Below are 112606 nucleotides of genomic sequence, written 5' to 3'. Positions count from 1 at the left end.
GCGATTATGCCCTTACCGGTCCCGGTGCACGGCAAACAACGCGAAGGTCAGCACGGCGAACGACGCGAACGTCAGTCGCCCTCCGTCCGCTCCCGGGTGGAGAGCAGCCGGCGCAGCGAGTACAGCCGCGCCGGGTCGGCATGCCCCTCGGCGACCCACGCGTCCAGCGCGCAGTCGGGCTCGTCGTGGCTGCACGCGCGGGGGCAGCCCTCGGTGCCCGGCACCAGGTCGGGGAAGGCGTTGATCACCCGGGACGGGTCGACGTGCGCGAGCCCGAACGACCGCACGCCCGGGGTGTCCACGACCCAGCCGCCCGTCTCGGAGGACAGGGGGAGGGCGAGGGCCGAGGTCGTCGTGTGCCGGCCGCGGCCCGTCACCGCGTTGACGTGACCCGTCACGCGACGGCGGTCCTCCGGCACCAGCGTGTTGACGAGGGTCGTCTTGCCGACACCGGAGTGGCCGACGAACGCCGTGATCTTGCCGTCCAGGTGCTGCCGTACGAGGTCGGCCGCGGCGCCGTTCTCCAGCTCCTCGCGGCTGGTGACGACGTACGGGATGTCCAACGCACCGTACAGATCCAGGAGTTCGTCGGGCGGGGCGAGGTCCGACTTGGTCATCACCAGCAGCGGGGTGAGGCCGCCGTCGAACGCCGCGACCAGGCAGCGGTCGATGAGGCGGGGGCGCGGCTCCGGGTCGGCGAGGGCGGTGACGACGGCGAGCTGGTCGGCGTTGGCCACGACGACGCGCTCGTACGGGTCGTCGTCGTCCGCCGTACGGCGCAGTACCGACGTGCGCTCCTCGATGCGGACGATCCGGGCGAGCGTGTCCTTCTTGCCGGACAGGTCGCCGACCAGCGCCACCCGGTCGCCGACGATCGCCGCCTTGCGGCCCAGTTCCCGGGCCTTCATCGCCATGACGACCCGGTCCTCGACGAGGCAGGTCAGCCGGCCCCGGTCCACGGTGAGGACCAGGCCCTCGGCGGCGTCCTCGTGTTTGGGCCGGGTGTGGGTGCGCGGCCGGTTGCCCTTGCGGTTGGGGCGGGAGCGGATGTCGTCCTCGTCGGTGTGCTTGCCGTAGCGGCGCATGGCGAACCGTCCCTACGCCCCGAGCATCCCGGTCCACAGGTCGGGGAATTCGGGGAGGGTCTTGGCGGTCGTCGCCACGTTCTCGATCTCCACTCCCTCGACCGCGAGGCCGATGATCGCGCCGGCGGTGGCCATGCGGTGGTCCTCGTAGGTGTGGAAGACACCGCCGTGCAGGCGGCGCGGGCGGATGTGCAGGCCGTCGGCGGTCTCGGTGACGTCACCGCCCAGCTCGTTGATCTCCTTGGTGAGCGCGGCCAGGCGGTCCGTCTCGTGCAGCCGCAGGTGCGCCACCCCGCGCAGGGTGGACGGGGAGTCCGCGAGGGCGGCGACGGCCGCGATGCCCGGGGTCAGCTCGCCGACCTCGCCGAGGTCAACGTCGATACCGTGCACGGCGCCCGAACCGGTGAGGACGAGACCGTAGTCCGTCAGTTCGCAGGAACCGCCCATCTCGGTGAAGATCTCGCGGAGCCGGTCGCCGGGCTGGGTGGTGCGGGACGGCCAGTCGGGGATCACGACCTTGCCACCGGTCACCAGGGCCGCCGCCAGGAACGGCTGGGCGTTGGACAGGTCCGGCTCGATGGTGAGGTCGCGGCCGAGCAGCGCCCCCGGCGTCACCCGCCAGACGTTCGGCTCGCCGCCGGACTCGGGGGTGTCGACCTGGGCGCCGACCGAGCGGAGCATGTCGACGGTCATCCGGATGTGCGGCATGGACGGCAGCGCGGAGCCGGTGTGGCGGACCTCCACGCCCTGGTTGAAGCGCGGGCCGGACAGCAGCAGGGCGCTGACGAACTGCGAGGAGGACGACGCGTCGATCTCGACCGGGCCGCCCTCCAGGGCGCCGCCGCCGTGCACGGTCATCGGGAGCGAGCCGCGCGCGTCGTCGTCGATGCGGGCGCCGAGGGCGCGCAGCGCGTCGATCACGCCGTGCAGGGGGCGCTCGTACGAGCGAGGGTCGCCGTCGAAGCGGATGGCGCCGTCGGCGAGCGTGGCGACCGGCGGCAGGAAGCGCATGACCGTGCCCGCGTTGCCCACGTCGACCGTGGCCGGGCCGCGCAGGCCCGCCGGGATGACCCGCCAGAACTCGCCGGTGCCCTCCGGGCCGACGCCCTCCTCGATCTCGACGCCCAGCGCGCGCAGCGCCTCGGCCATCAGCAGGGTGTCGCGGGAGCGCAGCGGGCGGCGCAGCCAGCCGGGCTCGGAGGCGAGGGCGGCCAGCACCAGGGCGCGGTTGGTGACCGATTTCGACCCGGGCACGTGGACGGTCGCGTCGACGGCTCCGCTCGCGTGCGGGGCGGGCCAGAGGGCGGTGTGCGCGGGGTTCACGGTCATGGGCCCCACTTTAATGGCTGAGGACGATCGGAGATCTTGATCAAAAACGCCGAAACCGGACCGAGGTCGCGGCCGTGCACTTGCCGTGCACATATGCGCCTCCAAGGGGTCGCGCGTCACAGCTCCAGCAGCCAGCGCCCCCCACCGATCAGTGAACACAGCGACACCGCGTGGAACAGGAAGAACCACACGCCCGCCGGCGCGTGCGTCAGCCGGGCCAGCTGGTCCGCGTCCGAGTCCCCGGCTCCGCCCCGCGCCCGCTTGGCCTGCAGCTCGAAGGCCGGGCGTACCCCGCCCAGCAGCAGGAACCACACCACCGCGTACGCGAACGCCGCCTGCACCTGCGGACCCGCCAGCCAGGACACCAGGACGAACGTGCCGCCGGTCAGCACCACCGTGAGCACCCCGTACGCGTTGCGGATCATCACCAGCAACGCGACGAGCAGCGCCGTCGCCAGCCACAGCGACAGCGTGATGTGCCCCGCGGCCAGCAGCGCGGCGCCGCCGAGGCCCAGCAGCGGGGGAGCGGTGTAGCCGGCCACCGCCGTGAGGATCATCCCGAGCCCGTGCGGCCTGCCGCGGCTGACGGTGAGACCGCTGGTGTCGGAGTGCAGCGTGATGCCGGTCAGCGTCCGCCCGGTCAGCAGTGCCACCAGCCCGTGGCCGCCCTCGTGGGCGATGGTGATGGCGTTGCGCGCCATCCGCCACAGCCCGTGCGGCACGACGACGGCGAGCGCGGCGACCAGGGTCGCGATCACCACCCACAGGTCGGGGTCGGGCTGGGTGCCGGAGACCTCGTCCCAGAGGGAGACGAGCGAGGCCGTTGCGAGGTGGTCCATGTTCGGTGGGGGCTCCTCGTTCGTGCGGTTCAGCGGGTGCGGCGCGAAGCGCCTCGTTGCGGGGTGGTGGCCGGGAGACCGGCGGGCCTGGCAGTGTGGCACGTATGTGCGGACGGTATGCGGCGAGTCGTCGACCCGAGGATCTCGCGGGAATCTTCGAGATCGAGAAGTGGGAGCCCAAGGAGACCTTGGAGCCCGACTACAACGTGGCCCCGACCAAGGAGGTCCACGCCGTCCTGGACCGTCCCCTGAAAGACGTCGAGGACCCGAAGCCGGTTCGCCAGCTGCGGAAGCTGAAGTGGGGTCTCGTCCCTTCCTGGTCCAAGACGCCCGAGGGCGGCGCCCGGATGATCAACGCCCGCGCGGAGACCGTCCACGAGAAGCCCTCCTTCCGCCGCGCCTTCGCCACCCGGCGCTGCATCCTCCCCGCCGACGGCTACTACGAGTGGGTCACCGGCAAGCAGGAGCGCGACCTGGAGGTCGAGGGACGCAAGAAGCGCCCGCGGAAGCAGCCGTACTTCGTGACCCCGGCCGACGGGTCGGTCTTTGCCATGGCCGGTCTGTACGAGTTCTGGCGGGACAGGACCCTGCCGGACGACCACCCGCAGGCCTGGTGGGTGACCTGCTCGGTGATCACCACGGAGGCGGAGACCACGCCGCTCGCCGTCGCCCCGGCCGACGGACCGCACGCCCTCGCCGACATCCACCCCCGGATGCCGCTGATGCTGACGCCGGACCGCTGGGACGACTGGCTCGACCCCGCGCGCACCGACCCCGACGAGCTGACCTCCCTCCTCACGCCCCCGCCCGCCGGACTGTTGCGGGCGTTCCCCGTCTCCACGGCCGTGAGCAACGTCCGCAACAACGGGCCGGAGCTGCTGAAGGAGCTGGAAGGGCCCGAAGAGGGCACACTCTTCTGACGTGACCAGCGAGAACACCGAGACGACCACCGAAACCGTCGACACCGACGCCGGGTCCGCCCGCATCACCTGGCACCCGGCGAAGCAGCCCCGCCTCGTCCTCGCCGCGAGCCACGGCGCCGGCGGCGGCATCGAGGCGCGCGACCTGCGGGCACTGGCGGCCGCGCTGCCCGCGCACGGCGTGACCGTCGCCCTCGTGGAGCAGCCCTGGCGGGTGGCCGGCAAGAGGCTGGCGCCCGCGCCGAAGACCCTGGACGCCGGCTGGCGCGGACTCTGGCCCGCGCTTCGGGCGCCCGGGCTGCCGGTGATCTCCGGCGGACGCAGCGCCGGCGCCCGCGTCGCCTGCCGCACGGCGGCCGAACTGGGCGCATGCGCCGTGCTCGCCCTGAGCTTCCCGCTGCACCCGCCGGGCAGGCCCGAGAAGTCCCGCGCCGACGAGTTGCTCGGCGCCGGCGTCCCCACACTCGTCGTCCAGGGCGGCAACGACCCCTTCGGCCGGCCCGAGGAGTTCCCCGAGGCCCCCGAGGAGACGTACGACCTGATCGAGATCCCGCACGGCGACCACGGCTTCGCCGTGCCCAAGCGGGCGGAGATCAGCCAGGAGGGGGCACTGGAACTGATCACCGAAGGCGTCGCGGAGTGGACCCGCTCACTCGGCTGACGGCCCGGGAATGACCGGCGGGCGCCCACTGTTGTGGCGGACATACGTTGCTGAGAATCAGCACCGACGCCGTACGAGAGGAAGTCCGCCGCATGGCTTCAGCCTTCTGCCCAAGTCGCAGCAGCCGCGCCGACCTGGACTGGACGGTGCTGCACGCGGCGAAGACCGCCCCTGTTCGGGCGGCGGGCGGACCGGATCGTCGTCTATCCTCCGATTCGAGTGGGGCCGGACTCGGCCTCGCGACATCTTCGGAGGAGGTGGGTCCGGTCACTGGGACCGACGCAGGGACCGAACACGGCCAGGCGGAGCAGCCCGAGGGCCGGGGAACGGGTACGGAGTCGACCGCGGAGCGCAGCGCGCGCTTCGAACGGGACGCGCTCGAGTTCCTCGACCAGATGTACTCGGCCGCGCTGCGCATGACGCGTAATCCGGCCGACGCCGAGGACCTGGTGCAGGAGACCTACGCCAAGGCGTACGCGTCCTTCCACCAGTTCCGCGAGGGCACCAACCTCAAGGCATGGCTGTACCGCATCCTCACCAACACCTTCATCAACTCGTACCGCAAGAAGCAGCGCGAACCCCAGCGCAGCGCGGCCGAGGAGATCGAGGACTGGCAGCTCGCGCGTGCCGAGTCGCACATGTCGACGGGTCTGCGCTCCGCGGAGTCGCAGGCGCTCGACCATCTGCCCGACTCGGACGTCAAGGAAGCCCTCCAGGCCATCCCCGAGGAGTTCCGTATCGCCGTGTACCTGGCGGACGTCGAGGGGTTCGCCTACAAGGAGATCGCCGACATCATGGGGACACCCATCGGTACGGTGATGTCCCGGCTGCACCGTGGACGCCGTCAGCTGCGCGGCATGCTGGAGGACTACGCCCGCGACCGCGGCCTGGTCCCGGCCGGCGCCGGCAAGTCGAACGAAGCGAAAGGCTCGGGGTCATGAGCTGCGGAGAGCCGCACGAGACGGATTGCAGCGAAATCCTCGATCATCTCTACGAGTTCCTCGACCGAGAGATGCCGGACTCGGACTGCGTGAAGTTCGAGCACCACTTCGAGGAGTGCTCGCCCTGCCTGGAGAAGTACGGGCTGGAGCAGGCCGTGAAGAAGCTGGTCAAGCGGTGCTGCGGACAGGACGACGTGCCGGGTGACCTGCGTTCCAAGGTCATGGGCCGGATCGACCTGATCCGCTCCGGGCAGTCCGTGCCCGAGCACGACATCACGGCCGCGCCGCCGACCCCCCAGGAGTCCTGAGCCGCCGGTCCACGCATCCGACGGCACGTACCAGCCGTACGGCGCATCACCCGTACGTGCTAATCCGCGGGTTGTCCGCCCGCGCCCCCTGCCACCGCTTTAGGCTCCGGAGCCTGACTGGCATGGCCGGGGGAGGGGCTCATGGACGCGGTACCGGTGCGGGCGCGTGCGTACGTCTTCGGTGTCGTCCTCCTCGCCCTGGTCTGCCTGTGCCCACTGCCGGACGTACGCACGCCCTGGTGGGCCGTGCTCCTGCTCGCCGGGCTGTACGCGGGCTCGGAGCTGGTCGCCAGGTCCCGTTTCGTCGGGACCTGCTACCCCGTGCTGCTCGCCGGGGCGTTCCTGCTGCCGCCGCCGGCCGCCGCGCTCGTGGCCCTGCCCGGCGCGATGCTGTCGCCGGTGACGCAGCGGCCCTTCGTACTGCGGCGGGTCTGGCGGGCCGCACTACTGACGCTCGCCGTGTGGGCCGCCGCCCGGGTGCACTGGGAGTGCGGCGGCCGGGACGCGGTCGTCGCCCCCGGCTTCCCCTACGCGCTCGTCCCGGCCGGGGCCGCGGTGCTGGCATTCTGCCTGGTACTGACCCTGCTGGACGGCGGCATCCTGTACCTGGCCGACCGGGTGCCGGCGCGGCGGGCCTGGCGGGGGCTGTTCTCCCGCTCGCTCGGGCCGATCGCCGTGCACGGGCTCGCCGGGCTCATGATGGCCGTCCTGTGGCGCAGCCCGTACGGTTTCGTCGCCGCGCTCCTCGTGCTGCTGCCGATGTGCGTGGCGTGGTGGGCGTTCGCCCAGTACCACCGGGAGCAGGCCGCGCACCAGGCGACCATCCGCGCACTGGTGCAGGCCGTCGACATCAAGGACGGCTACACGCGCGGGCACAGCGAGCGCGTCGGTCGGGCCTCGATGATGATCGCCCGCGAGCTGGGCATGGACGACGAGCGCGTCGAGACGCTCCGCTTCGCCGGGATCCTGCACGACGTGGGCAAGCTCGGCGTCCCCACCCGGCTGCTGCGCAAGGACGGACCGCTGACGCCCGAGGAGCGCCGGGTGATCGAACTGCACCCCGAGTACGGGCACGAGATGGTGCGCGGCATCCGCTTCCTCGGGGAGGCCAGGGCCGCCGTCCTCCACCACCACGAACGGCTGGACGGCAGCGGCTACCCTTACGGGCTGGCCGGCGACCGCATCCCCGAGTCGGCCCGGGTGGTGGCCGTCGCCGACGCCTTCGACGCGATGACGTCGACCCGCTCCTACAGCAGGGCGCGTCCCGTCGAGGTGGCGGTGGCGGAGCTCCAGAGGTGCGCGGGCGCGCAGTTCGACCCGCGGATGGTCGGGGCGCTGGTCCGGGCCCTGGGACGGCACGGCTGGCACCCGGCGGTGACGTCCGACGGTGGACCGCCGCTTCCCGCGGGAGTGCCCGCGGGCCGGACCGGGGAGGCGCGGGACAGCGTGGGCAAGGGGACGTCGTGACGCCGGCCCGCCCGCGCAGTCCGGCACCGCCCCTCCTGATCCTCATCGGCGCCGGGCTCCTCGCGCTCGCCTGTTTCGCCTCGGTGCTGTGGTCGGGGCTCGCCCAGCGGCCCGTCGCGCTCGCCTTCGGCGTCCTCGTCGCCCTCGGCGAACTCACCCGGCGTACCGGCGCCGAAACCCGGGAGGCCGCGCCCCTCGCAGCCGCCGGGGCGCTGGCGTACGCGCTGCTCGGGCACGTCGCCGGGGTGCCCACCCACCACGGCGTCGCCCAGACCGTCACCGTCGTGCTCGCCGCCTCGCTGTCCGGCAGCGTGCCACACATCGCGCGCGGTGGCGGGCCCGTGCTCGACCACCTGGCGCGGCGCGTGCTCACCGTCGCCTTCGCCGCCGTGTGCTTCCAGCCGCTGTCCACCCAGGGCGTCTGGAGCGACTGGGGCGGCCCCGCCCAGGCGCTGCTGCTGATCGCGCTGCTCGTCCTGACCGCGCTGTGCGACGCCCTGCTCGCTGCGGTACCCGCGCACGCCCGCACCGGGTGGCCCTTCGGCCCGCTGCTGCGCGAGGAACTGCGCGGCATGGTCGGCATCACCTCCGCGGTGTGCGCGACCGGGGCGGTGATGGCACTCGCGGTGGCCGTCGCGGGACTGTGGGCGCTGCCCGTCCTCAGCGTGCCGTTGCTGCTCACCCAGCTGTCCTACCGGCGCTACGCCGCGGTCCGGTCCACCTACCGGCAGACCATCGCCTCACTGGCCAGGGCCACCGAGATCGCCGGGTACACCCCCGCCGGGCACGCCCGTCGCGTCGCCGAACTCAGCCGCGCCGTCGGCAGGGACCTGGGGCTGTCCGGCACCGAGCTGACCGTCCTGGAGTACGCGGCCCTCATGCACGACATCGGCCAGCTGAGCCTGGTCGACCCCGTCCCGGCGGGAGCCACCGCCGGCCTGCCCGTGGCCGAACAGCGGCGGATCGCCCTGCTCGGCGGGGCCGTCGTCCGCCAGACCGGGGTCGACGCGGCGGTCGCGGTGGTGGTCGAGCGGCAGGCCGACCCCTGCCGGGAGCAGCCGGTCGCCGCGCGCATCGTGCGGGCGGTGAACGCCTACGAGGAGAAGGCGCGGGGCGCGGGGCCCGGCGGCGGCCTCACGGCACTGGAGGAGCTGCGGCTGGCCCCCGCGGACGACTACGCTCCCGACGTCGTGGAAGCCCTGGCCCGGGTGCTGTCCCGAGGCAGCCTTAGCGTGCCCGCGACTGGGTAACCCATGGGTAATGAGCGACCTCGTGGCCGTACGTGGTTGGATGCGAAGGAGAAGGTGTCCGGGGGCGCGAAAGGCACAGCCAGCCCACTGAACGGAACTGGCAGGCGGGAATCGTGAGGATCTTCGGCAAGGGACGGCACCGGCCCTCCGCCTCCTGGCGGCAGGCCACCGACCGCGCGTTCACGCTGATCGGTGACGGTCGCTACGAGGACGCGGGCGCACTGCTGACGCGCGCCGCCGACCTGGAACCGTGGCTGTCGGAGTCGTGGTTCAACCTCGCGCTCCTGCACAAGTTCCGGCACGACTGGGAGCAGGCCAGAGCGGCCGGCCTGCGGGCCGTGGCGCTGCTCGACCGGGACACCGGCGCGCCCGACTGGTGGAACGTCGGCATCGCCGCGACCGCCCTCCAGGACTGGCCGCTGGCCCGCCGCGCCTGGCAGGCGTACGGGCTGCGCACTCCCGGGGACGCGACCGACGCCGGCGAGCCGCTCGGCATGGACCTAGGCAGCGCGGCCGTACGGCTGTCCCCGGAGGGGGAGGCCGAGGTCGTGTGGGGGCGGCGGCTGGACCCCGCCCGCATCGAGGTGCTGTCCATCCCGCTGCCGTCCTCCGGCCGGCGCTGGGGCGAGGTCGTCCTGCACGACGGGGTGCCGCACGGGGAACGGACGACCACCGCCGGGCATGCCTACCCCGTCTTCGACGAGATCGAGCTGTGGGCACCCTCGCCCGTGCCGACCTGGGTGGTCCTTCTGGAGGCCGCCACCGAGTTCGACCGGGACGCCCTGGAGCAGCTCGCCGCCGACGCCGGTTTCGCCGCCGAGGACTGGTCGTCGTCCGTGCGGCTGCTGTGCCGGATGTGCTCGGAGTCGCGGATGCCCTCCGACGAGGGCGACGGCGAGCACCTCGACCCGCACGACCACAGTGAGCCCGGTCATCCGGGGCCGCTCGGCCACCGCACCGACGGGCAGCTGTGGGTGCCGGAGCGCGAGTGCGGGGTGGCCGCGCCGGCGGGGCTGGTGAAGGGGTTGCTGGACGGCTGGGTCGCGGACAGTCCCGACTCCCGGGACTGGCGGGACCTGGAAGAGGTCTGCTGAGCGGCCCCGTAGTCTTTACCAGGACGACTCCACCAGGACGCTCCAGCAGCGGTCCCCATCAGCACCACCCCTTGGTTGTACGAGGAAGGCATACGTCGGTCATGGCCCAGCAGGACACCGATCAGCAGCACGCGGGCGTGCTCCCCGTCGACGACGAGGGGTTCGTCGTCGACACCGAGGACTGCGAGGAGCGCGAGAGCGCCTGGCGTGAGCGCGGCACCTCGCGGCCGATCACGGTGGTCGGCAACCCGGTGTTGCACAAGGAGTGCGCGGACGTCACCGACTTCGGCGACGAGTTCCAGCAGCTGGTCGCGGACATGTTCGCCAGCCAGCGCACCGCCGAGGGCGTGGGCCTGGCCGCCAACCAGATCGGGGTGTCCAAGAAGGTCTTCGTCTACGACTGCCCCGACGACCAGGGCGTTCGCCACGTCGGCGTGGTCTGCAACCCGAAGCTGGTCGAACTCCCCGCCGACCGGCGCAGCCTGGACGACAGCAACGAGGGCTGCCTGTCCGTGCCGACCGCCTACGCGCCGCTCGCCCGCCCCGACTACGCCGAGGTGACCGGGCAGGACGAGCGGGGCAACCCGATCCGCGTGCGCGGCACAGGGTACTTCGCACGGTGTTTGCAGCACGAGACGGACCACCTGTACGGGTACCTGTACATCGACCGGCTCTCCAAGCGTGAACGCAAGGACGCGCTGCGGCAGATGGCCGAGAACGAGCCGCGCTACCCCGTGGTCGCGAACGACTGACGGGGCATCATCACCCCAGCCACCTCTCGCGTGCGTACGGCGCCCGCCCGGGCCTCCTCCCGGGCGGGCGCCGTTCGTTTGCCGAAAGCCGCCACACACCAGGAGAATTCCGACGCGCTGAGGTAGCGAATAAAGCAAATCCGTTCCCAGAACGGTCAGTTGTGGTGCTGAATGGGAAGTGCGGGGATACGCAACGGCGCACGCCCCGCTCGGTGCGGGGGGTGCGCCACCGGCGGCTGAGAGGGGTTTGTCCATGCACGCTTTCTCACAGGGCACCACAGCGACACCGACCGCGATCGCAGTGCCTTCATCGCTCCGCCTCCCAGTGATCGAGGCGGCATTTCCCCGGCAACTGCACCCGTATTGGCCGAAACTCCAGGAGAACACCCGAACCTGGCTGCTCGAAAAACGGCTCATGCCGGCGGACAAGATCGAGGAACATGCCGACGGCCTGTGCTACACCGACCTCATGGCGGGGTACTACCTGGGCGCCCCCGACGAGGTCATGCAGGCGATAGCGGACTACAGCGCGTGGTTCTTCGTCTGGGACGACCGGCACGACCGGGACATCGTCCACGGCCGGCCCGCCGCCTGGCGCCGGCTGCGGGACCAACTGCACACGGCACTCGACTCGCCCGGGGACCACCTGCACCACGAGGACACGCTGGTAGCGGGGTTCGCCGACAGTGTGCGGCGGTTGTACTCCTTTCTGCCGGCGCCGGCGGCCTGGAACGCCCGGTTCGCCCGGCACTTCCACGCGGTGATCGAGGCGTACGACCGCGAATTCCACAACCGCACGCACGGAATCGTGCCCGGCGTCGAGGAGTACCTCGAACTGCGCCGGCTCACGTTCGCCCACTGGATCTGGACCGATCTGCTGGAGCCGAGCGCGGGGTGCGAACTGCCGGACGCCGTTCGAAAGCACCCGGCATATCGCCGGGCGGCACTGCTGAGCCAGGAATTTGCCGCCTGGTACAACGACCTTTGCTCGCTCCCCAAGGAAATAGCCGGCGACGATGTCCACAATCTCGGCATCAGTCTCATCACGCATCACGGACTGACCCTCGAAGAAGCCATCGGGGAAGTCAGACGACGCGTCGAGGGATGCATTACGGAATTCCTCGCCGTGGAACAGGGCGCGTTACGTTTCGCCGACGGGCTCGCCGACGGAACCGTGCACGGAAAGGAACTGAGCGGCGCCGTACGGGCGAGCGTCGGCAATATGCGGAACTGGTTCAGTTCCGTCTACTGGTTCCACCACGAGTCCGGCCGGTACATGGTCGACAGCTGGGACGACCGGTCCACGCCCCCGTACGTCAACAACGAAGCGGCAGGTGAGAAATGACCGTCGAGTCCGTCGACCCCGAGACCCGGACCCATCCGGCGCCGGAACTGCGCGAGCCGCCCGTCGCGGGCGGCGGCGTCCCGCTCCTCGGCCACGGCTGGCGGCTGGCCCGCGACCCGCTGGCCTTCATGTCCCAGCTGCGCGACCACGGTGACATCGTTCGCATCAAGCTCGGCCCCAAGACCGTCTACGCGGTCACCACCCCGGAACTCACCGGCGCCCTGGCCCTGAGCCCCGACTACCACATAGCCGGCCCGCTGTGGGAGTCGCTGGAGGGCCTGCTCGGCAAGGAGGGCGTGGCGACCGCCAACGGCCCGCTCCACCGCCGCCAGCGGCGCACCATACAGCCGGCGTTCCGGCTCGACGCCATCCCCGCCTACGGGCCGATCATGGAGGAGGAGGCGCACGCGCTCACCGAGCGCTGGCAGCCGGGGCGGACCGTCGACGCCACCTCCGAGTCCTTCCGCGTCGCCGTGCGGGTCGCCGCCCGATGCCTGCTGCGCGGCCAGTACATGGACGAGCGTGCCGAGCGGCTGTGCGTCGCCCTCGCCACCGTCTTCCGGGGCATGTACCGGCGGATGGTGGTCCCGCTGGGGCCGCTGTACCGGCTGCCGCTCCCGGCCAACCGCGCCTTCAACGACGCGCTGGCCGATCTGCACCGGCTGGTCGACGAGATCATCGCCGAGCGCCGTGCAAGCGGTCAAAAGCCGGACGATTTGCTGACGGCATTGCTGGAGGCGAAGGACGACAATGGCGATCCGATCGGGGAACAGGAGATCCACGACCAAGTGGTCGCGATACTCACCCCCGGCAGTGAAACCATCGCTTCCACGATCATGTGGTTGCTGCAGGCACTTGCCGACCACCCGGAACATGCCGACCGCATACGCGGCGAAGTCGAAGCGGTCACCGGCGGGCGTCCCGTGGCATTCGAGGACGTACGCAAGCTCACGCACACCGGCAATGTCATCTTGGAGGCCATGCGGCTGCGGCCCGCCGTATGGGTATTGACGCGCCGTGCCGTGGTCGAGACCGAACTCGGTGGCTATCGCATTCCGGCCGGGGCGGACATCATATACAGTCCGTACGCAATCCAGCGCGACCCGAAGTCGTACGCCGACAACCTGGAGTTCGACCCGGACCGGTGGCTGCCGGAACGCGCGGCGAATGTGCCGAAATACGCCATGAAGCCGTTCAGCGCAGGCAAGCGGAAGTGCCCCAGTGACCACTTCTCCATGGCGCAGCTGACCCTGATCACGGCGGCGCTCGCCACGAAGTACCGCTTCGAGCAGGTGGCCGGCTCCAACGACGCGGTCCGCGTGGGCATCACGCTCCGACCGCACGACCTACTGGTCAGGCCCGTGGCACGGTGACGCTCAGGCCGCTCCGACCGCCTCCGGCCCCCGGAAGGTGCGCCGGTAGGCGTGCGGAGTGGTCCCCAGGGCCCTGACGAACTGGTGCCTGAGGGCCGCCGCCGTACCGAAGCCGGTGCGCCAGGCGATCGTGTCCATCGTCTCGTCCGTCGCCTCCAGCAGCCGCTGGGCCAGCAGCACGCGCTGGCGCAGGATCCAGCGGTAGGGAGTCGTACCCGTCTCCTGCTGGAAGCGGCGGGCGAAGGTGCGCGGGGACATGTGCGCCCGGGCCGCGAGCCGGTCGACGGTGACCTCCTCGTCGAGGTGCTCTTCCATCCAGGCCAGCACCTCGCCGACGGTGTCGCAGGAGGAGCGGGGCAGCGGCCGTTCGATGTACTGGGCCTGACCGCCGTCCCGGTGCGGCGGCACGACCATCCGCCGGGCGATCTTGTTGGCCACCTCCGGACCCTGCTCCTTGCGCACGATGTGCAGACAGGCGTCGATGCCGGCGGCGGTGCCGGCGCTGGTGATCACCGGGTCCTCGTCCACGTAGAGCACGTCCGGCGAGACGGCCACCGTCGGGTACTGCCGGGCCAGTTCGTCCGCGTGGTGCCAGTGCACCGCGCAGCGCCGCCCGTCCAGCAGCCCGGCGGCGCCCAGCACGAACACCCCGGAGCACACGCTCAGCACCCGTGCGCCCCGGTCCACCGCCCGCCGCAGGGCCCCCAGCAGCTCGGGCGGGTAATCCCGGCGCACGTAGTCGCTGCCCGCCGGGACGGCGATCAGGTCGGCCTCCTCCAGCCGGTCCAGCCCGTACGGTGTGGATACGGAGAGCCCGCCGACGTGGGTGCTCAGCGCCGGGCCCTCCGCCGACACCACCGCGAAGTCGTACTGCGGCAGGCCCTCGTCGGTCCGGTCGATGCCGAAGACCTCACAGAGGACGCCGAGTTCGAAGGGATGCACGCCGTCCAGCGAGACGGCGGCCACGTTCCGCAGCATGTCGCCAGTGTGCCTCGGAAGTGGCAGGAAATCGAGGTCCTACGGCAGTCCCGCCACTGCCGGTAAGGAGTATCCGGCGCGACAGTGGTGTCATGACCGGAAACCAGGCAGAAGCCCTGATCGGAATGCTCGTGACCTTCGGACTCCTGGTCCTCATGGTCCTCCCGTCGGTGATCGGCATCGTGCGCGACAGGCGCATCGACCGTCAGATCAGGGAGGCCCAGGAGCAGGACGGGGTGGAGAGGCAGGCTCAGAAGTCCTCGTCCAGGTCGACGGTGCCCTCCACCGCCACCTGGTATGCCGAGGGACGCCGCTCGAAGAAGTTGGTCAACTCCTGAACGCCCTGCAGCTCCATGAAGGAGAAGGGGTTCTCGGAGCCGTACACCGGGGCGAAGCCGAGCCGCGTCAGGCGCTGATCGGCCACGCACTCCAGGTACTGCCGCATCGAGTCGGTGTTCATCCCGGGGAGACCGTCACCGCACAGGTCGCGCGCGAACTGCAGCTCGGCCTCGACGGCCTCCCGCAGCATGTCGGTGACCTCCTGCTGGAGCCGGTCGTCGAAGAGCTCCGGCTCCTCCTTGCGCACGGTGTCGACCACGTCGAAGGCGAAGGACATGTGCATCGTCTCGTCCCGGAACACCCAGTTGGTGCCGGTGGCCAGGCCGTGCAGCAGGCCCCGGCTGCGGAACCAGTAGACGTAGGCGAAGGCGCCGTAGAAGAACAGACCCTCGATGCACGCCGCGAAGCAGATGAGGTTCAGCAGGAAACGGCGGCGGTCGGCCTGGGTCTCCAGGCGATCGATCGACTCGACCGAGTCCATCCACTTGAAGCAGAACTCGGCCTTCTCCCGGATCGAGGGGATGTTCTCCACGGCCGCGAAGGCGGCGGCTCGGTCGTCCGGGTCGGGCAGGTAGGTGTCCAGCAGTGTCAGGTAGAACTGGACGTGCACGGCCTCCTCGAAGAGCTGGCGGGACAGGTACAGCCGCGCCTCGGGGGAGTTGATGTGCTTGTAGAGGGTGAGCACCAGGTTGTTCGCGACGATCGAGTCGCCGGTGGCGAAGAAGGCCACCAGCCGCCCGATCAGGTGCTGCTCCTCGGGGCTGAGCTTCGCCAGGTCGGCGACGTCCGAGTGGAGGTCGACCTCCTCGACGTGCCAGGTGTTCTTGATGGCGTCCCGGTAGCGCTCGTAGAAGTCGGGGTAGCGCATGGGCCGCAGGGTCAGCTCGAAGCCCGGGTCGAGCAGGTTCTTGGTGGCGGGGGTCTGAGGGGTCTCGGTGGTCATTACTGGCAGGCCTCACAGGACTCGGGGTTTTCCAGGGAGCAGGCGACCGCATCGGGGTCGGGGCCGGCCTGCACGGGGGCGGTGGTGGATCGGGCGGCGGCGCGGGCGATTCGAGTCGCCGGGCGGGAGCGCAGGTAGTACGTGGTCTTCAGGCCCTGCTTCCAGGCGTACGCGTACATCGAGGAGAGCTTCCCGATGGTCGGCGTCTCCAGGAACAGGTTCAGCGACTGGGCCTGGTCGAGGTACGGGGTGCGGGCGGCGGCCATGTCGATCAGGCCGCGCTGCGGGATCTCCCAGGCGGTGCGGTACAGCGCGCGGACGTTCTCGGGGATCCAGGTGAAGTTCTGCACCGACCCGTTCGCCTCGCGCAGCGCCTCGCGGGTGCGGGCGTCCCACACGCCGAGCCGCTTGAGGTCGTCCACCAGGTAGGAGTTGACCTGGAGGAATTCGCCCGACAGTGTCTCGCGCTTGAACAGGTTGGACACCTGCGGCTCGATGCACTCGTAGGCGCCCACGATCGAGGCGATGGTCGCCGTCGGGGCGATCGCCAGGAGCAGGGAGTTGCGCAGCCCGGTCGCGGCGATGCGCTCGCGCAGGGCCGCCCAGCGCTCCGGCCAGGTGTGCTGGACGCTGTAGTGGTCGGGGTGCAGCACACCCCGCGCGGTGCGGGTCTTCTCCCAGTTCGGCAGCGGGCCGTTGCGTTCGGCGAGGTCCGCGGAGGTCTCGTACGCGGCGAGCATGATCCGCTCGGCGACGCGGGTGGAGAGGGCCTTGGCCTCGGGGGAGTCGAAGGGCAGGCGCAGTTGGAAGAAGACGTCCTGGAGGCCCATCGCGCCGAGACCCACCGGGCGCCAGCGGGCGTTGGAGCGGCCCGCCTGCTCGGTCGGGTAGAAGTTGATGTCGACGACCCGGTCCAGGAAGGTGACGGCGGTGCGGACGGTGGCGTCCAGCCGCTCCCAGTCGATGTCACCGGCCGCCCGGTCGACGAACGCGCCGAGGTTGACCGAGCCCAGGTTGCAGACCGCGGTCTCCCCGTCGTCGGTGACCTCCAGAATCTCCGTGCAGAGGTTGGAGGAGTGGACGACGTGGCCCGGCTCGGCGGTCTGGTTGGCGGTGCGGTTGGCGGTGTCCTTGAAGGTCATCCAGCCGTTGCCGGTCTGCGCGAGGGTGCGCATCATCCGGCCGTACAGCTCGCGGGCGGGCAGCGTCTTGCGGGCCAGCCCCGCCGCCTCGGCCGTCCGGTAGGCGGCGTCGAACTCCTCACCCCACAGGTCGACCAGCTCGGGCACGTCGGCCGGTGAGAACAGCGACCACGGTCCGTCGGCGTCCACCCGGCGCATGAACTCGTCCGGCACCCAGTGCGCGAGGTTGAGGTTGTGGGTGCGGCGGGCGTCCTCGCCGGTGTTGTCCCGCAGCTCCAGAAACTCCTCGATGTCCGCGTGCCAGGTCTCCAGATAGACCGCCGCGGCACCCTTGCGCCGGCCGCCCTGGTTCACGGCGGCGACCGAGGCGTCCAGCGTCTTCAGGAACGGGACGATGCCGTTGGAGTGGCCGTTGGTGCCACGGATCAGGGAGCCGCGGGAACGGACGCGGGAGTAGGCGATGCCGATGCCGCCGGCGTGCTTGGAGAGGTTGGCGACCTGGTGGTAGCGGTCGTAGATGGAGTCCAGCTCGTCCTTCGGGGAGTCCAGGAGGTAGCAGGACGACATCTGGGCGTGCCGGGTGCCGGAGTTGAAGAGGGTGGGGGAGGAGGGCAGGTAGTCGAGGCGGCTCATCAGGCCGTGGAGCGCGGCGACCTCGTCCACGGACCGCGTGGTGTCGTCCTCGGCGAGTCCGGCGGCGACGCGCAGCATGAAGTGCTGGGGCGTCTCGACGACCTTGCGGGTGATCGGGTGCCGGAGCAGGTAGCGGCTGTACACGGTGCGCAGCCCGAAGTAACCGAAGCGGTCGTCGGCGGCCGGGTCGACGAGCCCGTCCAGCCGGTCCGCGTGCAGCCGTACGAACGCGGCGGTGCGGTCGGCGATCAGGCCCTCGCGGTGACCGGTGGCGACCGACGCGCTGAAGGAGGTGACGCCCTGCGAGGCGGCCTCGGCGCGGATGCCGATGGTCAGCAGGCGGGCGGCGAGCTTCGAGTAGACCGGGTCTTCGGAAATGAGCCCGGCCGCCGCCTCGGTGGCGAGCTCGCGCAGCTCGGCCTCGTCCGCGCGGGCGGACCGTCCGCGCAGCGCGGCGGCGGTAACCCGGCCGGGGTCGGCGTCGGGGAGGTCGGCGGTCAGGCCTGTCAGGGTCCGCAGCAGCGCGGCACCGGGTCCGTCGGGTTCCCCGGTCGCCGTCACCGGGGTCGCTGAAGCCGGATCGGCTGGCGCGATGGTCACGTGGAGCACTCCCTCGCTCGGCACGGGGCCTGGCGGAGGGCAGGGGGCAGCTCACGAGCGCGCACGGCGTCGCGTCCACCGGCCCACTCCACGAGGCCCGGACGTCATGGCACCCGGGCCAAGGCGGCCGGGCGCACTGTCGGCAGGTCCTCGGACTGAACAGGCGTGCGCGCACGTGCGAAGACGTACGGACACACGCAAGTACACCGTTGCGGGACAGTTCCGGATTCGCACCGGATTCCCCTGCGGCGACAGCGAGCATGAGCATACATCTTGTGCCGGGCGTCGCGAGCACCCCCAGATGTTGTGTCCTTCTGCGGTGTACCGGGCTGTGGCGTTGCCGCGTCGCGCCGGTGTCAGAGCGTCAGTGCGTAGGCGAGGAGCGTGATGTCGTCCAGCCCCGGAAGCGGGTTCCAGTCGCGGTCGGGGGTGCGGACGAAGCCCAGCCGTTCGTAGAGGCGGTGGGCGGGGCGCATGGCGCGCTGGGTCGACAGCACGACGCGCACGCAGCCCTCGACGGCCCGCGCACGGTCGACGCAGGCCCGCACCAGGGCCTCGCCGGCCCCGCGTCCACGTGTCTCTCGGGCGACGGCGAGCATGCGTATCTCGGCCTCGCCGGGCCGGGCGATGTCGGCCATGGGGCCGCCGGACGGCACGAAGGTCACGCCGCCGAGCACCCGGCCGTCCGCCACGGCGGCCAGCACCTCGGCGGCCGCCGCCCGCTCGGCCACCTTCCTCAGCTCCCCGAGGTACGCGTCGCTCTCGCCGAAGTCCAGGAGTCCGTCCTGGAGGTAGGCCTGCGCGGTGATCTCGCCGAGGGTCTCGTACTCGCCGGCGGCCGCCCGCCGGATCGCGAAGTCCATGTCGCCGAGTGTGCCGGACGGGTACGACAACGGGCCGCCGGATTTCTCCGGCGGCCCGTTGTCGTACCAGGAATCAGTGCGAGGAGCCCGCCGTGGCCGGTGGCAGTTCCACCTGGACGCCGGGGTCGCCCGCGTCCGCCGTGTAGTCGCTCGGCTCGGTCTCGTCGACGCCGTCGGGCGCCTTGACCGCCCGCAGGACGAAGGTCAGGGCGACGGTGACCAGGACGTTCAGCACGAAGGCCGTGAGGCCGATGTAGCCGATCTCGCCGATGCCGGGGATCTCGTCGGAGGAGCCGCCGAAGTGCTTCTGCGTCGGCGAGGCGACACCGTACGCGGCGACCGTGCCGTAGACCATGCCGACCGCCCAGCCGCCGAGCAGCGCCCAGCGGTGGAACCAGCGGGTGAACAGGCCGCCGACCAGGGCCGGGAAGGTCTGCAGGATCCAGATGCCGCCGAGCAGCTGGAAGTTGATCGCGACCGTCTTGTCCATGCCCAGGACGAAGACCAGCGCGCCCACCTTCACCAGCAGGGACACCAGCTTGGAGACCTTGGTCTCCTGGGCCGGGGTGGCGTCCGGCTTGATGAAGTCCTTGTAGATGTTGCGGGTGAAGAGGTTCGCGGCCGCGATCGACATGATCGCCGCCGGGACCAGTGCGCCGATGCCGATCGCCGCGAAGGCCACTCCCGCGAACCAGTCCGGGAACATGTTCTCGAACAGTTGCGGGATCGCCAGCTGCCCGTTCTCCACCTTCACCCCGGCCGCGATCGCCATGAAGCCCAGCAGCGCCAGCAGGCCCAGCATCAGGGAGTAGAGCGGCAGGATGGTGGTGTTGCGCCGGATCACCTCACGGCTGCGCGAGGACAGCGTCGCGGTGATCGAGTGCGGGTACATGAAGAGCGCGAGCGCCGAGCCGAGCGCCAGGGTGGCGTACGTCCACTGGCCGCCGTGGTCCGGCACCAGTCCGCCGCTGCCCGACTCGGTGAACTTGTCGTTCGCCGAGGCGAAGATGTCGTCGAAGCCGCCGAGCTTGATCGGGATGTAGATGATCGCCACCGCGATCACGATGTAGATCAGCGTGTCCTTGACGAACGCGATCAGCGCGGGCGCGCGCAGCCCCGACGAGTAGGTGTACGCCGCCAGCACACCGAAGGCGATCAGCAGCGGCAGATCCTTGATGAACCAGTTGGTGTCCTCGCCGCCGCCGACGCCCATCACGTCCAGCACGGCCTGGATGCCGACCAGCTGGAGCGCGATGTACGGCATCGTGGCGAGGATGCCGGTGACCGCGACCGCCAGCGACAGCCCCTTCGAGCCGAACCGGCCACGCACGAAGTCCGAGGTTGTCACGTACCCGTGCTTGTGGGAGACCGACCACAGGCGGGGCAGGAATGTGAAGATCAGCGGGTAGACCAGGATCGTGTACGGCACCGCGAAGAAGCCGGCCGCGCCCGCCGCGTAGATCGCCGCCGGGACGGCCACGAAGGTGTACGCCGTGTACAGGTCGCCGCCGAGCAGGAACCAGGTGACCCAGGTGCCGAAGGAGCGGCCGCCGAGACCCCACTCGTCGAGGCTGTTCTCGTTCTCGGCCTTGCGCCAGCGGGCGGCCAGGAAGCCCATGGCGGTGACGAGGACGAAGAAGAAGATGAAGACGGCGAGTGCGACGCCGTTCACGCCGTCGTTCACCGGGAACCGCCTTCCCGGCGGGCGCGCTGGTCACGCTGCCACAGCTTGTAGGCGATCATCGTCAGCGCGGTGGAGACGATCACCCACGCCATCTGGTACCAGTAGAAGAACGGGATGCCGATGAAGGTGGGGTCGGTCTTCGCGTACGACCCGACCCAGATCATGGCGACGAACGGTGCGAGCAGGCAGAGGCCGATGACGACGCGCACCGGCGTCACCACCGGTTCTCTGCTCTGTGGTGGGGCTTGTGACATGCGGTGGCTCCGTCCCCTCGCTGATCACCTCGTGCAGTGCGCACGAAATGTAGGTGACGGGTTCAGGACAGCGGAAGCCCTCGTCCGCATATCGGTCCCAAACCGCAATGTCAGGGCCGTGTGGACGGACGCGGTTCAGTCCTGGGGCCGTTTGAGGCGGGCCACGAACTTGTAGCGGTCACCGCGGTACACCGAGCGCACCCACTCCACCGGCCGGCCGGTCCGGTCCTGCGAGTGGCGGGAGAGCATCAGCATCGGCAGGCCGACGTCGGTGCCGAGCAGGCCGGCCTCGCGCGGGGTGGCCAGCGAGGTTTCGATGGTCTCCTCGGCCTCGGCGAGATGGACGTCGTACACCTCGGCCAGGGCGGTGTACAGGGACGTGTACTTCACCAGGGAGCGGCGCAGCGCCGGGAAGCGCTTGGCGCTGAGGTGGGTGGTCTCGATGGCCATCGGTTCGCCGTTGGCCATGCGCAGCCGCTCGATGCGCAGCACGCGCCCGCCGGTCGTGATGTCCAGCAACCCGGCGAGGCGGTCGTCGGCGGTGATGTAGCCGATGTCCAGCAGCTGCGAGGTGGGTTCGAGGCCCTGGGCGCGCATGTCCTCGGTGTACGAGGTGAGTTGCAGCGCCTGGGACACCTTGGGTTTGGCGACGAACGTGCCCTTGCCCTGGATGCGCTCGAGGCGGCCCTCGACGACCAGTTCCTGCAGGGCCTGGCGCACGGTGGTGCGCGAGGTGTCGAACTCCGCGGCCAGCGTGCGCTCGGGCGGGACGGGGGTGCCCGGGGCCTGGGTGCGGGTCATGTCGAGCAGGTGCTTCTTCAGGTGGTAGTACTTGGGCACGCGCGCGGTACGGACCGTCGTCCCACCCTCGTTCTCCGCACTGCTGACGTCGGTGCTCATGCTCTGCCTTCCCGGCTCCGGATGCCGAAGCGACCGATATCCCTGTCGGCCACGGCTCACATCGTGGCACGGCTTCGTGCAGGTAGGGACCGGCACGCTCCGTGATCCCCTCTGTATACATCCGGGACCGTTGTTGGTCTAGTCCACAGCGCAGTCCAAACAGTGCTGGTACGCGCGTTCGGAACCGTACCGGCATGTCATTCGGTGGGCAGTGGTACACCCGGTCCCGGTCCGCCCGATCTGCCGCTTGCGCAATGAAAGGTCCCTGCATATCTCGGTCGCGTCACGGACGCGAGGGGCCCGGTTGAACACCCTTGACAGCCCTATTGGTCTGGGCCAAGCTCCCCGTACTGGTCTACACCATTGGTTTAGGTCCCGGCCCCAGGAGCGGTACGCGTTCACGCTCGAACCGCAGGGAGGCAGGGGGGTTTGTGGCATCCCTGAGGAGGGTGGCGTGAAGCGCAAGCTGACAGCCGCGATCGGTATCGCGGGCATGATGGCATCCATCGCGGCGTGCGGGGGCTCCGACGACAACGGCTCGTCCAAGCAGGACCCGGAGGACCGCAAGGGCGAACTCACCGTCTGGCTCATGGTGGACGCCCAGAGCAGCTGGCCCGAACTGGTCAAGCAGGCCAATGACGAGTTCAGCAAGAAGTACCCCGGGGTCAAGGTCAACGTCCAGTACCAGCAGTGGGCGGACAAGACCAAGAAGCTCGACGCCGCCCTGTCCGGCGACTCGTTCCCCGACGTGGTCGAGCTCGGCAACACCGAGACGATGACCTACATCCTCAACGGTGCCCTCGGCGAGATCGACGCCAAGAAGTACGACAACTCGGACACGTGGATCGAGGGCCTCAAGGACACCTGCTCGTACGAGGGCAAGCTGTACTGCGTCCCGTACTACGCCGGTGCCCGCGTCGCCATCTACAACAAGGACATGTTCAAGGCCGGCACCGGTTCGGACCGGCTGCCGACGACCGAGGCCGACCTGCTCGAAGCTCTCGACAAGGTCCAGGACAAGTACAAGAAGGACAACGCCTTCTCCGCGCTGTACCTGCCGGGCCGCTACTGGTACGCCGCCATGTCCTACGTCGCCGCGTACGGCGGTGAGATCGCCTCGTACGACGAGGGCAGCAAGGAGTGGAAGGCCGCCCTGTCCACGCCGGAGGCCCAGAAGGGCATCCAGCACTTCGTCGACCTGGTCAAGAAGTACAACAACGGCGACCAGACCAAGGACGAGCAGGACCACGCCAACGTCATGGCCAACGAGAAGGCGGCCCTGCTCTACGGCAACGGCTGGGAGGCCGGCAGCGTCGTCGACTCCGAGACGAACGGCAACCCGGAGCTGGAAGGCAAGATCGGCGTCGCGGGCATGCCCGGCCCGGAGGGCAGGACCCTGCCCTCCTTCATCGGCGGTTCCGACCTGGCCACCGTCTCCAAGTCCGACCAGCAGGACATGGCGCAGGACTGGATCTCGATGTTCACCAACGAGAAGTCCCAGGCCGCGCTGGCCGAGAAGGACATCCTGCCCAACAACACCAAGCAGTTGGAGCCGCTGAAGGCCAAGCCCGAGACGGCTCCGATCGCCAACGCCGTCCCCGACGCCTGGTTCACCCCGATCGCCCCCGGCTGGGCCGCGATCGAGAAGAAGGAGACCCTCGAGACGATGCTGCTCGACATCCTCAAGGGCAAGTCGGTCGCCGAGGCCACCAAGGCGGCGGACGCGGAGATCAACTCGCTGATCAACGAGACATCCTGAGCCCTGCCGCTCGACTCTCGTTGACCTCCGGTGCCTCGTCCGGCCGTTCGGCCGGGCGGGGCCGGTTGGGTGGTCGGCCGCCCGCGGTGTGCCGGCCACCGCTCCGATGCAGAACCCTTCGAACGGAAGGCCAGCACAGTGAGTGCCGCCGACATCAAGACCGCCGGCCCGGAGGTGCCCGCCCCGCGGCCACCCGCCGGTGACGGCCCGGCGCCGTCCGCACCCCGGCGAAGCCGGTGGACGAACGGGCCCCTGCTGCCCTATCTCCTGATCGCGCCGGCCGTCGTGGCACTCGCCGCGGTGTTCGTCTGGCCGCTGGTCAAGACAGTGATCATGTCCTTCCAGGACGTGGGCAGAAAGGAACTGTGGACCGGTCAGGCCGCCGAGTGGGTCGGCTTGGAGCAGTTCACCAACATCCTCGGCGACGGCGAGTTCTACGACGTCCTGTGGCGCACCGTCCTGTTCATGGTCGTGTGTGTCGTCGCCACCATGGCCATCGGGCTCTTCCTCGCCCACTCCATGCAGCGCATGACCAGGGTCGTGCGCCTGCTGCTGACCGGCGCGCTCATCGCCGCATGGTCGCTGCCGCTGCTCGTGGCCACCTCGATCTTCCGCTGGTTCGCCGACTCCGACTACGGCGTCGCCAACATGGTGCTGACCGAGTACCTCGGCCTGGACTTCCAGGGCCACAACTGGTTCCTCGACCCCAAGCAGGGCTTCCTGGTGATCGGCGCCGTGGTGGTGTGGGGAGCGGTGCCCTTCGTGGCCGTCACCCTGTACGCGGCGCTCACCCAGGTGCCCGCCGAACTGGAGGAGGCCGCGGAACTCGACGGCGCCGGACGCACGGGCGTCTTCCGCTACGTCACCTGGCCCGTCATCAAGCCCGTCTTCCAGATGGTGGCCACGCTCTCGGTGATCTGGGACTTCAACGTCTTCGGCCAGGTCTTCCTGATGCGCGGCAACAAGCCGGAGCCGGAGTACAACCTGCTCGGCCTGTACTCCTACGAGAAGGCCTTCGAGTCGAACTCCTTCAGCCAGGGCGCCGCCATCGCGCTGATCACCGTGCTGCTCCTGTCCGGCGTGGCCGTCTACTACCTGCGCCAGCTGATCAAGATCGGAGACGTCGAGTGAGCACCACGACCGCCACGACCGCCCCGGGCGCGACGGAGCCCGCGCTCGACACCGCCCTGCGGCCCGACCGCAAGAAGCGCAGCCGGCACTTCTACAATCTCGTCGGACTCCTCGCCTTCGTGGTGATGGCCTTCCCGGTGTACTGGCTGGTGATCAGCGCCCTGCGCCCCAACCACGAGATCCGGTCCTACGACCAGACGCTGTGGCCGTCGTCCCTCACCCTGGACAACTTCTCCCGGGCGATCGACGCGCCCAACTTCGGCACCGCCATCCAGTCCAGCCTCGTCATCTGTGTGACCGCGGTCGTCGGCGCGATGATCCTCTCCACGATCGCGGCCTTCGCCATCGGGCGCTTCCGGTTCGCCGGCCGCAAGGCCTTCATGATCGTGCTGCTCCTGGTGCAGCTGCTGCCGCCGACCACCATGCTCATTCCCCTCTACATCCAGTTGAACGACCTGGGCGCGATCAACGAGTACTGGGGCGTGATCATCATCTACCTCGTCTCCACGCTGCCGTTCGCGACCTGGATGATCCGCGGGTTCGTGGTGAACATCCCCAGGGAGCTGGAGGAGGCGGCGATGGTGGACGGCTGCTCCCGCATGGGCGCCTTCTGGCGGGTCATCTTCCCGCTGCTCGCCCCCGGGCTGGCGGCGGCGTCGATCTTCTCCCTGATCAACGCGTGGAACGAGTACCTGCTCGCCTACATCGTGCTGCAGGACAACGACAAGTACACGCTCAACGTGTGGCTCATGAACTTCACCACCGACCGCGGCACCGACTACGGCGCGCTCATGGCCGCCTCGACACTGATCGCGATTCCGGTCGTCGCGTTCTTCATGCTGGTCCAGAAGAAGATGGCCGCCGGCCTCACCTCCGGCGCCGTGAAGGGATGACGCCACCGATGACCACCATCGCCCGGGCCACCGACACCCTCACGCGCGACGCGCTCGCGGTCCTCCAGCCCGGCTTCACCGGCACCGCCGCGCCCGACTGGCTGCTGCGCCGCCTCGGCGAGGGGCTGGCCTCCGTCGGCCTGTTCGGCCGCAACATCGCCGGCGCCGAGCAGCTGGCCGCGCTGACCGCGCAGCTGCGCGCCGAGCGCGAGGACGTCCTCGTCGCCATCGACGAGGAGGGCGGCGACGTCACCCGTCTGGAGGTGCGCACCGGCTCCTCCTTCCCCGGCAACCTCGCCCTCGGCGCGGTGGACGACGTGGGGCTCACCCGCGAGGTGGCCGCGGAACTGGGCCGCCGGCTCGCGGACTGCGGAGTCAACCTCAACTGGGCCCCGTCCGCCGACGTGAACTCCAACCCGGACAACCCGGTGATCGGCGTGCGGTCCTTCGGCGCGGGCACCGACCTGGTCGCCCGGCACACCGCCGCGTACGTCACCGGCCTGCAGTCGTCCGGTGTGGCCTCCTGCACCAAGCACTTCCCCGGCCACGGCGACACGGCCGTCGACTCCCACCACGCCGTGCCGCGCATCGACGTGGACGGCGACGTGCTGGCCGCTCGCGATCTGGTCCCCTTCCGCGCGGCCATCGCCGCCGGCAGCCGTGCGGTGATGAGCGCCCACATCCTGGCCCCGGCGCTGGACCCGGACCGTCCGGCAACGTTGTCCCGACGCGTCCTGACCGACCTGCTCCGCGGTGAACTGGGCTACGAGGGCCTGGTCGTCACCGACGGCATCGAGATGCAGGCCATCGCCGGCACGTACGGCATCGAACGCGGCAGCGTGCTGGCCATCGCCGCCGGCGCCGACGCGATCTGCGTGGGCGGGGGCCTCTCCGACGAGGACACGGTACGGCGGTTGAGCGACGCCCTGGTCGAGGCCGTCCGCTCGGGCGAGCTGCCCGAGGAACGCCTGGCCGACGCGGCCGAACGCGTCCGTGCCCTGGCCGGCTGGGCCGCGGCGAACCGTCCGGACGGCCGGGCCGCGGGCACCGCCGACAACGAGGTGGGCCTGCGCGCCGCCCGCCGCGCCCTGCGGCTCACCGGCGCCGACGGTTTCACACCGCTCACCGAACCGCCGTACGTCGCCGCGCTGACGCCGGTCGCGAACATCGCGGTCGGCGACGAGACGCCCTGGGGCATCGCCGCCGAGCTCTCCCGTCTGCTCCCCGGGACGGAGACCGGCACCTTCACCGGCCCGGACGCCGGGGGAGAGGTGCTGGCCGCTGCCGGAAGGCGCCGGATCGTCGCGGTGGTCCGCGATGAGCACCGGCACCCCTGGATGGCGGTGGCCCTGGACACGCTGCTGGCGGCCCGCCCCGACACGATCGTGGTCGAGATGGGCGTCCCCCGCGCCGCGCCCCGCGGATCCCTCCACCTGGCCACCCACGGCGCGGCCCGCGTCTGCGGCCGGGCGGCGGCGGAGGTCGTGGCGGGCGTGTAGCGGTACGCCGAAGGCGCCGGCTCACTCCTGCGGAGGTCGGCGCCTTCGACGCGGGGCGGGTGCCCGGGGCGAGCCACCGTGCGTACGGCGGGCATCGGTAGGCAGGACGAAGGGCGCCGTGCCCACGGCGGGCAGCGGCGCCCTTCGCCCACGGAGCCGTGCGCCGCCGCGCGCCGGACTCGGATCAGATGCCCTGCCAGTCCGGCTTGTGGGCGTACGTGTGCCGGAAGTAGTCGGCGAGCTTCAGCTTGGAGGCCGCGGCCTCGTCGACGACGACCGTGGCGTGCGGGTGGAGCTGGAGCGCGGACGCCGGGCACACGGCCGCGACCGGGCCCTCCACGCTCGCGGCCACCGCGTCCGCCTTGCCCTCGCCGGTGGCGAGCAGCACGACGTGCCTGGCCTCCAGGATGGTGCCGATGCCCTGCGTGATCACGTGGTGCGGCACCTGGTCGATGTCACCTTCGAAGAAGCGCGCGTTGTCGACGCGGGTCTGCTCGGTGAGCGTCTTGATCCGGGTCCGTGAGGCGAGCGAGGAACACGGCTCGTTGAAGCCGATGTGCCCGTCCGTACCGATCCCCAGCAGTTGGAGGTCGACCCCGCCGGCCGCGCCCAGCGCCTCGTCGTACGCCTCGCAGGCGCCCTGCACGTCCGCCGCCGTGCCGTCGGGGCCCATGAACGCGTCCATGCCGATGGCCAGCGGTTCGAGCACCTCGCGCCGCAGCACCGAGCGGTACGACTCCGGGTGCTCCGCCGGGAGCCCCACGTACTCGTCGAGCTGGGCGATCCGCGCCCGCGCGGTGTCCACGGCGCCCGAGCGCACCTGCGCCGCCAGTGCCTCGTACACCGGCAGCGGCGTCGAGCCGGTGGCCACCCCGAGCAGGGCGTCGGGCTTGCGCCGGAGCAGCTCCGCCATGGCCTCGGCGATGAGCTCGCCGCCTGCCCTGGCGTCGGGAACGATGACAACTTCCACGCTGGCCTGCCGTTTCGAAGAGAGGACGAACCCGGGGTCCGGGACTGGCTATGTGGTTTAGACCAATCTAACAGAGCTGGACCCCGCGAGCGCGTCGAACGGTCAGGCCGGTGGGGCCTCACGCCTGCCCCACGCCGATGTCATGTCAGGGAACCTCCCGTAGCGTCCACCCAGCTCCCCGTGACCCACCGGCCCTCGTGCGAGGCGAGGAAGGCGACCACGTCGGCGATCTCGGCCGGAGCCCCCACCCCGCCCAGCGCGGAGAACGCCGCCGCCCGGTCCCAGCCGTCCGCGCTCCCGTGCAGCAGCTCGGCGGTGTTGTCCGTGTCCACGATCCCGGGCGCCACCGAGTTCACCGTGATGCCGCGGGCGCCCAGGACCTTGGAGAGATCGCGCGAGAGCACGTCCAACGCGCCCTTGGTCATCGCGTACGCCATGTTGTCCGGCATCACCGCGGTACGGGCCAGGCCTGAGGAGATGTTGACGACCCGGCCGTGGTCGCGCAGGCGCTCCATCCCGTGCGCGAGGATGAAGAACGGCGCCTTCACGTTGACCGCGAAGACCGCGTCGTACTCCTCCTCGCCTATCTCCGCGATGGGGCGCGTGTTGCCGATACCGGCGTTGTTCACCAGGACGTCCACTCCGTCGGCGTGCCGGTCGAACTCCTCCCACAACGCCTCGGCCGCCCCGGGGGCCCGCAGATCGGCCCTGATCGCGAACGCCGAGCCGCCCGCCGCCTCGATCGCGGCGACCGTCTCCCTCGCCGCGCCCCCGTTCCTGCCGTAGTGCACCGCGACCCGCGCACCGTCGCGGCCCAGCCGCTCCGCGATCCCTCGCCCGATGCCCCTGCTCGCCCCCGTGACGAGAGCTGTCCTGCCCGCAAGCACGCCCATGTCGGCACCCCTCCACAATTTCCTAGTGGTCGCTACAGAAATGACCGTACAGCAGGCCGGCGACATTTCTCTAGTGCCCGCTATAAAATGCACCCCATGGTGAGCAGTGAGCAGAGCGAGCAGGCGGGCGTGCCGGTCCGAAAGGGCAGGACCCGTGGCCGCCCCCGCTCCTTCGACCGGGCGACGGCCCTGGAGAGGGCGCTGATGGCGTTCTGGGAGCACGGTTACGAGGCCACGTCGGTCTCCGACCTCACCCGGGTCATGGACATCGGCGCCCCGAGTCTCTACGCCGCTTTCGGTGACAAGCGCTCGCTCTTCGAGGAGGTCGTCCAGGAGTACGGTGCCCGGTACGGCTCCTTCGGGATGCGTGCCCTCGCCGAGGAGTCCACCGCCCGGGCGGGGGCGGAGCGGATGCTGCGCGAGGCCGCGGTCGAGTACACGGCCCCCGGGCGGCCGCACGGCTGCCTCGTCATCCACGCGGCCGCCAACTGCTCCACCGCCGAGGTCGAGGAGGACCTGCGCCGGCGGCGCAACGCCAACATCGCCGCGATCGAGAGCCGGATCGACGCCGACGTCGACGCGGGCGTACTGCCACCGGACACCGATGCCGCCGCCCTGGCGCGGTACGTCGGCGCCATGATCCAGGGCATGTCCCAGCAGGCGCGCGACGGCGCGAGCCGGGAGGAACTGGAGGCACTCGCGGAAATTGCCCTGGCCGCCTGGCCCCGCGTCCGAGCCAACGGGGGTTAGGCTTCTGCCGGGCGCTCGGACGCCCGAGTGGTCGCCGGAGCGGGCCCGACAACAGCAAACACCGTCCACCGCATGGACACGATGAGTGGTCTAGTCCACAATGGCCACTGAGACACTCACCGTGAGATTCGCGCAAAGTGATCGACAGGCTTCCGCCTTCCCCGCACAGGAGGGCGGACCGAGGATCCGGAGCTCTCTGCCCTGACTGCCCCGGCTCCTCATCCTTCGGCCGACCGGGACCGCACACCCCACGGCCGATGCTGCTCCGGGCTGCGGTGCCGGGAGGGTTGAGGGTCCCTCCCAGGCGCCGCGGCCCGCGGGTGCTTCCGAACCCGGTGAGCGCGCCGGACCTGCACCGCGCACGGTGCCTCCGGCTGCCTCCGAACGCTGTCCGAACCGCCAGGTACGCTCAGCCACGTGCCCTCCATGAACGAACTTGTACGCCAGCACACAGCGCTCGACGACTCCGATCTCGAGTGGCTCCATCTGCTGGTGTCGGAGTGGCAGCTCCTCTCCGACCTCTCCTTCGCCGATCTGGTCCTGTGGGTCCCCACCCGCGACGGCACGCGCTACGTCTCCGTCGCCCAGATGCGCCCCAACACCGGGCCGACCTCGTACCAGGACGACATGGTCGGTCACCTCGTCCCGCGCGGTCGGCGCCCCATGCTCGACGCCGCCCTGGACGAGGGCCGGATCGTGCGCGAGGGAGACCCGGAGTGGCGCGAGGAGGTCCCGGTCCGCGTCGAGTCCATTCCCGTGCGCCGCCAGGGCCGCGTCCTGGGCGTCATCGCCCGCAACACCAACCTGCTCACCGTACGGACCCCGAGCCGCCTGGAACTCACGTACCTGCAGAGCGCCTCCGACCTCGCCCAGATGATCGCGGCCGGTGCCTTCCCGTTCGAGAACCAGCAGCTCGACATGGACGCCTCGCCCCGCGTCGGTGACGGCCTGATCCGGGTCGACGGGGACGGCATCGTCCAGTACGCCTCACCGAACGCCCTGTCGGCCTACCACCGCATGGGCCTCGCCGCCGACCTGGTGGGCCATCACCTCGGCCGGACCACGGCCGAACTGGCTCCGTCCCGCGGCCCCGTGGACGAGGCGCTCGCCAAGGTGGCGAGCGGATGGGCACCCCGCGAGTTCGAGATCGAGGCCCACGACGGGGTCATCCAGTTCCGCGCCATCCCGCTCAAACCCAAGGGCACGCGCATCGGTTCACTGGTACTGCTGCGCGACGTCACGGAACTGCGCCGCCGCGAGCGCGAGTTGATCACCAAGGACGCCACCATCCGGGAGATCCATCACCGGGTGAAGAACAACCTCCAGACGGTGGCGGCCCTGCTCCGCCTCCAGGCGCGGCGGATCGAGTCCGACCGAGGCCGCGAGGCGCTGGAGGAGGCCGTGCGCCGGGTCGGCTCCATCGCGATCGTGCACGAGACGCTCTCCCAGAACCTGGACGAGCGCGTGGAGTTCGACGAAATCGCCGACCGCGTGCTGGCCATGGTGGCGGAGATCTCGCCGGGGCGGGTCACCGGCCGGCGCACCGGTCGCTTCGGCATCCTGGACGCGGAGGTCGCGACCCCCCTGTCGATGGTGCTGACCGAGGTCCTGCAGAACGCGCTGGAACACGGCTTCCGCGAGAGCGACACCGGCACGGTCGAGGTCTCCGCCGTTCGCGGCGGCACCACGAAGGAGGCCCGGCTCCTGGTCACCGTCCAGGACGACGGTGTCGGTCTGCCCGAGGACTTCGACCCGCACCGCTCCGGCAATCTCGGCCTGCAGATCGTGCGCACCCTGGTCGAGGGCGAGCTCGGCGGCAGCTTCGACATGGTCCCCGCCCCCGAGCGCGGCACCCGGGTGATCCTGGACATCCCGGTGCCCGCACAGAAGTAGGGCGCGGTTCGGACCTTCACCGGTCCGGACAGACCAGGCCCTCACCGGTTCCCGCCGCAACCGGACCTTCACAGGCATGGACAGCAAAAAGCCCCGGACCGGTGAAGGTCCGGGGCCAGTGCTCGTGCGATCCATCGTCCGATGCGCATCGGGGGTACTGCGCGCTGCGGCTCGGGAGCGGGGGTTGTGTACGCGCTGTACACGCCGCCAAGCTCAGGCTGTCAGCAGGGGTGGCTGGTCAGGCGGAGGCCTGACGAGCCCGGTTGCGGGCGGCACGGCGCTTCATCGCGCGGCGCTCGTCCTCGCTGAGACCACCCCAGACGCCGGAGTCCTGACCGGACTCGAGCGCCCACTGCAGGCACTGCTCCATGACGGGGCAGCGACGGCAGACGGCCTTGGCTTCCTCGATCTGCAGCAGCGCGGGACCGGTGTTGCCGATGGGGAAGAAGAGCTCGGGGTCTTCCTCGCGGCAAACGGCGCGGTGACGCCAGTCCATGGCTGCTACCTCTCCTTGGTATTACATGCAGGATGCTTGTGAATGTGAACGCTTTCACGAATCCCTCAACAAGGGAAGGGCCTACCGCCAGGTTGCCCGGCGTGGTCCTGTGATTGAAGAGGGGTTCCGGTGATCTGTGGAGGCCGGTGTTGCGGGCCGTCCCGATCGCCAAGAAGAGACTCGCAAACCTCGGCGGCGGATACAACCCCTTCCGGAAAGTTTTTTTTGATTCATCGGTGTCGACTAGGTCACAGCCGTACTTCCTGGGGGTGGATCCTGGTCTAAACGTTCGAGTGAAAGGACTTTCGCCCCTTCTGCTCACACAATCACACGCAGTGCACGGCGTACGCCTGTGAACGTCACGCTTGTTCGCAGCCCCAGGTGGTCACCGTCCATCTGAAGGGGCAGCGGCACCTTCGATTGCAAGGTGAAGTCGGTCAAGTCGTGCAGGGAGACGGCGTGCCGACCTCGGGGTCCGCGCTCGGGGGACGAAGTGAGCAACTGGGTGCCATACCGGGCAACCGCGGCCGCCGACAGGCGGCTGAGGCCGAAGACGTCGAGCGCGGTGTCGAACGAGGCCTCGGGTGACGCGTAGATCGGGCGATTGCCGAGGAACGTCCAGGGGCATGTGTTCGAGACTATGGACAGCACCAGGTCGGTGATCGGGTCCTCGCCGGTCCGCTCCAGCGTGATCGTCCCGTTGCGTCGGTGCGGTTCGCCGACGAGCGCGCGCATCACCTGGCGGACGTAGAGGGCGTGTGTCGACCTCTTGCCGCGTTCGCGGTGCTGCTCGACGCGGCCGACCACGCCCGCGTCGAAACCCAACCCGGCGTTGAAGGTGAACCAGCGGGACGGCACCGCCTCGTCCTCCGTGCCCGGTGTACCCGAGGCCAGGCCGAGTCCGACGGTCCGCTCACTGCCGTTGCGCAGTGCGTCCAGCAGGGCGCCGGTGGCCTCCACCGCGTGGTTGGGCAGGCCGAGGGCGCGGGCGAAGACGTTGGTGGAACCACCGGGGACCACGGCAAGGCCGGGCAGGTGCTCCGGGTCGGGGCCGGCGTGCAGCAGGCCGTTGACGACCTCGTTCACCGTGCCGTCGCCGCCGAGGGCCACCACCAGCTCGACGTCGTCGCTCTGCGCGGCCTGCCGACCGAGGTCCCGGGCGTGGCCGCGGTACTCGGTGGTGACCGCCTCCAGCTTCATCTCGCTGGCGAGCGCGTGGATCAGCACGTCGCGCGTGCGCGCGCTCGTGGTGGTTGCCGCCGGATTGACCACGAGAAGTGCACGCATGCTGTGCAGGGTACCTACTGGGCGGTACCCGGCCCAGACCGAGGGGGAGATCGCCGCGGGCCGCGGGCGCGCGTGGCCGGGCCGGGCGCGCCCGCCGGTAGTGCGGCGGCGGGATGCGCCAGCGGGTCGGGCGCGGGACGCGCCCACGGGCGCCAGTGTGCCGAGGGCTACCCTGCTGGGGTGAGCAGTGAGCGAAACCCCACCCCCGAAGCCGTCGCAGAGGCGGGCCCCCGCCCCGGGCGGCTGACCGCCGCGGCCGCCCTGGCCGCACTGGAGGGGCTGGCGCTCGTCGTCGGCGGAGCCTGGATGCTCGTGGGCGGTCTCACGGGCCACCCCGACGACCGGACCTCCGCCGTCACCGGCGGTGTCACCCTGATCGTCCTCGCCCTGCTGCCGCTGCTCGCCGCCCGTGGTCTGCTCGCGCGGCGGGGCTGGAGCCGGGGACCCGCCATCATCACGCAGATCATGGCGCTGCCCGTGGCCTACAACATGCTGAACGCCGACAGCGTCGCCATTCCGGCGGGCATCGTCCTCGCCGTCGTGGCGGTCACGGCGCTGGTGCTGCTGGTGAACCCGGCGACCACCCGGGCCCTCGGCATCCGGGGACCGGGCAACGCGCAGAAGTAGCCGCCGCCCGGCGACCGACCGTCGGCACGGACGTGGGCGCGAGCACCGCCCGGGCGGCCCCCCGGCGCCGCGGCTACTCCTCGACCAGCAGCTTCTCCCGCAGCTGCGCCAGCGTTCGCGCCAGCAGCCGCGACACGTGCATCTGGGAGATGCCGACCTCCTGCGCGATCTGCGACTGGGTCATGTTGCCGAAGAAGCGCAGCAGGAGGATCCGCTTCTCCCGCGGCGGCAGATCCTCCAGCAGCGGCTTGAGGGACTCGCGGTACTCGACGCCCTCCAGGGCCTCGTCCTCGGCCCCGAGGGTGTCCGCGACCGCCGGGGACTCGTCGTCGGTGTCCGGGACGTCCAGGGACAGCGTGGAGTACGCGTTGGCGGACTCCAGGCCCTCCAGGACCTCCTCCTCCGAGATCGACAGCTTCTCGGCGAGTTCGTGGACGGTGGGGGAGCGGCCGTGCAGCTGCGAGAGCTCCGCGGTGGCCGTCGTCAGCGCCAGCCGCAGCTCCTGCAGCCGGCGCGGCACCCGTACCGCCCAGCCCTTGTCCCGGAAGTGCCGTTTGATCTCGCCGACGACCGTCGGGGTCGCGTACGTGGAGAACTCCACCCCGCGGTCCGGGTCGAAGCGGTCGACCGACTTGATCAGTCCGATGGTGGCGACCTGGGTGAGGTCGTCCAGGGGCTCGCCGCGGTTGCGGAAGCGGCGCGCGAGGTGCTCGACGAGCGGGAGGTGCATGCGGACGAGCCGGTTGCGCAGCTCCGCGTACTCTGGACTGTCCTTCTCCAGGGTGCGCAACTCGGCGAACATCAGGCGCGCCCCGCTGCGGTCCTGCGGGTCGTGGCGCGTGCCCTGCGTGCCCCGTGCACCCGGCGCGCCGTCCTCGGAATGTCGCTCGTGCTCGCTCATCGTCCCGCCCGTCGCCCTTCCCCGAGCCTTCGCCTCCGCTCGGACGGGCCGGACGGGGGTGTCCCCGGTCCGCTGCCCGTCGCCCGGGACGACGGCCTCGGGCGAGGCCTCGTCCTGAGGATGCGGCCGGGCCTGCTCGGGGATGCCGTCGATACCGTCCGTCATGCGTCGGATCTCGTTCTCGGCACGTGTGCCCTCGGCCGGCCGCTCCCGTGTGCCGCGCTCTTCGTCCCGCACCGGCCCCTCCCCGTTCCTCACGCCGGCCCGGGACCCGCGCCGCGCTGTTTGTAGAGGCTGATCGAAACGGTGTTGTCCTCGTCCACGGCGGAGGAGACCTTGCCCGCGAGGGCGGACAGCACGGTCCAGGCGAAGGTGTCCCGCGAGGGGGCGTGGCCGTCCGTGGTCGGCGCCGAGACGGTGACCTCGAGCGAGTCGTCGACGAGGCGGAAGACACAACTGAGCACCGAGCCGGGCACAGCCTGCTGAAGCAGGATCGCGCAGGCCTCGTCGACTGCGATGCGCAGGTCCTCGATCTCGTCGAGGGTGAAGTCCAAACGGGCCGCGAGACCGGCCGTGGCCGTACGCAGCACCGACAGGTAGGCACCCGCGGCCGGCAGCCGGACCTCGACGAAGTCCTGGGTCGCGGGCTCGCCTGCGTTCTGGGACACCCTCACCTCCAAGGTGGTACAAGCGTTACAGGGCCGAGGCTCGCCCTCGGGGTAACGCGATACGTGGTTCAGCGGTGACGTTATCGCGCTCCGAACTTTCCTGTCCCCGAGACCCCAACCCCTTGCTGTCACTCATAGTAAACACCTGAACACGCACAGTGGCTAGGGGTTCGGCGGGCTCAAATCGGAAGAGCGCGCGCCGGGTTGACGTACCCAGGCCTCAGACGGTCGAACCGTCCCGGACCGAGGTCACACGAGTACGTGATCCACGAAACACCAGCGCCAGTTCTCGCCGGGCTCGAAGGTACGCATCACCGGGTGGCCGGTCTCCTTGTGGTGCGCCGTCGCGTGCTGCCTCGGCGAGGAGTCGCAGCAGCCGACGTGACCGCACACGAGGCACAGCCTCAGCTGCACCGGGTCCGTGCCTTCGGCCAGACACTCCGGGCAGGTCTCGCTGCGCGGCTCCGGTTCCGGGTGCGGCAGCGCGTCGGCGTGCGTGCACTGTTTCATGATTGCCAGGTTACGACGGGTGTGCGGATCACCGCGCGGAAATCGAGGGCGGGCGAGGACGATGGACGTGATGCCACTGCTGTTGCTGGTGGCGGGAAGCGCCGCGATCGCCGCGGCGGGCCGGCGGCTGCCGGTGCCGGCACCGCTGCTGCTGGTGGCGGTGGGCCTGGCGGTGAGCTATGTGCCCGGCGTGCCCGACTACACCCTCGACCCGCACATCGTCCTGCCGCTGCTGCTGCCCCCGCTGCTGCACACCGCGGCCACCGGCAGCTCCTACCTCGACCTGCGGGCGCAACTGCGCCCCGTGGCGCTGCTGTCCGTCGGCTACGTGCTCTTCGCGACCTTCGTCGTCGGCGCCGCCGTGTACCTGATCGTGCCGGGGCTGCCCCTCACCGCGGCCCTGGTGCTCGGCGCGGTGGTGGCGCCGCCCGACGCCGTCGCCGCCACGGCGGTGGCCCGCCGCGTGGGACTGCCGAACCGGATCACCACGATCCTCCAGGGCGAGTCCCTGGTGAACGACGCCACCGCGATCACCGCCTTCCGGGTGGCGCTCGCGGCGGCGGTCGGCGAGGGCGCCACCTGGGCCGGCGGGGTCGTCGAGTTCCTGATCGCGGCGGTCGGTGGCGTCGGCGTCGGGCTGGTGCTGATGGTGCCGCTCCACTGGCTGCGCACGCACGTGAAGGAGGCTCTTCTCCAGAACACGCTCTCCCTGCTGATCCCGTTCGCCGCCTACGCGGTCGCCGAGCAGGTACACGCGTCCGGGGTGCTCGCGGTGGTGGTCGTCGCGCTCTGTCTGGGCCACCGCGCGTGGGAGGTCGATTTCGCCACCCGCCTCCAGGAGGACGCGGTGTGGAAGATGGTCGCGTTCGTACTGGAGTCCTCGGTGTTCGCCCTCATCGGGCTCCAGTTGCCCGTGGTCCTCGAGGGTCTCGGGGACTACGAGGCCATCGACGCCGCCTGGTACGCGGTCGCCGTCTTCCTGGTGGTCGCCGTCGCCCGCTTCGTATGGGTGTTCCCGGCGACCTACCTGCCGCGCCTGTCGGCACGCGTGCGCGCGGGAGAGGGGGAACTCTCCTGGAGAGGGCCGTTCGTGATCAGTTGGGCCGGAATGCGGGGCGTGGTCTCACTGGCCATCGCCTTCTCCATCCCGCTCACCGTGCACGGCGGCGAGCCCTTCCCCGAGCGCAACCTCATCCTGTTCCTCACCTTCACCACGGTCATCGGCACGCTGGTCGTCCAGGGCGTCACCCTGCCGCCGCTGATCCGCCTGCTGAAGTTCCCCGCCCACGACGTACAGGTCGAGACGCTCGCGGAGGCCAACGCCCAGGCGCAGGCGTCCCGCGCCGCCGAGCAGCGTCTGGACGACCTCCTCGCCGACGAGCGCAACGCCCTGCCGACCCCCCTCGCCGACCGTCTCCGCACGGTCCTGGAACGCCGCCGCAACGCCGTCTGGGAACGGCTCGGCCAGGTCAACCCGGTCACCGGCGAGTCCGTCGACGACACCTACCGGCGGCTGTCCCGAGAGATGATCGGAGCCGAGCGCGAGGTCTTCGTCCGGCTCCGGGACGGCCGCTACATCGACGACGAGATGTTGCGGACCCTGCTGCGCCGGCTGGACCTGGAGGAGGCGGCGGCGTACCGGGAGACGACGTAGGGCGTGCCGGGCGTCCCGCAACGAGCCGAAGGACAGGAGCGGCGTCCCGCTGAGAACGGGCGGGGGCCGGGCCGGCAGGGCGGTCCGGGTCAGGAGAAGGGGCGGCCGGTGACGACCGCGGCCACGGTCGCCCCGCGTGGGAAGGCACCCTCCTGGGCCAGGGTGACCAGGGCGTGGAGCATCTTGGCGACGTAGACGCGCTCCACGGGGAGGCCGTGACGGCGTTCGAAGTCCTCGGCGAAGGAGTCGAGCCCGGAACCGGTGCGGGCGTAGCCGCCGCCGTGGAAGCGGTCGTCGAGGCTCCACTCGCCGCGCGGTCCGCCGAACGCGCGGTCCTGGAGCCACCGTATGTCGTCGGCCAGGAAACCGCCCTTGAGCACGGGTATGCCCAGCGCCCGCAGTCCCCTGGGGAGACCGGCGGCCAGCCCCGCGAGCGTGCCGCCGGTGCCGCAGGCGAGGGCGACCACGTCGGCGTGCCCGCCCAGTTCCTCGCCGAGCGCCCGGCAGCCGCGCACGGCCGCCGGGTTGCTGCCGCCCTCGGGCACGACGACCCCGTCCTCGGCGTCGACCGCGCGCAGGAGCGCCGCCAGTACGTCCGGTTCCGTCTTGCGGCGGTACGTCGAGCGGTCGACGAAGTGCAGTCGCATGCCGTCGGCCACGCACCGGGCCAGCGAGGGATTCAGCGGCCGGTCGGCCAGTTCATGACCGCGCACCACGCCCACCGTGGGCAGTCCCAGCAGTCGGCCGGCGGCGGCCGTGGCACGCAGATGGTTGGAGTACGCGCCGCCGAACGTGACGACCGTACGACCGGCCGCCGTGGCGAGATTCGGCGCGAGTTTGCGCCATTTGTTGCCGACCAGCTCCGGATGGATCAGGTCGTCGCGCTTCAGCAGCAGCCGCACCCCACGCCGTTCGAACCGCTCGTCGGCGACCTCGTGCAGCGGAGAGGGCAGGCGGGGGCGCAGGGCGGCGAGGTCGGAGGTGTCGGTTCCGGTCACCCCGCCATTGTCCCGCCGCCCGCGACCGGCGCACCCGTCACTTCAGCCGGTCGCGGATCCGCGCCCGCATCGACGCCATCGTGAACCCCCGCGGGTCCACCTTCCCGGGCTGCCATTCCAGGTGGCCGATGACGGATCGCTCGTTCCAGCCGTGATGCCGGCAGACCGCGGCCGCGGCCCGCTCGATCGCCTCCAACTGCGCGGCCGGCCAGGGGTCCTCGCCGTCGCCCAAGTTCTCGCACTCGAAACCGTAGAAATGCCGGTTGCCGTCGGTGTTCGCCTCGTTGTCCCTGGGCAGCGCCTTCTCCGCGATCACCGCGCGCAGCACGTCGTCGTCGCCCAGCCCGGCGTGGTTGGCCCGGCCGTACCCGACCAGGTGGACCTTGCCGTCCTTGGTGATGACTCCGTGGCACAGCGGCCCGGGCAGCCCGTCGTAGCCCTTGCGGCAGACCTCCACGGTCCGCGCGCTGCCCTTGGTGACGGTGTGGTGGATCATCACGCCGTGCACGGGCCCCCAGGGGCCCTTGTGGTTGCGGTTGTGGTCCCGCCAGTCGCCGACCTGGACGACGGCGAGGCCCTCCGCCTTCAGTGCCTTGAGGAAACTGCTCGCGGACATGGGTGAGGCCACGGCCGACTCCTTCACGCTGCGTGACGACCGCCCGGCGCGACCGCCTCGTACGGTGCTTGTACCGAAACGGAGTGCTACCTATGACTTGTTCGGGCCGTGTGCGAGTCGTTTCGGACAATCCCGTTCCGGCCGACAACCCCGGCCGACGCCGGGGCGCGCCCGACAAGCCGCCGAGACGCCGGAACGAGTCCCCCTGTCTGCCCGGGCGACCGGTGATCCATTCCCGCTCTTTCGGGTAATAGCACCGGCACGCTCCGTGAGGGAGGGTGGCCCACGTACATCGATGCCGGGCGCAGCCGTCCGGCATGACCGGGAGGGCAATTCCTTATGTCGGTAGGCGAAGAGGTCCGCACCGAGCAGACCAGGCCGCAGCAGAGCCTCGGCACGGCGGCCGCGCGGAACCTGGCCACCACGACCAAGTCCGTTCCTCAGATGCAGGAGATCAGCTCCCGCTGGCTGCTGCGCACGCTTCCGTGGGTCGACATCCAGGGCGGCACGTACCGGGTGAACCGGCGCATGACCTTCGCCGTCGGCGACGGCCGGGTCACGTTCGTGAAGACCGGCGACCGCGTCGAGGTCATCCCCGCGGAGCTGGGCGAACTGCCGGCCCTGCGGTCGTACGAGGACGAGGAGGTGCTCTCGGAACTCGCGCAGCGCTGTGCGCAGCGGGAGTTCGGCCCCGGCGAGGTGATCGCCTCGTTCGGCGCCCGGGCCGACGAGGTGTACCTGCTGGCCCACGGCAAGGTGGAGAAGGTCGGCACCGGCCCCTACGGCGACGACGCGGTGCTCGGCGTCCTCGCCGACGGCGCCTACTTCGGCGACGAGGCGCTGCTGGACGGGGACGCCATCTGGGAGTACACCGCCCGCACGGTCACCGCGTGCACGGTGCTCGTCCTGCCCCGCCAGGAGGTGGAGCAGATCGCGGAGCGCTCGGACTCCCTGCGTGTCCACCTCGAGGAGCGCCGCTCGCTCCCCGACCAGCCCACCAACAGGCACGGCGAGAAGGCGATCGACCTCTCCGCCGGACACAGCGGCGAGCCGGACATCCCGCACACCTTCGTCGACTACGAGGCACGCCCCCGTGAGTACGAGCTGAGCGTCGCCCAGACCGTGCTGCGGATCCACTCGCGCGTGGCCGACCTCTACAACCAGCCGATGAACCAGACGGAGCAGCAGATCCGGCTGACCGTCGAGGCGTTGAAGGAGCGCCAGGAGCACGAGCTCGTCAACAACCGTGAGTTCGGCCTGCTGCACAACTGCGAGTACGACCAGCGGATCCAGCCGCACGAAGGCGTCCCCGGCCCGGACGACCTGGACGAGCTGCTGAGCCGGCGGCGCGGCACCAAGCTGCTCCTCGCCCATCCGCGCGCCATCGCCGCGATCGGCCGTGAGCTCAACAAGCGCGGACTCGTGCCGGAGACGATCGACATCGCCGGCAACCGCATCCCGACCTGGCGCGGGGTGCCCATCTACCCGTGCAACAAGATCCCGGTCACCGAGGCCCGTACGACGTCGATCATCGCGATGCGTACCGGCGAGCAGGACCAGGGCGTGATCGGCCTGCGGGCCACCGGCATCCCCGACGAGATCGAGCCGAGTCTGTCGGTGCGCTTCATGGGCATCAACGAGCAGGCCATCATCAAATACCTGGTCACGGCCTACTACTCGGCCGCCGTCCTGGTACCGGACGCGCTCGGCGTTCTGGAGAACGTCGAGATCGGCCGCTGGCGGTGACGCCGCTGCCCCGTACGCCGTGTTCCCGCCCGCCCGGGCGGGTAGATCCCGGGGGTACGGTCGCGGGCGCATGGGGGGAAGTGAGTCGATGACGGAGGCTCCGCACGGCACCGCCGGAGCGCGCCGGCCCACCGGCACGCTGGAGAGGCAAGGGGGCATCGGCGGGCAGCGGGACGAGGAGCCGGACAGCCTCTCCGACGGACACGAGGCGGCGGCGCTCCTGCGGGAGTCCCGGGCGTCGGTCGAACCCGGGCTGCGGTCCGCCGTCGCGTCGCTGCCCGCGTCGATGCGGCGGATCGCGCTCTACCACTTCGGCTGGCAGCACGCGGACGGCACACCCGCCGCGGGCAACGCGGGAAAGGCGATCCGCCCCGCGCTCGTCCTGGCCTCGGCCGCCGCGCTCGGTGGGCCCGCGGCCCGGGCGGCGGCGGTGCCGGCCGCGGCGGCGGTGGAACTGGTCCACAACTTCACGTTGCTGCACGACGACGTGATGGACCGTGACACCACCCGGCGCCACCGGCCCACCGCGTGGACCGTGTTCGGCGACGCCGACGCGATCCTCGCCGGGGACGCCCTCCAGGCGCTGGCCCTTCGGCTGCTCGCCGCGGACCCGCACCCGGCGTCGGCGGCGGCGGCCGCCCGGCTCGCCGACTGCGTCATGGAACTCTGCGAGGGCCAGCACGCGGACACGGCCATGGAGCGGCGCGCCCCGGACGAGGTCACCCTCGACGAGACGCTCGCCATGGCCGAGGCCAAGACGGGCGCCCTGCTGGGATGCGCCTGTGCCCTCGGCGCGCTGTACGCCGGGGCCGCCGACCAGGACGTGGAGGCACTGGACGCCTTCGGCCGGGAGGCCGGGTTGGCGTTCCAGCTCATCGACGACGTCATCGGCATATGGGGCGACCCGCGCCGTACCGGCAAGCCGGCCGGCGCGGACCTGGCCGCCCGCAAGAAGTCCCTGCCGGTGGTCGCCGCCCTCACCTCCGGCACCCCTGCCGCCGCCGAACTCGCCGCGCTGTACGCGGCACCGTACGACGAGGACAGGGAGGACCTGGAGCGCAGCGCACTGGCAGTGGAGCGGGCGGGCGGCCGGGACTGGGCCCAGACCCAGGCGGCCGACCGCATGGCGCGGGCGATGCAGGAACTGGCCCGTGCCGTGCCCGACCCGGGGGCTGCGGGCGGCCTCCTCGCGCTGGCCGAGTTCGTGACCCGGCGCAGCACCTGACCCTCCCCGGCCGTCCGGCGCTCCGGTCGGGCCGGGCGGCCCGGCAGGACCCCGGAGCCCGTACAGGGCCGTACGGACCTGACCGACGTACGGCCGCCCGCTGAGGGCTCCGGTCCGGCGGGTCCCGCACTTCCCCACGGTGTGCGGGGCCCGCCCTCCAGACGTTCGTCCGGGAACGCTCCCCACCGTCCGCCGAAGGCGACGGATAGGCTCAACCGCCGTACGCGTGAACGCGGTTGAGGTGAGAGGGTGGACGTGGCATGGGTGTGGCGATCCGGACGGCGCGGGAAAGCGACCGGGAACTGGTTGTCCGGCTGCTGGACGAGGCGTTCCAGGACGATCCGGTGAGCGGTTGGGTCTTCCCCGGCGAGGAGTACCGACGCCGGACTCACCACCGGCTCATGGCCGCATTCACCGACGCCGTGCTCGCAGACGGGCGTATCGACCTAACCGAGGACGGCGCGGCATGCGCGCTCTGGCTGTCCGTACCCGCGGGCGAGGACTCCGGCGAGGAGCGCGGTGACGGCGGGGACGACGTCCCCGTCCTGGTCCGTGAGGCCGTCGACCCGGAGAACGAGCGGGTGGAGCTGATAGCCCGGCTGACGGACGGCATCCACCCCTCCGACCGGGCCCACGAGTACCTGTGGATGATCGGCGTGGCCCCCGACCGGCAGGGCGAGGGGCTGGGCACCGCGCTCATCGAGTCGGTCCTGGACCGGTGCGACCGCGAGGGGTTGCCCGCCTATCTGGAAGCGAGCAGCGGCCGCAGCCGGGAACTGTACGAACGGCTCGGCTTCGAGTGCACCGGCCGGGCCCTGGACCTGCCGGACGGTCCCAGGATGTGGCCGATGTGGCGTGAGCCGCGGCAAAGCGCTTGAACCGCTCTCCTCGCAGTGCTGGAGAACGGAATGGGTTCCCGGTGGTGCCGAGCACCGGCATGTCACGGCGTGGACGCGGTCCCTGGCGTCGGCGCCGACCGTCACCGTCTCCCGTACGGCGGGCGCCTGCCGGACACGGCGCTGCTCGTCGCCGGGTCGGTGGTGCTCGTCCTCGGCGCGAGATTCTGCGCGAGATGAAGCTGCACCTGCCGCTGTCGCTGCTGCTCCCGGTGGTCACGCCGCTCGGTGACCTCTCCGGCCTGCTGCTCGTGGCGTGGCAGTTCGACGGCCTGGTCGCCGTGGTGATCGGCGTCGCCGCGATGAACGCCGTCCCGTCCGCTCCCGGCGCCGCGGCGCTCGCGGTGGTCGTGGCCGCCTACTGCGTCCGGGCAGGACTGCGCAGGACGGGCTGGGCGCGCCGGGGCCTGGTCTCCCGTCTGAGGCGGGTCCGAGGCCGGACACGACCGCACCCGGACCGCGACGGCGCCGTGCTCGGCGGCCTGCGGACCGGGTGCGGATCTGAAGACCGTGCGGCACGGGTCACCGTGCGTCCAAGGCGTGAACGAGGGTCAGGCCTTCTTGGTCTCCTAGTGATCGGCCAGGTCGGCGACCTGCGGGGATCTTCCCTGTGGGGCGCTGACCTGGCCTTTTGATGTTGGGTGGCGATGGGGTGCGACGGTCTTGATCGGGTGTCCTGCGGACTGTCTGCGGACTGCTCATCCGATGCACCGAGGGCTGTCCGGCGGATCAGGGCCGGACAGCCACTAGACGAATGAGGCCGATGTCGGGCCGGTGCGCGGGCTTGCGGAGAGGGCGCTCAAGATCATGTTGTGACGCAAGACCTGAACACCCTCTGGACCGCGCTGTACGTGAAGATCGGCAACGAGATCGGAGGGACCCGGTGGATAGGGAAGCCGCCGCTGCTGACCGACTCCGAGCTCGTCCGCCTTGCCGTGGCGCAAGCCCGGCTCCGCAGGTACGGGTCCAGGCACGCCGCTCGCGCAGCGCAACGGCAGGTCTTCCGGGTACGTGCCCACGCCGTCCCGCCCGCCGGACTGCTCGGCATCTCCACGGCGGCCACCTGTTTCCGGGGTTCTGCTCGGCAGGCTCAGGGGCAGAGGCCGGCCCGGAAGGTGAACGAGACGAGTTGCGCTCGATCACGTGCGCCGACCTTCGTCATCGCCCGCACCGCATGCGTCTTCACGGTGAACGGCGACACCGACATCTGGGCGGCTATCTCGTCGTTGCCCAGACCGCTCGCGACGAGCACGACCACGTCCCGCTCCCTGGGGGTCAGGGCGTCGAAGCGGCGCAGCAGCTCCCGGTCGATCACCGGCGGTGGACTGTTGGTCATGTGCCCGATGAGCGCGGCCGTCGCGGCGGCCGAAAGCGCACCGCCACCGCCCACGACCTCGGTGATTCCGGCGACCAGTTCGGCGGGGCTCACGGTCTTGCTCAGGAAGCCGTTGGCACCCGCGCGAAGGGCGGCCAGCACGATGTCGTCCTGGTCGAACGTGGTCAGCACGATCACCCGCAGCTTCTCGGGCGGGTGCTCCTTGCGGATCCTGCGGGTGGCCTCGACCCCGTCGATGCCGGGCATCCGGATGTCCATCAGGACCAGGTCGAGGGGGTGGTCCCGGAGGAAGGGGACGACCTGGAGTCCGTCGGAGAGGTCACCCACGACGACCAGATCCGGGTCGAGCCGGAGCATCGCCTTGATGCCGGCCCGGATCTCGTCCTGGTCGTCGACGATCAGAATCCGTGTCGTCATACGGCGGCTCCCAGCGGGCTGAACTCGGCGTGGACCCGGAATCGCCCCTCGCCGCTGTCGATCGTCAGCCGCCCGTTGGAGGACTCGACGCGTTCGCGCATCCCCACGAGTCCGAGTCCGCCGCCCGGCCCGGAGCCGCCTGGCGAGTGACCGACGCGGTTCTCCACGGTGAGGCAGATCCGGCCGTCGCGCTCGCGCACCTCCACCGTCGCAGCCCCCTCTCCGTGCCGGTAGGCGTTCGTGAGTGCTTCCTGAACGACTCGGTAGACCGTCACGCCGACGCTGGGTTCCACGAAACCGGTGGGGATGTCGAGGGAGGGCCGGACGTCGAGGCCGATGCTCTCGAAGGAGGCGACCAGGCCTTCCAGGCCGCTGAGCGCGGGGGTCGGCCGGAGCGCCTCGTCGTCGGAACTGTCGTCCCCGAGGCGGAGCAGCGCCAGGATCCGCTGGGTCTCGACGACGACGGTGCGGGCGCTGGTCCTGGCCGACCCGAGGGCCTGCCGGGCGGACACGGCGTCCTCGGGCAGCCCGATCTCCGCGGCACCTAGATGCATGCTCAGCATCGCGACCTGGTGGCCGATGACATCGTGCAGGTCCCGGGCGATGCGGAGCCGTTCCTCGGTCACCCGGCGGGTGGCCTCGATCTCGCGGGTGGCGAGGGCGCTCTCGGCCCGTTCCTCCAGGGTGAGCCAGTGCTCCCGGTGGATGCGCAGCGCGGCCCCGGTCGCCCCTCCCGCGACGGCCGAGAAGAGCGCGGCGGACCCCACGATCGCGCCGCCGCGGAATCCGCCCACGGTCATGAACGCCCCCAGGAAGAAGGCAGCCACGATGCCGATTCCGACCAGCGGCTGTCTCCCCCTGAGGGTGACCGAGAAGAGGACGAGCACCGCCATCATCCACACCGACAGGGGATCGTGGCCCACCGCGGTGACGGCGAAAGACGCCCCGCTCGCCACGACCAGTCCCGCCCACGGCCGCCACCAGGAGAGGGCGACACCGCCGCCAGCGAGGAGGACGGACAGGACCGTCGGCCCCTCCGACCCGCGCAGGACCACCGCCACGATCTGGCCGGTGAACACCAGCGCGGCGACCGCGTAGGCGGCGAGGTGCAGCGCCTCGGGGCGGCGGACCCACAAGGGTGCCATGGGCCCGACCTGATTGTTCTGCACCTTGACCATGGTCCGATTCTCGGCCACATGTGCAGCGGCCGTGTACTTCGAACGAAGTAGACGGCGGGCCGGGCCCGGGGCCCCTGCGGTGCGAAGGAGACGGCAGAACTACTTCGTTCGAAGTACACGGACTGTCCCGAGGTCGCCAAGACTCGTCATTGAGGCGACCGTCTCACACCATCACGCTCACCCCACGGGACACCCGATGACGCAGACCACCGTGACTTCGCGCACGACCACGACCCCGACTGCGACGACGCCCTCCGGGCTCCGCTCGCTCCACCTAGTCCGAGTCGCCTTCTCCCTGATCTGGGTGGCACTCGTGGTGACGACCTCCGCCTCGCTCGTCTCGACGGACAAGCCCACCGCGACCGCGTCCGTGCTGCTCGTGATCTACCCCCTGTGGGACGCCGTCGCCACGCTCCTGGAGCGGCGCCTGGCCGGCACCGGCCCCATGGACCGCGTCGGTGCCATCAACGTGGCTCTCGGCCTCGGCACCGCCGCCGGGATGTTCGCCGCCGCCTTCTCCACCATCGGGACGGCCCTGCTCGTGTTCGGCGTCTGGGCCCTCTTCTCCGGAGCGATCCAGCTCGTCGTGGCCATCCGGCGCCGGCGCACCGTCGGCGCCCAGTGGCCCATGGTCATCAGCGGCGGACTGTCCGTCCTCGCCGGCGGCTCCTTCGCCGCCATGTCCGCCTCGCCGACGAGCGGCCTGTCCTCCGTCGCCGGATACTCCGCCTTCGGCGCCTTCTGGTTCCTCGTCTCCGTCATCGCCCTGACCGTCCGCGGCCGACGCGAGCAGCGTTGACCACCGCCGTCGGAGCCACCGCCTCTCCTGGAGGCGCGGCGTGGCCTCGTCGTGGACGATGACCCCGGCGACCAGCAGGGTCATCGGTTCGAGCGCCGGCTTGAGGGCCTTGGGCTGGTCGTCGGTCTGCTGGGTCACGGTGTGCCCTTCGTCGGGCGGGTTGTTGGGCATGTCAGGCGAGGGCCTCGCGGGCGCGGCGGGCGAGATCAGCGGTACCGGGAACGCGGCGGCGCTGGTAGACCGCGAGCGTGGAGCGGATTGAGGTGATCGCCTCACGGGTTCGGTCGGAGGTCATGCCCTCCATGAGTTGGCCAGGTGGTAGGCGTTCAGGCCCTTGGTTCCGTACTCGGACCATGGTGCCTCCGCGTCCTGGAGGAGGGGGCGAGCAGGTCCTGGCTGCGCAGAGCCTCCTTGTGGCCCTCCTGCTCGAACACGCGGCGGACGTCGCGCAGCAGTTGGTTGCCTCTTCAGCCTCGTCTGCTCATCCTGGACCACCTCGTTGCGGGTCATCGCCAGGCAGGCGGCCCGGGAGCGGGAGGGCCAGTGCCCGCCGGCCAAGTCGGCGACGATCTCCAGCGGATCCCACGTGTCGGCGGCCCGGTCCTCGACCGGCATCTGCGGAACCAAGCCCTCTGCCGTGCTCCGCAGCGGGGCCAGCCACGCGGTCAGCCGGTCCCGCAGCGCGTTCAGTTCCGGAACGGAGCGCGAGCGGAACGGGGCGATCGTGCGCGTCCTGACCGCAGCCGTGGAGGACAAGGTCATCGCGTCCAGCCCGTGCCGCCGGATCACCCTCCCGCCCACGTCGGACGAGGAGGTCACGCCCCCTACGGTCGCCCAGGTCGAGGCCATGGCCCGGGTGATGCCGCCGTACATCCGTGCAGCCATCGTCACGCTTGCCGGATCAGGCTTGCGAGCAGGCGAGTTGCTCCAGCCTCAAGGTGTCGGATGTCGACTTCAAGGCAGACGCCATCCGCGTCGAGCGGCAGCGGCTCCAGTCAGTCGGGGAAGATCGGCCCGCCGAAGACCGCGCAGTCCCGGCGCACCGTCCCGGTCGGCGAGGTCGTCACCGACGCCGTCCTCGCGCACCTTGCCGCACGCCCGAAGATCCTGTCGATCGGATGGGACGGTAGGCGGCGTTTCTGCTGACCTGGGCATATGGCTGTGACCTGCGGCGAAGCGATGTGCGCATCTAGCAGAACCTAGCAGCGTTGCGTAACGACTCCTCTTGATCATCTCCCATGGATTCTCCCACCCCTCCTGGCGGCGAGACGCAGGCCGGACATGCAAAGACCGCCTGCCCGCCGGAGGTGCTCGGCGGACAGGCGGCCGTCTTGTGGAACAAAGATCGAAAAACGCGACCCGCCTGACGCTGACATTGGGACATGTCGCTCTGACCGTTGTCGAGTGCCCCGCGATCTTCCTGACTGGACCTACACACGGCGACGTGAGCAGGGAGATCGCATCCGAGACCTGCGGTCCCGCGCCAACCTCACGCAGGAGGTTTTCGCGGAGATGACCGGTATCGACCGTCGCACACTGCAACGCATCGAGCCCGGCACGAGCGATCCGCCCTACAGTTCCCTCCTGCTCATCGCTGACGCCCTCGACGTGCCCCTGCGGGATCTGGTCGGCTGACGGGCCGCGGTCAGGCTCGGGCGCGCACGACGAAAGTGCCGACCGTCCGGTTGCCGGGAGGCGCCGCCAGGACGGTCGCGTCGACGTCAGTGAAGCCGTACTCCTTCAGCAGCTGCTCCCAGGCGTCAGGCTCGTAGTCCCACCGCTTCACGACGAGCGGGTCCTCGTCGGCGCCGCGCGGGATGTACGAGGCCTGGCAGCCGTAGCAGCCGGGCACCGGCGGCCGCTGGGAGAAGACGAGCCGGCCACCCGGGCGCAGCTGCTCGCGGATCGCCGGCAGTAACAGTGCCGGATCGGTGAACCAGGCGGCGCCGTACACCGAGTACACGGCGTCGAACCCCTGCTGGTCCTCGCGCAGGAAGGCGACGGCCTCCGTCTGGTGGAACTCCAGGCCGGGAACCCAGCCCCACCGCTCCTGGGCCGCAGCAAGCTGGCAGGGCGAGACGTCGACGCCGACGGCGATGACGCCGAGCGTGGCAAGGTGCGCAGCATTGCCACCCTTGCCGCAGCCGAGATCCAGGACACGTGCGCCCGGTTGAACCTCAAGCAGTTCGACGCCGGGGCCGTGGTCCGCGTACTGGGTCCAGTTGAACCAGGTCTCCTCGCCGAAGGCGTTGACCGGCCGTCGCTCGGGGCGCTGCCGTGAGTAGGTATCCCAGGCGATCGCGGTGTCTGTCACGTGTGCTCCGCTCATAGGGCCAGCCGCCCGGCTGTGACACCGGACGGCTGGAGTGTTGTACAGATGGTGCCGTGCTGTCAGCCGTTCTTGGGGCTGTCGGTGCACCCGGCGTGGCATTGGGTGCACTTGGCCAGGTCGGGCCACAGCTCTTCGTCGACGGTGTAGCCGGCGGCCGTGATGGCGGCGAGGGCACGCTCCCGGGCGGAGGCCGGGCCGCCGGGCGCGTCCTCGTCCTCGTCGGTCGGGACGTGGTGGACGAAGCGGCCGACGACGCGTTGGCAGAACTCGGCGTAGTCGACGGTGTGCAGGATGAACGCGTGCCAGCCGTAATCGACCAGTTCACTCGGCGCGCGCGAAGGACTGGCCCGGCTGCTGGCCGGACGCGGCGATGAACGCGGCGGCCTGGCCGACGATGCGACGCGCGGTCTCTTCGCCGATCTCCGCGTGGTCGGTGGTGATACGGCGGGCGAGCCGGCCGGTCACCTCGGGGGTGGAGACGCTGGAGTCGATCGCCGAGCTGCGCCTGGCCGACGCGAAGCGAGCCGGGGAGATAGCGGAGGCCAACGACTTCGCCGCAGGCGCGCGGTTGCGCGCCGGACAGAAGATCAGGCTGCCGAAGGGCTTCACCCTGACCCCGCCGAAGTACTCCAGCTACCGGACGTTGATCCTCCCGCCGTTCCTAGGCGAGCTGCTGTCCGAAGTCCTCGCCCTGAACGCGCACCCGACACTGGTCTTCCCCTCGCAGCGCGGCCGGCCGCTCCGCGTGGACGACCAGTCCTACGGGCGGTTCTGGAAGCCCATCCTCGTCGGCCAGGACGCCGAGCCCATCCGCCGCGGTCGCAAGGCGACGCCGGCGCTCCCCGCGGTCGACGGCTTGGCCGACATGGTGCCGCACGGCCTGCGCCACGGGCACGAGGTCTGGCTGGACGAACAGGGCCACCCGCGGGTCGCCGTCGAGGAGCGGATGGGGCACAAGCTCCAGGGCGCGGAGGGGACGTACAGCCACACGTCTCCGGAGATGGAGCTGGGCATCGCGCGGGCGCTCCAGGAGGCGTGGGAGAAGTCGGCGGTGGACGAGGAGGCCCCGCAGTGGGAGAGGCGTCGACCGTCGTCCTGACCTCGTCTCCCGAACGTCTCCCATTGGATCTTGAAACGCCAGAGGAGCCCGGCCGTATCGCACGGTCGGGCTCCTCTGTGTATCGCTCTGACCTGCTGGTTAACCCTGCCGGGAGGGAGTCCATGGTCGGTAGCGAATCAGGCCTTCTTGGTCTCCCAGAAGATCCTGTCGATCTGGGCGATGTAGTCCAGGGCCTTCTGGCCGGTCGCCGGGTCGGTCGAACCCTTGGCGGCCGACAGGGCCTTGAGGGTGTCGTTGACCAGCTGGTGCAGCTCCGGGTACTTCTCGAAGTGCGGCGGCTTGAAGTAGTCGCTCCACAGCACGGAGACGTGGTGCTTGGCGAGCTCGGCGCGCTGCTCCTTGATGACCGTGGCGCGGGCCTGGAAGTGCGGGTCGTCGTTGCCGGCCATCTTCTCCTGGACGGCCTTCACCGACTCCGCCTCGATGCGGGCCTGGGCAGGGTCGTACACGCCGCAGGGCAGGTCGCAGTGGGCGCTGACCGTGACCTTGGGGGCAAACAGGCGGGAAAGCATGAAGCGTTCCTTCCTCGTGATCGTCTTCTCAGGGGGGACATTACTCCCTGGGAGGCCCGTTTCGGCGAGTGCCCCCGTGGGCTTAGGACAAAAGTCCGGGGTGAGACTGAGACTGGTGAAGGAAAGACCGGGGAGGTGCCGGGTCATGCCGGAGCAGTTGTCGCAGGAGACCGAACGCGCGAGAGGGGCGTTGCCCTTCGGACCGGCCGAGGTGACCGGGCCGTCGATGGTGCCCACGCTGCACCACGGTGACGTGCTGCTCGTGCACTGGGGGGCGCGGGTGAGGCCGGGCGACGTGGTCGTGCTGCGGCATCCCTTCCAGCAGGACCTGCTCGTGGTCAAGCGGGCCGCCGAGCGGCGGGGGGCCGGCTGGTGGGTGCTCGGCGACAACGCCTTCGCGGGCGGGGACAGCACCGACTACGGGGTCGTGCCCGAGGAGCTCGTGCTCGGGCGGGTGCGGGTGCGGTACCGACCCCCGAAGCCCGGTCAGCGTTCGCCGTTCGCCGTGGTCCGCTGGGCGCTGTCCGCACTCCGGCCGGTGCCGGCGGACCGGTCGGCCTCCAGGCGTTTGCGGGCGCGGTAGGCCGCCACGTTGGCGCGGGTGGCGCAGCGGTCCGAGCAGTACCGCCGGGAGCGGTTGGTCGAGGTGTCCAGGTAGGCGTTGCGGCAAGGGGCCGCCTCGCACAGGCCCAGGCGGTCCACGCCGTACTCGGTGAGGTGGAAGGCCAGGCCCATCGCCGCGATGGCGGCGAAACCGGCGGTCGCGTTGGACGGGTGGTCGGCCAGGTGCATGTGCCACAGCGGGCTGCCGTCGTCGTCGCGATGGTCGTGGCCGGAAATCTGCGGGCTCACCGGGAACTCCAGCAGGAGCGAGTTCAGCAGGTCCACGGCGAGGGTCTCGTCGCCGCCGTCGGCCGCCTCGAAGACCGCGCGCAGCCGTCCCCGGACCGAGCGGAAGCGGGTCACGTCCGCGTCCGTGGCGCGACGGGCCGCCGACTGATTGGCGCCGAAGAGTTCGCGGACGGCCTCGACCGAGGTGAGGGAGTCCTGCCCCCGGGCCGGCTCCTCGGTGTTGACGAGACGTACGGCGTAATCCGAGTAATAGGCCAGTTCCACTTGTAGTCCTTACGGAGGGGCTCTATGGTCGTGCCTGCGGTCAGGTAATGGCTGATCGTGCTTCCAGGGTATTACGTGACGACATGCGACGGAGGGGCTCGATGACGGACGCGGACATCACCACCGCCACCACACCCGTGGCCGACTGGCAGGCCTGGCAGGAGAGCTGGGACCGGCAGCAGGAGTGGTACATGCCCGACCGGGAAGAACGCTTCCGGATCATGCTGGACATGGTCGAGGCGCTGGTCGGCCCCGCGCCCCGGGTGCTCGACCTCGCCTGCGGCACCGGCACCATCACGGCCCGCCTGCTGGCCCGCTTCCCGGAGGCCACCAGCACCGGCGTGGACCTCGACCCGGCCCTCCTGGCCATTGCCGAGGGCACCTTCGCCGGCGACGAACGGGTCTCCCTGGTCACCGCCGACCTCAAGGACCCCGACTGGACGGCGAAGCTGCCGTACGACTCCTACGACGCCGTACTGACCGCCACGGCCCTGCACTGGCTCCACGCCGAACCCCTCGCGGCCCTCTACGGTCGGGTCGCGGAGATCGTCCGCGACGGTGGTGTCTTCATGAACGCGGACCACATGATCGATGAGACGACGCCCCGGATCAACGCGGCGGAGCGCGCACGACGGCACGCTCAGATGGACGCCGCCAAGGCGGGGGGTGCGCTCGACTGGTCCGAGTGGTGGCAGCTCGCCGCCAAGGACCCGGTGCTCGCCGGGCCCACCGCCCGCCGCTTCGAGATCTACGGCGAGCACGCCGACGGCGACACGCCCTCGGCGCAGTGGCACGCGCGCGTGCTTCGCGAGAAGGGCTTCGGCGAGGCGCGGCCGGTGTGGTGCTCGCCGTCGGACACGCTGCTGCTGGCGCTGAAGTAGCCCACGGCCACGCCGGAGGGGCGGTACGGACGTCCGTACCGCCCCTCCGGCGTGCGTGCGGGTGTTCAGAGGACCTTGGACAGGAACGCCTTGGTGCGCTCGTGCTGCGGGTCCGTCAGGACGTCGCGCGGGTTGCCCGATTCCACGACCACGCCGCCGTCCATGAAGACCAGGCTGTCGCCGACCTCACGGGCGAAGCCCATCTCATGGGTGACGACGACCATCGTCATGCCCGACTCGGCGAGGTCCCGCATGACGTCGAGGACGTCGCCGACCAGCTCGGGGTCGAGGGCCGAGGTGGGCTCGTCGAACAGCATCAGCTTCGGGTCCATGGCCAGGGCCCGGGCGATGGCTACGCGCTGCTGCTGGCCGCCGGAGAGCTGCGAGGGGTAGTTGCCGGCCTTGTCGCCGAGGCCCACGCGCTCCAGAAGGGCGGTGGCGCGCTCCCGGGCCTGGGACTTGCTGACGCCCTTGACCTGGACCGGGGCCTCCATGACGTTCTCGACGGCCGTCATGTGCGGGAACAGGTTGAAGCGCTGGAAGACCATGCCGATGTCCCGGCGCTTGACCGCGACCTCGCTGTCCTTCAGCTCGTAGAGCTTGTCGCCCTTCTGGCGGTAGCCGACCAGCTCGCCGTCGACGTACAGACGCCCGGCGTTGATCTTCTCGAGGTGGTTGATACACCTGAGGAAGGTGGACTTGCCGGAGCCGGAGGGGCCGATGAGGCAGAACACCTCGCCCTGCTTCACCTCCAGGTCGATGCCCTTGAGGACCTCGACGGCGCCGAAGGACTTGTGGACGCCCTCGGCCTTGACCATGGCGGTCATGCGGTGCCTCCCGTCGTGCTGGAGCGGTTCGACAGGGACAGCAGGTTCGCCCTGATCTTCTGCAGCGGGGTCGCCGGCAGGCTGCGGCTGGAGCCGCGGGCGTAGTGGCGCTCCAGGTAGTACTGGCCGACGCTGAATACGGAGGTCAGCAGCAGGTACCAGGCTGCCGCGAGGAACAGCATCTCCGCCGGGGCGCCTGAGGTCTGGCCGATGTCCTGGGCGACCCGGAACAACTCGGCGTACTGGACGACCGACACCAGCGAGGTCGTCTTCAGCATGTTGATGACCTCGTTGCCCGTCGGCGGCACGATCACGCGCATCGCCTGCGGGACCACGATCCGGCGCAGCGTCTTGGTGTGGCTCATGCCGAGCGCGTGCGCCGCCTCGGTCTGGCCTTCGTCGACCGCGAGCAGGCCGGCGCGGCAGATCTCCGCCATGTACGCGGCCTCGTTGAGGCCGAGGCCGAGCAGCGCCGTCAGGAACGGCGTCATGAAGTCGGACCACTCGTCGCGGTAGACCGGGCCCAGGTTGATGTACTCGAAGACCAGGCCCAGGTTGAACCAGACGACCAGTTGCACCAGGACCGGAGTGCCGCGGAAGAACCAGATGTAGAACCACGCGATGGACGAGGTCACCGGGTTCTTCGACAGCCGCATCACGGCGAGCAGGATGCCGCCCACGATGCCGATCAGCATGGCCAGGACGGTGATCAGCAGCGTCTTGCCCATGCCGGTCAGGACACGGTCGTCGAAGAAGTAGTCCGGGATCGCACCCCAGTTGATCTTGCCCTGGGAGAACGCGTACACCACCGCGGCCAGCAGCGCGATCGCGACGACCGCGGAGACGTACCGCCCGTAGTGCCGGACGGGGATGGCCTTGATGGCCTCCGGCCCGGCGGGCGGGGTGCCGGCCGGGCCGCCCGGCGTCTTGTCGATGTCAACAGTCACGGATGTTGCCTTTCAGCGCCCGGCGCGCGGTCACTTGCCGCCGTTGATGGTGGCCTCGGTGACGGCGCCTTCCGCCACCCCCCACTTGTCCATGATCTTCTTGTACTCGCCGTTGGCGATCACTGCGTCCAGCGCCGCCTTCAGGGCGTCCCGGAGCTGGGTGTTGTCCTTCGACACCGCGATGCCGTACGGGGCGGCCTCGACCTGCTCGCCGACGAGCTGGAAGTCGTTGCCGCCGCCCGAGGTCTTCACCGCGTAGGCCGCGACCGGGAAGTCGGAGGAGCCGGCGTCGGCGCCGCCCGCGCGCAGGCGGGTCTGGGCCTGCTGGTCGTTGTCGAAGGCCTCCATGGCGATCTTCTTGCCGGCCGGGCACTTCTCGTTCTCGGCCTTGGCGAGGTCCTCGGAGACCGTGCCGCGCTGGAGGACCAGCTTCTTGCCGCACAGGTCGGACCAGGTCTTGATGCCCTGGTCGTCACCCTTCTTGGTGTAGATCGAGACACCGGCGGTGAGGTAGTCCACGAAGTCGACGCCTTGGCCGACCTTCTTGCCGGTCTCGGAGTCGATGCCCTCCTGGCGGTCCTTGGTGTCGGTCATCGCGGACATGGCGATGTCGTAGCGCTTGGAACGCAGACCGGTGATCAGGGTGTCGAAGGTGCCGTTCTCGAACTCGAACGTCACACCGAGCTGCTTGCCCATGGCGTTCGCGAGATCGGGGTCGATGCCGACCGTCTCGCCGGACTTGTCCTTGAACTCGACCGGGGCGTAGGCGATGTCGGAACCGACCTTGATGACGCCCTTGTCGCGAATGGCCGGCGGCAGCTTGTCGGCCAGCGGGGCCGACACGGCGGACTGGTTGTCGCTGCCGGAGTCGCTCTTCTCGGTCTGGTCGCCGCATCCGGTGAGCAGCAGGGCGCCTGCGACCGCGATCGCACCGACCGCTGCTGTCCGGGAATGCGCGGCGGTCGTACGACGGGTGGAGCTTGCGGTCATGGTGGTTCCTCCGGCGGATGAATGGAGATGCCGATGGTGACGGTGGAGTTCCGGTGGAGCGGGGCGCCGGCCGGAGGACCGACAGGCGCCCTGGGTCGACGAGAGCACACGCCTTCGAGTGTCGCGACCTCGTGTGATTACGGCATCTTGCCATTCGGACTCGGCCATTCAGGGGGGACGCCATGTCAAAATCGGGTAACGGGTGACCGCCCGAACCGCACCAGGTCGGTACATCACGACCGAACCTTTACGGGAATCTTCCCTTCCAGCCGAAAGATCTTCGGCATTCCCCGATATCGGGAGACGGTCCGTCGGTGCGTGGGGCTGTCGAGTGCTTGCTGCGGAAGCCTGTCAAGAGGTCGGAGAAAGTTGTCCTGATCCCTGGCTATGAGCCATGTCACCGGCATCCGGCGTTCGGGGTCCGACATGTGAGCTTGCGCTTATCCGACTCGTCGCGGGGGGTGTCCGTCGGGTAAGAAGGTGCTTTACACCCCTCATCAGGGGCTCAGGGCGCGTGTGCGGCGCGCCCGTCGCGCAGGCCTCCCTGTGGCCCAGTCGGCCATCCTCCTGCGCGGTGCCCGCCCATTCCTCACCAGGAGTGGACAAACCCTCAAACCATGAACTCTTAAGGGGTAAGACAAAGTGGCAGCGGAGATCGTCAATCCTCGCAGCGACAGCGACGCCGGTACGGTGCAGGAGACGGGGGAGCCCCTCGACTCCTTCGACCCGGCGTTCGCGCTGCATCGCGGCGGCAAGATGGCCGTGCAGGCCACCGTGCCGGTCCGCGACAAGGACGACCTGTCCCTGGCGTACACGCCCGGCGTCGCGAAAGTGTGCAGCGCGATCGCCGAGCAGCCCGACCTCGTCCACGACTACACGTGGAAGTCTTCGGTCGTGGCGGTCGTGACGGACGGTACGGCGGTTCTGGGGCTCGGGGACATCGGCCCCGAGGCCTCCCTTCCGGTGATGGAGGGGAAGGCGATCCTCTTCAAGCAGTTCGGCGGTGTGGACGCGGTTCCGATCGCGCTGGACTGCACGGACGCGGACGAGATCGTCGAGACGGTGGTGCGGCTCGCCCCCTCCTTCGGCGGCGTGAACCTGGAGGACATCTCGGCGCCGCGGTGCTTCGAGATCGAGCGCAGGCTCCAGGAGCGGCTCGACATCCCGATCTTCCATGACGACCAGCACGGGACGGCGGTCGTGACGCTGGCGGCGCTGCGGAACGCGGCGCGGCTGAGCGGGCGGACCCTGGGCGAGCTGCGGGCGGTCATCTCCGGCGCGGGCGCGGCCGGTGTCGCCATCGCCAGGATGCTGGTCGAGGCCGGCGTCGGGGACGTCGCGGTCGCGGACCGCAAGGGCGTCGTCTCGGCGGACCGGGACGACCTGACGCCGGTGAAGCAGGAGCTGGCCTCCTTCACCAACAAGGCCGGGCTGTCCGGCTCGCTGGAGTCGGCCCTCGCGGGCGCCGACGTCTTCATCGGCGTCTCCGGCGGTACGGTGCCGGAGCCGGCGGTCGCCTCGATGGCGAAAGGTGCCTTCGTCTTCGCGATGGCCAACCCGAACCCCGAGGTGCACCCGGAGGTCGCGCACAAGTACGCGGCGGTCGTGGCGACGGGGCGGTCGGACTTCCCGAACCAGATCAACAACGTGCTGGCGTTCCCGGGCATCTTCGCGGGTGCGCTGCAGGTGCGCGCGTCCCGGATCACCGAGGGCATGAAGCTCGCGGCGGCCGAGGCGTTGGCCTCCGTGGTGGGCGACGACCTCGCCGCGGACTACGTCATCCCGTCCCCGTTCGACGAGCGCGTGGCGCCGGCCGTCACGGCGGCGGTGGCGGCGGCGGCCCGTGCGGAGGGGGTCGCGCGGCGGTGACCGTGTGACGCCTTGCATGTGGAGCGGCCTCGTCCCCGGTGGGCGGGGCCGTTCGCTTTTCGGGTCGGGCGGCGTCGTCGGGGCCGCAGGGGTGCCCGCAGCAAGGGTGGCCGGAGGCAAGAGGGCGTGTGTCACACGGCGTCGTGGTTCCGGTCGGCGGGTGTGTTACCTATCGTCAAGGTCATGTTCGCTGTCTACGCCGCCCGAATCGACCGCGACCAGCCGCTGACCGGCCTGGAGTTGGGAGAGCGCCCGGCTCCCGAGGCCCGCCCCGGCTGGAGCGTCGTCGATGTCAGGGCCGCCTCCCTCAACCATCACGACCTGTGGTCCCTGCGCGGCGTCGGCCTCCCCGAGGAACGGCTCCCGATGATCCTCGGCTGTGACGCCGCGGGTGTCGACGAGGACGGCAACGAGGTCGTCCTGCACTCCGTGATCGGCCAGACCGGTCACGGCGTCGGTCCTGAGGAGCCCCGCTCGATCCTCACGGAGCGCTACCAGGGGACGTTCGCCGAGCAGGTCGCCGTGCCGACCTGGAACATCCTGCCCAAGCCGAAGGAGCTCTCCTTCGAGGAGGCCGCCTGTCTGCCGACCGCCTGGCTGACCGCGTACCGGATGCTGTTCACCAACGCCGGGGTGCGTCCGGGGGACTCGGTGCTGGTGCAGGGCGCCGGCGGTGGGGTCGCCACGGCCGCGATCGTGCTCGGCAAGGCCGCGGGACTGCGGGTCTTCGCCACCAGCCGGGACGAGGCCAAGCGCAAGCGCGCGTCGGAGCTGGGCGCCGTGGAGGCCGTGGAGACGGGCGCGCGGCTGCCGCAGCGGGTCGACGCGGTCATCGAGACCGTGGGCGCGGCCACCTGGTCCCACTCCGTGAAGTCGCTCAAGCCGGGCGGCACTCTCGTCATCTCCGGGGCCACCAGCGGTGACCGGCCCTCGCACGCCGAGCTGACCCGCATCTTCTTCCTCGAGCTCAAGGTCGTCGGCTCCACGATGGGCACCAAGGACGAGCTGGAGGACCTGCTGTCCTTCTGCGCCGCCACGGGTGTCCGTCCGGTCATCGACGAGGTGCTCCCGATGGACCGCGCCCGGGAGGGCTTCGAGCGGATGGCTTCCGGCGAGCAGTTCGGGAAGATCGTGCTCAGCGGTTCCTGACGCGTTCTCCGAGCCTCCCGCACCCCGGAGCGTGTCAACCAGTGTTGGCACACTCCGGGGTGTCAACCTACGTTGACTGCATGAGCGAAGCAACCGATCTCGCCGCACGCGCGGGTGATCGCGATCCCCGGGTCGGGCTGCGGGCCGTCGCCGCACTGCGCAGGCTGCTGGAGCAGCTGGAGGCGGTGCAGGTGCGCGGTGCGCGCAATCAGGGGTGGTCGTGGCAGGAGATCGCCACCGAACTCGGGGTCAGCAGGCAGGCCGTGCACAAGAAGTACGGGAGGCATTGATGTTCGAGCGGTTCACGAAGGACGCCCGGGACGTGGTGCAGGGGGCGGTCGGGTACGCGGAGGAGGCGCGGGCGCAGACCGTCGATCCCGAGCACCTGCTGCTCGCCCTGCTCGACCGCGAGGGCAGCCGCGCCTCCTTCGCGCTGGCGGCGCTGGGGGTCGCAGGACGCGGGTACGCGGTACGGCAGGCCCTTACGGAGGCGCGTCGCCGTGCCGGGCTGTCGCAGGCCGAGACCGACGCCCTCGCCGGTCTCGGGATCGACGTCTCCGAGATCGTCGCCCGCGTGGAGGAGGCCCATGGCGTCGGCGCCATGTCCGGTGACCGGAAGGATTCGCGCTGGTGGTCCGGGCACCGCAGCTTCAGCAAGGGGGCCGAGGAGGTGCTGGTGAAGGCCCTGAGGGTCGCCGTCGCCCGGCGCGACCGGCGCATCGGGGACGAGCACATCCTCCTCGCCCTGACCGTCCGCCCAGGAGTGCCCGCCGAGGTGCTCGCCGACCACGGGGTGACGCACGAGTCGCTGACCAGGGCGCTGGGCGGCGACACGGGGGAGGCCTGCGCCTGAAGGGCGCTGCCCGTGGCACCCCCCCGACCAGGCTCCTCAGCGCCGCACCGTGGGTGCCGTGCCCGGGTTCAGGACTTGGGTGTCCGCAGCGTCGCCCCGATGTGGGCCGCCGCCGTCGAGAGATGGCGGCGCGTCTCACGAAGCTGGTCGGCCGTGACCCCGTGGTCCCGGGCCGCGTCCCGGATGTCGTCCCGGAAGCGGTCGAGCAGCCGGTCCAGGTCGCGGGCGGGGTCGCCGGTGGACTCCGCGGCGTCCTCGTGGGCCCAGGCGGGCTCGTAACCGGCCGGGAAGTCCTCGGGCGTGGACGAGTACTCGGCCCGGTGGGTGGCCGTCCCGGCGTCGGAGCGGCCGAAACCCCGGTCCCGGCCGAATTCCTTCCCGACGTCCTTACCGAAGTCGCCGACCTCCCTGGCCAGTTCGCTCAGGCCCTCGCGCAGTCCCGTCGGCCAGTCGCCCCGTGCGAAGTGGTCCTGCACCTGTTCCTGGACCCGCCGGGCGATGCGCTGCACTTCCTCCTGCGCCTGCACCCGGGCCCGCTCCTGGGCCTCCTTGGCCTGGCGCCGGGCCCGCTGGGCCTCCTCACGGGCGCGGCGGCTCTCGTCCTTGGCGCGGCGGGCCTGCTCCTTCCACTCCTGCTTGACGCGCCGCATCTCCTCCTTGGCCGCGCGCCAGGCCTCACTGTCGTCGGGGGTCGCGGCACCGGTGGAGAAACCGCCGCCCTCGCCCTGCGCCCCGGAACCGGCGCCCCGACGTGCCGCGCTGGCCGCGGCCCGCATCTCCCGGCGAAGATCACCCGCGGCGCCGCGCACGTCGGCCCGGATCTCGGCGGCGAGCTCGGCGACCGACTCGCGGATCTCCAACTCCAGGTCGGCCAGTTCACCGCTGCGGTCGGACAGCTCGGCGCGGCCGGCGTCCGTGATGGCGTACACCTTGCGCCCGCCCTCGGTGGTGTGGGTGACCAGGCCCTCGGCCTCCAGCTTGGCCAGGCGCGGGTACACCGTGCCCGCCGACGGCGCGTACAGGCCCTGAAATCGCTCCTCGAGGAGCCGGATCACCTCGTAGCCGTGGCGCGGCGCCTCGTCCAGGAGCTTGAGGAGATAGAGGCGCAGGCGGCCGTGGGCGAAGACGGGGGGCATGTCAGAGCACCTTCTTGTCGGTCGTGCCGTCGGCCGGGGTGGCGGTGGTGCCGTGGTCCTGGCCGGAAGCGGAATTGTCCCCCGAGTCGTCATGCACGTCGTCCACCGGGCCCGGACCGGAATCCGGCGCATCCTCTCCCCTCGGCCCCTCCTCCGCCGCCGGGCGGCGCAGCAGGGCGATGGATCCGGAGAGCGTGGTGGCCTTCAGTCGGCCGTTGCCCGCGCCGAGCCGGCCGGTGATCCGCTTGGCGCCCCACTGGCCGGTCACCCGCAGATTCTCGAAAGCGCTGGAGACGCTGCCGCTGGCGGTGTTGGCCTCCACCTTCGCGTCGGCCGGCTGGGGCAGCCGGATGGCGATCTCGCCCGAGACGCTGTTCACGCTGATGTCGGTCGGCCCGCCCGCCGGGTCCAGGTCGACGATCATCGAACCGCTCACCGAGTCGGCCCGAACGGAGGAACCGGCCTCCACCACCGTCAGGTCACCGGAAACGGAATTGAAGCGCAGGTCACCGGCGAGTGCCTGCGCCTCCACGTTCCCGGAGACGGTGTCGGCGCGGACCGGGCCCGTGAGGCTCACCAGCGTGGTGTCCCCGGAGACGCCCTTCACCTCGGCACGGCCCTCCAGTCCGGAGACGACGGCCGCCGCACTGACCACACCGACCTCCACGCGAGTGCCGGTCGGCACGGCGAGGGAGACCACCGCGTTGCGGCGCCAGCCCTTGCGGTCGAGCCACTTGAGGAAGTTCTTCCAGGGGAGGTCCTCGTAGGCGACCGTGAGGACGCCGTCCTGGTGGGTCACGATCAGGGGTGGCCCCTCGATCTCGGAGACCTCCAGGCGGGCGGAACCCTCGTCGGTGCCCACGACGTTCACTGTTCCATGGACGATGCGTACCTGGAGCTCACTGACGGACTCGTCGAAGGTGAGCTTCATGGGCTCCGCGACGGACCACTCGGACATGGTGCAGACCTCCTCGACCGAACGCGGCATATCGCGTCCTGTCTATTCACGATATATCGCGGACATGGAAAGTCAAGACACCCGTTCCAGTGATCCGTGACCGGCCGAAGATGCGAGATTGGCCTAGTTTGTGAGCATGTCGACGGAAGAGGCGGAGGAATCCGCACCCGGCTCCGGCGCCACTCCCGGTGCTCTGCTGCTGTGCCGCGCCGAGCCGGACTCCGTCGCCGCCGTGGCCCCGCTGCTGGGCGAGCGCATGCCGCTGGTCCGGGCCGGGGAGAAGTGGAGCGTGCTCGTCCCGGAGGGCCGGCCCTGGCAGCTCGGCGAGGATCCGGTCGACCGCGTGGTCACCGGATGGGCCGCGGCGCTCGCCGTCGGCGCCCCGTGGCCCGTACTCGCGCTGTGGTGGGACGCAGACCGGGCCGGCTACACCCTCGCGTCCGGTTTCCGCCGTCCCGTCGGCTACGTGTGGCTCGCGGACGGCACCCCGGCCGGCGAGGACGAGGCCATGCGCACCTTCGCCGCCCGCCTCGGCCTGGACCCCGTACTGGACCTCCAGTCACTGGACCGGCTGACCCGGCCGGACCGCGAGGCCGACGCCCGGGCCAGGCTGCGGGGACTGCTGGCGGTCCTCACACGCGCGGGCGTCTCGCTGCCGACCGGACTCGGCATCGGCCAACCCGCCCATCGGCTGCTCGAGCGCGCCCGCGCCCTGCCCGACGCCCGGTGGGCCGCCCCGGCGCGGGGACGCGGCGCCGCCCGGCTCGCCGTCCGGCTGCCGTGCGGGTACCGCCCCGATCGCCGTGTGCTCGCACTGGCCCAGGTGACGGCCGGTGTGCCGCTCATGGCCTGGGGCGCACGGCGGCGCAGCGGCGGCTGGGCCGGGCTGGGCGCCGTGCTGACCTGTCACGGAGCGCTCGGCCTGGTCCGGCCCGCACCGCCGAGGCCGTGACGAAGGTTCGCCGGCGATCCGGCCAGGCGTGTGCCGGGCCTCACCGCCCCGGCGCCCGCGCGGCGCCGTTTGCATAGTCTTGGGGACGGATTCGGAACACGGACGCACGCAGGAGAACACCACATGTACTTCACCGACCGCGGCATCGAGGAACTGGAGAAGCGGCGCGGCGAGGAGGAGGTCACCTTCGAGTGGCTCGCCGAACAACTGCGTACGTTCGTCGACCTCAACCCCGACTTCGAGGTGCCCGTCGAGCGCCTCGCCACCTGGCTCGCCCGGCTGGACGACGAGGACGACGACGAGTGAGGGCCGGGGCAGGGAGTCAGGCCCTCGTGGGCGGAGGGCGCAGGAGGGGGGCACCGCTCCGGTGGGACGGGAACCGGTGGGCGACCCGGCTGTCCCCTCGCGCCGGGCGCGAACCGGGGTTTAGTCTGCTCCCCCTTGTGGGGTAAGACACCCACACAGCGGCGGGGGAGCCGGAAACGAACGGACGGGGGCGCCGTGGCCGGTGGGATCGAACAGGTACGGCTCGACGACGGGACCGTCGTCTGGGCAAGGGTGAGCGCGACCGACGACGCGGTGACCGGGGACGGTTTCGAGGACACCGGGGTGCGCGACCGCGTCATCGACATGGCGGGAGGGCTGGCCGACACGGTCGGCGGCGTCGTGCGCTCCCTGCGCGCGGGACTGGACACCCAGGAATCGGTCGAGGTCTCCGTCGGCTTCGGCATCGAACTGTCGGCGCAGGCGGGCACCGTGGTGGGCGCCATCGCGGGCGGCGGTGGCAACGCCTCGCTGACCGTGTCGCTGACCTGGACCGAACCGGCCCGGCGGGACGGCGCATCGGCGCCGGAGCCGGAGGGCGGTGCCGGCGTCCCGTCCCGGTACCGGACCTCCGGGGCCGAATGAGCGCCCTCGAAGACCTGGTGCGCCCCTCGCTCGCGCGCATCGTCGCACCGGGTGACGGGTATGCACCGGAGCGTGGCGACTACTGGGGTTCGGGATTCTTCATAGCGCCGGGCTGGCTGTTGACCTGTGCCCACGTCGTGGGGAAGGGGGGAGCGGAGGTGTGGCGGAGTCGGGGCCCCGTGGGGGTCGTCTGGCAGGGCGGCACCACCACGGGCGAGGTGGTGCTCGCAAAGCCGCGGCCCGAGCCCGGACAGGCGGGCCGCGGGCGCTGGGAGTTCCCGGACATCGCGCTGGTGCGGGTGCACGGCGCGGACGACGCCCCGTGCGTCTGGCTGAGCGACCGGACCCCGGCCGTCCCGGCCCCGGTCTCACTGCACGGCTGGTCGCGGCAGACCGGCGCCCTGGGCATCCGGCACCGCGTCGGTGAGGCGAGCGGCTGGGACGGACCGGCCCTGCTGCTCTCGGGCGGTCTGCCGGTGGAGGGACTGTCGGGCGGCCCTGTGGTCGACCTGCGCCACGGTTCCGTCATCGCCATGAACAAGGGCGTCAAGCAGTCCGTCGGGCACGCCGAGGGAGCCGCGACCCCGATGACCGCGCTGCGGAAGCTGCACGACATGCGCGGTGGCGACGTACTCCACACCGTGCTGCGCGAACACGACCTGCACCACCTCGCGCGCTTCCACCGCCCCGGGGCGGACCCCGACTGGACGCGCGTCCAGACCGGGCTGCGCGATCCTGGCACCCCCGGACTCACCCCCGCCCAGCGCGTCCACCTCTACGGCCACCTCGCCCAGTTGCCGCCACCCGGCGGACCGGGCGAGATCGCGGGCCTCGTGCAGGAGGCCAAGGCCCGCGTGGTGCGGTCGGACTTCCGCTCCCCGTTCCCCGAGGACCTGCGCACCTGGCGGGAGGGCGCGGCCCTGCTGCACGGGCTGCGCGACCTCGGCGACAAGGGAAGCAGGCCCGAGCTCGACCTGGACGCGGTACTGCTGTACGCGGCCAAGGTGGCCCGGCACGCGGTGCTGGAACGTCCGGGAGAGACCGACCCGGAGCCGCTGCGGCGCTTCACCCGGTGGATCGCGGAACAGGCCGTCCTGTACGCCCAGCCCGCGATCCGCGAGGACGTCGACCGGCTCCTGGCCGACGTGAGAGCGCCGGCCGCCGCCCGGTCCGCCGGACCCGTCCTCGCGCGCGAGGCCCCGTCCGGCGCCGGAGCCGACGTCCTCCTCGACATCGGCGAGCCGGTCTACGGGGAGCGCTATCCGCTGAGCGTGCGGCTCCTCTACGACGGCCGTGACGTCACCCCCGTCTACAGCAACGACCTCGGCGTGCGGCGCCACGAGCTCCAGGAGCACCTCAGGGAGCCGCTGGCCGAAGCCCTGCGGCTGGGCGACCGCGGTGAACACCTGGCGGTGATCGAGGCGTTCCTGCCCCGAGCCCTGCTCGACGAACCGATCGACGAATGGCGACTCGTCACCGACGGCGGTGCGGACGGCGGGAGCGGTGCGGGCGGCGAGTACGAGGACCCCGACTTCTTCGACGAGCAGTCCATGCCGCTCGGACTGCGCCGTACGGTCCTCCTCCGCGACCGCCGCCGCAACGCCCGGCCCCCGATCCCGGAATGGCGCCGGCGCTGGACGGCCGCCGCGCGCGGGCCCCTCTCCGGCATACCGCTGCGCGGCGAGTCGACGGACTTCGGGCACCACTCCGGCGGACGCCGCGAGAGCAGGTACGGCACCCTCCGGCGGTTGTCGGGCAGCGGCGACGGCTGCGTCCCGGTCTTCTGCGGGCCCGTCGGCAGCGGCGCCGGGCGGGAGGCCATGGACGTCGCCCTTGCCGCCGGGCATCCGCTGGTGCTGTGGCGCCGGGACGGCCACGACCACGCCGCGTGCCGGGCGTTCCACCGGAGCGCGGCCCGCCTGCTCTCCCTCGCCGGCCGCGCCGAGGGCCTGCACGGGCACGTGCGAGACCTGCGGATCGGCGCCATGGACCCCGAGATCGCCGAGAGCGAGGGACTCACGGGGAGGATCGCCGTCCTCTACGACCCCCCCGACCGACCGCAGTTCGGAACGGAGGCGATGCGGCCGCCTCCGCTGGCGGCCCCCCCGATCATCTGACGAGGCATCAAGGTCCGGAATCGTTCGTGTCCGGGTATCGGGAAAGCGCGGGCGTCCGGGAGACTCGGCAGGCCGGGCGCCCGGACGGTAACGTCGTAGGCGAACGGCCCGGACCGCTGCAAGATCACCAGAGCCGGAAGGAGCCCATGGTGAACGACTGGCGGATCTACCGCGGCGTGGGTCAGCCGCACGACGGCGTACGGCGGTTACCGGAGCCGCCCCCCTGGCGGGACTTCACGCGGGCGCGGGACGGCGCGCCGGCCGGGTCGGAGGACCCCAGCGGCGCCCGCAGGCTCGGCGTCCGCCGCCGCACCGTGGAGAACTACGCGCCCCGTCCCGCCGAGGTCGACGCCGTGAACGCGGCCCTGTACCTGCGCCGCCCGCTCCTCGTCACCGGCAACCCCGGCACCGGGAAGTCCACCCTCGCCTACGCCGTCGCGCACGAGCTGAAGCTGGGCCGGGTGCTGCGCTGGCCGATCGTCAGCCGGACCGCCCTGCAGGACGGCCTGTACCGCTACGACGCGATCGGCCGGCTCCAGGACGTCCAGTTGGCACGCGCCCGCGGCGACGGGCGGGACGGCGGGAGCCGGGTCCCCGGCATCGGGGCGTACATCCGGCTCGGCCCGCTCGGCACCGCCCTGTTGCCGTCCGATCTGCCCCGGGTCCTGCTCATCGACGAACTCGACAAGAGCGACCTCGACCTGCCCAACGACCTCCTGAACACGCTGGAGGAGGGCGAGTTCGCCATCCCGGAGCTGGAACGCGTCGCCGACCGGGAGCCCGTCGTCGAGGTGCTGTCGCACGACGGCGACCGGGTGGCCGTCCACGGCGGGCGGATCGCCTGCACCGAATTCCCGTTGATCGTCCTGACCTCCAACGGTGAACGGGACTTCCCCGCACCGCTGCTGAGGCGCTGCGTCCAGCTCGAACTGGAGCCACCGGGGGAGGAACAGCTCACCGCCATGGTCGAGGCACACCTCGGCGAGGAGGGGGTCGTGGCGGGGCAGGACCTGATCGGCAGGTTCCTCGACCGCGAACCCGGCGAGGTGATGGCCGCCGACCAACTGCTCAACGCCCTCTTCCTCACCCAGCACACGCCCCACGCGGAACGGCTCACCCGCGAGCGCATAGCGGACATGCTCATGCAGCGGCTCGACCGGTCGAGGTGAGGGCCCGATGCAGGGCGCGCCGCTGGAAGAGCTGATCGGCCGGTTGCGCCGCGCCGGCCTCGACGTGACCGCCGAGGACGTCGCGGACGCCGTCTGGCTGGCCCGACGGCTCGGCGCGACACCGCCCCACGACGCCGCCCTCCGTGACCACCTCACCGACCCCGGCTCCGAACCGGCCGGTGGGCCGGCGAGGGGGCCGGCCCCGTCGCGGCCGGAGCCCGGGGAACCCGCCACCACCGACCGCGGGACACCGCGGCCCGACCCCGGGCCCACCGCCCCCGGAACTAGGGCGTCCACCCCGGTGCCGCTGCGCGCCGCGGCCGCCGCCACCGGCCGGGCCCAGGACGGCGGCGGCGCCCACGCCACCTTCCCGGTGCGCGCCCCCGCCGCCAACGCGCTGCCCGGCCTCCTCGGTCTGGAGAAGGCCCTGCGTACCCTCGGCCGCTACCGGGTCGCCGGCACCCCGCCCGACGGCGGCGTCGACGAGGAGGCCACGGCCGAGCGCGCCGCCGCGAGCGGGATCCTGCTGCCCGTACCGCGGCCGGGCCGCAACCGCCGGTGCGACGTCCACCTCCTCATGGACACCGGCCCCACCATGGCCGTGTGGGGACAACTGGCGGAGGAGCTGAGCCAGGCCTGCCGACAGTCGGGCGCCTTCGCCGCCGTCCGGGTCCACCACCTGTACGCCGACGCCACCGGGTACCCGGTGATCGGTCCGGCCGCCGAGCCCGGCAAGCCGCTCAGGCTGCGATCGCCGGACGAACTCCACGATCCCTCGGGCCGTTCCGTCACCCTGCTGATCAGCGATTGCGTGGGCGCCCAGTGGCACAGCGGCGGGGCGCAACGGCTCCTGCGGTCCTGGCCGCGCTCCTCCCCCCTGGCCATCGTCCAGCCCCTGCCGCCCCGGCTGTGGGGCCGCACGGCGCTGCCCGCGGAGCCGGGGCTGCTCGTCCGGCCCGCCGACCTCGGCGGGCGCCTCACCTTCCACCCGGACGAGGAGCCGTGGAACGAGCCGGCCGCGCCCGTCGCGGCCGTGCCGGTGCTCCAGCCGACCCCCGAGGCGTTCGACACCTGGGCGCGGCTGCTGGCCGGCACGGGCCCCACCAGGGAGCGCGCCTGGGCGGCCAGGACGGTGCACCGCCCCGCACCGGCGGCCCCGGCCGACGGGGTGCCGCGCGGCGACGACGAACTGGTGCGCGCGTTCCGGGCGACCGCCTCGCCCGGCGCCCTGCGCCTCGCCGTGTACCTGGCCGCCGCGCCGCTCACCCTGCCCGTCATGCAACTCGTGCAGCGCGCGATGCTCCCCGACACCGGCCCCATGGAACTGGCCGAGGTCCTGCTGGGCGGACTGCTGCGCCGTCTGCCGGGCACCGAGGAGCAGCCCTGCTTCGCCTACCCGGGGCGGGTCCAGGACCTGCTGCTCAGCACCCTCGACCAGGACACGGCCGGACTCGTCCTCAAGCACTGCTCGGCATACGTGGAGCGCCGCTTCGGCAAGGGCACCCGCAACTTCGCCGCGCTGGCCGCGGTCCGCCTCGCCGGACAGGACGCGGGTGCCGGCGACGCCGGGCCGGTCGTCGACGACGGCTCGGGGCCGCCCGCCGGCGACACCCCCGAGTCCGAACTCTTCGCCCGCGTCCCCGCCCGCGTGCTGCGCTTCTACCTGCCCGACATGGTCACCCCCGAGCCGCTGACGGAGGCGGAGCGGCTGCTCGGCCAGTGGCGCACGCTGGCCGACCCCGAGGTGCTGCACCGGGCGAGGGAGCACGCGGAGGCCGCGGTACGCGCCGCCACCGGCACCGACGCCACGACGGTCGACGAGGGCGACGTCGTCCGGGCCCGGCTGGTCCTCGGCCGGGTGCTGCGCGCCGAGGCCGACACGGTGGCGGGCCGCGCCCACGAGCGCCGGGTGGACCTCCTCACCGCCGCCACCGAGCACCTGGCGGCTGCACGCCGCTCGGCGCCCGACCAGAGCCCCGCACAAGCGGAGTCCGCCCTCGAACTGGCCGCCGGACTGCACGCGTTGTGGCGCGTCACCGAAGAAGCGGACCACCTCACGACCGCGCTCGCCGTCCTGGCGCCCGACACGCCGCCCTGGCCCGAGGCCACCCGCCGGGCCGCCGCGCCCGCGACGGGGACCGGGCCCTCCCCGGATCGCCGGGAGGCCGAGACCTGGCGCACCGTCCACCGGGCCAGGCTGCTGCGCCGGGGCCGGCTCCTCCTGGACCTGGGGCGCTACGACGAGGCCGCCGCCGACCTGCGCCCTGCCTGCGCCCTGCTGGACGACTCCGGCGCCCCCCACGCCGTACGCAGCCGGGCCCTGCTCGACCTGGTGCGGGCGCTGCGCGGCGCGGGAGCGGACGAGGAGGCGACACGGGAAGCGCTGCTGAGGGCGGAGCGGGCCGCCGGCGACGACCCCGCCCTGAGGCTGCCCTGCCTCGTCGCCCGTGCCGCGTTCCACGACACGGTCGGCGAGCCAGGGGAGGCCGACGCGGCCTACGAGACGGCCGTCATGCTGGCCCCGGCCGAGGGCCCCCGACGCTGCGAACTCCTCACGGTCTGGGGCGAGTCGCTGCTGCGCCGCGCCTCCCGCAAGGACGGCGCGGGCCTGGTGGACCGCGCGGAGAACGTCCTGCGCGAGGCGCTGAAGGCCCTGCCCGCCCGATCCGCGCAGCGCGGACGGCTTCAGGCGCTCGTCGGCAGCGCCCTCGCCCAGCGCTTCCGCCACCTCGGCTTCCTGCCGGACCTTTTCGAGAGCCGGCACCTGCTGGGGCAGGCGGTGCGGGCGGCGGCCGACGTGGGGGTACGGGCCGAGGCCTGGCTGCAGCTCGGCAGGGTGCGGCTCGAAGGGTGGTACCGGGCCGGGGCGCCCGTGCTGTTCGAGGCGCTGCAGGCGTACGAGAACGCCGAGCGCGAGGCACGTGCGGTCTACGGCGACCGGCCGGGATCGCCGACGGCGGCGCGGGCCCGGCACGGCAGCGGAGCGGTGCTGGTGCTCCTGGGTCGGCCGAACGCCGCCGGAGCGGCTTACCGGGCCGCGCGGGACCAGTGGCAGCGGCTCACGGGAGCGCTGCGGGACGTCGACTGGGACGACGTGCAGCTCACCCGCCGGGCCGAGACGGAGCTGACGGAGGGACGAGTACCGGCGGCCCCGGTACGGACCATGCCCGAGGAGGAGTGGAGGCGGCTCGCTCCGCCCTGGCATCCGTGGGAGCAGCAGACCAACTCGGCCGAGTTTCAACACACCTGATCCGGTCCGGGTTTCTGCTCCCGACCGGTCGGGAAGAACTGGGCAACCGTTGCGATCGAGCGGTGCGGACTTGGGGGGAGGAGCCGAGCGTGGCGGAGCAGGGGAAGGTGACCGCCGTCCGGAGCCGGGACGCCGGGCGGACCGTGCTGCCGCCCGGGCTCGACGACGTGGACCTGCGAACCTTGCGCGCCATGGACGGTCCGGAGCTCTCCGAGGCCGTCGACCTGGTGCTGGCGGGGCCGGTCGAGTCCCGGCAGGTCTGGTACTCCGGCGGCAACGAACCCTCGTCGACCGGGCTCGGCGCCGCTGCGGAGCCACGTACCTTTTCAGCCGGACCCGACGGGACGGCCCCGATCCGGGCACTGCGGGAATGAGCCGGGCGACCGTCCCGCCCGATGTCCTCACCGCACTCGCAACGACCCGGCCCACCCCCGCCGGAACGGCGGCACTGCGTGCGGCGGTCCACGCGCGTCGCATGCTGCTGTTCAAGGCCCTCCTCGTTCGGGTCGAACGGCAGCACGCCCACCTGCGCCCCTCGGTGCGTCGAGGCTTCGAGGACGCTTGGGCGCTGCTGGAGCGAGCCGAGCGGGCCGACGCCGGCGCCGTGCGCGAGGTGCTCGACTACCCGACGACCGGCGCTTGGATCACCGAGGCGCTCGCCGCTCCGACCGGGCCGGAGTTCGAGGCACACCTGGCCCATCTGGCAGGAGTAGCCGTCGTCGCCGCGTCCCGCGCCGGCTGCCCGGCCACCGGCACCCTCCGAGTGCCCTCCGGAGTCCTGGGCCTGCCCGGTCTGGGCGTACTGCGCTGCCCCTCCGGCCGGGCCCGGGTGAGCGCCCGGGACGGCCGGCTGCGGCTCGTGGAAGACGCCGGGCACGGCGCGGTCGACCTGCCGCGACGTCGGGTCCGGGTGCGGGACGGTGCCGCCCACGGACCCGGCTGGTCCGCGCTGCGGGCCCTGCCGGGCGGTACGGCCCTCCTCGACGACCTCGACCCCTACCGGGTGCCGCGCCCCGGCATAGGACCCACGGCGGTCCCCGCGGCCGACCGTGCGCACACCGACCACCCGTCGTGGGCCGGGCGGTGGCGCCGGGCCCGCGCGCTGCTGTCGGCGACCGATCCGGGGCGGATCTCCGAGACGGACGCCCTGGTGCACGCCTTGGTGCCGCTCGCCGCGGCGGGACACGACAGCGGGATGCCGACGGGTGCCACCGTCCGAGCCGCTCCCGGCGCCGTGCTGACCCAGCTCCCGGCCGGTGCCGCGGAGCTGGCGGAGACACTGGTCCACGAGACCCACCACACCAAGCTCGCGGCCCTCGACGACTCCGTCCTCCTGTGTCGTCCCGGGGGCATCCTGCACCGGGTGGCCTGGCGGCCCGACCCGAGACCGGCCTCGGCGGTCCTCCAGGGCACCTACGCCCACCTGGCCCTGCTCGACCTGTGGCGGAGGGCAGAACGGGCGTCCGCTGCCCCCACGGCCTGGCGGCAGCGCGCCGCGGAGCGCTACGGGCGGTACCGCGAACAGGTCGACCAGGCCTTGTCCGTACTCCGGGGATCCGATGAACTGACCTGTACGGGACGGCACTTCGTGCAGGAGATGCACCGGCATCACCTGAGTCTCGGGACGAGGGTCCGGGACTCCAGATGACAGAGCGCACAGTATTGACCTCGTTGCGTTAGCGTGTGCGCGAGCGCGGCGGACGCGGCGGGAACGGGAGCAGCGATGACGGAACACCGGTGGTCCGGTGCGGACGGTGCCACGGCGTCCGAGCACATTCTGGTGGTCTTTCCCGGCTACCACCGTTCATGGGCGGCATGGATCGGGCAGTGCCTGGAGCGCCACGGTCATCGGACCACACTGCAGCGCTGGGACCCACCGCGGGAGGTCCCCCTGGAGGACTCGTTCGGCGACCTGCTCCTGTCCAGCGGGCGCGTCCTCCTCGTCCTCGACGACTGGTTCTTCGAACTGGGCCCGCGCCCCGCGGGCGAGTGGAACGACGTCCTGCGCGGCTTCGTCGCCGCGCACGCCGACCGCCTCGCGGCCGTCAACCTCACCAACCGCCCGCTCCTGCCGGCCACGGCGGTCCTGGAACCGGCCAGCCTGTGGGGGATCGGCGAGGAGGGCGCCGAGGAGCGGCTGCTCACCCGGCTGGGACTGAGCCGCCTGCGCACACCCCGTACACCGGTCACCCCTGTGCGCTACCCGGACACACGCTGCGACGTCTGGGGCGAGGTGCCGCACCGCAACCCGCGTTTCACCGGACGCGACGACCTTCTCACCACCCTCCACCAGCGTCTCGCCGACGCAGAGCGCGGGGCTGCCGTCTGCACCCTGCTCGGCATGTCAGGCATCGGCAAGACCCAGCTTGCGACCGAGTACGCGCACCGGTTCAGCACCGACTACGACGTCGTCTGGTGGGTCAACTCAGACGACCGCAACATCCAGCGCGACCGCTTCGGCGAACTCGCGGTCGAACTCGGGCTGCGCAGCGGCAGCGAACCGGGTGAGCGCATCCGGGCCGTACGCAACGCACTGCGCCGCGGTGATCCCCACGCCAAGTGGCTGATCGTCTTCGACGGCTGGGACGACACCACGGGGGCCGACGCGCTGCTGCCGCAGGGCGCCGGCCACGTCCTGGTGACCTCCCGCAACCGCGGATGGAGCGAGCGGGCCGACGTCCTGGAGGTCCCGGCCTTCGTGCGCGCCGAGTCCGTCGGCTACCTGATGCGCCGGGCCAGCCACATCACCGCCGCGGAGGCCGACGAGGTCGCCGCCGAGTTCGGCGACGTACCGCTGCCGCTCGTGCAGGCCGCCTCCTGGCTCGGCGAATCCCGAATGGAGGTTCCCGAGTATCTGCGGATGGTGCGCGAGCGCAGACTCTCCACCGTGGACGAGCCCGTCGCGGGCGAGGGGTTCCCGCAGTCCTCCATGACCTCGTGGTCGATACTGCTCAACCGGCTGCGCCGGGCGCAGCCGCAGGCCCTCGACGTGCTCGGCCTGTGCACCTCGTTCGCTCCCGGCCGCATTCCGCTCGGGCTCATCCGCGCCTACCCGCACGCCGACCTCCCCGAGGAACTGCGGTGGATGGCGGCGGACCTGCCAGCCTGGACCCGCGCCCTGGACACGCTGGCGAACTACTCGGTACTCACCCGTGAGACCCGGGGGCCGGTCGGCGTCGAGATGGGGCCCCACCAGGAGTCGGTGCACATGCACCGGCTCGTCCACGACATCATCTCCAAGCTGATCGGCGCGGACAGCCGCGAAACCCACCGCTGGGCCGTGCGTACCCTGCTCGCCGAGGCGGACCCGGGCAACCCCCTCGACAGCCGGAACTGGCCGCGGTACGCCGAGTTGCTGCCGCACCTGGAGCCTTCGGGGGCCTTCGACAGCACCCGGCCACGAGTCCAGGAGGCCGTTCTCAACTGCCTGCGCTACTGCGTCCGCAGCGGTGAGTACACCACCGGTCTGGCGCTGGCCCAGCGGATCCGCGACCGCTGGTCGAAGCTGCTTCCGCCCCTGTCCCAGCCCATGCTCGACCTGACCGCGCAGGAGAGCAACCTGGTGCAGGCCAGCGGCCGGTTCCGCGAGGCGTACGAACTCGACCGGTCCGTGCTGGAGCGGCTACGGGCAGCCGGGTCCGGCACCAACGCGCTCGCCGAACTGGCCGCCCAGGACTCGATGGCCAACTCCCTGCGCAGCCTGGGCCGCTACGACGAGGCGTACGAACTGCAACAGGAGGTCCTGAACGGCACCGGCGGCCTGCTCGGCACCCACGAGCCCGCCACGCTGCGGGCCCGCCACAACCTCGGTGTCAGCCTGCGCCTGCTGGGCAGGTACGCGGACGCCTACGAACTCGACCTGGAAAACCTCGGCACCCGCGAGAACGTCCTGCGGGTCCGGCACATCAGCACGCTCAACTCCGCCAGCGCCGTCACGCACGACTTGCGGCTGCTGGGTCGCTACCGCGAGGCGATGGCCCGGCAGGAACCGGTGGTCCGACTGCACGTGCAGGTACTGGGTGCGCAGCACCCGCAGACCCTGGGCGCCCGTACCCACCTGGTGATGTGCCGTCGCCGCGAGGGCGGTTTCCAGGACGTGGGCCCCTCGATGGAGAGTCTCCTGGAAGAGCTGGCCCAGGTGCACGGTCGCGAGCACTACCGCACCCTGAACTTCCTCACCAACTACGGCAACTACCTGCGCGAACACGGCGACCTCAGTCACGCCCGCGAGCTCATCGAAGAGGCCGAGGCCGGGTACCGGGCGCTGCTCGGGCCCGCCCACCCCGTCGCCACCGGCATGCTCGCCAACACCGGCCTGATCATGCAGGCGGCCGGCGAGCGGGCCGAGGCCATGTCGATGTTCGAGGCGGCCCTGGCCGGACTCACCGCCACCCTGGGCCCCGACCACCCCTGGGTGCTCGGCTGCGCCCTGTGCACCACCGGCGCGCGCAACTTCAACGGGCGGATCGCCGACGCGGTGGAACTCGGCCGGGACACGGCGCGCCGGGCTCAGCGCACCCTGGGCGGCGAGCACCCGCTGACCCTGTCCTGCCAGGTGGCCCTGGCCGCCGATCTGCGGGCCGCCCGGGAACACGAGGAGGCGGCGAAGCTGGAGGAGGACGCGCTGCTGGCCCTGACCCGGACGCTGGGCGCCCAACATCCGCACACCCTCTCCGCCCGGCAGCGCACTCGCCCGTACTGGGACTTCGAGCCCTACCTCGGCTGAAACCCGGAAAAGGGGCCCGGCCCCGAGTCGCAAGGACTCGGGGCCGGGCCCCTTCGCGCGTGGGCGAGGCCGGTCAGCGGCTCACGCCTCGAACACCTCGCGCACCAGCTGTTCCTGCTCCGCCTGGTGCCGCTTGGCGGAACCGACGGCCGGGGACGAGCCGTGCGGGCGCGAGATGCGGCGCAGGCGCTCGCCGTGCGGGACGTCGGCGCCGACCGCCAGGTCCAGGTGGTCGATCAGGTTGAGCGCGATGAACGGCCAGGCACCCTGGTTCGCCGGCTCCTCCTGGGCCCACAGGTACTTCTCGGCGTTCGGGTACTTGGCGATCTCCGCCTGGAGCTCGGCACCCGGCAGCGGGTAAAGGCGCTCGATGCGGATGATGGCCGTGTCCGTGACGCCGCGCTTCTTCCGCTCGGCGTCGAGGTCGTAGTAGACCTTGCCGGCGGTGAAGACGACCTTCTTGACGGCGGCCGGGTCGACCGAGTCGTCGCCGATGACCGGGCGGAACTGGCCCGTCGTGAACTCCTCCGCCTTCGAGGCCGCGGCCTTCAGGCGCAGCATCGACTTCGGGGTGAAGACGACCAGCGGCTTGTGGTGCGGGTTGTGCACCTGCCACCGCAGGAGGTGGAAGTAGTTCGACGGCAGGGTCGGCATCGCGACCGTCATGTTGTTCTGCGCGCAGAGCTGCAGGAAGCGCTCCGGGCGGGCCGAGGAGTGGTCCGGGCCCTGGCCCTCGTAGCCGTGCGGCAGCAGGAGGGTGACGCCGGAGGTCTGGTTCCACTTCTGCTCGGCCGACGAGATGAACTCGTCCACCACCGTCTGGGCGCCGTTGACGAAGTCGCCGAACTGCGCCTCCCACATCACCAGCGCGTCCGGGCGGGCCAGCGAGTAGCCGTACTCGAAGCCCATCACCGCGTACTCGGAGAGCAAGGAGTTGTAGACGTTGTACCGGGCCTGGTCCTCGGACAGGTACAGCAGCGGGGTGAACTCGTCGCCCGTCTCGCGGTCGATGACCACCGCGTGCCGCTGGCCGAAGGTGCCGCGCTGCGAGTCCTGGCCGGAGAGCCGGACCGGGACGCCCTCGAGCAGCAGCGAGCCTACGGCGAGGGTCTCGCCCATGCCCCAGTCGATCGTGCCGTCCTCGACCATCGCCGCGCGGCGCTGCAGCTGCGGCAGCAGCCGCGGGTGCACGGTGATGTGGTCGGGGATGTTGACCTGGGACTCGGCGATCCGCTTGACCGTCTCGGCGGTGACCGCGGTGTTCACGGCCACCGGGAACTCGGCCTGCGGGTCCGAGGGCTCCGCGACGGCCGGCTGGGAGACGGCTTCGCGGACCTCGGTGAAGACCTTCTCCAGCTGGCCCTGGTAGTCCTGCAGCGCCTGCTCGGCCTCTTCCAGGGTGATGTCGCCGCGACCGATGAGGGACTCGGTGTAGAGCTTGCGCACCGAGCGCTTCTTGTCGATCAGGTCGTACATCAGCGGCTGGGTGAAGGCCGGGTTGTCGGTCTCGTTGTGACCGCGGCGGCGGTAGCAGATGAGGTCGATCACCACGTCCTTGTTGAACGCCTGGCGGAACTCGAAGGCGAGCCGCGCCACGCGGACGCAGGCCTCCGGGTCGTCGCCGTTCACGTGGAAGATCGGGGCCTCGATCATGCGGGCCACGTCGGTGGCGTACATCGAGGAGCGCGAGGACTCCGGGGCGGCGGTGAAGCCGACCTGGTTGTTGATGACGACGTGGACCGTGCCGCCGGTGCGGTAGCCGCGCAGCTGCGACATGTTCAGGGTCTCGGCCACCACGCCCTGGCCCGCGAAGGCCGCGTCGCCGTGGATCGCCACCGGCAGGACGGTGAAGTCCGTGCCGCCCTTGTTGATGATGTCCTGCTTGGCGCGGGCGACGCCCTCCAGGACCGGGTCGACCGCCTCCAGGTGCGAGGGGTTGGCGACCAGCGAGACCTTGATCTGCTCGCCGTCGAGGCCGGTGAAGGTGCCCTCGGCGCCCAAGTGGTACTTCACGTCGCCGGAGCCGTGCATCGACTTCGGGTCGAGGTTGCCCTCGAACTCGCGGAAAATCTGCGCGTACGACTTGCCGACCACGTTGGCCAGGACGTTCAGCCGGCCGCGGTGGGCCATGCCGATGACGACCTCGTCCAGGCGGGACTCGGCGGCCGAGTCGATGACCGCGTCCAGCAGGGGGATGACGGACTCGCCGCCCTCCAGGGAGAAGCGCTTCTGGCCGACGTACTTCGTCTGCAGGAAGGTCTCGAAGGCCTCCGCCGCGTTCAGGCGGCGCAGGATGCGCAGCTGCTCCTCGCGCTCCGGCTTGGTGTGCGAGCGCTCGATGCGGTCCTGGATCCACTTGCGCTGCTTGGGGTCCTGGATGTGCATGAACTCGATGCCGGTGGTGCGGCAGTACGAGTCGCGCAGCACGCCGAGGATGTCGCGCAGCTTCATGAGCGACTTGCCGGCGAAGCCGCCGACGGCGAACTCGCGCTCCAGGTCCCACAGGGTGAGCCCGTGCTCGGTGATGTCCAGGTCGGGGTGCTTGCGCTGCTGGTACTCCAGCGGGTCGGTGTCGGCCATGACGTGGCCGCGGACCCGGTAGGAGTGGATCAGCTCGAAGACGCGGGCGGCCTTGGTGACGTCGTCGTCGTGCGAGGCGTCGATGTCCTTGAGCCAGCGGACCGGCTCGTAGGGGATGCGCAGCGCCTTGAAGATGTCGTCGTAGAAGCCGTTCTCGCCGAGCAGCAGGTTGGCGACCTGGCGGAGGAACTCGCCGGACGCGGCGCCCTGGATGACCCGGTGGTCGTAGGTCGACGTGAGCGTCATGACCTTCGAGATGCCGAGCTTGTTCAGGGTGTCCTGGGAGGTGCCCTGGAACTCCGCCGGGTAGTCCATGGAGCCGACGCCCATGATGACCGACTGGCCGGGCATCAGGCGGGGCACGGAGTGGACGGTGCCGAGGCCGCCCGGGTTGGTCAGGGAGACCGTGACGCCGGTGAAGTCGTCCATCGTGAGCTTGCCGTCGCGGGCGCGGCGGACGATGTCCTCGTAGGCCTGCCAGAACTCGAAGAAGTTCAGCGTCTCGGCCTTCTTGATCGCCGCGACGACCAGCTGGCGGTCGCCGTTGGGCTTGACCAGGTCGATGGCGAGGCCGAGGTTGATGTGCGGCGGCTTGATGAGGGTCGGCTTGCCGTCCTTCTCGCCGAACGCGTAGTTCATCGACGGCATGGCCTTGATGGCCTGCACCATCGCGTAGCCGATCAGGTGCGTGAAGGAGATCTTCCCGCCCCGGGCGCGCTTGAGGTGGTTGTTGATGACGATGCGGTTGTCGAACAGCAGCTTCACCGGGACCGCGCGCACGGACGTGGCCGTGGGCAGCTCCAGGGAGGCGTTCATGTTCTTCGCCACCGCGGCGGCGGGGCCGCGCAGGGTCACCAGCTCCGGACCCTCGGGCGTGGAGTCGGCGTCCTTGGCGGGCGTGGCGGCCTTGGCCTGCGGCTTGGCGGCGGGCTTGGCCGGCGCGGCGGCGGGCTTCGCTGCCGGGGCGGCCGGAGCCGCGGGGGCGGCAGCGGCGGGCTGTGCGGCCGGAGCCGCGGGGGCGGCCGGCTGGGGGGCCGCCTTCGGCTGGGCCGGGGCGGCTGCCTGCGCCTGCGGCGTGGGGGCGGCCTGGGGGGCGCTGCCGGACTCCGTGGCCGCGGCGCCGGAGGCGGGCTGGGCAGCGGCCGCTCCGGGCTTGTAGTCGGCGAAGAAGTCCCACCAGGCTCGGTCCACGGAGTTCGGGTCCTGGAGGTACTGCTGATAGATCTCGTCGACGAGCCACTCGTTGGCACCGAAGGCGGCCGCGGGGTTCTTGCCCGCGTTGCCCGCTTGGTCGGTGTCGGTCGAGATGCTCGAGTTACTGGGGGACTGTGGCGACACGGCGAGAACCGCCCTCTTCCGCTTCACAAGATGGTGGACAGCGGGAATCAAGGCTACGCCTCCCCGGCCCGGAAGGTCAGACCGGGCCCGTTCATCGTCGCGTAAGTCACATCGCAGAGTGCGTTTCGGTGCTGGAAATGGCGGGAAACAAGCGAGGTTCCGTTGCGCGTGGGAAGGGGAGACCGCGACCCGGCGCCGGGAGGGCGCGGGCCTGTGCCTGATCACACGTGTCCGTCAGCGCGAACGCCAGTGGATCTTGACGCTCCGGTTCGAACCCTACGTCAACTCGGAGCTGACGGCAGGCCCGGAAGGGTGATGAGAATCCGGCATCCCCGCTCGGATTCGGCCACGCCGATCCGGCCGCCGTGCAGATCCACCGCCCAGCGGGCGATCGCCAGGCCCAGTCCGGTGCCGCCGTCGCTGCCCGGACCGTGCGGCCGGGACACCGAACCCCGGTTGAACCGTTCGAACACCCGGCGCCACTCCGAGCGCGGAATACCGGGACCCTCGTCGAGGACCTCCAGCTCCAGCGACTCCGGCAGCTCCCCGCGCCGCGCCCGAACCGTCACCCGGCCGTGCGGCGGGCTGTGCTTGACCGCGTTGTCGATGAGGTTGGCGACGACCTGGTGGATGCGCTCGGGGTCGGCGTGGGCGGTGAGGTCGGACGGGCACACGTCCAGGGCGAGGTGCACGTCGGTGCGGGTGTGACTGCCGGAACCGGTGGCGATGCCCGCCCGCGCGGAGGCGACCATGTTGGCCTCCTTCAGCACGCCCGACAGGTACGGCCACACCTCGAAGCGCCGCTTGCGCAGCGGTACGACGCCGTTGTCCAGGCGGGAGAGGTCGAGCAGCGTCTCCACCAGCCGGCCGAGCCGCTCCGTCTGGCCGAGCGCCGTGCGCACGGTCTCGGGATCGGCTTCGGTGACCCCGTCGACGATGTTCTCCAGCACCGCGCGCAGGCCCGCGATGGGAGTGCGCAGCTCGTGCGAGACGTTCGCGACCAGCTCCTTGCGCTGGAGGTCCTGGGCCTCCAGGTCGTCGGCCATGCGGTTGATGGTGACGGCCAGGTCGCCCAGCTCGTCGCGGCGGTTCTCGCGCACCCGGCGGGTGTAGTCGCCGTGCGAGATGGACCGGGCCACGGCGTTCATCTCGTCCAGCGGAGCGGTCAGCGAGTGCGCCACGAACTGGGTGATCAGCAGCGTGGCGATCATCGAGAAGACCGTGATGAAGCGCAGCTCCGTCTTGGTGTGCACCGCGATCACCGACAGACCCGTGGTGATCAGCACCGACGTGACGACCAGCGCGCCCAGCTTGGTCTTGATCGAGAACGGGCGTACGCCGCCCCAGGGATCCCCGGTGCTCCGGGGGCCGGGGCTCCTCCGTGCGGCCTCCCGCCCCTCGCTCACGGCGTCGGCGTCTCCAGCGCGTACCCGACGCCGTGCACTGTGCGGATGCGCTCGGCGCCGATCTTCCGGCGCAGCGCCTTGATGTGGCTGTCGACGGTCCGGGTGCCGGAGGCGTCCGCCCAGTCCCACACCTCGGCCAGCAGCTGCTCCCGGGAGAGCACCGCGCGGGGCGTGTTCGCCAGGCAGACCAGCAGGTCGAACTCGGTGGGCGTGAGGTGGACGTCCTCGCTGCGCACCCGCACGCGGCGCTGCGCGTGGTCGATCTCCAGTTCGCCGAGGCGCAGGATGCCGCTGCGCGGCGTGGAGGCGGCCACCACGGCCCGCTCCACCCGGCGCAGCAGCACGTGCACGCGTGCGGCGAGCTCACGCATCGAGAACGGCTTGGTCATGTAGTCGTCGGCGCCCACGCCGAGCCCGACCAGCATGTCCGTCTCGTCGTCCCGCGCGGTGAGCATCAGCACCGGCACCGGACGCTGGGCCTGCACGCGCCGGCAGACCTCCAGGCCGTCGAAGCCCGGCAGCATGATGTCGAGGATCAGCAGGTCGGGCTGCCATGCCTCGGCCGTGTCGACGGCGGCCGGGCCGTCGCCCGCCGTTTGCACCAGGAACCCTTCGGCGCGCAGGCGGGTCGCGATGGCGTCGACGATCGTCTGGTCGTCCTCGACCACCAGCACCCGGCGCTGTGCGCCCTGGGTCGCCGTCGCCGTGCCGTTGTGGGAGGTCTGTGTCTGCTCCATCGCCCGCCCCTGAGGTGTGCTTACCGGAATCAGTGGGGTGATCCCTTGTCTGCGCATGACTGCGATTGACGCTTGAATGACCGCGTCAGGGCAGCAGCGTACGGGGATCGGCCGCGGCTTTGCTATCCAGGCCCGACGGCGAGGTGGACGACGTCCGGAACGCCCCGGGCAACGGGGATCTCTTCGGTACGCACCTGTTGGAACCCGGCATTACGCAAGGTTTCTTCGAATTCCGGGGAGGGTTGGGCGGACCATACGGCAAGCACCCCGCCGGGCCTCAACACCCGTGCGCAGCCCGCCAGTCCGGCCGGCGTGTACAGCCCGTCGTTGTCCTCGGTGACGGTCCAGGCGGGGCCGTTGTCGATGTCGAGGCAGAGGGCGTCGTACGTGTCGGATGTCTCATTGACGTAACGCACCAGGTCCGCTTCGACGATCTCCGCGCGGGGGTCGGCCAGTGCCTCGGCGGACAGTGCGGCCAGGGGGCCGCCCCGGTGCCAGTCGATGATGGCGCGTTCGCGTTCGACGACCGCGATCCGGCCCCAGCGCGGGTCGGCGGCCGCGTGTGCGAGCGAGAAGCCGACGCCGAGACCGCCGATGAGCAGGTGCGGCGCGGACGGCCCGGCGGAGGCGGCGAGCGCCTCGGACGCCACGTCCACCAGCCGCCGCTCGGAGCGCCCGTCGGAGGTGTCCATCAGGAAGCAGCCGTTCGCGATGATCTGCAGCAGTGCCCCGTGCCGGCGCAGGACGACCTCGCCGTGCGGGCCCTCGCGACGGTCCAGGACTTCGGGGGTGTCGTAGGGGTCGTGGGAAGTGGTGGGCATCAGCCCATCCTGGCAAAGGAATGCCGGACGGTCCGACGGTGCTGCCCCGGCAGACGCGGCACCCGCACTTGATCGCTCAGAGCGAACACGCCTTGGGGAACAATCGTGGACTCCCTTTCATTGAGTCGATGTAACTCAACTTGACTGCCGAAGGGGAGATCATGGCTGCTGAGTCCGCCGCCTTCACACCGCTCACCCTGCCCGTGCTGCCGCTCGACGACGAAGTGGTCCTGCCCGGAATGGTCGTCCCCCTGGACCTGAGCGACGCCGAGGTACGGGCCGCGGTGGAGGCGGCCCAGGCTGCCGCCAGGTCCGAGCCCGGCAAGCCCCGGGTCCTCCTCGTCCCGCGCGTCGACGGCACCTACGCCAAGACCGGCGTCCTCGGCACGGTCGAGCAGGTCGGCCGCCTCGCCGACGGCGATCCGGGCGCCCTGATCCGGGGCCGGCACCGGGTGAGCATCGGTGCCGGCACCACCGGCCCCGGCGCCGCCCTGTGGGTCGAGGGCACACGCGTCGACGAGACAGTGCCCGACCCGCTGCCCGGCCAGGTCACCGAACTGGTGAAGGAGTACAAGGCACTGGCCACCGCCTGGCTGCGCAAGCGCGGCGCCTGGCAGGTCGTGGACCGCGTCCAGGCCATCGAGGATGTCTCCGCGCTCGCCGACAACTCCGGCTACTCGCCCTTCCTCACCACCGAGCAGAAGGTCGAACTGCTGGAGAGCGCCGACCCGGTCGAGCGCCTGAAGCTCGCCACCCGTCAGCTGCGCGACCACCTCGCCGAACAGGACGTCGCCGAGACCATCGCCAAGGACGTCCAGGAGGGCGTCGACAAGCAGCAGCGGGAGTTCCTGCTGCGCCGCCAGCTGGAGGCCGTGCGCAAGGAGCTGCGCGAACTCAACGGCGAGCAGGAGGGCGAGGAGTCCGACGACTACCGCGCCCGCGTGGAGGCCGCAGACCTGCCCGAGAAGGTCCGCGAGGCCGCCCTCAAGGAGGTCGACAAGCTGGAGCGGTCCTCCGACCAGTCGCCGGAGGGCTCCTGGATCCGCACCTGGCTCGACACGGTTCTGGAGATGCCGTGGAACGAGCGCACGGAGGACGCCTACGACATCCAGGGCGCCCAGGCGGTGCTCGACGCCGAGCACGCCGGCCTGGAGGACGTGAAGGAGCGGATCACCGAGTACCTGGCCGTGCGCAAGCGGCGCGTCGACCGGGGCCTCGGCGTCGTCGGCGGACGGCGCGGGGGTGCCGTACTGGCCCTGGTCGGTCCGCCCGGCGTCGGCAAGACGTCCCTCGGCGAGTCCGTCGCCCACGCGATGGGCCGCAAGTTCGTCCGCGTCGCCCTCGGCGGCGTGCGCGACGAGGCCGAGATCCGCGGCCACCGGCGTACGTACGTCGGCGCGCTGCCCGGCCGGGTCGTGCGGGCGATCAAGGAGGCGGGCTCCATGAACCCGGTCGTCCTCCTCGACGAGATCGACAAGGTGGGCTCGGACTTCCGGGGCGACCCGGCCGCCGCCCTGCTGGAAGTCCTGGACCCGGCGCAGAACCACACCTTCCGGGACCATTACCTGGAGGTCGAGCTGGACCTGTCCGACGTGGTCTTCCTCGCCACCGCGAACGTCCTGGAGGCCATCCCGGAGGCCCTGCTCGACCGCATGGAGCTCGTCCGCCTCGACGGCTACACCGAGGACGAGAAGATCGTCATCGCCCGCGACCACCTGCTCCCGCGCCAGCTTGAGCGGGCCGGGCTCGACGGCGACGAGGTGAAGGTCGAGGAGGGCGCGCTGCGCAAGCTGGCCGGGGAGTACACCCGGGAGGCGGGCGTGCGCACCCTGGAGCGGTCGATCGCCCGGCTGCTGCGCAAGATCGCGGCCCAGCACGAGCTGGGGGAGCGGGAGCTGCCCTTCACGATCACCGAGGACGACCTGCGCGCCCTGATCGGACGGCCGCACCACGTGCCCGAGTCCGCTCAGGACCCGGCCGAGCGCCGCACGTCCGTGCCGGGCGTCGCGACGGGTCTCGCGGTCACCGGGGCGGGCGGTGACGTCCTGTACGTCGAGGCGTCGCTGGCCGACCCGGAGACGGGCGCGTCGGGTCTGACCCTGACCGGTCAGCTGGGCGACGTGATGAAGGAGTCGGCGCAGATCGCGCTGAGCTTCCTGCGCAGCCGCGGCGCCGAGCTGGAACTGCCGGTGGCGGACCTGAAGGACCGGGGCGTGCACATCCACTTCCCGGCGGGCGCGGTGCCGAAGGACGGTCCGAGCGCCGGCATCACGATGACCACGGCGCTGGCCTCGCTGCTCTCCGGGCGACTGGTCCGCACCGACGTGGCGATGACCGGCGAGGTGTCGCTGACCGGCCGGGTCCTGCCGATCGGCGGGGTCAAGCAGAAGCTGCTCGCGGCGCACCGGGCGGGCGTCACCACGGTGATCATTCCGAAGCGCAACGAGCCCGACCTGGACGACGTCCCGGCGGAGGTGCTGGACAAGCTCGACGTCCACGCCGTCACGGACGTCCGGCAGGTCCTCGAGCTGGCTCTCGCACCTGCGTCGAGTGGTGCGGAGCCGGAGGTTCCGGTCGCGGTGTGACGGACTCGTGGCCGGACGGGTGAAGGGAAGGGCCCGGACTCCGCCAACTGCATCCGCGCGGAGTCCGGGCCTTCGCCGTACGCGCCGGGAGCGTCAGCCGTTCGCCAGCGCCCGGACGCGGTCCAGGGCCCCGTTGAACTTGTTGTGGTCCCCGACCGTCGGCCCGGACGAGGTGTACTGCCACATCGTGTAGTACGGCCAGCCCGCCGGCAGCGTCCCCACCGTCGAGGCGTAGCGGGCGATCCACAGCGGGTTGTTCGCCGCGAAACCGCCGTAGTTGCCGGTGCACTGGGTCCACCAGCTGGTTGCCGTGTAGATCACGGCGTCGCGGCCGGTGCGGGCCTTGTAGGTGTTCAGGAAGTCGCGGATCCAGGAGACCATCTGGCTCTGCGTCTTGCCGTAGCAGGTGGCCCCGTACGGGTTCCACTCGATGTCCAGCGCGCCCGGCAGCGTCTTGCCGTCGCGGGACCAGCCGCCGCCGTGGTCGACGAAGAAGTTGGCCTGGGCGGCGCCGCTCGTCGTGTCCGGCGTGGCGAAGTGGTACGCCCCGCGGATCATGCCGACGTTGTACGAGCCGTTGTACTGCTGGGCGAAGTACGGGTTGGTGTAGTACGTCCCCTCGGTGGCCTTGACGTAGGCCCACTTGACCCCGCTGTTCCACAGGGTCGACCAGGCGACGTTGCCCTGGTGGCTGGAGACGTCCACGCCCTCCGTCTGGGTGGCGCCGCCCGGCACCGGCGTGCCGTGCCGCCCGTCGTGCTCCAGGACGCCCATGCCCATGTGGGCGGAGCCGCGGGGCGGGGTGTCGGCGTCCGGCGAGGAGTGGGCGGGGACGGTGAACACCAGGGAGAACGCGGCGAGCAGAATCCCGGTGACGGCGAAGCGCCGCCCGCGGGCCGATCCCGATCTGTGCACGAGCATGACGTGCCTCCGATGGCTCGGTGGTGCTCGGTGGGGGTTACGCGGGTGGGGAGAGACCGGGCGGGACGTGCCGGTGTGGCGTGCGCATGCCATCCGCCTGGCCCGGGAAAACGCTACGCACGTAGAACGGCGGGTGGGAAGAGGGGCCGGGAGCTGCCGTTGGTCTAAGCCTGCGAAATACTTGCCGAGCTGCGGTGATGGCGTCCCGTGGCGGAAACTTTCAGGACCGGGAAGATCGAGGCAGGGGCTGACGTGCACGAGGACGGGAACGGCGACGGTCGCGGAGTCGAATCCGCGGTGACCGGCAGTGGTGTGAACCAACCGGAATTCCTCGCGCTGGAGCGGGAGTTGACGGTGCTGCTGCGGCGGGCCCGGGCCAACCAGGGCGAGATGGCCCGCGAGGTCCACCCCGACCTGGAGTCGTCCGCGTACGGCCTCCTCGTGCGACTCGGCGAGTGCGGCGGCCAGCGGGCCACGGAGCTCGCCGCCTACATCGGCGTCGGCAAGGCCACGATGTCCCGCCAACTGCGCGCCCTGGAGGAACTCGGCCTCGTCGCCCGGGAACCCGACCCCGCCGACGGCCGGGCCTGGCTGGTAACCCTGACCCCGGAGGGCAAGGCCCGAGTCGGCCGCGTACGCGAGGCCCGCCGTGCCCGCTACGCCCGCCGGCTCGCCGACTGGGACCCGCGCGAGGTGACCGAACTGGCCCGGCTGCTGCACGAACTGAACCGGGGGATGGAGAGGTAGCGCCGGCGAGCGCCGCCGCCCTCGCGCGCGTTCAGAGCTCCGCGTACGCCACCGTCGCGTCGTCGTGCGTCTTGCTGCGGCCCAGGTACGTCCGCGAACCCGCCGCGTCCGCGCGCTCGAGCTCCCGTACCCGGTCCACCAGCGCCCGCGCGCCCTGCTTGCGCACCAGCGCCAGGAAGTCCGTCCAGTCGCCCTCGCGGAACGTCTCCACCCACCGCCCGGCCCCGTCCGTCAGCGCCGCCAGCGTCCGCACCTCGGAGCGCGGCAGCACCCCCGTCACCGCCCGCGCCGCCACCGACGGGTCGGCCGCGGCCGTGAAGAAGCCGCCCTCCTTGTTGCGGTAATGGGCGTCCACCAGCGCGTCCGTGGCGAGGGCCGAGCGGGGCAGCCGGGCCAGCCGGTCGTCCAGGACGGCCGTGACCGTGCCGTCGGGAGCCTCCACCAGCAGGGCGGAGTCGGACAGGACCAGGTACTCGACGGACGCGGGTGACCAGCGGGCCAGCACCACGGTTGCCTGGGGCGTGCGCGGGTGAGAAAGGTCACAGGTTTCCGCGTGTGCCGCCGAGGTACGCGAGACGGCGCGGGACAGGGCTTCGGCGAGGGGAACATCCGGGAGTGAAACGGTCAGTTCGGTCAGTGCTCCGCCGAGGCGCGCGGTGAACCAGGGTACGGAATGCAGACAACCCGTCTCGCTCCTCGGCGGCGTCACGCCGTCCAGCACGACGAGCGAACCACCCTGTCCCGAGGCCGGTAGTCCGACGCTCGCGAAGTCCTCGTTGGGGTGGTCGGCGAGTCCGGGGTCCGAGACGAGTTCCGTGCGCATCCAGCCAGTCTGCACGACCCCTTCACGCTGTCCGCGAAAGGTCGGCACCCGCCGCGGGATGCCCCGGAATCGACGCTGTGGCGCAGGTCAGACGCCGCTTTTGGGTTGGAATACGACACTCCGTCAATGCGTGGCGGCACATAGTGCCACTGCCCGTCGCAGACGTCCAACCGGCGCGCCCCGCGGGCGAGTCGCAAGAGCCACCGGAACTTGCCCCCCAACTCCCGTCCGAGGTTCACTCCTTCGGGTGGCGGGTCGGATGATGCGCGCCCACCGCCCACCGGCACTGGGAGGGTCGGGGACCGGTGGCGGGCCTGCCCTGCTCACGCGGTGCCCCCGTCCGGTGCGCAGTCGGCGGCCGGGGAGCAACCCGGAGCGTGGCGGAGGGTGCACGCGCCGACCGGCCAGTTGACGGAGCGCCACCCGCGCCCACGGGTACACGAGTCAGGAATGCGAGCACCGGTGCAGAAGACGCGGCCTCGTCGCAAGGACAAGCAGACGGCCCCCGCGAGGAGCGCGGAGCGCACCCCGGGCACCTCCACCCCGGCGCCGTCGGCGGTTCCCGTCGGCAACGGCCGCCCCACCCGCGTACGCAATCGGCTCGTCGTCGCCGTGGCGGTCGTGGCCGCCGCGGTCGCCGGAGCCGGAGCCCCGTCCGTGGTGGCCGCATCGGGGCAACTGCACGACTCGCAGGAGCTGGTGACACTCGCCGAACGGACCCAGGGAGCGCTGGCCCTCGCCCACTCCCTCGCCGACGAACGCGACGAGGTCACCCCGTACATCGCCGCCGGACGCCCCGAGTCGAAGGCGCCCTCCGAACAGCGCAGCGCCCGCGTCGACCGGCAGGTCGAGGAGTTGCGGGCCGACACCGACACGCCCGCCTCCCTGCGCGAGGACCTGGACGCCATCGCCGCCCTGCGCCGGGCCGCCCTCACGGGCAAGAGCACCGCGCTCGAGGCCCACGAGGCGTACTCGGAGGCGATCACCGAACTCCACGCGCTGGCCGAGGAGCTGGCCGAGCAGATGCCGCCCCGCGCCGGCGCCGGGGCGTACGCCTTCGCCGAGCTGGACACCGCCGTCCAACAGGCCTCCGCCACTCGCGGACTGCTGCTCGCGGCCCTCAACGTGCCGAGCAGCACCGAGACCGTCATCGACCCGATCACGGGCCTGCCGACGGAGACGACCACCTCCTCCGGTGCCGACGCCGAGCAGCGCGACGCGCTCGCCGCCGCAGCCCAGCAGGCCCGGGTACGCTCCGACGCCGCCCTCGCCGACTTCCGCGAGGGCGCGCCCAAGGAGGCGCGGGACAGTTTCGACGCCACGGTCGCCGGCCCCGAGGTCAACTCCGCCGACAAGTACCTCGCCGATCTCACGGACGAGCCGACGCTCTCCGACGACGACCTCGACACCAGCGTGAAGCGGCTGGACGCCGCGCTCTCCGCCCGGATCGACGCCATGCGCGGCGCCGAGTCCGCCCTCTACGAGAAGCGCGTCACCGACCTGGAGAAGCTGCGCGACGACGACGTCACCACGCTGGAGATCCGGATCGCCGCCCTCGGCGCCCTGCTCCTGCTCGCCGTCGGCATCGCCACCGCCATGGCCCGCACCCTCACCCGCCCGCTGTCGGTGCTGCGCCGCGGCTCGGCCCGGCTGGCGGACGCTCAGGACCCGGCTGCCGAGGAGGCCGTCGCGTTCACCGGCCGCAACGACGAGTTCGCCCAGGTCGTCCGCTCCGTCAACGCCCTGCACGCGCACGCCGTCACGCTCGCCGAGCGCGTCAACACCCTGGAGTCCGACCGCAAGCACCTCGTCGGCCAGCGGCAGAAGATGGCCGACGCCCGCGAGGAACTGCGCGCCGAACTCGACCGGTCCGCCGCCCAGCTGGAGGTGGTCCGCAAGAGCATCGGCTCCACCTTCGTGAACCTGGCGCTGCGCACTCTCGGCCTGGTCGAGCGGCAACTCGCGGTCATCGAAAGCCTGGAGGAGCGCGAGCAGGACCCGGACCGCCTGGCCACCCTGTTCAAGCTCGACCACTTCGCCACCGTCATGCGCCGGCACAGCGAGAACCTCCTCGTCCTCGCCGGTACCGAGCACGTCCAGCACAGCGCCTCACCGGTGCCGCTGGTCGACGTGGTCCGGGCCGCGGTCAGCGAGATCGAGCGGTACGAGCGGGTCCGCATCGCCGCGCTGCCGCCGCACGCGCACGTGGCCGGCTTCGCCGCCGACGACCTCTCCCACCTGCTGGCCGAGCTGATGGAGAACGCCACCTCCTTCTCGCCGCCCGACCTGCCCGTCGAGGTCTCCGGCTGGCTGCTGGAGAACGGCGAGGTGATGCTCTCCGTCCAGGACGAGGGCATCGGCATGGCCACTGAACGCCTCCAGCGGCTCAACGCCCGCCTCACCGACTTCGACCCGGCGGCGCCGTACGACCAGGAGGGCGACGACGGTCTCGGGCTCGGCCTGTACGTGGTGGCCCGGCTCGCCCACCGGCACGGGGCGCGGGTGCGGCTGCGGGAGCAGAAGCAGGGCGGTGTCGCTGCCGTCGTCGTGCTCCCGGCCCCGCTGCTCGCGGCGGCACCGCCGGCCGCGCTGGCCCCGAGCGTGCAGATGACCGACACGGGTTCCTTCTCCCTGCCGGGCGCCGACGCGGAGGCCAACTCCAACGTCCTGCACGGCCGTGCGGAGAAGGGTGAGCACAAGGACGCGGACCCGCTGGTCGCCTCGGCGGAAGAGGCCGTACGGCGCGCGGAGACGGACGGGACGGAAGAGGCTCACCGGACCGTCATCACCGACGAACCGGAGGGCACCGAGACGACGCCCGAGCCGCAGCCGGAGCCGCGCCCGGCCGCGGAACCGGAACCGGTCCCGGACCCCGCATCGGCGCCGGACCCCGCAGCGGAACAGGCACCGGACACGGAACCGGGCACCGGGGGCGCCCCAGGCCACGACCTGCCCGACGACCCCACCATGACTCTCCTGATCCCGGCCCAGGCAGGACCGCAGGACCGGGACAGGACACCGGGACCGGAGCCGACACCGGAGCAGGAGTCCACACCGGATCCCGAACCCACCCACGCACCTGAACCCACCAGCGCACCGGAACCCACCCCAGACCCCTACGCCATCGGCCCCGACGCCCACGACCGCACGCCGGACGAGGGCACGTCGCGGACGGACGAGGCCACAGGCAGCGAACAGGCCGACCCCGTCACCGACAAGGGCCTGCCCAAGCGGACCCCGAAACTCACCACCCCCGACGCGGCACCGAGGCCGCGCACGTCGGGTTCCGTCGACGCCGAGGCACTCCGCCGTCGCCTGGGAGGGTTTCGCCTCGGTGCGGAAGCCGGCCGCCGCGACGTCGAGGCGGAGATCGCCGACCGGACGGAGCAGCACGAGGCGCCGTCCGCCGCAGCGGGGACAACCGAGCAAGCCACGGGGGGCACTGTCGAGGAGGCAAGCAGTTGACCGCGCCCAGTACCTTCGGACTGAGCAGTGAAGCCCGCAATCTCCACTGGCTGCTGACCAATCTCGTCGAGGAGGTGCCCGGCATCCAATCGGTGGCGGTGGTCTCCTCCGACGGCCTGCTGCTCCTCTCCTCCGACCAGGAAAGGAACGACGCGGCACGCGCGGCACAGACCGTGCGCCGCACCGGCCCGCGCGGCTCCGCCGCCGACCTCGCCACCGTCGTCTCCGGCGTCGGCAGCCTGACCATCGGCGCCGCCCGGCTGATGGAGTTCGGCAACGTGAAGCACACGATGGTCGCCATGGACGAGGGCAGCCTGTTCGTGATGTCGATCAGCGACGGCTCGCTGCTCGGCGTGCACGGCTCCGCGGACTGCGACATGAGCGTCGTCGCGTACCACATGGCGCTCTTCGTCGGCCGCGCCGGCCACGTCCTGACTCCCGAACTCCGCAGCGAGCTGCGGAAATCCCTGGAGTCCGAGTCGTCCGAGTCGACGGGGAGCGCCTGATGAGCAGCAGTCCCGGAGAGAACGGCCGGGGGAGCCTCCCCGTACGCGGCGCCGACCGCAAGCCCGCCCGCGTACGCCCCTACTCGCTCACCGGCGGCCGCACGCGCTTCGGCCACGTCCTGCTCGTGGAGACGTTCGTCGGCGCGACGGCCGGCACCGCCGCGCTGGACGCCGCCGAGGAGCGCAAGGAACTGACGAACGGCGGCCTCACCTCCCGCGTGATGCCGGAGATGCGGGCCATCGTCGAACTGTGCCGCCGCATGCGTACGGTGGCCGAGATCGCCGCGTTGCTGAAGATGCCGCTCGGCGTCGTCCGCGTCCTCATCAGCGACCTGGCGGACCAGGGAAAGATCCGTGTGTACGGCACCGGAACCGGCCACGGAACGGGCCGTCCGGACCGCGCTCTGCTCGAAAGGGTGCTCAGTGGACTCCGTCGTCTCTGACGCCGCCGCCTACGGCGTCTCCCCGCTCGTCGACCCGGACGAGACCATGCAGCCCTGGCAGGCGGACCGCACGCGCGCGCCCATCGCCACGAAGATCGTGGTGGCCGGCGGCTTCGGCGTCGGCAAGACCACCCTGGTCACCGCCGTCTCGGAGATCACGCCCCTGCAGACCGAGGCGCTGATGACCGAGGCGAGCGAGGAGACCGACGACCTCACCGCCACGCCGGGCAAGCTCACCACCACCGTGGCCATGGACTTCGGCCGCATCACGCTCGACGACGACCTGGTGCTCTACCTGTTCGGCACGCCGGGACAGCAGCGGTTCTGGTTCATGTGGGACGACCTGGTGCGCGGCGCGATCGGCGCCGTCGTCATGGCCGACACCCGCCGCCTCAAGGACTGTTTCCCGGCACTGGACTACTTCGAGAGCTGCGGACTGCCGTACGTCGTGGCGGTGAACCACTTCGACGGCAGCGAGCTGTTCGAGGCGGAGGACGTGCGGGAGGCGTTGACGATCCCGGCGCACATACCTGTAATGATCATGGATGCGCGCCGTCGAATCTCGGCCATCGAGACCCTCTTGTCCCTCGTGGGCCACGCGCTCGACGAAACCCCCGAGTAGCCCACCCCGAGCAGTCCCTTTAGGAGCGTCCCCGCATGCGGAAGATACTCGTCGTCGGAGCCGGCCAGTCCGGTCTCCAGCTCGCCCTCGGCCTGCAGTCGCACGGCTACGAGGTCACCCTGATGTCCAACCGGACCGCGGAAGAGATCCGCACCGGCCGGGTCATGTCGACGCAGTGCATGTTCCACACGGCGCTCCAGCACGAGCGCGACCTCAAGCTGAACTTCTGGGAGTCCCAGGCCCCGAAGATCGAAGGACTCGGCGTCTCGGTCGCTGCCCCCGGCTCCTTCGACCCGGGCCCCTCGCAGCGCGCGATCGACTGGCTGGGGCACCTCGACGGCTTCGCGCAGTCGGTCGACCAGCGGGTGAAGATGGCCGGCTGGATGGAGACCTTCGCCCAGCGCGGCGGCCAGCTCGTCATCCACGGCGCGGCCGTCGGCGACCTGGACTACTTCTCCCGCGCCTACGACCTCGTCCTCGTCTCGGCGGGCAAGGGTGAACTGGTCCAGATGTTCGGCCGCGACGCCTCCCGCTCCCCGTACAGCGAGCCGCAGCGCGCCCTCGCCGTCGCCTACGTCCACGGGATGGGCCCGCGCCCGGAGCACCCGGAGACGGAGGCCGTGCGCTGCAACCTGGTGCCGGGCGTCGGCGAGATGTTCATCATGCCGACCTTCACCACCTCGGGCCGCGCCGACATCCTGTTCTGGGAGGGCATACCCGGCGGCCCGCTGGACGCCTTCAAGGACGTCAAGGACCCCTGGGAGCACCTCTCCCTGACCCTGGAACTCATGAAGAAGTTCCTCCCCTGGGAGTACGCGCGGGCCACCAAGGTCGAACTGACCGACGCCGGCGGCACCCTCGCCGGCCGCTACGCCCCCACCGTGCGCAACCCGATCGGCCGGCTCCCCGGCGGCGGCGCGGTCCTCGGCGTGGCCGACGTGGTCGTCGCCAACGACCCGATCACCGGCCAGGGTTCCAACTCCGCCTCCAAGTGCGCCGCCTCCTACCTCGCCTCGATCCTCGACCACGGCGACAAGGAGTTCGACGAGGCCTGGATGCAGCAGACCTTCGACCGCTACTGGGGGACGGCCCAGCACGTCACCAAGTGGACGAACACCATGCTCGCCCCGCCGCCCGAGCACGTCCTGAACCTGATCGGCGCCGCCGGTCAGCTCCAGCCCGTCGCCGACCGCTTCGCCAATGGCTTCAACGACCCCGGCGACTTCGAGAACTTCTTCTACGACCCGGCGAAGACCGAGGGCTACCTGATGGAGGTCTCGGGCGCCGCGGGCGCGTAGGCGTCGGCGTACCCCTCGTCGGACCCGTCCGTCGCCCCCGCGGGGAGCCGCGGCGGCGTGTACCGCCGCAGCGGCTCCCCGCCGGGATCGGGCCGTACGGCGCCCAGCACCGGGTTGGCGGCGATCGGTGACACCTTGACCTCGGCGCCGGGGCGCGGCGCCTGGACGACCATGCCGCCGCCGAGGTACATCGCCACATGGGTGGCCTCGGGGAAGTACACGACCAGGTCACCGGGGCGCAGCTCACCCAGCGGGACGCGCTCCAGCCGGGCCCACTGCTCCTGGCTGGTCCGCGGGATGGGCGTCCCGGCCCGCTCCCAGGCCACGGAGGTCAGCCCCGAGCAGTCGTAGGACGCCGGACCCTCCGCGCCCCACTCGTACGGCTTGCCGAGCTGCTCCACCGCGAACCGCACCGCCCGGTCGCCGCCGGCGGAGGGCTTGTCGTCGTCGCCGAGCGCGCCGGAGGCCATGAACCGCTCCTGCTCCTCGGCGATCCCGTTCTTCTCCAGCTCCGCCAGCGCGGCCAGCTCCTCCGGGGTGAGCGAGGCGAGCAGCTCCTCGACGGCGTGCAGCCGGTCGCGGACGTGGTCGCGCTGTTTCTCCTGGCTCTCGGCGAGGGAGACCTGCCGGTCCAGCGCCTCCCGCGAGCGCCGGGCCAGGTCCTCGACCTTCTTCTCCTCGCCGGTCAGGCGGCCCACGGTCTCGACCCGTTCGCGGGCCAGCCGGCCGATCACGTGCCCCTGGTCGAGCGCGTGCTGCGGGTCGCGGGCCAGCAGCAGTCGCAGGTACGGGGAGAGGTTGCTGCTGTTCTGGTACTGCTGGCGGGCCAGCCGTCCGGCGGCGCCGCGGCTGTCGTGGAGGGACAGCCGGGTCCGTGCCAGCTCCGCGTCCAGCCGTTTGACCTCGGCGCGCTGCTCGCGCAGGCGCTGTTCGGTTCCGTTGTAGGCCTCGGTGGCCTTCTCCGCCTCCCGGTACAGCTGCTGAAGGTCCGTCAGCAAATTGGCCACGGAGGGGTCGTCGCCCCTGCCGGGCTCAGGGGCGGCGGCGGTCGGTACGGGCGCGAGGGCGATCCCGGCCGCCACCGCCGCCGTACACGCCAGACGAAGAAGTCTTCCTGACACGTCATCACCTCCGACGCGGGCGGCCCGTCCGCTCCGCACGGCGAGCATGTGCCGTGGTCGCCGGCTCCGCGCGCCGAGTGTGCGCGGTTCGGCGCAAGGGGGTCACCCGTCGGCGTCGTCCGGCTTGCCTCGCGGCGTGGCGTCTGGATCGGCGGCGGGCCCGGTGCCCGGCCCGAGGTCCGGTCCGGTGTCCGGCTCGGACCAGGGCCACTTCCGGCCGGAACCTCTTTTGCCCCCGGGGTCGTACACGTACTTCCAGCGGGCGAACCGCAGCCCGCCCCGGGCGTCCCGGGGCTCCCTCCGGTACACGAACACGGTGGGCCGGCCGCCGTCCGGGGCGGGCACCGGGATGCGGTAGGTCTTCGGCGGGTGCCCGGTCATCCCGACGAGCACGGGCAGCACCCGGCCGTCCATCGGGCCGCCCTCGAAGGGGGTGTCTTCGCTCTTCACGGCACCAGTGTCGGTGATCGGCCGCCCGGTGGCGGAGGGCCGTCGGCCGATGTCACAGAAGCGCAGGCCGGTGTCAGAGGTCCGCCGCCAGCGCTTCGACCAGCGCCGCGGTCTGCGGGTCGCGGCGGGCGGTGACCGTCAGCACGGCGAGGAACTGCTCCACCAGCCAGTCCCGCATCTCGTCGAGCGACGGCTGTTTGTCCTCGTCCAGCCACATCAGCGACGCCGCCTCCACCGCCGTGATCCACATCCGGACGGTCATGTGCAGCCGCGGGCCGGGTTCGGCGACGTCCAGGTGGCTCATGATGTGCTCGGCGGCGGCCCGGCGTACGCCGTCCACGATGGAGGAGGTCCGGGAGGTCTCGGCCACGCTGCCGCCGCGCAGCAGGGCGCTGAAGCCGGTGTCGTGCTCGTCGACGAAGGTGAGATAGCGGTCCAGGGCCCGGGACAGCCGCGCCAGCAGCGGACCCTCGCGGGGCTCGTCGAAGCAGAGCCGCAGCTCGTCGGCGGCCGACCGGAGCGCGGCCTCGTACAGCTGCTGCTTGCCGCCCGGGAAGTACCGGTACACCAGCGGCCGCGAGACCCCGGCCTGCTCGGCCACGTCGTCCAGGGAGACCTCCTCCGGCGGCCGGTGTGCGAAGAGGGCGAGCGCGGCCTCCAGCAACTGGACGCGGCGCTCCTCGACGCTGAGCCGGCGGTAGGCGGGGGTGGGGGCCTGCGGGGTCATGCCCCGCAGCGTAACCCGCGGACCCCGGCGGCCACCCACGCCGACGGAACGGACCGGCCGTTCCCGGGAGCTCTACGCCAGCAGCCCCGACGACCGCCACATCCGCCGCCCGACCCCGCGCAGCACCCCGATGTCGTCCAGGAAGTCGGTCAGGCGCTTGGCGCCGGTCTGCATGATGTCGCGGCGGTGGCCGCTGGCCTTGACCTGCGCCACGGCCTCGCGCTTGTCGAGACCGACGTTCGTGTAGACCTCGGGATTGACGAAGGCCACGGAGAAGACGCGGGCGAATTCGCCGGAGGTGAGCCGGGTGAACTCCCGGGACCACTTCGGCGCGGTCACCATCTGGCGGCGCAGCTCCTCACGGGCGTAGCGCACGTGCCGGGACTCCTCCACGACGTGGATGCGGGTGACGCCCCGGATCAGCGGCTGGACCCGCTCGTCGGGGAACGTCAGCCGCTGCATCCAGTCCAGGACCTCCTCGCCGAGCAGGGTGGCGGTGAAGGAGCCCGGCGTGGTGGAGATCGTCTTGAAGAGGCGGCCCAGGTTCTGGTGGACGGGGCTCACCGGGTACCACGGGGTCTCGCCCCGGGATATCAGCCGGGCGAACATCTTCGAGTGCCGGCACTCGTCCTCGATCTCGGTCAGCGCGTACCGCACGTGCGCGCTCGTCGCCGCCTTGTCGTAGATGTGCCGGACCAGCAACTGCATGAGGATCAGCTCGAACCAGATGCCGAGCGAGGCGAGCGCGGCGGCCTCGTGGCGGGAGAGCAGAATGCGCTGTTCCTCGCCCATCCGCTTCCACATCGGGGTGTCGTACAGCGATACGAGCTCCGGCGGCCAGAACCACTTGCCCTCCTCGAAGGGGGCGTCCCAGTCCAGCTCCTCGTCCGGGTCGAAGGAGTGCCTGGCGGAGGATTCGAGCAGTCGCTCGGCCACCTGTTCCCGGTCCTTGAGCAGGCCCAGCGCGTCGCGCAGGCCCTCGAGCGCGTCGGCTTCCGTCAGGGTCCTCATGGCTGTCCCACCTCGTCGTGCTACCCGGGGTCACTCTGACTCGCTCCGACTTATGAGACTGCTCGTCAGCAAGCTCGTCAATCCCTTGGGCAGGACTTGTTGACCGGGCAGTCGGACTCCGGCGCATGGGAGCGATCACGAGCGCCGGACGCGACTACGGGCTGGACGACGACTACCAGTGGCCCCGTCCGCCAGAGGGCGGCTGGACGGCGGACGACCTCGACGAGCCTCCCGACCTGCCTCCGCACACGGAGCTGACCGACGGGAGCCTTGTCTTCGTGAGTCCGCAGACCAACTGCAACTCACGTGTCATCCGGCTGTTGGACTAGCGCGCTGCCTGCGCAGGCGCCGGAGGAACCGGATGTCGTCCGGGAGATGGCCATCAAGCTCAACAAGCGCAACCGCCCAGAGCCCGACGTTCTCGTGTTCCGTGCGGATGCTGACACTGGTCCGAAGCAGACCTGGTACCTGCCGGAAGACGTGGTGGTTGCTGTCGAGGTCGTATCGGAGGGCCGGAGGACCGGGACCGAGAGGTGAAACCGCGGAAGTACGCGCAGGCGGGTATTCCTTGCTACTGGCGTGCTGAAGAGAACGGAGGGCTTCCGGTTGTCTGCGTGTACGAGATCGACCCTGTCACCCGGGCGTACTGTCTGACCGGCGTCTTCCACAACCGCCTCACACTTACCGTCCCCTTCCTCAACGACATCGACCTCACCGCCGACCGCCGCCGCTAGACCGAGCACCCCAAGCCCGCCGGCACCTCACCCACGACCGGTACCGATGTGCCCGCCGGGAACGACGTCCGCAACGTGAACGCGTACGGCGTTGGCCCGTGCGCCCGCAGGTGCAGCAGCCGCTCCTCCGCCTCCGCGACCGTCGGCCGGTGGCCCGCCGGTACCCACCACAGGGTCGTCATCGCCTCGGAGACCCGCTCGAACCACTCCCTGCGCCGCGCCAGCATCTCCCGGTGCCGCCCCTGGTACATGAACGCCGTCAGGGCGTTCGCGTCCCGCCACACCGACATGTTGATGATCAGCCAGGAATCGTCGAAGACCGCGATGTCGGTCGCGTCCCCCTCCTCGCTCTGCAGCCGCCACACGAACCCGTCCGCCGCGTCCGCGTCGGCGTTCACCGGGTCGAGCGAATCCACAAAGTCCTTCAACAGGGGAGTGTCGAGTGGGGCCTTGAGGCGGGCGATGTTGACCTGGGCAAGTTCGTACGCGACGGTATCAGTCATGTACCGAACGGTAGGTCGGGCGCCCGGCGCGACGATACCCCCGTCTCACCCACCGAGCACCGCCTCCATCACCCCCCGCGCGATCGGTGCCGCCAGCCCGCCCCCGCTGACGTCCTCCCGGTCGGCCGCCGAGCCCTCCACCACCACCGCTACCGCCACCTTCGGCTCCAGGTCCCGCTCGCCCTGCGCCCAGGAGACGAACCAGGCGTACGGCGTCCCCGAGTTGCCGACGCCGTGCTGGGCGGTGCCGGTCTTGCCGCCGACGACGGCGCCGCGGATCGCCGCGTTCGCGCCGGTGCCGTTCTCCACCACGCCCCGCATCAGCTCCTTCAGGCGCGACGCCGTGGACGGTCGCATCGCCTCCCGGGAGGGTCGTGACCCGGCCGTCGCCACCAGGCTGCCGCCCGCCCGCTGGGTCCGCTCCACCAGGTACGGCGGGCGCACCTGGCCGCCGTTGGCCACCGCCGCCGCCACCATCGCCATCTGCAGCGGCGTCGCCCGCGTGTTGTACTGCCCGATCGAGGCGAGCCCGAGCTGCGCCCGGTCCACCGAGGTGTCGAAGGTGGACCGCGAGACCGCGAACGGGATGCGCAGCCCGTCGTCGTTGAAGCCGAACGCCTCCGCCGTGGCCGCCATGTCACGCACCCCGACATCCACGCCGAGCTTGGCGAACACCGTGTTGCAGGACCACTCGAACGCCTCCCGCAGCGTGGCGTCCCGGCAGCCGTCGGCCTCGTCGGTCAGCCGGGTCCGGGTGCCGGGGAGGGTGTACGGGTCGGGGGAGCGGGTCGGCGCGTCGAGGTCCCGGATCACGCCGGCGTCCAGGGCCGCCGCGGCGGTGACCACCTTGAACGTCGACCCGGGCGGATAGGTGCGGCGCACCGCCCGATTGAGCATCGGCTTGTCCGGGTCGCCGTTCAGGCGCGCCCAGGTCCGGGTGGCGTCCGCGCTGTTCCCGGACAGCAACTGGGGGTCGTACGACGGGGTGGAGACCAGAGCCAGCACCCGGCCGGTCGACGGCTCCACCGCGGCCACCGCGCCCTTGCGCCCGCCGAGCCCCTCGAACGCCGCCCGCTGCGCCGCCTCGTCGATCGTGGTCACGACGTCGCCGCCCGGGTTGTGGGTGCCCGTGACGTCGTTCCAGAGCGGGAGCGGCGCGAGCATCGGGTCGGCGCCGGACAGCAGCCCGTCCTCGGCGTGCTCCAGCAGGGTCGTCCCGTACGCCTGAGAGGCGAAGCCGGTGATCGGGGCGTACAACGGCCCGTCCGCGTACGTCCGTTCGAAACGCAGGTGTTCGCCGGTGTCCCGGGAGCCGGTGACACGCTCGTCGCCGACCAGGATGTCCCCGCGCGGCTGCTGGTAGCGGGCGATGTCGGGGCGGCGGTTGGCCGGGTTGTCGTCGTACTCCGGGGCCTGGACGATCTGCACTCGGGCGGCGTTGACCAGCAGGGCGACCAGCAGCAGCGCGCAGAACGCGGCGGCGTGCCGGATGTGCCGGGTCACGGGCCCGCCTGGCGCCGCGCCGCGTGGCTCACCCGGATCAGCAGCGCCACGATCGCCCAGTTGGTGACGACCGACGAGCCGCCCTGCGCCAGGAAGGGCATCGCCATGCCGGTCAGCGGGATCAGCCCGGTCACGCCGCCCGCGATGACGAAGACCTGGAGCGCCACGATCGAGGAGAGGCCGACCGCGAGCAGTCGGCCGAAGGGGTCGCGGGCGGCGAGCCCCGCCCGGTAACCGCGTTCCACCAGCAGCGCGTACAGCAGGAAGATCGCGGTCAGGCCGAGGAAGCCCAACTCCTCCCCGGCGGTCGCCAGGATGAAGTCCGACTTGACGGCGAATCCGATCAGGACGGAGTGCCCGAGGCCGAGACCGGTGCCGGTCACCCCGCCCGCCGCGAAGGCGAAGAGGGACTGGGCGAGCTGGTTGGGTCCCTGTCCCGCCTCGATCGAGGCGAAGGGGTGCAGCCAGTCCTCCACCCTGCTGTGCACGTGCGGCTCCAGCCAGCCCACGGCGACCGCGCCCAGCGAGGCCAGCAGCAGGCCGACCGCGATCCAGCCGGTGCGGCCGGTCGCGACGTAGAGGAGGACCACGAACAGGCCGAAGAAGAGGAGCGAGGTGCCGAGGTCGCGTTCCAGGACCAGGACGCCGACGCTGACCAGCCACACCGCGAGGATGGGACCGAGGACGCGGCCCGTGGGCAGTTGCAGCCGCCACACCCTGCGGCCCGCGTACGCCAGCGCGCTGCGGTTGGCGGCCAGGTAGGCGGCGAAGAAGACGGCGAGGAGCACCTTCGCGAACTCGCCGGGCTGGATGGAGAAGCCCTCGACCCGGATCCAGATGCGGGCGCCGTTCACGGCCGGGAAGAAGATCGGCACGGTGAGCAGGACGAGGGCGGCAGCGACGCAGACGTAGGCGTAGCGCGTCAGCACCCGGTGGTCGCGCAGGAGCAGGACGACCACGATGAACAGCGCGACGCCCAGCGTCGACCACACCAACTGAGTGGGGGCCGCCCGGTCGCCCGGCGTCTCCAGGTCGAGCCGGTAGATCAGCACCAGACCGAGGCCGTTGAGCAGTACGCCGATGGGCAGCAGCAGGGGATCCGCGTACGGGGCGCGCAGTCGCACCGCCAGATGGGCGAGGACCGCGAGCACGCCGAGCCCGGCGCCGTAACCGGCGGCGCCGGGCGGGAGGGCGCCGTGCTGGGCGAGACCGACGTTGCAGTACCCGAACACCGACAGCAGTACGGCCATCAGGATCAGCGCGAGTTCGACGCCCCGGCGCCGGGGGAGCCGGGCGACGGGAGCGGGCGTGTCAGCCTGAGCCACGGTGATTCCGGTACCGACCTTGGTCATGTCCGGAACTTACCCAAATGGTGTGGTGTTGAGGGCGTTCGCATCAGCACCAGCGCGGCGCGGGACCGATGTTGTCGATGTATCGGGCCGCGCCCCAGGCCCAGGTGCCGTCCGTGAGCAGGTACCAGAGGGGGTTGCCCTTCACCTTGTCGCCGGGAACCTTGCAGTAGATGTGCACGGTCTCGCCCCGGTGGGCGTAGCGGATGACCTGTGAGCCGCGGGTCGGCGAGGTGCGCAGGGCGAGCCGGTCGGCGGTGACCACACCCCGGTACCGGCCCTGTCCCTGGTGGCTGTCACCGCCGCCCCGGTCGTCTCCGTTTCCGCCTCCGTTCGTGCCGGTGGGGGAGCTGCCGGAGCCGGAGTCGCGGCCCCGGTCGTCGTTCGCGACGGCGGGCGTGACGGCGACGGCGGTGGCGAGCGCCCCGGCGGCGACCGCGGTGGCCAGGCCGCGGAGAAGGGATGAGCGCGAGGACGGTGCGTTCAGCAGGGACATGGGAGTACCTCCCGGGGAGCGGACGGGGCGGAAGCAGGGAAGGGATGAAGAAGCTGAAGGGTCGAAGGTGACTGATCGCCACATTAGGAGTGGCGGGCGAGGTCTGCCCGTCGCACTGCGCCATCGGGGCGTGGGCCCCGTCCGTCCGGGCGGCTCAGGGCTGCTGAGGCAGGGTCAGGGTCGCCAGCGCCCCGCCGTCCGGCGGGTTCGCGAACTCCAGCCGGGCGCCCAGCACCTCCGCCTGCCCGAGCGCGATGGTCAGCCCGAGACCGTGCCCCTTGGTCCCGCTCTCGGTGCGGAACCGCTGCGGCCCGTGGACGAGGAGGTACTCCGGATAGCCGTCCCCGTGGTCCCGTACGGTGATGACCGGCCCGTCCACGGTCAGCACCACCGGCGCCCGCCCGTGCCGGTGCGCGTTCGCGACCAGGTTGCCGAGCACCCGCTCCAGCCGCCGCCGGTCGGTCTCCACCCGCGCGTCCCGCACGACCTCCACGCGCGTGCCGGTCCCGGAGCCCCGTACGACCCGTGCGGCCAGGTCGCCCAGCGCCTCCGGCTCCGTCTCCAGCCGCTCCCGCCCGCTGTCCAGCCGGGAGATCTCCAGCAGGTCCTCGGTGAGCGTGCGCAGGGCGGCCACCCGGTCCCGCACCAGCTCGGTCGGGCGGCCCGGCGGCAGCAGCTCGGCCGCCGCGTGCAGGCCGGTGAGCGGGGTGCGCAGCTCGTGCGCCACGTCCGCGGTGAACCGCTGCTCGGCAAGCAGCTTGCCCTGCAAGGACGCCGCCATGGAGTCCAGCGCGGCGGCGACGGAGGCCACCTCGTCCTGCGGGCGGGACGGGTCCGACGCCCGGGGGTCGCCGACCCGCGCGTCGAGGTCGCCCGCGCTGATCCGCCGGGCCACCCGCGCCGTCGCGTGCAGTCGCCTGGTCACCCGCGTCACGGCGAACGCGCCGACCAGCAGCGTCGCCCCGATGGCCAGGCCCGACGACCACACGATGGCGCCGTCGAGACCGTCGATGGTGCGCTCGCCCTGGGTGTGGTCGACCCGCACCGCGAGCGCCCGGCCACCGGCGGCCGGACCCGCCGCCCACATCGTGGGGCGCCCGTCGTACTCGGCGACCATCGTGCCGCGCCGGCCCGACACGGCCAGCTCGCGCAGCGACTCGGGCAGCCCCGGCGGATCGACCCCGGCGCTCCGCCGCAACGGGTCCCCGGCCTCGTAGGCGTCCGTCGCCTCCCGCAGCCGGGCCAGGGCGGTGTCGCGGGCCTACCCGACGGTCTGGTCGGTCACCGAGACGTGCACCAGGACGCCGAGCAGCGCGGCGAGCGCGCAGCACATCACGGTGATGAAAACCGCCGCCTTCACCGCGAGCGGGCCGGTCCACCGGGGAAGGGCGAGCCTCACCGGGCGCTCGTCGACGGGGGCACGGACCCGGACGGGGACGGAGCGGGGGACCAGGACGGGGACGGTGGCTTCCTGTGCTTGCCCCCGTCGTCCGTGGGCAGCATCTCATCGCTCGTGAGCAGCATGGCTCGCTGGTCGGGGTCCCACGTCCACTGGAGCCGGTACTCGTAGCCCGCGACCTCCGACGGCGAGCGGACGATCACCGCCCGCCCGGCAAGCTCCACCGCGCTCACGGCGTCCTCGTAGGACATGACCCGTACCAGCCGGTTCCTCTCGACGGTGTAGACGCGCACGGCGGTCATCTTCGCGGGCAGCAGCCTGAAGCCCAGGGCCATCTCGGGGCGTCCGTCGCCGGTCAGATCGCGGTAGTACGGCCTGAGCACCGGACACCGGCCGCTCCCGGCTCCCGCGCCGCAGTCCGCCATCCGGTCGGCCGTTTCGCGGTACGGCGCCCGCGCGCCCTCGTAGTCGTCGGGGTGTGCGGCGATCTCGGCCCGTACGGCGGCCACCGGGTCCGCCCGGCGGATGTCGCCGTCGGGCACCGTGACGCCCCTGACGGCCTCGTTGTCGATCTCGCCGATGTCGTAGGCCGGACTGGACGCCGGCGTCAGGTCGGGCCAGAGCCGGGCCGGGCTCTGCGCGGCCGGTGTCGCGCCCGCGCTCCGCAGTTCGCCCGCGTCACCGCACGCGGCCAGCACCCCGGTCGCCGTCACCGCCGCGAGCAGCGCCAGGACGGCTGGGACGCGGGCGGGGCGCCCACGGCGGCTGGGGACCACTGCACTCCTGGCCTTCGGTGATCATTCGTACGGAAGTCCATTTTGCGCGCGGGCCCGTGCGGCGGGCTACTCGGACAGCTCTTCCAGCAGCCGCACGGTGTCCAGGCCGGCCCGCAGGTACTCCACGAACAGCTCGTTGTGCAGCGCCCACGGCGAACGCCGGGCCCGGATCAGCCGGATCGCCTCCTCGGCGGTGCTGCCCCGGCGCATCAGCGTGTGGGCGACGACGAGGCCGGAGCGGTTGTAGCCGTGGTAGCAGCGGACCAGAACCCTGCGGTCGGCGTCCAGTGCCTCGCCCGCGGCCTCGGCGAGCCGGATCACCCCCGCCAGCTGAGTGCCGTCGAGGGGGTCGTCGGGGATCGGCCACACATGGTGCTCGACACCGGCGTCCGGCCCGTGTCCGGGCAGCCGCAGCAGTGTCTGCACGAGGTCGAACTCGTCCCGCACGACGACGGGCTCCAGACTCCCGGCCTGCCGCCGGCACTCGTGCCCGCCCATCCACAGTCCCGGCACGATCTCCGTCCACGGCCGGCCCGGAGCCGGTACGTCGGGTCCACTTCCACGGGTACGCAACGGCGCCTCCCCACCCCGCCCGAGGATCTTCCCAACCGCTGTCAAAGGTAGCCCGGTTCTTGCCCCCGCAGCACCCCGCCTGTTCCCATGGTCGTGGGGTGATGGCGCATGAACGGACTGCGTGTCGTACCGACCTGGCGGCACGGTCAGGAACGGCTGTACGTCTGCCTCCCGGACGGCGGGAACGTCGCCTGGTACGACCGCGAGACGGCCCGCGTCAACCTGTTGCGCGACGACCGGGAGGGTGAGGTCCTCGAAGCGCTGGGCCCCTTCCTCACCGGCCCGGTCACGGTCGGCCCGCCGCCGGTCCCGACCCCCGCCGAGCTGGCCCGGCTCACCCTGCACCCGGACGACGACCTCGCCCCCAACCGGCCCGGCGAGGCGCTCCTGATCGCCCTGGAGCGCGAGCCCGGCCCGGCGCACCGGCTGCGCCCCGATCCGCGGCGCCGGGCGTTGACGGCCGAGCAGGCGGCGGGAGGGGTTCTGGACCGCCTCGACGGCGCCGGCTGGCGCACCCTGCACTCCGTCCCGCTGCCCGGCGGCGACCGCATCCACCACCTCGTGATCGGCCCCGGCGGCCTCTTCGCCGTGCACGCGCTGCCCGCCCGCCGGCAACGCGTCCACGTCACCGACCCCCTGGTCACGCTGGGCCGCCGCGAACCCCTCCCCCTGCTGCGCCGGGTCCGCGCCGGTGCCGACCGGGCCTCCTACGCCCTGACCGCGGAGGTCCACGCCGTCCTGGTCCTCGTCGACCCGGCGGACGTGACCGTCCGGGAACCGCCGCGCTCGGTCCGCGTCCTCACCGACGGGGAACTGCCGGAACTGGCCCGCCTGGGCGGCATGCTCAAACCGGCGGACGTGGAGGCCCTGCACGCCATGGCCCGCGACCGAGCCACGTGGACGCGCGTCTGAGGCGCGGCGGGCGGAGGGCTGGCCGGGCGTGAGGTGAGGAGCCCCGCCGTCCGGCAGGGGCCGGCCCCTGCCGACCGGGACACCGTCCGGCGGGCGGACGGTCCCGTGCGTCCGGCAGCGGGCGCCGTGCGCGCGGTCGGGACCGTGCGTCCACGGGAGGGCGGCCTGTGCATCCGTGCGGCGCGGTGCCGGCCGGCGGCGTCACGCGCGGCGGGTGCGGGGCGTCCTGTCCGGGGGCGTGCGCCCGGCAGGGGTCTGTGCGGCCGGTACCGAGCCCCGGCCGGGACCGTGTGCCCGGCGGACGGCGCCGTGTGCGGCCGGGACCCGGCGCCCGGCAGGGGCCCCTACGCGGCCGGGACCGTGCGTCCGGCGGCGGGCGCCGTACGTGCGGCAGGCACCGTCTGTCCGGTGGGGGGCGCCCTCTGCTCGGTCGGGACCGAGCGTCCGGAGCGGGCGCCGTGAGTCCGGCGGGGCGCCCTGAGCCCGGCGCGAGACCGTGCCGTCGGCAGGGGACGCCCCGGCTCCGACCGGGGCCCGCGGGTCAGGGCAGGGCAGCCGCCCGGCGCCGGTCGAACAGCGGCGCCAGCAGGTCGCCGTGGTCCTGCACCCGTGGCCCCACGTCCTCCGTCCGGAAGACGAACTGCTCCGCCCGCCGGCACCCGGCCACCTCCTCCCACGTCACCGGGGTGGAGACGGCCGGCACCGCGCGGGCCCGCACCGTGTACGGGGTTGCCGTCGTCTTGCGGGCGGCGTTCTGGCTCCAGTCGACGAACACCTTCCCCGGCCGCAGGCTCCGCGTCATCCGGTGCACCACGAGCCGCGGCAGGGCCCGCTCCGCCTCCACGGCCAGCGCCTTCGCGTACTCGGACACCCGCTCCGACGACGCCCCCCGTACCCCCGCCAGCAGGTGCAGCCCCTTCGCCCCGGACGTCTTGGCGTACGTCTCGATCCCGTCCGCCGCCAGCCGCTCCCGCAGCCACAGTGCGACCTCGCAGCAGTGCACGACGGTCGCGGGCGGGCCGGGGTCGAGGTCGAACACCAGCCGGTCGGCCTCGTCCGGGTCGCCGGCGGTCCACTGGTGCGTGTGGAACTCGGTCACCAGGTTCGCCGCCCACATCAGGCTCGCCAGATCCTGCACCAGCACCATGCGGGCCGGCCCCTCCGAACGCGGCACCTCGGCCGTGGTGACCCAGTCGGGCGTACCCGGCGGCACGTTCTTGGTGAAGAACGCCTGGCCGTCCGGGCCGTCCGGGTAGCGCAGGAAGGAGACCGGACGGTCCCGCAGGTGCGGCAGCAGCACCCCGGCGGTCGTCGCGTAGTAGTGCAGCAGCTCGCCCTTGGTGAGGCCGGTCTCGGGATACAGCACCTTGTCCAGGTTGCTGAGGGCGACCCGTCGCCCCTCCACCTCAGTGATAGGCGCCATACCATGACAATCTCACGAAACAGTGACTTACCGCCCGACGGTCATCCGGCAGTCGACCGACAGGAAAGGTGCGGCACGTGCGATCCATCTGGAACGGCGCCATCTCCTTCGGCCTGGTCAGCATCCCGATCAAGCTGATGAACGCGACCGAGAGCCACTCGGTCTCCTTCCGCCAGATCCACACGGAGGACGGCGGCCGTATCCGCTACCGCAAGGTCTGCGAGCTGGAGGACCGCGAGGTGAGCCAGTCCGAGATCGGCAAGGCCTACGAGGACGCCGACGGCTCGATGATCCCGATCACCGACGAGGACCTGTCCCACCTGCCGCTCCCGACCGCGCGGACGATCGAGATCGTGGCGTTCGTACCGCAGAAGCGCATCGACCCGCTCCAGATGGGCTCCGCGTACTACCTCGCGGCGAGCGGCGCGCCCGCCGCCAAGCCGTACACGCTGCTCCGGGAGGCGCTCAAGCGCAGCAACCGGGTCGCCATCGCCAAGTTCGCGCTGCGCGGCCGGGAGCGCCTCGGCATGCTCCGGGTCGTCGGCGACGCCATCGCGATGCACGGACTGCTGTGGCCGGACGAGGTGCGCGCGCCCGAGGACGTCGCCCCCGACTCCGGGGTCACCGTCCGCGACCAGGAGCTGGACCTCGCTGACGCGCTGATGGACACGCTGGGCGAGATCGACCTGGACGACCTGCACGACGAATACCGCGAGGCGCTGGAGGAAGTCGTCGCCGCCAAGGCGGCCGGCGAGGCGCCCCCGCAGGCCCCCGAGGAGGCGGCCCCCGGCAAGGTGCTGGATCTGATGGCGGCGCTGGAGAGCAGCGTGCGAGCGGCACGGGAGTCCCGGGGCGGTGACGCCGGACCGGCCGAGGAGGCAGAGGTCAGAACCCTGCGGCAGCGCAAGCAGCCGGCCCGGCGGGCCCCCAAGGAGACCGGCGGCAAGAAGTCGACGTCGACGGCCGCGAAGAAGACGGCGGCCAAGAAGACGGGGGCGAAGAAGTCGACGTCCTCGGCCGCCCGGAAGTCGACGGCGAAGTCCACCCAGCCCGCGAAGAAGACGACCGACCGGGGCACCGCCAAGAAGGCGGCGGGCAAGAGCACGGCCGGCAAGGCGACCGCCAAGAAGACGGCGTCCCGCGGGCGCAGCGCCTGACGCGTCAGCGGGGTGCCGGACAGCGAAACGTCGCGTCCGTGCGGCGGGAACCAGCGGTCAGTCGAACGTCCAGGGGGAGAGGGACGCCCGGGGGACGGCGGACGGGTCGGGCTGGAAGGCCGCAGGGCTCGTGGAGCCGGACGCCGTCGGCCCGGGGGCGGCGGCGCTGGGCAGCACGGAGCCCTCCTCCAGGCGCTGCCCGATGGTGTCGGCCGGTTCGCCGCCGGGCGTGCCGGGGCCGGTGGACAGCTGTGACCACGCGGTCAGGGCGAGGGCGACCGCGGCGGCCGTGCCGATCACCCGGCCGACCCGCCGGACGCGGGCGCGGCCGTCCAGTTCACGCCAGGCCGGCCCGGGCCACGGGTCCTCCGGGAGCCACAGCTCGCCGACCGCGGTGGGCGGCGGCCCCGGCTGCCAGCCGGGCGTCCGTTCGCGCGCGGCGGGTTCCCGGAGGGCGGAGGCGCGGATGGCGCGCTCGTCGTCCTCGAGGAACTTCCGCCAGACGTCCTCGGGCACGGGCGGCACACCGCCCGGTTCGTCCGGCTCGTTCGGCGTCGCGCCGCTGTCCGGCCCCGAAGCGGTCATGATCCCGCTTCTCCTTCCTTCGTCGGTCCGTACGGCGGCCGGGCCGGGTAAGCGGGAGGGGAGCCCGCCGGCGGCCGGTGTGCCGTGCGGTGCCGTGGCACCGTGCCGGTGTCACTCCTGGGCGCCGAACGGCAGCCCCCGGGCCGGATCATTGCACAGCGCAAAAAAGGGTCGCCAGGGTGCCCGGCCGCACCGCACCGCGCGGCAACGCCCCGTCGGTCGTCGGCCGCCGACCCCATGAACGCGCGGGGACACCGGGGCGTTCCCGGTGCCACCGGGGGGTCCGTACGCGCCATCGCCGCCCTCCCGATGTGTGACCCGGCCTCCACCCTCGCACAGGGAAGATGTACGGACGGCGGCCGCCGTTCCCCGTGTGCCGGTCGAGGTGTGCCGCGGCGGCGCACTCCGTGCCGATCGGGTGAGCGAGCGGGGACTTCGGCGCGGTGGAAAGGACCCATGCCCGAGCGTGGGGTGCCCGTCGGGAACCCGGGCGGTGTCGACGCGGTCACCAGGGCGGGGCCGCGTCACGACTGCTGGTGGAGGTCTCCGCACGGTCGCTCGCGCAGGTGAACAGCGGGCGACGCTGCCCCGGTTCCGGATGTCGATGGTGCTCTTCACCAGGGGCGACACCGAGCCGGCCGCGCTCGCCGACCACCTTCGGGTCGCTCCGTCGACGGCGACGCGCACGGTCGGCCGGCTGATCGCGGCGGGCCCCGCCGACCGGCGGACCGCCCCCGACAACCGGCGCGGGACCCTGCTGCGCCTCACCGACGAGGGACGGCGCACCGTCGAGTACGTCAGCGCCCGGCGGCGCGCCGAGTCGCCACGACCGTCGAACGGCTCGCGCCGCACCAGCGGGCGGCCCTGGTCGATGCGCTCGCCGGGAGACGGCGAGCCCCTGGGTCGGCCCCCGCCACCCGCGGCGCCTGACACCCGCCCGGTGGGCCGCTCGGGTCACCCGGCCGCCGGTGACGGCGTGGGTGTCGGTGAGGCGGTGTTCACGTTCAGGTCGGGGCGCGGCTTGAGCACCAGCACCCGCTCGCCCGGCTGCGGCGGTGGAGGGGTGACCTTCTCCCTCGGCAGCTTCGCCGGGCCGGTCTGCTGGAAGGTGACCCTGTCGTACTCGACGAGCCCGGTCTTCTCCAGCACCGTGATGTGGTCCAGCACGGTGTCGTTGGCCAGGTCGGCCAGCTGCCGCACGAGCGTGTTCTTCGTGGTGGCCCGGATCTTGGCGATGGCCGGGAAGATCTGACCGTGGGTCACCCGCATGATGTTCACGGCCGACGAGTCGAACTCCTCGCCGCTCGTGGCGTCCACCGTCGCCACGAAGTCCTCCTGTTGCGGGGAGGCCCGGTTGGGCAGCGTGATGCCCAGCTCCGGGGAGATCTCCCGGCACACCGCGTCCAGCCCGGCGTGCCCGACGACCAGATGCTCACCGGCCGTCCGCATGGCCTTCGTCGTGCCGCGCTCCATCACCATCTCGCCCAGCGGGTACTCCCACAGTCCGGCGGCCCGGACCTTGACCACGAAGTCCCGGTCGGCCTCGGTGAGCGGCCCGAACCTCGTACTGGCGATGACCCGGTTCCGGGTGCCGTCGGCCTCGTCCAGACCGAGCACGGCCGGAAAGGCCAGCGCGGTGAGGGTCAGGGCCATCGCACCGAACAGGACGACGACTCCGATCCTGCTGCGGGACAGCCGCATGATGCCTCCAGGGGGCGACGCGAGGAACTCGCACGTGTACTCGTACGCCAGGAGGTACGGAAACGGCGCGCGGATCTGTCACCACCGCGGCGAGGAAATTTCGTTCAGCCGATGTCGGCCCCGTACACGCGCTCGACGGCGATCGTGAGCAGTACCCGGCGGTCGGACACCATCGTCATCCGGTACTCGTCCCAGTCCGGGTGCTCTCCGGCGGCGGCGCGGTAGTACTCCACCAGCGCCTCGACCTCCGGACCGTGCGGGTCGGTGCCCGGCCCGATGAGGGTCGCGACACCCTCCGCGGTGGCCCAGGACCTGCCGTCCGGGGCGGTCACCTCCAGGGCGGCCCGCGGATCCCGGCGCAGGTTCGCCGTCTTGGCCAGACCGTCGCGGGTCGAGACGCGGATGACGTCCGCGTCCGGGTCGTAGGCGGGCATGACGGGGGAGAGCTGCGGGCGGCCGTCCGACTTGATCGTCGCGAGCACGCCGAGCCGGCTCTCGGCCAGCAGGGCGCGGGGGTCAAAACGCGGTGTCGTGGTCATGGGCCGATCATCACCCCCGGCCCCGCCCGCTGTCCCCCGAACCGTCCGCCGAACGCCGCCGCACGGCAGGCCCGGGTGTCCGGGGCGGTCGTCCGGCCCGCTCAGGGTACCGAGGGCCCGCCGAGGTAGTCGCCGTCGCGGTCGTAGGGCCAGGCGTTGGCGACGCAGCCCTTGAGCCCCTTGATCTGCTGCATCATCGCCGGTGCGGGAAGGCCGGGGCCGGGGCAGGTCTCGTGGCCGTGGCCGATGCGGTGACCGACCTCGTGGTTGATGATCAGCGCCCGGTAGTCGCCGATCGGCCCGTCGAACTGGGGGGAGCCCAGCACCCAGCGCTTGAGGTTCACCACGACGTCCGTGCCGACCGCGCAGTTCACCTCGCCCCGGGTGAGCAGGCCGTAGGCGCCGCAGATCTCGTCGACGGTGCCCGGCGTGGCGATCTTCACCACGAAGTCGTGCGACCCGGAGCTGACCAGCCGGAAGGAGTTGGTCCCGTCCCTGGTCCAGCCGCGGCGGTCGGCGAGCACGTCGGATATCTCGGCCGCGGCGGCGCTCGGCCGGATGTCGATGCCCTCCTCCACCAGGACCTTGTAACGGCGTACGCGGCTGCCGGTGCCCACGGTGGAGCCGTCGGCCTCGGCGGTGACGAAGGTGCCGGGGCCGGTCGCGGGAACGGCGATGGTGGAGGAGGAGGGCGACGGCGAAGGGGACGCCTTCACGGACGGCGAACCGGAGGGGCCCGCGGTCTCCCCGGACGGCGACCCGGACGGGGCGTCGGGGGCGTCCGTGCGCCCGGCGGCGTCCAGGGCGTCGGCGACGTCCGCCGCCTGGTCGTCCGTCACCGCGGGCCGGGAGTGCTGCCAGTGCGCGACGGCGGCGCCCGCCGCGAGCAGTACGGCACCGGAGGCCAGGCCGCCCAGGACCAGGCGGGCGGGCCTGCGGCGACGCCGGCTGCTGGCCCGGGACAAGCGCCGGTCACCGCCCGGCGTCGTTCTCCGGCGGCTCTGGCGGGCGGTGGATCGGCCCACGACGTGCGTCCTCTCTTCCGGTCGGCGGGGCGCGCACAGCGGTCTCCTCTGTGCCTCTGTCGCCACGAAGATCAAAGCGGAAGATCGTGCCGAAACATCGCCGGCGCCGAAGTGGGGCTTATCACACGCCAGTTCGGTTCCGTGGTGCAACTCTCGGGCGCCCCGAACGGTCCGCGAGCGGCGGACAGGAGAACGGGCAACGGAAGGCGTCCGGCCGGGCACGCACACGTGCGCCGGGGCCGCCCGGCGTGAGCTGGGCGACCCCGGCGCGGTGCGTCGACCGCCGGCCCGTCAGCCGGCGGTGCTCCGCTCCCAGCGGTAGAAGCAGCGCGCCATCGCGTCCTTCGGGCCGCGCCAGGTCGCCGGGTCGTACGCCGAGACGTACGGCTCCAACCGCTCGCTGACCCTGCGGAACTCCGGATGCCCGGTCAGCCGGCCGATGGCCGGAGCCGGGTCCTCGTCGCTCTCGATGAGGTGCATGTACACGCCGTCACCGAACTCGAAGAGACTGCGCCGGTTGACGCCCACCAAGTGGGGCAGCTCGCCACTGTCGGACTCGGCGAACACCTTCGCGATGTCCGGTGCCGCCCCGGGTGCCATCCGGGCGACGATCAGGGTGTGGTGCATGGGGAGGTGCCCTTCCTCGGTGTAACTGCGTCGTGTCACTGCGTCGGTGCCACTGGGCCGCCGGGCCGGTGACCCCGGCCCGGCGGTGTCAGTCGGCGAGTACCGCGGCGGTGCGCCGTTCGCCCGCGGCCTGCTCGATCCGGTCCCGGATCAGCGCCATCTGCGTCCGCGAGTTGCGGTTGATGTTGTCCGTCATCCAGGCGTCGTCCACCGGGGCGTCCGGCTTCATCGCGAAGTCCTGGATCCAGCGCATCCGGGTGCCGTCCGCGGTCTCCGCGTACTCCCAGACGATGTTCATGTACTGGAAGGGACCGGTCTCGACCCGGTGGGCGCGCACCGTGCGGGTCGTCGGGTCGGCGACCCGCTCGGAGACCCAGCTCCACACCTTGCCGTCCTTGTCCGGGTGCATGGTGAGCCGGAACGTGACCCGGTCGCCGTCGCGTTCCAGCACGTCCACGGAGGCGTACTCGCTGAACAGCCGCGGCCAGTCGTCGATGTCGTTGGTCATGTTCCAGACCAGCTCCATCGGCGCGGCGATGGTGATCTCGTTGTCGGTGTGGCCCGCCATCTCACACTCCCGTCTTCAGGGCGCCGTTGACCAGCGCGAGGAAATCCGCGGGCGTCTTGCAGCGCTCGGCCTGCTCGGGCAGGCCCAGCCCGTACCGCTTCTCCAGTTCGGCCACGATGCCCAGCAGTCCGAGGGAGTCCAGGCCGAAGGCGTCGAAACCGTCGTCGGCCTGCTGCCGGAGGGTGATCGGGTCGACGTGCACGCCGGCGGTGCGCTTCATCAGCGCCGACAGCTCCTCGACGGTCACCTGGTAGTCCAGTTGGTCGGTCATGCGGAGTCTCCTTCACTCGGGGCGGCGCCCGCCCTCGGGCCGGCGCTCACTCGGGGTTGGCGTTGGTCGGTCGGTCCTCATGCCGTGCGGGGCGCGGTGCCGTCCTTGCGCACGACGAGCGCCGCGTTGGAGCCCATGAGCCCGCGGCCGAGGACCAGTGCCGTGCGCGGCTCGGCGGGCCGGGCCCGGCCGGTGACGAGGTCCAGGTC

Annotated in this window: 109 protein-coding genes, 6 pseudogenes and 1 riboswitch (1 of these 116 cut by a window edge); of the genes and pseudogenes, 55 read left to right on the top strand and 60 right to left on the bottom strand. The window is 71.6% G+C overall.

Annotated features, from left to right (window positions below; all coding sequences use genetic code 11):
- Positions 1-71: 71 nt before the first annotated feature.
- From rsgA to IE142_RS18920, 3 genes are all read right to left on the bottom strand, one after another.
- A complete protein-coding gene (gene rsgA / locus IE142_RS18930; protein WP_191886865.1) occupies positions 72-1085 on the bottom strand; it encodes a ribosome small subunit-dependent GTPase A in 1014 nt (337 codons plus the stop codon).
- A 12-nt stretch (positions 1086-1097) separates the two neighbouring features.
- On the bottom strand, positions 1098-2414 hold the full coding sequence (aroA, locus tag IE142_RS18925; RefSeq protein ID WP_191886864.1) for a 3-phosphoshikimate 1-carboxyvinyltransferase: 1317 nt from the start codon (positions 2412-2414) through the stop codon (positions 1098-1100).
- Positions 2415-2530: 116 nt separating this feature from the next.
- The gene (locus IE142_RS18920) at positions 2531-3253 is read right to left on the bottom strand and encodes a M50 family metallopeptidase (protein WP_191886863.1); all 723 of its coding nucleotides are present in this window, start codon (positions 3251-3253) and stop codon (positions 2531-2533) included.
- A gap of 104 nt (positions 3254-3357) precedes the next feature.
- On the opposite strand from IE142_RS18920, the gene IE142_RS18915 reads away from it, so the two are divergent.
- From IE142_RS18915 to IE142_RS18870, 10 genes are all read left to right on the top strand, one after another.
- On the top strand, positions 3358-4173 hold the full coding sequence (locus IE142_RS18915) for an SOS response-associated peptidase (RefSeq protein WP_191886862.1): 816 nt from the start codon (positions 3358-3360) through the stop codon (positions 4171-4173).
- A gap of 1 nt (position 4174) precedes the next feature.
- Entirely contained in the window at positions 4175-4834 is a 660-nt protein-coding gene (locus IE142_RS18910) for an alpha/beta hydrolase family protein (RefSeq protein WP_191886861.1), read from the top strand.
- Positions 4835-5091: 257 nt separating this feature from the next.
- Positions 5092-5775: an RNA polymerase sigma factor SigR gene (sigR, locus tag IE142_RS18905; protein WP_191886860.1), complete on the top strand. Its 684-nt coding sequence runs from the start codon at positions 5092-5094 to the stop codon at positions 5773-5775.
- The gene (gene rsrA, locus IE142_RS18900) at positions 5772-6083 is read left to right on the top strand and encodes a mycothiol system anti-sigma-R factor (protein WP_191886859.1); all 312 of its coding nucleotides are present in this window, start codon (positions 5772-5774) and stop codon (positions 6081-6083) included. The genes sigR and rsrA overlap by 4 nt, the downstream gene beginning before the upstream one ends.
- Positions 6084-6224: 141 nt before the next feature.
- Positions 6225-7550 (top strand): HD-GYP domain-containing protein, encoded by a 1326-nt coding sequence (locus IE142_RS18895; protein WP_191886858.1) that lies wholly within the window; start codon positions 6225-6227, stop codon positions 7548-7550.
- Positions 7547-8800, top strand: a complete 1254-nt coding sequence (locus IE142_RS18890) for an HD-GYP domain-containing protein (RefSeq protein ID WP_191886857.1) — start codon at positions 7547-7549, stop codon at positions 8798-8800. The genes IE142_RS18895 and IE142_RS18890 overlap by 4 nt, the downstream gene beginning before the upstream one ends.
- Before the next feature lie 113 nt (positions 8801-8913).
- Positions 8914-9894 carry a tetratricopeptide repeat protein gene (locus IE142_RS18885; RefSeq protein WP_191886856.1) on the top strand — a complete coding sequence of 327 codons (981 nt, stop codon included), beginning with the start codon at positions 8914-8916 and terminating at the stop codon, positions 9892-9894.
- A gap of 101 nt (positions 9895-9995) precedes the next feature.
- Positions 9996-10646 carry a peptide deformylase gene (gene def / locus IE142_RS18880; RefSeq protein WP_100045869.1) on the top strand — a complete coding sequence of 217 codons (651 nt, stop codon included), beginning with the start codon at positions 9996-9998 and terminating at the stop codon, positions 10644-10646.
- A 253-nt stretch (positions 10647-10899) separates the two neighbouring features.
- Positions 10900-11991, top strand: coding sequence for an epi-isozizaene synthase (gene cyc1, locus IE142_RS18875; RefSeq protein WP_191886855.1), 1092 nt, complete (start codon positions 10900-10902; stop codon positions 11989-11991).
- Complete coding sequence (locus IE142_RS18870) at positions 11988-13364, top strand: bifunctional albaflavenone monooxygenase/terpene synthase (RefSeq protein ID WP_191886854.1); 1377 nt, start codon at positions 11988-11990, stop codon at positions 13362-13364. Before cyc1 ends, IE142_RS18870 begins: the two co-directional genes overlap by 4 nt.
- A gap of 3 nt (positions 13365-13367) precedes the next feature.
- Here IE142_RS18870 and IE142_RS18865 read toward each other — a convergent pair whose 3' ends face one another.
- The gene (locus IE142_RS18865; protein ID WP_191886853.1) at positions 13368-14342 is read right to left on the bottom strand and encodes a GlxA family transcriptional regulator; all 975 of its coding nucleotides are present in this window, start codon (positions 14340-14342) and stop codon (positions 13368-13370) included.
- Positions 14343-14434: 92 nt separating this feature from the next.
- Here IE142_RS18865 and IE142_RS18860 point away from each other — a divergent pair, with 92 nt between their 5' ends.
- Complete coding sequence (locus IE142_RS18860) at positions 14435-14680, top strand: hypothetical protein (protein ID WP_191886852.1); 246 nt, start codon at positions 14435-14437, stop codon at positions 14678-14680.
- On the opposite strand, the gene IE142_RS18855 is transcribed toward IE142_RS18860, so the two are convergent.
- The 6 genes from IE142_RS18855 to IE142_RS18830 all read right to left on the bottom strand — a co-directional run bounded on the left by IE142_RS18855 (position 14593) and on the right by IE142_RS18830 (position 21700).
- The gene (locus tag IE142_RS18855) at positions 14593-15624 is read right to left on the bottom strand and encodes a ribonucleotide-diphosphate reductase subunit beta (RefSeq protein ID WP_191886851.1); all 1032 of its coding nucleotides are present in this window, start codon (positions 15622-15624) and stop codon (positions 14593-14595) included. The genes IE142_RS18860 and IE142_RS18855 overlap by 88 nt on opposite strands.
- Positions 15624-17999: a ribonucleoside-diphosphate reductase subunit alpha gene (locus IE142_RS18850; RefSeq protein ID WP_191886850.1), complete on the bottom strand. Its 2376-nt coding sequence runs from the start codon at positions 17997-17999 to the stop codon at positions 15624-15626. The genes IE142_RS18855 and IE142_RS18850 overlap by 1 nt, the downstream gene beginning before the upstream one ends.
- Positions 18000-18123: 124 nt before the next feature.
- Positions 18124-18267, bottom strand: a riboswitch (cobalamin riboswitch).
- A gap of 88 nt (positions 18268-18355) precedes the next feature.
- Entirely contained in the window at positions 18356-18862 is a 507-nt protein-coding gene (locus IE142_RS18845; RefSeq protein WP_191886849.1) for a GNAT family N-acetyltransferase, read from the bottom strand.
- Positions 18863-18935: 73 nt separating this feature from the next.
- Positions 18936-20546 carry a monocarboxylate uptake permease MctP gene (gene mctP, locus IE142_RS18840; protein ID WP_191886848.1) on the bottom strand — a complete coding sequence of 537 codons (1611 nt, stop codon included), beginning with the start codon at positions 20544-20546 and terminating at the stop codon, positions 18936-18938.
- Positions 20543-20800 (bottom strand): DUF3311 domain-containing protein, encoded by a 258-nt coding sequence (locus tag IE142_RS18835; protein ID WP_052412260.1) that lies wholly within the window; start codon positions 20798-20800, stop codon positions 20543-20545. The genes mctP and IE142_RS18835 overlap by 4 nt, the downstream gene beginning before the upstream one ends.
- 135 nt (positions 20801-20935) lie before the next feature.
- The gene (locus IE142_RS18830) at positions 20936-21700 is read right to left on the bottom strand and encodes a GntR family transcriptional regulator (RefSeq protein ID WP_043380094.1); all 765 of its coding nucleotides are present in this window, start codon (positions 21698-21700) and stop codon (positions 20936-20938) included.
- Between the two features lie 454 nt (positions 21701-22154).
- Between IE142_RS18830 and IE142_RS18825 the strand changes: the two genes are divergently transcribed.
- From IE142_RS18825 to IE142_RS18810, 4 genes are all read left to right on the top strand, one after another.
- On the top strand, positions 22155-23459 hold the full coding sequence (locus tag IE142_RS18825) for a sugar ABC transporter substrate-binding protein (protein ID WP_191886847.1): 1305 nt from the start codon (positions 22155-22157) through the stop codon (positions 23457-23459).
- Positions 23460-23597: 138 nt separating this feature from the next.
- A complete protein-coding gene (locus IE142_RS18820) occupies positions 23598-24590 on the top strand; it encodes a carbohydrate ABC transporter permease (RefSeq protein WP_191886846.1) in 993 nt (330 codons plus the stop codon).
- Positions 24587-25483, top strand: coding sequence for a carbohydrate ABC transporter permease (locus IE142_RS18815; RefSeq protein ID WP_370466375.1), 897 nt, complete (start codon positions 24587-24589; stop codon positions 25481-25483). Before IE142_RS18820 ends, IE142_RS18815 begins: the two co-directional genes overlap by 4 nt.
- A gap of 8 nt (positions 25484-25491) precedes the next feature.
- A complete protein-coding gene (locus tag IE142_RS18810) occupies positions 25492-26982 on the top strand; it encodes a glycoside hydrolase family 3 protein (RefSeq protein ID WP_191886845.1) in 1491 nt (496 codons plus the stop codon).
- Between the two features lie 184 nt (positions 26983-27166).
- Here the strand turns inward: IE142_RS18810 and nagB are convergent, their stop codons facing one another.
- Together nagB and IE142_RS18800 are read right to left on the bottom strand one after the other, a co-directional pair.
- Positions 27167-27952: a glucosamine-6-phosphate deaminase gene (gene nagB, locus IE142_RS18805; protein ID WP_191886844.1), complete on the bottom strand. Its 786-nt coding sequence runs from the start codon at positions 27950-27952 to the stop codon at positions 27167-27169.
- Between the two features lie 140 nt (positions 27953-28092).
- Positions 28093-28845 carry an SDR family oxidoreductase gene (locus IE142_RS18800; protein WP_191886843.1) on the bottom strand — a complete coding sequence of 251 codons (753 nt, stop codon included), beginning with the start codon at positions 28843-28845 and terminating at the stop codon, positions 28093-28095.
- A 96-nt stretch (positions 28846-28941) separates the two neighbouring features.
- Between IE142_RS18800 and IE142_RS18795 the strand changes: the two genes are divergently transcribed.
- The gene (locus IE142_RS18795) at positions 28942-29595 is read left to right on the top strand and encodes a TetR/AcrR family transcriptional regulator (protein ID WP_191886842.1); all 654 of its coding nucleotides are present in this window, start codon (positions 28942-28944) and stop codon (positions 29593-29595) included.
- A 417-nt stretch (positions 29596-30012) separates the two neighbouring features.
- A complete protein-coding gene (locus IE142_RS18790; protein ID WP_191886841.1) occupies positions 30013-31488 on the top strand; it encodes a sensor histidine kinase in 1476 nt (491 codons plus the stop codon).
- 238 nt (positions 31489-31726) lie between these two features.
- On the opposite strand, the gene IE142_RS18785 is transcribed toward IE142_RS18790, so the two are convergent.
- Positions 31727-31984, bottom strand: a complete 258-nt coding sequence (locus tag IE142_RS18785; RefSeq protein WP_003973730.1) for a WhiB family transcriptional regulator — start codon at positions 31982-31984, stop codon at positions 31727-31729.
- 318 nt (positions 31985-32302) lie between these two features.
- Positions 32303-33271: a diacylglycerol/lipid kinase family protein gene (locus IE142_RS18780; protein WP_191886840.1), complete on the bottom strand. Its 969-nt coding sequence runs from the start codon at positions 33269-33271 to the stop codon at positions 32303-32305.
- Between the two features lie 180 nt (positions 33272-33451).
- On the opposite strand from IE142_RS18780, the gene IE142_RS18775 reads away from it, so the two are divergent.
- Positions 33452-33898, top strand: a complete 447-nt coding sequence (locus tag IE142_RS18775; protein ID WP_191886839.1) for a hypothetical protein — start codon at positions 33452-33454, stop codon at positions 33896-33898.
- A 73-nt stretch (positions 33899-33971) separates the two neighbouring features.
- Here IE142_RS18775 and IE142_RS18770 read toward each other — a convergent pair whose 3' ends face one another.
- The 3 genes from IE142_RS18770 to IE142_RS18760 all read right to left on the bottom strand — a co-directional run bounded on the left by IE142_RS18770 (position 33972) and on the right by IE142_RS18760 (position 35977).
- Positions 33972-35036 carry an RNA polymerase sigma factor SigF gene (locus tag IE142_RS18770; RefSeq protein ID WP_191886838.1) on the bottom strand — a complete coding sequence of 355 codons (1065 nt, stop codon included), beginning with the start codon at positions 35034-35036 and terminating at the stop codon, positions 33972-33974.
- Positions 35037-35053: 17 nt separating this feature from the next.
- Entirely contained in the window at positions 35054-35467 is a 414-nt protein-coding gene (locus IE142_RS18765) for an ATP-binding protein (protein WP_043380065.1), read from the bottom strand.
- Between the two features lie 249 nt (positions 35468-35716).
- A complete protein-coding gene (locus tag IE142_RS18760; protein ID WP_043380062.1) occupies positions 35717-35977 on the bottom strand; it encodes a UBP-type zinc finger domain-containing protein in 261 nt (86 codons plus the stop codon).
- Positions 35978-36038: 61 nt separating this feature from the next.
- On the opposite strand from IE142_RS18760, the gene IE142_RS18755 reads away from it, so the two are divergent.
- Positions 36039-37631, top strand: coding sequence for a Na+/H+ antiporter (locus IE142_RS18755; RefSeq protein ID WP_191886837.1), 1593 nt, complete (start codon positions 36039-36041; stop codon positions 37629-37631).
- Between the two features lie 89 nt (positions 37632-37720).
- Here the strand turns inward: IE142_RS18755 and IE142_RS18750 are convergent, their stop codons facing one another.
- The gene (locus IE142_RS18750) at positions 37721-38629 is read right to left on the bottom strand and encodes a 1-aminocyclopropane-1-carboxylate deaminase/D-cysteine desulfhydrase (RefSeq protein WP_191886836.1); all 909 of its coding nucleotides are present in this window, start codon (positions 38627-38629) and stop codon (positions 37721-37723) included.
- A gap of 37 nt (positions 38630-38666) precedes the next feature.
- Entirely contained in the window at positions 38667-39257 is a 591-nt protein-coding gene (locus IE142_RS18745) for an N-acetylmuramoyl-L-alanine amidase (RefSeq protein ID WP_191886835.1), read from the bottom strand.
- A gap of 327 nt (positions 39258-39584) precedes the next feature.
- Here IE142_RS18745 and IE142_RS18740 point away from each other — a divergent pair, with 327 nt between their 5' ends.
- From IE142_RS18740 to IE142_RS39365, 6 genes and pseudogenes are all read left to right on the top strand, one after another.
- A complete protein-coding gene (locus IE142_RS18740; protein WP_191886834.1) occupies positions 39585-40991 on the top strand; it encodes a family 2B encapsulin nanocompartment shell protein in 1407 nt (468 codons plus the stop codon).
- A gap of 88 nt (positions 40992-41079) precedes the next feature.
- A complete protein-coding gene (locus IE142_RS18735; protein ID WP_191886833.1) occupies positions 41080-42216 on the top strand; it encodes a family 2 encapsulin nanocompartment cargo protein polyprenyl transferase in 1137 nt (378 codons plus the stop codon).
- A 260-nt stretch (positions 42217-42476) separates the two neighbouring features.
- The gene (locus IE142_RS18730) at positions 42477-43094 is read left to right on the top strand and encodes a GNAT family N-acetyltransferase (protein ID WP_191886832.1); all 618 of its coding nucleotides are present in this window, start codon (positions 42477-42479) and stop codon (positions 43092-43094) included.
- A gap of 69 nt (positions 43095-43163) precedes the next feature.
- Entirely contained in the window at positions 43164-43292 is a 129-nt protein-coding gene (locus IE142_RS37375; RefSeq protein WP_268252967.1) for a hypothetical protein, read from the top strand.
- Entirely contained in the window at positions 43289-43747 is a 459-nt protein-coding gene (locus tag IE142_RS36775) for a hypothetical protein (RefSeq protein ID WP_229830663.1), read from the top strand. The genes IE142_RS37375 and IE142_RS36775 overlap by 4 nt, the downstream gene beginning before the upstream one ends.
- A gap of 177 nt (positions 43748-43924) precedes the next feature.
- Positions 43925-44092: pseudogene (locus IE142_RS39365) on the top strand (IS982 family transposase); the annotation flags it as partial.
- A gap of 110 nt (positions 44093-44202) precedes the next feature.
- On the opposite strand, the gene IE142_RS18720 reads toward IE142_RS39365, so the two are convergent.
- The gene (locus tag IE142_RS18720; protein WP_191886831.1) at positions 44203-44865 is read right to left on the bottom strand and encodes a response regulator transcription factor; all 663 of its coding nucleotides are present in this window, start codon (positions 44863-44865) and stop codon (positions 44203-44205) included.
- Positions 44862-46043, bottom strand: coding sequence for a sensor histidine kinase (locus tag IE142_RS18715; RefSeq protein ID WP_191886830.1), 1182 nt, complete (start codon positions 46041-46043; stop codon positions 44862-44864). Before IE142_RS18715 ends, IE142_RS18720 begins: the two co-directional genes overlap by 4 nt.
- Before the next feature lie 196 nt (positions 46044-46239).
- On the opposite strand from IE142_RS18715, the gene IE142_RS18710 reads away from it, so the two are divergent.
- Positions 46240-46842: a DUF308 domain-containing protein gene (locus IE142_RS18710; RefSeq protein ID WP_191886829.1), complete on the top strand. Its 603-nt coding sequence runs from the start codon at positions 46240-46242 to the stop codon at positions 46840-46842.
- Between the two features lie 30 nt (positions 46843-46872).
- Here IE142_RS18710 and IE142_RS36770 read toward each other — a convergent pair.
- From IE142_RS36770 to IE142_RS18705, 3 genes and pseudogenes are all read right to left on the bottom strand, one after another.
- Positions 46873-47013: pseudogene (locus IE142_RS36770) on the bottom strand (NUDIX domain-containing protein); the annotation flags it as partial.
- A 1-nt stretch (position 47014) separates the two neighbouring features.
- Complete coding sequence (locus IE142_RS37370; RefSeq protein WP_268252968.1) at positions 47015-47137, bottom strand: hypothetical protein; 123 nt, start codon at positions 47135-47137, stop codon at positions 47015-47017.
- Entirely contained in the window at positions 47134-47604 is a 471-nt protein-coding gene (locus IE142_RS18705) for a DUF3631 domain-containing protein (RefSeq protein ID WP_368857234.1), read from the bottom strand. The genes IE142_RS37370 and IE142_RS18705 overlap by 4 nt, the downstream gene beginning before the upstream one ends.
- On the opposite strand from IE142_RS18705, the pseudogene IE142_RS37535 reads away from it, so the two are divergent.
- Positions 47567-47943: pseudogene (locus IE142_RS37535) on the top strand (tyrosine-type recombinase/integrase); the annotation flags it as partial. The gene IE142_RS18705 and the pseudogene IE142_RS37535 sit on opposite strands and share 38 nt — an antisense overlap.
- A 180-nt stretch (positions 47944-48123) precedes the next feature.
- Positions 48124-48477, top strand: a complete 354-nt coding sequence (locus IE142_RS18695; protein ID WP_191886828.1) for a helix-turn-helix domain-containing protein — start codon at positions 48124-48126, stop codon at positions 48475-48477.
- A gap of 10 nt (positions 48478-48487) precedes the next feature.
- Here the strand turns inward: IE142_RS18695 and IE142_RS18690 are convergent, their stop codons facing one another.
- The 3 genes from IE142_RS18690 to IE142_RS18685 form a co-directional block, all read right to left on the bottom strand.
- On the bottom strand, positions 48488-49156 hold the full coding sequence (locus IE142_RS18690; protein ID WP_191886827.1) for a class I SAM-dependent methyltransferase: 669 nt from the start codon (positions 49154-49156) through the stop codon (positions 48488-48490).
- A 77-nt stretch (positions 49157-49233) separates the two neighbouring features.
- A complete protein-coding gene (locus tag IE142_RS39430) occupies positions 49234-49464 on the bottom strand; it encodes a glycine-rich domain-containing protein (protein WP_502266898.1) in 231 nt (76 codons plus the stop codon).
- A gap of 31 nt (positions 49465-49495) precedes the next feature.
- On the bottom strand, positions 49496-49639 hold the full coding sequence (locus IE142_RS18685) for a hypothetical protein (RefSeq protein ID WP_191886826.1): 144 nt from the start codon (positions 49637-49639) through the stop codon (positions 49496-49498).
- 7 nt (positions 49640-49646) lie between these two features.
- Between IE142_RS18685 and IE142_RS18680 the strand changes: the two genes are divergently transcribed.
- Positions 49647-50273, top strand: coding sequence for a site-specific integrase (locus IE142_RS18680; RefSeq protein WP_191886825.1), 627 nt, complete (start codon positions 49647-49649; stop codon positions 50271-50273).
- 137 nt (positions 50274-50410) lie between these two features.
- On the opposite strand, the gene sodN is transcribed toward IE142_RS18680, so the two are convergent.
- Positions 50411-50806 carry a superoxide dismutase, Ni gene (sodN, locus tag IE142_RS18675; protein ID WP_043380034.1) on the bottom strand — a complete coding sequence of 132 codons (396 nt, stop codon included), beginning with the start codon at positions 50804-50806 and terminating at the stop codon, positions 50411-50413.
- A gap of 145 nt (positions 50807-50951) precedes the next feature.
- Between sodN and sodX the strand changes: the two genes are divergently transcribed.
- On the top strand, positions 50952-51389 hold the full coding sequence (gene sodX, locus IE142_RS18670; RefSeq protein WP_191886824.1) for a nickel-type superoxide dismutase maturation protease: 438 nt from the start codon (positions 50952-50954) through the stop codon (positions 51387-51389).
- Here the strand turns inward: sodX and IE142_RS18665 are convergent.
- Positions 51293-51922: a CGNR zinc finger domain-containing protein gene (locus IE142_RS18665; RefSeq protein WP_191886823.1), complete on the bottom strand. Its 630-nt coding sequence runs from the start codon at positions 51920-51922 to the stop codon at positions 51293-51295. The two genes, sodX and IE142_RS18665, sit on opposite strands and share 97 nt — an antisense overlap.
- Positions 51923-52023: 101 nt before the next feature.
- On the opposite strand from IE142_RS18665, the gene IE142_RS18660 reads away from it, so the two are divergent.
- Positions 52024-52803: a class I SAM-dependent methyltransferase gene (locus tag IE142_RS18660; protein ID WP_191886822.1), complete on the top strand. Its 780-nt coding sequence runs from the start codon at positions 52024-52026 to the stop codon at positions 52801-52803.
- Between the two features lie 65 nt (positions 52804-52868).
- Here the strand turns inward: IE142_RS18660 and IE142_RS18655 are convergent, their stop codons facing one another.
- From IE142_RS18655 to IE142_RS18645, 3 genes are read right to left on the bottom strand one after another with little or no spacing between them, the layout of a single operon-like run.
- A complete protein-coding gene (locus tag IE142_RS18655) occupies positions 52869-53630 on the bottom strand; it encodes an amino acid ABC transporter ATP-binding protein (protein ID WP_306432570.1) in 762 nt (253 codons plus the stop codon).
- Positions 53627-54577, bottom strand: a complete 951-nt coding sequence (locus IE142_RS18650; protein WP_043380022.1) for an amino acid ABC transporter permease — start codon at positions 54575-54577, stop codon at positions 53627-53629. The genes IE142_RS18655 and IE142_RS18650 overlap by 4 nt, the downstream gene beginning before the upstream one ends.
- Positions 54578-54607: 30 nt before the next feature.
- On the bottom strand, positions 54608-55567 hold the full coding sequence (locus tag IE142_RS18645; RefSeq protein ID WP_043380020.1) for an ABC transporter substrate-binding protein: 960 nt from the start codon (positions 55565-55567) through the stop codon (positions 54608-54610).
- Positions 55568-56209: 642 nt separating this feature from the next.
- Between IE142_RS18645 and IE142_RS18640 the strand changes: the two genes are divergently transcribed.
- The 4 genes from IE142_RS18640 (at position 56210) to IE142_RS18625 (ending at position 59438) form a co-directional block, all read left to right on the top strand.
- A complete protein-coding gene (locus IE142_RS18640; RefSeq protein ID WP_191886821.1) occupies positions 56210-57436 on the top strand; it encodes an NAD(P)-dependent malic enzyme in 1227 nt (408 codons plus the stop codon).
- A 183-nt stretch (positions 57437-57619) separates the two neighbouring features.
- Positions 57620-58585 (top strand): zinc-binding dehydrogenase, encoded by a 966-nt coding sequence (locus IE142_RS18635; protein ID WP_191886820.1) that lies wholly within the window; start codon positions 57620-57622, stop codon positions 58583-58585.
- An 80-nt stretch (positions 58586-58665) separates the two neighbouring features.
- Positions 58666-58875, top strand: a complete 210-nt coding sequence (locus tag IE142_RS18630) for an RNA polymerase sigma factor sigma-70 region 4 domain-containing protein (protein ID WP_043383227.1) — start codon at positions 58666-58668, stop codon at positions 58873-58875.
- Positions 58875-59438, top strand: a complete 564-nt coding sequence (locus tag IE142_RS18625) for a Clp protease N-terminal domain-containing protein (protein ID WP_191886819.1) — start codon at positions 58875-58877, stop codon at positions 59436-59438. The genes IE142_RS18630 and IE142_RS18625 overlap by 1 nt, the downstream gene beginning before the upstream one ends.
- Before the next feature lie 68 nt (positions 59439-59506).
- Here the strand turns inward: IE142_RS18625 and IE142_RS18620 are convergent, their stop codons facing one another.
- Positions 59507-60574, bottom strand: coding sequence for a PadR family transcriptional regulator (locus tag IE142_RS18620; RefSeq protein WP_191886818.1), 1068 nt, complete (start codon positions 60572-60574; stop codon positions 59507-59509).
- 1 nt (position 60575) lies between these two features.
- On the bottom strand, positions 60576-61532 hold the full coding sequence (locus IE142_RS18615) for a DUF4097 family beta strand repeat-containing protein (RefSeq protein WP_191886817.1): 957 nt from the start codon (positions 61530-61532) through the stop codon (positions 60576-60578).
- A 136-nt stretch (positions 61533-61668) separates the two neighbouring features.
- On the opposite strand from IE142_RS18615, the gene IE142_RS18610 reads away from it, so the two are divergent.
- From IE142_RS18610 to fxsT, 9 genes are all read left to right on the top strand, one after another.
- Positions 61669-62484: a hypothetical protein gene (locus IE142_RS18610; protein WP_191886816.1), complete on the top strand. Its 816-nt coding sequence runs from the start codon at positions 61669-61671 to the stop codon at positions 62482-62484.
- Between the two features lie 123 nt (positions 62485-62607).
- Entirely contained in the window at positions 62608-62790 is a 183-nt protein-coding gene (locus IE142_RS18605) for a DUF6104 family protein (protein WP_019075209.1), read from the top strand.
- Between the two features lie 195 nt (positions 62791-62985).
- The gene (locus tag IE142_RS18600; protein ID WP_229830656.1) at positions 62986-63393 is read left to right on the top strand and encodes a CU044_2847 family protein; all 408 of its coding nucleotides are present in this window, start codon (positions 62986-62988) and stop codon (positions 63391-63393) included.
- Positions 63390-65510, top strand: coding sequence for a VMAP-C domain-containing protein (locus tag IE142_RS18595; protein ID WP_191886815.1), 2121 nt, complete (start codon positions 63390-63392; stop codon positions 65508-65510). Before IE142_RS18600 ends, IE142_RS18595 begins: the two co-directional genes overlap by 4 nt.
- A gap of 149 nt (positions 65511-65659) precedes the next feature.
- Positions 65660-66679, top strand: coding sequence for an AAA family ATPase (locus IE142_RS18590; RefSeq protein ID WP_191886910.1), 1020 nt, complete (start codon positions 65660-65662; stop codon positions 66677-66679).
- A 7-nt stretch (positions 66680-66686) separates the two neighbouring features.
- Positions 66687-69929: an SAV_2336 N-terminal domain-related protein gene (locus IE142_RS18585; RefSeq protein WP_191886814.1), complete on the top strand. Its 3243-nt coding sequence runs from the start codon at positions 66687-66689 to the stop codon at positions 69927-69929.
- Positions 69930-70018: 89 nt separating this feature from the next.
- Positions 70019-70303 (top strand): hypothetical protein, encoded by a 285-nt coding sequence (locus IE142_RS18580; RefSeq protein WP_191886813.1) that lies wholly within the window; start codon positions 70019-70021, stop codon positions 70301-70303.
- The gene (locus IE142_RS18575; protein ID WP_191886812.1) at positions 70300-71577 is read left to right on the top strand and encodes an aKG-HExxH-type peptide beta-hydroxylase; all 1278 of its coding nucleotides are present in this window, start codon (positions 70300-70302) and stop codon (positions 71575-71577) included. The genes IE142_RS18580 and IE142_RS18575 overlap by 4 nt, the downstream gene beginning before the upstream one ends.
- A 75-nt stretch (positions 71578-71652) precedes the next feature.
- Positions 71653-74655 (top strand): FxSxx-COOH system tetratricopeptide repeat protein, encoded by a 3003-nt coding sequence (gene fxsT, locus IE142_RS18570; RefSeq protein WP_191886811.1) that lies wholly within the window; start codon positions 71653-71655, stop codon positions 74653-74655.
- Between the two features lie 81 nt (positions 74656-74736).
- Here the strand turns inward: fxsT and IE142_RS18565 are convergent, their stop codons facing one another.
- The 4 genes from IE142_RS18565 to IE142_RS18550 form a co-directional block, all read right to left on the bottom strand.
- Entirely contained in the window at positions 74737-78573 is a 3837-nt protein-coding gene (locus tag IE142_RS18565) for a multifunctional oxoglutarate decarboxylase/oxoglutarate dehydrogenase thiamine pyrophosphate-binding subunit/dihydrolipoyllysine-residue succinyltransferase subunit (protein ID WP_191886810.1), read from the bottom strand.
- A 281-nt stretch (positions 78574-78854) separates the two neighbouring features.
- The gene (locus IE142_RS18560) at positions 78855-79979 is read right to left on the bottom strand and encodes a sensor histidine kinase (RefSeq protein ID WP_191886809.1); all 1125 of its coding nucleotides are present in this window, start codon (positions 79977-79979) and stop codon (positions 78855-78857) included.
- Positions 79976-80716, bottom strand: a complete 741-nt coding sequence (locus IE142_RS18555) for a response regulator transcription factor (RefSeq protein ID WP_043380000.1) — start codon at positions 80714-80716, stop codon at positions 79976-79978. Before IE142_RS18555 ends, IE142_RS18560 begins: the two co-directional genes overlap by 4 nt.
- 122 nt (positions 80717-80838) lie before the next feature.
- Complete coding sequence (locus IE142_RS18550; RefSeq protein ID WP_191886808.1) at positions 80839-81537, bottom strand: spermine/spermidine synthase domain-containing protein; 699 nt, start codon at positions 81535-81537, stop codon at positions 80839-80841.
- Between the two features lie 161 nt (positions 81538-81698).
- Between IE142_RS18550 and lon the strand changes: the two genes are divergently transcribed.
- Positions 81699-84122 carry an endopeptidase La gene (lon, locus tag IE142_RS18545; RefSeq protein WP_191886807.1) on the top strand — a complete coding sequence of 808 codons (2424 nt, stop codon included), beginning with the start codon at positions 81699-81701 and terminating at the stop codon, positions 84120-84122.
- Positions 84123-84215: 93 nt separating this feature from the next.
- Here lon and IE142_RS18540 read toward each other — a convergent pair whose 3' ends face one another.
- Entirely contained in the window at positions 84216-85043 is an 828-nt protein-coding gene (locus IE142_RS18540; protein ID WP_043379994.1) for a lysozyme, read from the bottom strand.
- 252 nt (positions 85044-85295) lie between these two features.
- Between IE142_RS18540 and IE142_RS18535 the strand changes: the two genes are divergently transcribed.
- A complete protein-coding gene (locus IE142_RS18535; RefSeq protein ID WP_100046680.1) occupies positions 85296-85790 on the top strand; it encodes a MarR family winged helix-turn-helix transcriptional regulator in 495 nt (164 codons plus the stop codon).
- A 31-nt stretch (positions 85791-85821) separates the two neighbouring features.
- Here IE142_RS18535 and IE142_RS18530 read toward each other — a convergent pair whose 3' ends face one another.
- A complete protein-coding gene (locus IE142_RS18530) occupies positions 85822-86613 on the bottom strand; it encodes a protein phosphatase 2C domain-containing protein (RefSeq protein WP_191886806.1) in 792 nt (263 codons plus the stop codon).
- Between the two features lie 462 nt (positions 86614-87075).
- Here IE142_RS18530 and IE142_RS18525 point away from each other — a divergent pair, with 462 nt between their 5' ends.
- Genes IE142_RS18525 through IE142_RS18505 form a run of 5 tightly spaced genes read left to right on the top strand, consistent with a single transcriptional unit; the run spans position 87076 to position 92947 of the window.
- Entirely contained in the window at positions 87076-90078 is a 3003-nt protein-coding gene (locus tag IE142_RS18525) for a sensor histidine kinase (RefSeq protein ID WP_229830654.1), read from the top strand.
- Complete coding sequence (locus IE142_RS18520) at positions 90075-90584, top strand: roadblock/LC7 domain-containing protein (RefSeq protein WP_191886804.1); 510 nt, start codon at positions 90075-90077, stop codon at positions 90582-90584. Before IE142_RS18525 ends, IE142_RS18520 begins: the two co-directional genes overlap by 4 nt.
- Complete coding sequence (locus tag IE142_RS18515; protein ID WP_043379982.1) at positions 90584-91027, top strand: DUF742 domain-containing protein; 444 nt, start codon at positions 90584-90586, stop codon at positions 91025-91027. The genes IE142_RS18520 and IE142_RS18515 overlap by 1 nt, the downstream gene beginning before the upstream one ends.
- Positions 91008-91649, top strand: a complete 642-nt coding sequence (locus IE142_RS18510) for a GTP-binding protein (RefSeq protein ID WP_179342542.1) — start codon at positions 91008-91010, stop codon at positions 91647-91649. Before IE142_RS18515 ends, IE142_RS18510 begins: the two co-directional genes overlap by 20 nt.
- 35 nt (positions 91650-91684) lie before the next feature.
- Positions 91685-92947: a styrene monooxygenase/indole monooxygenase family protein gene (locus IE142_RS18505; RefSeq protein ID WP_191886803.1), complete on the top strand. Its 1263-nt coding sequence runs from the start codon at positions 91685-91687 to the stop codon at positions 92945-92947.
- On the opposite strand, the gene IE142_RS18500 is transcribed toward IE142_RS18505, so the two are convergent.
- The 4 genes from IE142_RS18500 to IE142_RS18485 all read right to left on the bottom strand — a co-directional run bounded on the left by IE142_RS18500 (position 92911) and on the right by IE142_RS18485 (position 96256).
- Positions 92911-94068, bottom strand: a complete 1158-nt coding sequence (locus tag IE142_RS18500) for a C40 family peptidase (protein ID WP_191886802.1) — start codon at positions 94066-94068, stop codon at positions 92911-92913. The two genes, IE142_RS18505 and IE142_RS18500, sit on opposite strands and share 37 nt — an antisense overlap.
- 102 nt (positions 94069-94170) lie before the next feature.
- Positions 94171-94518, bottom strand: coding sequence for a DUF8847 domain-containing protein (locus tag IE142_RS18495; RefSeq protein ID WP_191886801.1), 348 nt, complete (start codon positions 94516-94518; stop codon positions 94171-94173).
- Between the two features lie 73 nt (positions 94519-94591).
- Positions 94592-95245 carry a TetR/AcrR family transcriptional regulator gene (locus tag IE142_RS18490; protein ID WP_191886800.1) on the bottom strand — a complete coding sequence of 218 codons (654 nt, stop codon included), beginning with the start codon at positions 95243-95245 and terminating at the stop codon, positions 94592-94594.
- Between the two features lie 72 nt (positions 95246-95317).
- Complete coding sequence (locus tag IE142_RS18485) at positions 95318-96256, bottom strand: AurF N-oxygenase family protein (protein ID WP_191886799.1); 939 nt, start codon at positions 96254-96256, stop codon at positions 95318-95320.
- A gap of 125 nt (positions 96257-96381) precedes the next feature.
- Between IE142_RS18485 and IE142_RS18480 the strand changes: the two are divergent.
- A pseudogene (locus IE142_RS18480) lies at positions 96382-96990 on the top strand (Uma2 family endonuclease).
- Here the strand turns inward: IE142_RS18480 and IE142_RS18475 are convergent.
- The 7 genes and pseudogenes from IE142_RS18475 to IE142_RS18445 form a co-directional block, all read right to left on the bottom strand.
- Positions 96987-97493: a DUF3291 domain-containing protein gene (locus IE142_RS18475; RefSeq protein WP_191886798.1), complete on the bottom strand. Its 507-nt coding sequence runs from the start codon at positions 97491-97493 to the stop codon at positions 96987-96989. The pseudogene IE142_RS18480 and the gene IE142_RS18475 sit on opposite strands and share 4 nt — an antisense overlap.
- 45 nt (positions 97494-97538) lie before the next feature.
- Positions 97539-98996 (bottom strand): penicillin-binding transpeptidase domain-containing protein, encoded by a 1458-nt coding sequence (locus IE142_RS18470; RefSeq protein ID WP_043379966.1) that lies wholly within the window; start codon positions 98994-98996, stop codon positions 97539-97541.
- Complete coding sequence (locus IE142_RS18465) at positions 98993-100348, bottom strand: FtsW/RodA/SpoVE family cell cycle protein (RefSeq protein WP_191886797.1); 1356 nt, start codon at positions 100346-100348, stop codon at positions 98993-98995. Before IE142_RS18465 ends, IE142_RS18470 begins: the two co-directional genes overlap by 4 nt.
- A 43-nt stretch (positions 100349-100391) precedes the next feature.
- Positions 100392-100841, bottom strand: coding sequence for an SH3 domain-containing protein (locus IE142_RS18460; RefSeq protein ID WP_191886796.1), 450 nt, complete (start codon positions 100839-100841; stop codon positions 100392-100394).
- Between the two features lie 154 nt (positions 100842-100995).
- Positions 100996-102240 (bottom strand): annotated as a pseudogene (locus IE142_RS18455) (ATP-binding protein).
- Complete coding sequence (locus IE142_RS18450) at positions 102237-103016, bottom strand: hypothetical protein (protein WP_191886795.1); 780 nt, start codon at positions 103014-103016, stop codon at positions 102237-102239. Before IE142_RS18450 ends, IE142_RS18455 begins: the two are co-directional and overlap by 4 nt.
- A 66-nt stretch (positions 103017-103082) precedes the next feature.
- Entirely contained in the window at positions 103083-103589 is a 507-nt protein-coding gene (locus tag IE142_RS18445) for a protein-tyrosine phosphatase family protein (RefSeq protein WP_191886794.1), read from the bottom strand.
- Positions 103590-103697: 108 nt separating this feature from the next.
- Between IE142_RS18445 and IE142_RS18440 the strand changes: the two genes are divergently transcribed.
- Positions 103698-104501, top strand: a complete 804-nt coding sequence (locus IE142_RS18440; RefSeq protein ID WP_191886793.1) for a nuclease-related domain-containing protein — start codon at positions 103698-103700, stop codon at positions 104499-104501.
- A gap of 541 nt (positions 104502-105042) precedes the next feature.
- On the opposite strand, the gene ligD is transcribed toward IE142_RS18440, so the two are convergent.
- Complete coding sequence (gene ligD / locus IE142_RS18435) at positions 105043-105924, bottom strand: non-homologous end-joining DNA ligase (RefSeq protein ID WP_191886792.1); 882 nt, start codon at positions 105922-105924, stop codon at positions 105043-105045.
- Positions 105925-106001: 77 nt separating this feature from the next.
- Between ligD and ku the strand changes: the two genes are divergently transcribed.
- A complete protein-coding gene (ku, locus tag IE142_RS18430) occupies positions 106002-107081 on the top strand; it encodes a non-homologous end joining protein Ku (RefSeq protein ID WP_191886791.1) in 1080 nt (359 codons plus the stop codon).
- 57 nt (positions 107082-107138) lie between these two features.
- Here ku and IE142_RS18425 read toward each other — a convergent pair whose 3' ends face one another.
- Positions 107139-107666: a hypothetical protein gene (locus IE142_RS18425; RefSeq protein WP_191886790.1), complete on the bottom strand. Its 528-nt coding sequence runs from the start codon at positions 107664-107666 to the stop codon at positions 107139-107141.
- Positions 107667-108264: 598 nt separating this feature from the next.
- On the opposite strand from IE142_RS18425, the pseudogene IE142_RS38790 reads away from it, so the two are divergent.
- Positions 108265-108357 (top strand): annotated as a pseudogene (locus IE142_RS38790) (MarR family transcriptional regulator); the annotation flags it as partial.
- A gap of 263 nt (positions 108358-108620) precedes the next feature.
- Here IE142_RS38790 and IE142_RS18420 read toward each other — a convergent pair.
- The 7 genes from IE142_RS18420 to IE142_RS18390 all read right to left on the bottom strand — a co-directional run.
- Positions 108621-109367, bottom strand: coding sequence for a DUF4142 domain-containing protein (locus IE142_RS18420; RefSeq protein WP_191886789.1), 747 nt, complete (start codon positions 109365-109367; stop codon positions 108621-108623).
- Between the two features lie 104 nt (positions 109368-109471).
- Complete coding sequence (locus tag IE142_RS18415) at positions 109472-109906, bottom strand: PPOX class F420-dependent oxidoreductase (RefSeq protein WP_043379946.1); 435 nt, start codon at positions 109904-109906, stop codon at positions 109472-109474.
- Between the two features lie 101 nt (positions 109907-110007).
- Positions 110008-110871, bottom strand: coding sequence for a DUF3152 domain-containing protein (locus IE142_RS18410; RefSeq protein ID WP_229830652.1), 864 nt, complete (start codon positions 110869-110871; stop codon positions 110008-110010).
- Between the two features lie 351 nt (positions 110872-111222).
- Positions 111223-111558, bottom strand: a complete 336-nt coding sequence (locus tag IE142_RS18405; protein ID WP_043379942.1) for a TcmI family type II polyketide cyclase — start codon at positions 111556-111558, stop codon at positions 111223-111225.
- Between the two features lie 88 nt (positions 111559-111646).
- Positions 111647-112126 carry an SRPBCC family protein gene (locus IE142_RS18400; RefSeq protein WP_191886787.1) on the bottom strand — a complete coding sequence of 160 codons (480 nt, stop codon included), beginning with the start codon at positions 112124-112126 and terminating at the stop codon, positions 111647-111649.
- Between the two features lies 1 nt (position 112127).
- On the bottom strand, positions 112128-112397 hold the full coding sequence (locus IE142_RS18395; RefSeq protein WP_043379939.1) for an acyl carrier protein: 270 nt from the start codon (positions 112395-112397) through the stop codon (positions 112128-112130).
- A gap of 77 nt (positions 112398-112474) precedes the next feature.
- Positions 112475-112606: the end of a ketosynthase chain-length factor gene (locus tag IE142_RS18390; protein WP_043379936.1), read on the bottom strand. 1149 nt of this gene lie beyond the right edge of the window; only the last 132 of its 1281 coding nucleotides appear in the window; the start codon falls outside the window, past its right edge — the gene reads right to left on this strand; it ends in the stop codon at positions 112475-112477.

The sequence above is a fragment of the Streptomyces mutabilis genome (assembly GCF_014649815.1).
GTDB classification, from domain to species: Bacteria; Actinomycetota; Actinomycetes; order Streptomycetales; family Streptomycetaceae; genus Streptomyces; species Streptomyces mutabilis.
This window is presented reverse-complemented; position numbering and strand designations above follow the sequence as displayed.

Bases quoted from the DNA above. Each gene is read 5' to 3' on its own strand.
- IE142_RS18615 (WP_191886817.1), bottom strand. From the start codon at position 61,532: ATGTCCGAGTGGTCCGTCGCGGAGCCCATGAAGCTCACCTTCGACGAG.
- IE142_RS18705 (WP_368857234.1), bottom strand. From the start codon at position 47,604: ATGACCTTGTCCTCCACGGCTGCGGTCAGGACGCGCACGATCGCCCCG.
- sodX (WP_191886824.1), top strand. From the start codon at position 50,952: ATGCCGGAGCAGTTGTCGCAGGAGACCGAACGCGCGAGAGGGGCGTTG.
- IE142_RS18860 (WP_191886852.1), top strand. From the start codon at position 14,435: ATGACCGGAAACCAGGCAGAAGCCCTGATCGGAATGCTCGTGACCTTC.
- lon (WP_191886807.1), top strand. From the start codon at position 81,699: ATGGCTGCTGAGTCCGCCGCCTTCACACCGCTCACCCTGCCCGTGCTG.
- IE142_RS18710 (WP_191886829.1), top strand. From the start codon at position 46,240: ATGACGCAGACCACCGTGACTTCGCGCACGACCACGACCCCGACTGCG.
- IE142_RS18635 (WP_191886820.1), top strand. From the start codon at position 57,620: ATGTTCGCTGTCTACGCCGCCCGAATCGACCGCGACCAGCCGCTGACC.
- rsrA (WP_191886859.1), top strand. From the start codon at position 5,772: ATGAGCTGCGGAGAGCCGCACGAGACGGATTGCAGCGAAATCCTCGAT.
- IE142_RS18755 (WP_191886837.1), top strand. From the start codon at position 36,039: ATGGACGTGATGCCACTGCTGTTGCTGGTGGCGGGAAGCGCCGCGATC.
- IE142_RS36775 (WP_229830663.1), top strand. From the start codon at position 43,289: ATGAAGCTGCACCTGCCGCTGTCGCTGCTGCTCCCGGTGGTCACGCCG.
- IE142_RS18855 (WP_191886851.1), bottom strand. From the start codon at position 15,624: ATGACCACCGAGACCCCTCAGACCCCCGCCACCAAGAACCTGCTCGAC.
- IE142_RS18735 (WP_191886833.1), top strand. From the start codon at position 41,080: ATGACGGAGGCTCCGCACGGCACCGCCGGAGCGCGCCGGCCCACCGGC.
- IE142_RS18575 (WP_191886812.1), top strand. From the start codon at position 70,300: ATGAGCCGGGCGACCGTCCCGCCCGATGTCCTCACCGCACTCGCAACG.
- IE142_RS18400 (WP_191886787.1), bottom strand. From the start codon at position 112,126: ATGGCGGGCCACACCGACAACGAGATCACCATCGCCGCGCCGATGGAG.
- def (WP_100045869.1), top strand. From the start codon at position 9,996: ATGGCCCAGCAGGACACCGATCAGCAGCACGCGGGCGTGCTCCCCGTC.
- IE142_RS18405 (WP_043379942.1), bottom strand. From the start codon at position 111,558: ATGCACCACACCCTGATCGTCGCCCGGATGGCACCCGGGGCGGCACCG.
- IE142_RS18550 (WP_191886808.1), bottom strand. From the start codon at position 81,537: ATGCCCACCACTTCCCACGACCCCTACGACACCCCCGAAGTCCTGGAC.
- IE142_RS18515 (WP_043379982.1), top strand. From the start codon at position 90,584: ATGAGCAGCAGTCCCGGAGAGAACGGCCGGGGGAGCCTCCCCGTACGC.
- IE142_RS18895 (WP_191886858.1), top strand. From the start codon at position 6,225: ATGGACGCGGTACCGGTGCGGGCGCGTGCGTACGTCTTCGGTGTCGTC.
- IE142_RS18485 (WP_191886799.1), bottom strand. From the start codon at position 96,256: ATGAGGACCCTGACGGAAGCCGACGCGCTCGAGGGCCTGCGCGACGCG.
- IE142_RS18605 (WP_019075209.1), top strand. From the start codon at position 62,608: ATGTACTTCACCGACCGCGGCATCGAGGAACTGGAGAAGCGGCGCGGC.
- IE142_RS18655 (WP_306432570.1), bottom strand. From the start codon at position 53,630: ATGACCGCCATGGTCAAGGCCGAGGGCGTCCACAAGTCCTTCGGCGCC.
- IE142_RS18845 (WP_191886849.1), bottom strand. From the start codon at position 18,862: ATGGACTTCGCGATCCGGCGGGCGGCCGCCGGCGAGTACGAGACCCTC.
- IE142_RS18695 (WP_191886828.1), top strand. From the start codon at position 48,124: ATGCAAAGACCGCCTGCCCGCCGGAGGTGCTCGGCGGACAGGCGGCCG.
- IE142_RS18720 (WP_191886831.1), bottom strand. From the start codon at position 44,865: ATGACGACACGGATTCTGATCGTCGACGACCAGGACGAGATCCGGGCC.
- IE142_RS18715 (WP_191886830.1), bottom strand. From the start codon at position 46,043: ATGGTCAAGGTGCAGAACAATCAGGTCGGGCCCATGGCACCCTTGTGG.
- IE142_RS18440 (WP_191886793.1), top strand. From the start codon at position 103,698: ATGAACGGACTGCGTGTCGTACCGACCTGGCGGCACGGTCAGGAACGG.
- IE142_RS18505 (WP_191886803.1), top strand. From the start codon at position 91,685: ATGCGGAAGATACTCGTCGTCGGAGCCGGCCAGTCCGGTCTCCAGCTC.
- IE142_RS18660 (WP_191886822.1), top strand. From the start codon at position 52,024: ATGACGGACGCGGACATCACCACCGCCACCACACCCGTGGCCGACTGG.
- IE142_RS18555 (WP_043380000.1), bottom strand. From the start codon at position 80,716: ATGGAGCAGACACAGACCTCCCACAACGGCACGGCGACGGCGACCCAG.
- IE142_RS18585 (WP_191886814.1), top strand. From the start codon at position 66,687: ATGCAGGGCGCGCCGCTGGAAGAGCTGATCGGCCGGTTGCGCCGCGCC.
- IE142_RS18915 (WP_191886862.1), top strand. From the start codon at position 3,358: ATGTGCGGACGGTATGCGGCGAGTCGTCGACCCGAGGATCTCGCGGGA.
- cyc1 (WP_191886855.1), top strand. From the start codon at position 10,900: ATGCACGCTTTCTCACAGGGCACCACAGCGACACCGACCGCGATCGCA.
- rsgA (WP_191886865.1), bottom strand. From the start codon at position 1,085: ATGCGCCGCTACGGCAAGCACACCGACGAGGACGACATCCGCTCCCGC.
- IE142_RS18795 (WP_191886842.1), top strand. From the start codon at position 28,942: ATGGTGAGCAGTGAGCAGAGCGAGCAGGCGGGCGTGCCGGTCCGAAAG.
- IE142_RS18475 (WP_191886798.1), bottom strand. From the start codon at position 97,493: ATGACTGATACCGTCGCGTACGAACTTGCCCAGGTCAACATCGCCCGC.
- IE142_RS37370 (WP_268252968.1), bottom strand. From the start codon at position 47,137: ATGACCTCCGACCGAACCCGTGAGGCGATCACCTCAATCCGCTCCACG.
- ligD (WP_191886792.1), bottom strand. From the start codon at position 105,924: ATGGCGCCTATCACTGAGGTGGAGGGGCGACGGGTCGCCCTCAGCAAC.
- IE142_RS18740 (WP_191886834.1), top strand. From the start codon at position 39,585: ATGTCGGTAGGCGAAGAGGTCCGCACCGAGCAGACCAGGCCGCAGCAG.
- IE142_RS18920 (WP_191886863.1), bottom strand. From the start codon at position 3,253: ATGGACCACCTCGCAACGGCCTCGCTCGTCTCCCTCTGGGACGAGGTC.
- sodN (WP_043380034.1), bottom strand. From the start codon at position 50,806: ATGCTTTCCCGCCTGTTTGCCCCCAAGGTCACGGTCAGCGCCCACTGC.
- IE142_RS18540 (WP_043379994.1), bottom strand. From the start codon at position 85,043: ATGCTCGTGCACAGATCGGGATCGGCCCGCGGGCGGCGCTTCGCCGTC.
- IE142_RS18610 (WP_191886816.1), top strand. From the start codon at position 61,669: ATGTCGACGGAAGAGGCGGAGGAATCCGCACCCGGCTCCGGCGCCACT.
- IE142_RS18830 (WP_043380094.1), bottom strand. From the start codon at position 21,700: ATGAGCACCGACGTCAGCAGTGCGGAGAACGAGGGTGGGACGACGGTC.
- IE142_RS18490 (WP_191886800.1), bottom strand. From the start codon at position 95,245: ATGACCCCGCAGGCCCCCACCCCCGCCTACCGCCGGCTCAGCGTCGAG.
- IE142_RS18780 (WP_191886840.1), bottom strand. From the start codon at position 33,271: ATGCGTGCACTTCTCGTGGTCAATCCGGCGGCAACCACCACGAGCGCG.
- IE142_RS18420 (WP_191886789.1), bottom strand. From the start codon at position 109,367: ATGCGGCTGTCCCGCAGCAGGATCGGAGTCGTCGTCCTGTTCGGTGCG.
- aroA (WP_191886864.1), bottom strand. From the start codon at position 2,414: ATGACCGTGAACCCCGCGCACACCGCCCTCTGGCCCGCCCCGCACGCG.
- IE142_RS18530 (WP_191886806.1), bottom strand. From the start codon at position 86,613: ATGCGCACGGAACTCGTCTCGGACCCCGGACTCGCCGACCACCCCAAC.
- IE142_RS18865 (WP_191886853.1), bottom strand. From the start codon at position 14,342: ATGCTGCGGAACGTGGCCGCCGTCTCGCTGGACGGCGTGCATCCCTTC.
- IE142_RS18415 (WP_043379946.1), bottom strand. From the start codon at position 109,906: ATGACCACGACACCGCGTTTTGACCCCCGCGCCCTGCTGGCCGAGAGC.
- IE142_RS18620 (WP_191886818.1), bottom strand. From the start codon at position 60,574: ATGCCCCCCGTCTTCGCCCACGGCCGCCTGCGCCTCTATCTCCTCAAG.
- IE142_RS18800 (WP_191886843.1), bottom strand. From the start codon at position 28,845: ATGGGCGTGCTTGCGGGCAGGACAGCTCTCGTCACGGGGGCGAGCAGG.
- IE142_RS18625 (WP_191886819.1), top strand. From the start codon at position 58,875: ATGTTCGAGCGGTTCACGAAGGACGCCCGGGACGTGGTGCAGGGGGCG.
- IE142_RS18460 (WP_191886796.1), bottom strand. From the start codon at position 100,841: ATGTCCCTGCTGAACGCACCGTCCTCGCGCTCATCCCTTCTCCGCGGC.
- IE142_RS18645 (WP_043380020.1), bottom strand. From the start codon at position 55,567: ATGACCGCAAGCTCCACCCGTCGTACGACCGCCGCGCATTCCCGGACA.
- IE142_RS18810 (WP_191886845.1), top strand. From the start codon at position 25,492: ATGACCACCATCGCCCGGGCCACCGACACCCTCACGCGCGACGCGCTC.
- IE142_RS18730 (WP_191886832.1), top strand. From the start codon at position 42,477: ATGGGTGTGGCGATCCGGACGGCGCGGGAAAGCGACCGGGAACTGGTT.
- IE142_RS18630 (WP_043383227.1), top strand. From the start codon at position 58,666: ATGAGCGAAGCAACCGATCTCGCCGCACGCGCGGGTGATCGCGATCCC.
- IE142_RS18395 (WP_043379939.1), bottom strand. From the start codon at position 112,397: ATGACCGACCAACTGGACTACCAGGTGACCGTCGAGGAGCTGTCGGCG.
- IE142_RS18595 (WP_191886815.1), top strand. From the start codon at position 63,390: ATGAGCGCCCTCGAAGACCTGGTGCGCCCCTCGCTCGCGCGCATCGTC.
- IE142_RS18425 (WP_191886790.1), bottom strand. From the start codon at position 107,666: ATGACCGCTTCGGGGCCGGACAGCGGCGCGACGCCGAACGAGCCGGAC.
- IE142_RS18835 (WP_052412260.1), bottom strand. From the start codon at position 20,800: ATGTCACAAGCCCCACCACAGAGCAGAGAACCGGTGGTGACGCCGGTG.
- IE142_RS18465 (WP_191886797.1), bottom strand. From the start codon at position 100,348: ATGACCAAGGTCGGTACCGGAATCACCGTGGCTCAGGCTGACACGCCC.
- IE142_RS18760 (WP_043380062.1), bottom strand. From the start codon at position 35,977: ATGAAACAGTGCACGCACGCCGACGCGCTGCCGCACCCGGAACCGGAG.
- fxsT (WP_191886811.1), top strand. From the start codon at position 71,653: ATGACGGAACACCGGTGGTCCGGTGCGGACGGTGCCACGGCGTCCGAG.
- IE142_RS18785 (WP_003973730.1), bottom strand. From the start codon at position 31,984: ATGGACTGGCGTCACCGCGCCGTTTGCCGCGAGGAAGACCCCGAGCTC.
- IE142_RS18870 (WP_191886854.1), top strand. From the start codon at position 11,988: ATGACCGTCGAGTCCGTCGACCCCGAGACCCGGACCCATCCGGCGCCG.